Consider the following 90,756-nt stretch of genomic DNA (forward strand, 5'->3'; position numbering starts at 1 on the left):
CAAATATAATCCTTCGGATCTCATAAGACTTGCCAGATACAGGGCCTTATTCATCTGAGATTCTATCCGATCGGAATCTTTTAATAATCTATGAAGAAGTTTGTCTTTGCCTGCATCTACACCTTCTTCCAGCAAACTCTCTGCTTGCAATCTGAGACTCGCTAGAGGAGTTTTCATTTCATGGGTGACTGTAGAGAAAAAATCATGAATGAGTTTATTTCTTTTTTCTTCCCGAAAGGTAAGCCAAACCAAGGTCCCGCCACCGCTTACTAATAAAAAAAGAAAGAAGGCACCTTCCATTTTGATCATGGCACTTTGTCTCTCTAATTTATCCAAGAAATCGTTTTCAATTTTGGATCCCAAACGAGATGCGAGTTCGGTTGCCATTCTGTTCTGTCTTAATCCCAAAAAAAGCCACCAAACCCCGAGAGAGACCGTGGTCAGAACCCAGATAACCGGCAAAACAATCTTTTTGGAATCGAAGACCTTCATACTTTCAGTTTTTTTAATGCGAAATCCGCTTTCTCCAATGTTTCTGAAAGTATTTTGTCGGAATGGGCATAACTTAGGAAACCCACCTCATAACCAGATGGAGCCAAATAAATTCCTTCCGAGAGAAGTGCATGGAAAACTTTTGCAAAACCTTCCTTATGACCTGCCGGGATTTTATCCACAGTGCGAATAGGGGAGGGAGCCTTTTTATGAAACCAAAACAAAGAAGAATGTATACTGGAATCCCAATCTCCCTCAGGATCCCTCTCCCTTAAAATAGAGACCATTCCGGATACGAAAGATTTGGTGCGATTTTCTAAAACATTATACACATTTTCTTTTTCACATTTTTTTAATGTGGCAAGACCGGCTCTCATTCCGAACGGACTAGCACTCAAAGTTCCCGCTTGGTACACCGGCCCCTGAGGAGCTACCAGATCTAATAGCTCAGCTTTTCCTGCATAAGCTCCGACAGGGAACCCTCCGCCAATGATCTTTCCGTAGGTTACAAGATCAGGAGCAATTCCTAATTCTCCGCTCATTCCGGTCAGACCAACTCTGAAGCCGCTGATCACCTCATCGAAAAGTACAAGAGTTCCGTGTTTTCTAGCAATCTCAACGATCTTGGATAAAAATTCTTTTCTTTGTATTAATAAACCGTAATTTGCAGGCAAAGGTTCGATCACTAATGCGGCGATATTTTTACCTTCTTTTGCAAAAAGTTCCTCTACCGATTTTTCATCGTCAAGGGGGAGTACCAAAGTATTTTTGATCAGCTCGGAACCTATCCCTGCGCTATCCGAAGAAGATTCTCCTGCTAGTCCGGAACCCGCCTTTACAAGCAATGCATCCAAATGGCCATGATAACATCCGTCGAATTTTAGGATCTTATCTCTGCCGGTAGCAGCGCGAGCCACACGTAATGCGCTCATCACAGCTTCCGTTCCACTGTTTACGAATCGGATCTTTTCTACCCAAGGAATTTTGGATACAATCCATTCTGCAAGTTCCAGCGAATAAGGTTCTGCGGCGCCGAAACTCCAAGCAAGTTCCGCGGTTTCAGATACGATCTTCTGGACATCTTCGTCTCTATGTCCCAAGATCAAGGGCCCGAAACTCAAACAATAATCTATATATTCTTTTCCGGAAACATCCGTAAGTTTTGCACCCTTTCCGGATTGGAAAAATACAGGATCTCCTCCAACGGAACGAAAGGATCTAACGGGAGAATGTACTCCACCCGGTGCTACTTTTTTTGCTCTTTCAAAAAGTTCCTTAGAACTCGGAAACATCAGCCTAAAATCTCCTTTCCTCTTCTTGCTGCATAAGTGATCAGATAAGATACACCTGCTCTCGAGAACACTTGCCATGTTTCTTTCAGAGCATCTTCAAATTTACAAAATCCATTTTCTGCGAGCATCGCAATAGATGCATATTCTCCGCTTACTTGGTAAGCTCCCACAGGCAGACCGGTTTGTTCTTTAATCGGTAAAATAAGATCTATAGAAGTTATACCTGGCTTAACCATCAAAAGATCAGCGCCTTCTTCCGTATCTCTAACAGAAGAAAGAATAGAATCTTCTCTATTCCTAACATCGATTTGATAAGAAGAACGATCCCCATGACCAGGAGCGGACTCTGCAGCCTCTCTGAATGGGCCATAAAAATGACTCTTGAATTTTGTAGAATAACTCATGATCGGAACATGCTGAAAACCGTTAGAGTCCAGAATATTTCTATGACTTCTAATTCTTCCATCCATCATATCGGAAGGAGAAATTCCATCCGCACCGGATTCTGCATAACAAAGTGCGAGTTCGGAAAGCCTTTTAACAGACTTGATATTGTCAATTCTACCCTTTGGATCCAAAAGGCCACAATGTCCATGAGTGGTCAAAGAACAAAGACATGTATCCACCCAGAGGAAAATTTCAGGAAACTTTGATTTAATATTTCCTATTACATTTTTATAAAACGATTTAGGGATAGAATCATCCGACTTTTTTTCAGGAACCAAAAAAAGAAGGAAATGTTCCACTCCATTTTTCACATCCGATTCAATCTGAGAGAGAATAGATTCGCTAGTATCGCGGAATACTCCAGGCAAAGAGGACATTTTTTCGGGAGATTTCAGACTTTCTGCCACGAATATAGGCTGGACCAGTTTTTTAGGATTTAAACTTTCCGAAGACACCAAATTTCTGAGCGGGGCATTGAGGCGATTTCTCCTAAGACCCAACAAACTCTCGGAACTCATATAGCACCTCTTTTTGTAAGAAAATCCGGGACTTCTCCCTCACAGGCCCTTTCCCAGGATTCAAAATTCGGGAATGCGAAAATTTTCGCATCTTCACCTAATGTTTTTCTAATATATTTATATGTGGCTCCCGTCCCGCAAGAATGGATCCTGGAACCTATTTCCGGATTTTTTTTATAAGCCCGATCGAATTGAGAAGCGCTCATCCAGAAAAAATGAGAATACGCGGAAAGATCCGGCTGCTCCGAATCAAAATCCACTTTATAGGTTACGAACCTTCTCCACACACCCTCGATGATATCGCTTTCTTCATGAGTGAGTTTGATAAAGTCAGGATTGGATTCATAAAAACTAACGATATTTTTTGCGTCTTCTTCGCCTAAACCGTCAGTGGAGCCATTTACCCAAACATCCCTGGAGGCCAACTTCTCCCAGGTTTTTGCACCTGCCACGATAAAGATTGTTCCCACCCCGGGCAATACCCAGTCTTTAGGCAAAGAATCAGCCCTAGACACGAACCAAAACTTTTCTTTAGGAACAGAAGTTTGGACAGGAGAACGTTTCATTCTAAATCCCTGTCTTGGTTTTGGGAATACAAGATCCAAGGAAGAAGGTAAAGGTAATTCCTTTCCCTTCCATCTGTCGAAAGCATCCAACTCGGAACCAGAATCCGTTTTGCCTCGAACAAATAGAAAATCAGAAGCCCCACCTAAGATCACGGAAACACCGATCTTCTGATGACATCCACCGCCGAAGTAAGAGAGAATTTTTCTCTCTTCTAAGACAGCTTCTTCTTCCTTTAAATCGGAAAGTGGGAGTAAAAGTTTTTTGGTTCTTTCGTCACCCTTTCTGATCTCAGCTGCGAGCGCTCCCTGTGCAGGTGCATTCGGATTTTTTGATAAAGGAAGAACCATAAAAAGTTCATTTGAGATGGCCGATCTGATCTCTTTTCTGAGTTCGGAATATTCTTCCGTAGAAGAAAAAGAAAAATTTTCGGATAGAAGACGATCCAATGCGGCCTTAGCAACTACGAGCCCGGAAACCTCAGGATCCGCCTTCCATTTGCGAAGCCTGGTTTGTACATTTCCTCTTACCGGATGAAAACTGATCGGTAAATTTTGGAGACGAGAGGGGAGTGCCCCCGGAAGAAATGCAGTAAGATTATATTCTCTTCTTGGACTAGAAGAATGAATCTTAATTTCTTTAGGAGGATTTTCGTAAGAAGATCTTTTAAAAAGTAAAACATCTCTTTGGTCCGCTCGAGGAAGGACCATGATAATTTCTGTGCCCTCATGACCTTCCAGATCCAAGTCCTTATAGGAATGAACGACTACGTCTACATTTCCTTGGACTAGTTCTTTAGTTAAGTCTTGGGTAAAAACACCTCTGCTTCCCATTTTCCAAAGAGGAGTGCTTAGGTCTTGGTCCCCGCTTGCTTCCTTGAAAAAAAGTTGGAGCTCCAACTCAGGATACAATTTACACAATTGATCTTGTACGAGGCAGGTCTGTAATTTTGCGAGGGAACTTTTTCGGGAACCGATTCTTAAAACGTCGGACAAGGTAGGTCATCCCAACCGAATACAATTTGATGAGCTTCCAGTTCTCTTTCTTCCAAAAGCTCGTCTAAGACGGATTTTAATTCTTCCTTCACTTTTCTGGTCCTTTCTTCCGTTTCTTTCAGAGAAGAAAGCATTTCTGCAAAGGAAATATATACGATATCTGAAGGCCAAGATTCTTCCAGAGGTTCTTCTCTAAAATCTAAGACCAGATTTCCCGGAGTAAGCTTATCCATCCAGGCGGAAAAATCCATAGGCGCAGCAATTACCCACGCTTCTCCATTTGGAGACCAGTCTTCCATCAAATGAGAAGTGGAATCGGATACAGAAGATAAAAATTCCAATCGATTTGGATTACGTCCTACAATCTTAGTCTTTCGATTGGAATGAGAAAGCCAAGGAAGGATTTTTTCCGCAAGCTGGCCTGTCCCAAAAAGTATAATTTCTTTAGGAGGATTTGTAGCTTCGGATAAATATTTATCCGCCAAACCGCCGTAAGATTGTTCTCCTAAATTTTGCAAATACCCGGAGCGAAGAGTCCTACAATCTTCAATCAGATTGTCTCTAAGTTTTGCTAAATAATCTCCAAAAGCGAGATCGGGCAATTCTTGGAATCTTTGTTTGAATTGAGAGAGCACTTCTGTCTCTCCAAATAATTTAGATTTTAGGCCTGAGATAATTTCGAGAAGAAGCCTGTATGCTTCGTAACCGGTTTTACTTTCCCAATGGGAAGGAAGATCTTCCGGATTTGAATGGATCCTAGAATCGGAAACAAGAACAGTACGCATACAAGTCTTCCAAGAAAACGCATCGGGAAGAGAATATAAATCCCTGTCGGAAGATTCAGAGTGAAAAACCTGTAATGTGGACCACATCTATCTTCGATCATACCTAATTTGGGGCCTTATTTGTCAAAATACTGTCAGAGAGATCCGAAAAATATTCCTCTTGCAAGTGTTGAGAACGAATTTCAAAATGACCTTATGGTTTGGGACATAGGATTCCAAGATAAAATTGTTTATTTAGTCGTTGGCTCTGCAGCGGTTTATTTGGGCTTTCCGGTCGTTTCTTCATTTAAAAGTCTATTCAGTAAAACGCAAACCAAAGAGACAAGTTTCGGTTGTTACGAAGCCGCATGCTCCTCTTGTGAAGTAAAGATTGATAAAAATCAAAAAGTCTTATCTAAACGGAAGCACGGATAATTCCAAAAGAGTCATCGCGATCCCATCTTCATTATTCGAATATTTGGTAATATAAGAGGCGCCTTCTTTCAAACTGGGGACTGCATTCTTCATCGCAAAACCATATCCGGAAGAAAAAAGCATTTCTCGATCATTTAGCTCGTCTCCGAAAGAAATGACCCCTGCCTCGTCCAAACCGGAAATTTTTAAATAAGACTGGATCGCCGTCCACTTGGAAACTCCCTTCTCCAAAACTTCCAAACAATAAGACACTCCAGGGATTTTAGTGATTACGGTTCTGTATTCTGAGGATTCAGGCAAGGTGAGAAGTTCCCCTTCCAATTCGATCAATTCTTCCTTCATTAAAGAAAGATAACATACCACAAGAGCACGATCGCCAGAATGTTCCAGAAGATCAGAAACCACCTTGGTCCTCGCGATGTCTCCGCCTGAATAATGATGATATTTTTCGTCCGTGATCGGAGACTCGACTAGGATATCTATTCCTTCCTCGAATCGATCCACATGAAGAAGGGGAGAGTGGCCCTTCTTCTTTCCCAAAGATAAAACTGCAAATGTCGCTTTTTCGGAAATATACGTTTCCGAAATTCTTTCTCCATTCGGAGAACTTCTGAGCACCTGCCCATTATTGGCCACCACAGTCACATTTCCTCGAAATTCCTGAGCATAGGGAAGGGCAGAAGAGAACCTTCTACCCGTAGCGATGATCAACCCGACTCCCTGATCCAACGCGGATTGCAGAACATAATGATTCAAACTGGAAATGGAAGCCCGAGAATCTAAAAGTGTTCCGTCCAAATCCATAGCAATCGTATGAAAGGGGAGAAGCCCATCCAATTTTGGAAATTTATGTGAATTCGAAATGATATCCAAGGCAACCTGCGATTCTTTTCCAATAGACCTGAGGGCAGGAGTTCCTTCCACCCCCTTTTTTCGTTTTCAAAAGAATCAAAACTGATTGCCTGGAAGAATGGAACTTAGTCTGGCATATTCCCCCTGTCCGAACGACACATTCATCTTCTATCATCTTATCTCCGCAAAAACCAAGGCGCCATTTTCTATAAAAGAAGAATTATACGATGTGGAACAACTGAACCAATTCGCAGATAAAGGAAAATTCCAGGCCACGAAAATTTCATTCGCAGCTTTATTCCATGTGGCGGACAAATATTCTCTTTTAGATAGCGGATCTGCACTTGGTAGGAACTGCGGCCCTATCATCGTAAAAAAAGCAGGTTCCTCGGTAGGAACTCCTAACGGAAAAAAAATTCTGGTCCCGGGACTCTGGACCACTGCCAATTTACTTACACATCTATACTTAAAAGGGGACTTCACGCCAGTTCCCACACGCTATGATCTTATCTTGGACAAAGTAAAAAATGGAGAAGCTGACTTCGGAATTGTCATTCACGAAGAAAGATTCACTTACGAAGCAAGAGGACTCGCCAAGGTAGAAGATCTAGGAGAATGGTGGGAAGGTACAACCGGAGCACATATTCCTCTCGGATGTATCGCAATCCGCAGAGATCTTTCTTCTCAGATAAAAAATGACCTGGATTCGGCGATTAAGGAAAGCCTTTCTCTGGCCTACCAAAACAGGGAAAGTATGTACGATTATATCTTAAAACATTCTCAAACCACAACAAGAGAAGTGGCGGATGCGCATATAGATCTGTATGTGAATGAATTTTCTAAAAGTTTAGGAAAAGAAGGAGAAAGGGCCATCCGCTTATTACAGCAAAAAGCCCTTGAGACAGGATTACTTCCTCCAGAAAAAGAGAAGGAACTATTTCTTTAATTTTTCAGTTCTCTCACAATATCCAAACTCGCAGGGGATTGGTTTAGGGTATAAAGATGAATTCCAGGTGCTCCCAGTTTGACCAATTCACGGCATTGGTTTACAGAGAAGTTGATACTTCTTTTATAAAATTCTTCCGGCTGATCCTTTACTTCTTCCAGATCGGAAACTAGTTTTTCAGGAAATTCACAGGCTGCCATTGCCTTAAATCTTTCTATCTGAGTAAAAGAAGTAATAGGCATGATCCCAGGGATTACTGGCACATTGATTCCTTTTTTGCGAATCAGATCTAAGAAAGATTCAAAATTGGAATTTTTAAAAAACAATTGGGATACCAGGTAAGAAGCGCCCGAATCCACTTTTCGTTTTAAATTATCCACATCGGATTCCAAACTCGCGGCCTCCGGATGTTTTTCAGGATAACAGGCAGCTCCCATACAAAAATCGAAACCTTCTTCTTTGATAAAGGAGATGAGTTCGCTTGCGTAACCGAAACCACCCTCTACTTTTTTAAAAGCCTCTTCTCCTTTAGGAGGATCTCCTCGAAGAGCCATTAAATTTTCGATCCCGGATTCTCGGATCTGTTTTAAAATAACTCGAATCTCTTCCTTATTGCCGCCCACACAGGTAAAATGTGCCGCCGCAGGAAGAGCAAATTTTTTAGCCAATTCAGAAGTGATACGGATAGTCTTATCCCGAGTAGAACCTCCCGCTCCGTAGGTCACAGTGATATAACCTGGATCCACCTTGGACAATTCTTCCACAGCTTCGAATAATTTCGTTTCTCCTTCCGGAGTTTTAGGAGGAAAAAACTCGAAAGAGTATACCGGCGTTTTAGCCGTTTTATAAATTTCTAATATCTTTTTCATTCTAACCTTTCCCCGTAAAAAACGGGGAATTTTTCAACTGCAGCAGAGTAGAACCTGAATAGGTCCTCTGCCGTTTCTTTGTAAGCCCAGAGATTTTGCTACAAGCGCACCAGGTTTTAAATTTTCAGGTGCGACTCTGACTGCATGGCCTCCGGTAAGACCAGAACATAATAAGTCACCAGGCTGTACAGGATAAGATTGAGCTTCCACATTTGCATGAACCACTCCTGCAATTGCGACAAGCCATTGACCTTCTGCTTGGGGTTTATCTCCCAAAACTAATGCCGCAGATTTTACCGCGACACCTACTATATTCGTAGCGTTCGGCTGTCTAGATTTATGAAGTTTACCGTCTTCCCCCATTGCGAGAAGATCACCTTCCGCAATTACATCAGAAGACTGTACTGGGAAAAATTTAGCGATACAATCCGTACCTTTTCCCGTCTGGAGATATACTGTTCCAAGGAAATCGGAATCACCTTCTGCCAAGATCGCTTTACCTGAACCAGTTTCGTTCAGACTAGGGATTCCTTTTCCACTAGCATACACTGCATGACCGGACCTAGAATGGAACCATCCGCCGAATCCTCTTTTGGCCAGACCTAAAATACCTGCTGAATCTTTTTCTCCAGAAGCGCTATCACCTCTGACTCCGAATTTTTCTCCGAAGCCCAATATCCCGGAGAATCTACCGGAACCTACGATACCTGCTCCTTTTTCGCTCTCATTTCTTGCGTATGCAAGTCCTGCATTTTCAGGAGGAGGGGAGATGTTTGCGTAGGGAGCTTCTACGGAACCTTTCAATCTCAGGTATCCGGTATGAGAACTGAAATCATGCTCTTTAGGAGCGTAATCATGGGTGTGAGGAAGAGGCTGCCTTGCATCCGACAGTCTAGGATCGTCCGAAGAAACCACATGGCCAGGAATAGACTTTCCTTTGGGAGCAACTGTCACGATACCAGGATATTCCGTACTAGCGTTACGCAATCTTTCATCGTCACCCTGGACGACTGCACCTTCTTTTGCCTCGCCGGAGCGAGCAAGTTTCACAATCCCGTAAGACTGGGGAGTGGAAATTTTTAATCTTTTATCATTTCCTTGGACAGCCGCATCTGCGGAATCTTCTCCATTGGAAGCAAATCTCAAAATACCAGGATTTTCCGTAGTTGCATGCCTAAGCCTTGGATCATCAGAAGTAACCACTTTTCCAGGGCTCGCGTCACCTGGAGAAGCCAACTGGACTAGGCCGAATTTTTGGTTCGTTGCATGCTTCAGACGATCGTCATTTCCCTGGACAACGGTGCCTTCTTTGGTTTCACCATTCTCCGCAAGTTCTACGATACCAAAACTTTGGGTAGAAGAAGGTTTTAAACGATCATCGTTCCCTTGCACAACTCTATCTGCCCGATTTTCGCCGTTCCCTGCTAAACGCACTAGACCATAAGCGGCCTCAGTAGAATGTTTTAATCTTCTGTCGTTACCTTGGACAACAACGCCTTCTTTATCTTCCCCATCAGAAGCAAGTTCTACGATACCCTTATACTCAGTAGAACCATCTCTTAATCTTCTGTCATTTGCCTGAACTGCGGCACCTTCAGAAGTTTCTCCGTCGATTGCAAGTCTGACTAAGCCAGATCTTAAAACAGTAGCATAGGGTAGAGGCTCTGCAGTTGGCTTATGAGTCAGCTCGCTTAAATAAGGAGCCGCGTACAATTCAACTTCTACAATGCTTGTGGAATATTTTTCTTTGTTCTGGATTTTACGAGGACGGGAAACGAATTTCAAAAAGCGAATATTCGTAGGTAAAAATCTCCATTGATACCAAGTTCCCAACTCGGATAAGAATTGGTTCTCTTCTAAAAGCTGATTCCAAGTCAGATCATCTTCGCTATAATATACAGTAAAAGTTTCCGGGAAATGTAAATGACCGTCTTTCGGCGAAAGAACTCTTAGCTCATTCACTCTACTGATAGAGCCAAGATCCATCAGGAAAAATTCTTCCTTAGGTTGATTGGATTCCAAAGAAGACCAACCGTAATCCGGTCTTTCATCGATCAGATTTTCTTTTACCCAAAATCTATCTTTTTCGGAACTCACTTCTAACTTAGTGACTCCAGAGATCCCAACTTCCAAAGCCCCAATAGAAACTTTAAATTTGGCTCCTTCTTTTTCCGAAACCTTACTGACCAATTTTAGAAAGTTAGCACGAACCAAGGAGAAGTTCCATTGCCCCACTTTCTTATTCAATCTTCTAAAACCAGTTTCTTGCAGGATCGGTTCCCAAACTTTTCCATCCAAAGAAATTTCGAATTTAAAAGAATCTGGGAAGAATGTGCCGGATTGTTCCGACTGATGTAATTTGATCTGATTAAAACTAGAGCCTGGATTTAAAACTAAGGTTAAAACCCCAACGCCAGGATGGTCCAACTGTTCAGAATAAGAACGAAGTCCTCCTTCCTTGAATTCGAACGTACCTTTGGTTTTAATTTCGTTTACTTTAACTTGTCGAGGATGGCTGATCCGGATGGATTCTTCATTCATAAGAGCTTTGCGTAGTCCTTTTTATACATGTATCCGGTTTTCTTCGGCTTTTGCAGAAAATATAACCAGTATCGAGGGGTGGATTTTGTCTGTGAAGTACTTTGTAATGATCATCCTGAGAGTCTCCGGAAGAGGATCCTTTACCAAAAGAGTCTTACCATCAGGCTCTACCTGAATTTTTTCCAAAACTTCTACACTGCTTCTAGACAGATTCCCCTTACACCATTCTAAAAATCCGATCCAAGAAGCTTCTTTCCCTGAAGAATGTCCCGGGCCCTGAGGCTGGATGGGGGAGGCCTGCTCAAAATTCGGCTGTTTGGTTCCCGACAGATTTTTGCAGATACCTCGGATATAATGCAAATTTTCACCCAGGCCTTGTGCCTTTGCAATTTCCGTTGCTTCGGACAATATATTTTCTCCGTAACGTTCTCTTAAAGAATCCAAACTCAATTCTTTCTTTTCACTAGGTTTTTGGTTTTGGGTATTATGGATGGTTATATTTATATTGTTTGGGTTTCCCATTTGACCCCCCTCCGGGCTACCTGCCAACACCCCTGGGGCCGACCCAAATACCCCTCTGGGGTTTCCAAAAATAACCCCCTGGGGTGGAATTTTAGAACCGGGGTAATTGAAGCAAAAATAGTAGGTAGAATTCTTATGGCCGGTCCCAGGAACAAATTGTAGAAGGCCCGCTCTTACTAGGTCTTTCTTTCCTTCATTGATCGATTTTTTAGTCTTTAAGCCTGTGAGTCGGATCAAGCTTTCATTGCTAGGCCAGACTGGCTTAAAGGTCTGGTCACTAAATTTAAGCAGGACGAGATAAAGAGTCTTTGCGGCTGGGGACAGAGAGGCCCAAACCCCGGAATCGATGATGTCCGAGAGGAATTTTATATATGGAAAATGCTCGCCCATACCTTGGATCCTCTTTTGCCCCGGAGGCAAAAAAATTAATTTTAAGCAAAAAAGTCCGAAGGTAGTTGACATTTATCCGACATAAGGTTACTTATGTCTCATCCAACAACATTCCTTCGGGAAGGTCCGGCCCCTGGACAAACCAGGGGAGTTTTTTTATCTCAGACCTACGGCAATGTTTCTTCCTTCTCTCTTCCGGGTTGGAGAAAGTACTACATTTCCGTTTAGAATATTATGTCACATATTGGGGCTTTTTTCTGCTCCGTCAACTCATTCCCAATTTTTTCAGCCCAAGTCCCATAAAATCTTTTGCTAAGTACATGTTTGTACTATTTTAATTTCGCTTAACAATATGTGTTACTCGAATTTGATTTTGGGTTTCGGATTTTATTTTCCGAATTTTTTAGAAATTTCTTTCTTCACGAATTTATGAAGTTCGGAAAGGAAATCTTCGTCTTCGGTAGAGATGATTACGTTTCCACCTTTTTTTATGATCTTATAAGGGTAGGGAGAGACGGCTGAGTTTTCGGATCCAGTATTAGTTCTGATCTGTGCAGGGGAGAATAGTCCGCCTTCTTCCGCTCTGTTAAAAGTTTTTGCGTCTTTTACGGTTTTTAATTCTCCGGAGTTGAATTTTTCCAGAAAATCTTTTAGCGTACCTTTTTTGGCCGCAGAGGCTGCTTGCACTAAAAGGTTTTTGGATTCTATTCCTGCTTCTTTACAGACTTTTAGATCTTCTTTGGAGAGAGAGGAAATTCCCAAAAGTTCGGTCATATAACTTCTACTTTTCCCGAATAGGTTTCCTAACTCCAGGTCGGTATAAGAGAAAGAAGTTTTAAGATGGGTCATCGCCTCTATCTCTTCATAAGGAGATAAATTTTCTCTTTGTAGGTTTTCTATGATTGCTAGGCGGAAAGTTTCCTTTGCGTCTTTGTCTAAAATTTTACATTCTACCTCAGGCCATTTGAGAAGGGTGGCAGCATGGTATCTTCTTTCTCCGGCGATGATTGTATAAAATTCATCGTCCGCTTGTTTGGTGACTAGAATAGGCTGAAGAAGTCCGTCTTTGTCCAAACTCTGGGCAAGTTCTTCGACTCCTTTTTTTCTCTCTTGTCTTGGCTGACTTTCGGAGGGACGAATCCTATCCAAGCGGATCTTACGGATCGTACCCTCTAATTTTTCGGCCTGGAAAACATCAGCAAGAGAACCTAGTCTTTTACTTTTTGAGCTCATTCAAAAATTCCTCAATAAAGCCTTCATACTCCTGAGCCTGACGGCTGGATTTATTATACTCATAGACAGACTTTCTGGCCAGATGAGATTCTCCCACCGCAACCCCGTCCGAAATACTGGTATCAAAGATCCGGAAATATTTGGTCAAAACAGGGATGATCGTTTTAGTAAGAAGTGTTTGGGGTTTAAGTTGGGTGACCAGGGCTCCCATAATTTCCAAACTAGGATTGATCCTTTTCTTAATGCTTGTAATCGTTTGTTGTAGTCCCAAAATTCCATCCACAGAAAACTTTTCTGCCTGGAGAGGAATGATTACGTAGTTGGAAGCAACGAGAGCATTGATGGTAAAAATAGAAAGGCTAGGCGGACAATCGATCACACAAAAATCCATTTCCTTTTCTAAGTCCGCGAGAGCGTCTCTCAGGATATAAGGCGCATCCACAATGGCGGCAATTGTTTCCGCCTCTGCAAGGGTCAGGCGAGAAGGAGCAATGTTCAAATTCTCCACCTGGGTCTGGACCATAACTTCTCTGACTTTCGCTTTGGTTTGAAAAATATTATGCATGGACTTATCTAATCCTTCCGGATTTAGGAAAATCCCTGTAGAATTTGCCTGAGGATCTATATCGATCAGCAGAGTTTTTTTACCTCTTCTGGCGAGACCCCAAGCTAAATTCAGGGAGGTGGTGGTTTTACCTTCTCCTCCCTTTTGGTTTGCGATGGATACTACAATCATTCTGTTCCCTTGTATCTCAATTGTCGGATGTCCGACATCCCGTCCTTACTTCTCTCGCTCGAAATCGAAAGAATAAAGAGAGGAATTTAAACAAAAATAAAAATTAAAAAGTCAACTTCGGGACCGAAGCCAACGCTATATTTCCATATAAGAAGAAGGTTAGGAGCATTCAAACTAATTCTTAAATTTTCAGAAAATTGCAGAAAAATCGAATTCAAATGTCGGACGTCCGACATTCCGAAGAAAGTCCAGGTACATGGTTGACACCATGCTTAATTTTAAACATTTTCCCTTCTATGCTATCCGCTCCGGAAGAATTTATATGGGGGAATCCAGATCCTAAAGAACTTAGGATATTACTTCCCCTTGCGTTTCCGGAATGTTTAAGATTAATCGAAGGTCTGGCAGGGCTCGCTACTTTGGTTTCAGAATCGGACCCTTCTTCCTTAGAAGAGGCGGCCTCTTGGGGATACGGAGAAGATGGATTTTTCTATCCTTTCCTAACCAAGGGCTCCCAAATCCGCAGCCGCTTAGAAGGGAGCAAATCTCCATTTTTCTTGCCGAGATCGGAAGAAGTGGAACTGTTCCGAAACGATTCTCTGGGATGTTTATTATCCCCAGTTTTGTTAAAAGGTAGAATGTTCGGATTTTTCCTGATAGAACTTCCCAACCAAGCGGAAGAAAAACAAATTTTACTCTTACATTTACTTTGTCAAAAGGTGGCGGGGCTTTTAAAACAAGAGTCGGAACCTTCTACCGTTTATCGAACTTTCGAGGACCTTGGACCAGACCCATTGGGCGAACTGGTTTTCAAATTAGGGAATGGGAAAAATTCCCAACTGGAAAAATTCAAGGAGTCCGGAAGTATCTGTATTTCGGGTCCTGCATCTTCCGGAAAAAAAACGCTAGCAAAATGGATCCAAAAAAGGGAGTTTCCGGGTAGGCCAATTTTGACGGTTTCGATCCTCCCAGAGCAGGCATCTAAATTAGAAAAAGCACTAATCGATTGGGAAAAAATGGCCGAATCCGGGACTCTAATTTTAGAAAATTCGGAGAACTATTCTTTGGCCCAGCAAAGGATCTTGTTCGAATACTCCCAGAGAAAGTCCGGAAAATCCCGTCTCATTTTTTTAGAAAATTCGGGTAAAAAACCCGCAGAAGAGTTTTTATATTTTCGTTCTCTTTTAGCCGAAAATAGGTTAGAATTACCCGCCTGGATAGACTGGGCAAAATCGGATAAAATTGCGGCGGTCCAGCCGATTTTCCAAGAGGTCTGTGAATTACATGGCCGCCCGGATTTGGCTCTTTCCGAAGGAGCGATTGAGTCTTTGGTAGAGGGGAGTTCCTGCCAAAATTTAGAGGACCTTCGGAACGCGATCGAAGAAGCAGTTTTAAATTCCGGTTCGGGAGAGATCCGAAATTCCGATCTTAAAAAAGAAGGTTCAAAAGGGATTTCTCTTCCGGATCCGGAGGACCTTGATTTGCGAAAAGCTGTGGAAGCCGTGGAGCGCCAAAAAATTCTTTTGGCAGATAAATTATTCGGCGGCAACCAAATACGAATGGCAAAGGCCCTGGGGATTTCCAGGGGATCTTTGCAATATAAATTAAAAAACCTGGGTTTGGGTTAAAATTTTGGAATTAGATTCCTTATACGAAGAAAGAAAAACTCCGGCCGGATTTTTAGTAAAAGTCCGCCTGGGAAAAATGACGTACGTAGTTTTTACCTCCAAGGGGCCAGAAGTTCCCAAAGGAGCCAGAAACCAGTCGATCGTGGTTCCGGTTCCGAGGATCGCATTTTTAGGAGAGGATTTTGACCTCTCCCATTTTAGATTAGGTGAACTGAGTTTCGTAAACGTAAAACAGGGAAAACTCGTAATCCCATACCAACATTCCAGTTCCGGAAACGAGGTCCGAACCATCTTCCTGAATAGCGGAAGCGATTGTGATATTTTGCCGGTAATTATCTACCATTATGATAAGGTGGAAAGTCTGCTCAAAGCTAGGGAAGAAGGTGTGGAAATGCACCACCTAGTTTTAGATGAGGAATTCCCACGCCAGGAGCTTGTGGCACTTAAAATCAGGTTCCCTTCCTTGAACATGCTGATCATCAAAAGAAAGGTGGCTCAAAAAATCGGGGCAGTGGGGGAAAAGCCGTCTCCTGGAAAAGAAGAACTGGAAAAAAGTCTGAGAGAAGAATCTAGCATCGTAGATTTTAATAAAGTCCGTGCTACCGATTTATTGGAGAAGGGAAACCTAAATATGCACTCCAAAAATCCGGTCTTCCTAGCAAGGATCCATCTCCGAAAAATGGAGCTCGAAAAAGTAAAACAGCTACTTTTGGAATTCACATTAAAGGCAGAGGAAGTCGCGTTCATTCGTACCTTCTTGGATGTAATGATCCGAAACGAAGATGGCAAAGAAGAACTGAAAGGCTGGGCGCCTAAATTAAAAAATTTGGACGAAGGTTTCCGACTCGCCGGCTTAATTTTAGAGACCAGAGAAAAAGAGTTCGAAGCAGAACTGGACAAAGGTTTTTCAAAAGATATTGCGAGTATGGTCTACGCACTTTTGGAAAAAGAGCAAGACAGGGCCGAGAATAAAGAGCAAGAAATTGTGCTCTGGGAATGGAAGCTCCGAGCCAAGAGACTCTTCCGAAAGACCGCCTAAATTCCTGGAAAAGCGGTAAAAAAAGCTTCCATTTCCCTCAAAAATGGTTAAAAATGGGCTATACTGTCATGTTTTTTCGAATGAGACATAATTTTTTGGCACAGTTCTTGCTTATTGCCTCCCTGGCTTTGGGCTCGAGTTCTGCCTTTGCAGAAGGGAATTCAGATTCAGAATTTTCTTCTCAAATGCTTGTCGAAGCGGAAGACTCCATTTCGGAAGAGCTAAAATCCATTTACCAAGAGGAAGTGGATCAAGTGCTCGCCGAAGGAATTTCTTATTCGGAAGAAGAAAGATTATCCGACTTTCCTGATCTAGATTCTCTTCTGGCGGATGATAGTATTCCTAACAAAATCGCAAAAATTTCTAAGGGCCAAAAAGTAGAGAAAGGGAAGTTTTCCGATTCTAAAGTCGGGATCCAAAATCGAAAAACAATATCAGAAATTTTTTCGGATTCTTCGAACCTTTCTCAAAACTGTACACTTGGCCTGAATGTTTTACTTCCTATTTCGAAATTGGGACAAGTTGGTCTGGAGTTCCTACCAAGATTCGAGGCGGGAAGCCGAACCGTTAGCCATGAGGTCTTTCCGGTCCCAGGAAATTCTTATGCCAATCTTCTACCCGGCTGCCCGGGTAGAATTTCTCTCTATTTAAGCGGGGAGGGCTATGCTACGAAGTCCGTCTGTTCCATCGAAAATCAAAGAAATTTGCTGATATGGCCTGGAGTTCCTACCACCGAAAGTGCAGGTTTCGCGAAAACCGTGGAGAATGCACTGGAATCTGGATTAAGCCAGGAATTCGGCCAAATACTGGATATCTCCCATGGCTCCGGAAGATCCCATGAAAATAGGACCTTCTTCCGGGCTTACCAGCACAAAGGATCGGGAGTAGGGAAGTCAGCCATAGTTCACTCTGGGCATCGAGTGGTAGCTATAGAATTCTCCATGAAGAAAGTAGAGATTCAGTCCCTAAGTCAAGACCTGCACTCATCACTCAAAAGGGACCTATCTATGGCCGGACAAGACTCGTATAAATTTTCTTCTGGTCGTCCGACCCCAGAAATTCTAACTTAACAAATATGGCCGTGAAGATCAAACGAACCTCTTTTCAGAGGCTTCTGAATGCGATGAAGAAAGTCACCAGTGAGGTGAACGATCATGAAATTCTTCGCAGGTTAGAAACTCTCATGGTTACAAGCAAAGAGGATCTGAACCAAGCGGTGGTCCGTTCTCTTTTAGAAAATCCTTTAGACTTCGATCCTAAATCTGTACCTGAACCTTACGCTCAGTACGTGAGACATTTCGTATATATGGTGAAACGAAATAAAAAAATGGGATTGGATGTGAACTTCGATGCAAGTGCGATCGAATCAAAAAAGGATAAGAAAAAGTTAACTGCTCCTAAAAAATCCGTTCCTGCCAAAAAACAAGCCCCCGCTCGCAAAAGAGCCTAAATTCAGAAAACTTCCCTGTGCTGCCCACAGGGCCAGAATGCATATTTCGTAATGCGGCAGCATTTGTTCTTAAGTGCCTGATTGTGGGCGAATGCCTGTCTAAATAGGCAGTTTCTGCCCAAAAACTGACTTCTGGCGCCTGAATCGCGGCTTATACATAAGTGCCTAATCATAAGCAAAGAAAATGGCCATCTGCCATGGACAAGCTCAGTAAACGTAAGAGGAGCATTTGGAGCAATTAGCGACAAACAAGGGATTCTTTCGAGAAAAAGGAGTGTGGAAACTTGGTCTTCATTGGCAATTTTCAAGCGGCAGATCTTTGCGAAATATTGCCCTACGGCGCTTTCTAAACAGATTGGGCAATCGAAGCGCTCGCCCAAAAATAAGCATTTATATAAACTCAAAAGTCGCAAAATATGCGCTTTTGGCCCTAAGGTCTGGCATGGCTCAAGGAGAGGGGAAGGCGGCCTTTCTGCAGGGGGTTTTACATGCCAAGACGCTGCAATTCGGGCCATAATATAATAGGTTTTCGCAGCCTGTTGCGTAAGCCAATGGCCCTTTTGTCATTAGCTCCTACCGCCCATTCTGAGAAAAACTGCCGCCTGCTGGGCAGAGAATAGAAGAAGCTCTGTAGTCTTATTGGAATAATAGGGGATAGCAACTAGGAGGCCGCTATAGGGGGCCTTTCTCATACAGGCTGTTTATTTTTGGTAAAATTAATGACATAAAGTCATGTGTATCTAATTTGCACCCGCATGAGGTTTTGGCAGACGCAGGGGCCGCTTTCTTCTTGCGAAAGGAAGAGGCTTCGTAGATTCTCTTCCAATGGCCGAAGTAATCAAGCTAAGGGTAAAATGTCATGCCTGCTCAAATTTAATCGAAGGATCCGCAAAATACGGCGGCGGACACTATGTTCCGGAAGGTGTAAACTTCGAATTCGTGGCGATTGGAAAGGTGGAAACGCCAAAAGGTCGCCGAGTAAAGGCGGAGATCACCGCCGACTGCCCAAACTGCGGGGTTCGCTGCAAGTGGACGATATAGAATGATTATTATTAGTTTTATAATTGATTAAAAATAATCTGAGAATATATTGAAATTAAGCTGTCTTATTTAATTTTTCATACTGCTTAAAATTAGGTAAATGAATTTTTCAACTCCCCTCTTTTTATTCTTCTTTTTGCTTATATTTGGGCTTCGATGGGCTCTTCCCAGGCTGAAATTTCTTCCAGAATGGGTTCCAAAGCTCTTTTTATTGGCTGCTAGCTATTTCTTTTATATGTCTTGGAATCCTAAATTTGGGCTCCTGCTTTTCGGGACAACTATCTTGGATTATTGGATCGGAAGAACAATGGATCAAAAAGAAGGTAGATCTAGAGTAGTTCTGCTTTCTATCTCCCTGGTTTTAAATCTTGGGGTTTTAGCGTTTTTTAAATATTTCATTTTCTTTATGCAGTCCGGAAATGCCGTATTTTCGGCATTTGGGCTGAATTCGAGTCTTCCTGTATGGCGCATTGTGCTTCCTGTAGGGGTCTCTTTTTATACATTTCAGTCCCTGAGTTACACGATCGATGTATTTCGAAAAGAAATTCTGCCTGAAAGGAATTTTTGGAACTATGCACTGTTTCTCTCCTTCTTCCCTCAATTGGTTGCGGGACCTATTGTTCCGGCTAAGACCTTTTTGCCTCAACTTAAGACTTGGGTGATATGGAAGGAACTCCCGCTTAGAGAGGGCCTAGTCTTAATTTTGATGGGTGTATGGAAGAAAGTAATCATAGCGGATCAACTATCGATCTTACCGGATTCTTTTTATCGCTCTCCCTTGGCATTTTCGAGTGCCTATGCATGGGCAGCTGTTTTTGCATATTCTCTTCAGATCTATTGTGATTTTAGCGGGTATACGGATATCGCCTTAGGCTGTGCTCTTCTTTTGGGTTTTAGGCTGACTGAAAATTTTAGAATGCCTTATCTTGCATCAGGGTTTTCCGATTTTTGGAGAAGGTGGCATATTTCTCTTTCTTCTTGGCTTAGGAACTATTTGTACATTCCTTTGGGCGGAAATCGTAAATCCGAGCTGAGAACTTATGTGAATCTATTCTTAACTATGCTTTTGGGCGGACTTTGGCATGGTGCTAGCTGGAACTTTGTGGTCTGGGGAGGATTTCACGGTTTATTTTTAGGTTTGGAAAGGTTGCTCAAAAAATTCTGGCCTGGTTTTTTTTCTGCCGAGAACGGTTCAGGAATTTTGGGAAGGTTTTCTTATAGGGTCTTTGTGATTTTATGTGTGGTTCTCTGTTGGGTATTTTTCAGATCTCCCAACTGGAAGACTACAGGGATTGTTTTCGAAAAACTTTTCGGACTTTCGACGGGAGAGAATCCGGCTCTTTCTTCTTTGCGTATTTTGTTTATTACGTTCTTTTTATTCTTTGTTGCGACCTGGATCGGGAATCGAGATGAAAAAGGCGGTAGTTTTCGTAAATTTTACGAGAACCTTCATCCGGTATATTTCGGGGTTCTGATAGGAATCGGGTTTTTGTTTGCTGTTGTATTCTCTTCAGAATCACAACCATTTATTTATTTTGTTTTTTGAACGGGCCTTTGCAGATAATCTCTGATCTTTGCGTTATCTTCGTAGACCCAAATTTTTGCGTTCCCGGATTCACAATTTAAAATGCGAGAAGGTTCTCCATAAAAGGATTTGATTCTGGATTCTCCTAAACCTTCCGGCAATACTGCGATTGGACCTTCTGGAGGGAATAGGAACCATTCTTTGTTGGAGACTGAATAAGATCCTTCTAATGTGCTGAAATCTATCGGGTACGCGAGAACTTTCTTTTCGGAATATGCGAGTATTCTTCTGGCTTTTCGCGGTTCCGAAAGTACGAAAACGAATGAATCTTTTTCTTTCCATTCGTCTACACAGACAGTTTCAGGCGGTCGGATGGATTCTCTCGGATCCCTGATTTGTGAGATTCCTTCTCCAAATGCAGCAAATGTCCCAAGTCCGAAGATTAACCCTAAAAATGCAAAATTTCTGGAATGACTTAGATAGTTTTGGTTTTTGATAGAAGGTAAAATCCCGAAAAGTACGGGAACCATCACGATTGCAGGAAGGCTGTATTTAAGTGAATTTTCGCCGGAATAAAGCCCGAGTAAGGGTGGTAAAAAGCAAAGGCTGAGCTGGAAATACCCTAAAAATCCGTAACTATGCCCCGATTCTTTCCCTTTTCGTAAACATAGGATCCCAGCCAGAATCGAAAATAAGAGAAAAATTCCTGATAGTTTTAAACTCAGAATTGCAGCGAAAAAATCACTCCACCAATGTGAGATAGACTCTAACGTAGAAAGTTTGTTGGGTGAGTTGATCGTTAAGAAAATTTTTATCAAAGAATGAAGTCCGAACCCGATCAGTCCCGTGGCAAAAAAACGGACGGTGATCAATGGGAAAGAGATTCCCCAACGACCGTATCTTCTTGCCCAAGAAAATAAAGTGGGCAGATACAATTCTAAAATTAAGATCCTATCCGAAACTGTGAGTAAGGCCAGCAGAGGGAAGACTGAATATTTAGGGACCTTCTCCCTTTTTAGAAAAGGCCAGATCCAGAGTGTGGTGAGAAATGCGCTGATATGTACGGATGGAAAATATAAAAAATACAATAACGGGAATTTTTCAGCGACCAAAAATAGAAATGAGAGTGTGAGTAAGCTAAAAACGTAACTTTGGGGCCTGGGCATTTTCGGCTCCATTGCCCGAATGAATTTTCCTAAAAGATATGCGAGTAAAGAAGTTTGGAAAATCGCATAGAGTGTTAAAGTCCTGAAAATATTCTCACTGATATAGCCGAATATAAAAACGATCGGTAAGTCCGGAAAAAAATAAGGTGTGGGGGCAAATGACCAGGCTCTTAGAGAACCTCCATCCCGAAGTACGTCGATTAATACGGAAGGAAGATACAGAGCTTCCATATTCCAGAAAATTTCTTTAGGCGCAGTAAGTAGGGAAAATATAAGTGAGGTTAGGAAAATAATTATCGAAGTCCACAGCCAAACCACTTGGGAATCCTGGCCAATGCCTCGTCCTAGGTAAAGTAGAAAACGCAACAATTTCTGGACAAAGAGGCAATTACTTTCAGTTTATGGAGCTGTGTCCCGTCCCAAGTTAATCATCTTATTTTCGGCTGTGATCTCTGTAATTTTTTTGGACTTCTTCCTCTTCCGATATGCATTTTGGCTTTTGCCTAACGAATCTTCCTGGGGAGCGGATTATTTTTATAATTTTTTACACGAGTTTAAAACCTTCGAAAAAATCTCGAAGCAAAAGTTTCGCGTTTTAGTAATAGGTTCCAGCGTTGCAGGTTATTCCATTAATCCTAAAGGTTTAGAGGAAGAACTTCGTAAGGTCACTGGGAAAGATCTAGATATTGTATTTCTATCTTACGCCGGTATGCCTCCTTTGGATGCCTACTTAATGAGGGGACAGTTCTTAAGTTTGTCTCCTGATCTCGTGGTGTATCCTGTGAATTTTGTGGATTGGAGATTATATAGGACCTATGTTTTGGATCCTAAGAATGGTAAGAACGAAACAGCGGAAGAATCCAAGCTAATCCTAGATGCTCTGGACTTTAGAGATGCTCCTCAATCTAAGATTATTTTTCCTTTGGAAACTCTCTTGGAGTTTTGGGATTTAATCGGATTGGAGAAAGGTGCGGAATATCTAGCCGCTTCACTCTTTGGTTCTTATCGTTATAAAGAGATTTATTGGAAAATTTCTTCTTCTCTCTTTGAGCATCGATTTGGTAGGAACACCAGCTTTAGAGAATATAATGGCGTAGATATTCCGGAAAAAGTGACCTTTCGAGGATGGACCGGAAAAGTTTTTTCTTTTCAGCCGAAACCCTATATGGCTCGCAAAGGTTTTTATATCCAGGTAGTGGAAGAAGTCCTGAAGGACGGGAAGCTGATCCTGAACTTGGAAAATTCTTCTCATACCGTTAAGCAGACCTTGGAGTTTACAAGCCCTGGTTGGAAAAAAATTCGTTTAGATCCTAAGTTTTTGGAACAAGGGGAGAAGGATAGCTGGATCCGGGTGGAACTTTCTAATACTTGGATTCCTTATTTTGCGGGACCGGAACATAAGGACTGGGCCCGGGATGTTCTAGGAGTAAGACTCCAACAGACTTTCGGCAAGGAAGATGATCTTTCCCTTCTGGACCGAAGGCCCGTGCGAGAAGAAAGGTTGGAAGATCTACGCTTTTTAGGGATGTCCGATAAGGAATACGAAGAATACTTTTACTTTCGTCTTCTGACGGACCTAAAAAAAAGACCAGGATTACAGTACATTCAGGTGTTAGCAGACTCTAAGAAGAAGATCGCAAAGGAGAAGTTCCGTCCCATTCTTCATTTTCGTTATATGAGGAAGCTCATTTCTTTTTTCAGAGAGAAAGATCTGCCATTTCTCTTAATAAACAATCCAGAAAACCCGGTTAGTCTTTCCTGGTACGGGGATTCGGAATGGTATAAAGAGCATTTGTCTTATTTGAGAGAGATTAGCGGAGGCGGGGACAATTTTGTGGATCTATGCCGGGCATTGCCTTCGACGGATTTTTGGGACTTCCATCATCTTACGTATGCCGGAACTCAAAAGATGAATTCTAAGTATGCTTTGCTCATATCTAAATTTGTCGAATGACAGTCCATAGTGTTGGAAAAAAATAGAAAAAAACAATGAAATGCGGACTGTAAGTTCGCGAGCGGTAAATAAGTTCTATGAGCAAAATTAACGTAGCTGTTTTGGGAGCAACTGGCTCCGTCGGGCAAAGGTTTATCCAACTTTTGGAAAACCATCCTTATTTTCAGGTGACCCATCTATGCGCATCCGAGAATAGCGCAGGCAAAACATATGCGGATATCATGAAGAAGCGTTGGAAGATCTCCGGCGATATTCCTAAATATGCTCGTGACATAATTATCACATTACCGGACCCTAAGATCACCCAAGGTGTGAAATTAGCTTTTTCCGGGTTGGACGCTTCTATTGCAGGAGAAGTGGAAACTGCTTTTGCAGAGGCTGGTATCCATATTATTTCCAATTCTAAAAATCATAGAATGGTGGAGAATGTTCCTCTTCTTTCTGCGGAAGTGAATGCAAACCATTTGGATGTGCTTTCGACCCAAAAAACTCCTGGAAAGATCGTGACTAACTCGAATTGTACGATCATGGGAGTGACCATATCTCTCAAACCTCTATATGAAAAGTTTGGTATTGAGTCCGTTATGTTATTCTCTATGCAGGCAATCTCAGGAGCAGGCTATCCTGGAGTTCCTACCATGGATATTTTAGGGAACGTAGTTCCTTTTATCGGCGGAGAAGAAGATAAGGCAGAGATTGAACCTCTGAAATGTCTAGGAAGGACCGAAGGTGGCAAGATTATAAACGCAGATTTTAAAATTTCCGCTCATTGTAATCGGGTCCCGGTTTTCGACGGACATACGGTTTGTGTTTCCGTGAAATTCAAGAAGAAGCCGACTGAATCCGAAATTTTAGAAGCCTGGTCTTCATTTAAAGGCGAGCCTCAAGAATTAAAGTTGCCTCTCGCTCCGGATTTTCCGATTCTTTATCGTCAGGAAGAAGACAGACCCCAACCTCGTCTTGACCTGGAAACAGGGAGAGGTATGACTACCGTAGTGGGAAGACTCAGGCCAGATCCGATTTTAGATTGGAAATATGTTGTCCTAAGTCATAATACGGTTCGTGGGGCTGCCGGTGCCGCGATTTTAAACGCGGAATTGATGTATCGGAAAAACCTACTCTAGTCGAAGAGGATGACGCATGCTGGATCCCCAATCTCCGGAACTCAAGGTCGCGGATTATAACTCGGCTTTACAGTTAACTCAAGCTTTAGAGGCTAGAGGAGATTTCCAGTATAAGGGAATTCATAAACTAGTACTGATCATTGGCGACTGGACTGAAAAGTTCGTAGCGAATAAAATTCTTCCAAGTGCGGAACAACTTGCAAGAGAGTTAACCTTGGATAAGGAAAGGGTGAACGCTTATCTAAGAGAGATGAGCGCTCGCCAAAATCCTCCGATCGTAAAAAAAATCTGTATGGTGGATTATAATCCTACCGGAGATTCTTCCGACGGAAGGATTGCTTCTTTCCTAAGATTGATCACTGTTTTTGCCAGACCTTCTCAAACGGATGCCGGTTCTAGTCATAGATATGTGGACGGAGTGAACCAAACTTCTTTTAGTTCCATCCAAAGATGGGTGAAGGAGAGAAGACAGTTCCCAGGGAAGGACAGTTTCCAGAAATGGATCTACGATTGTATCGATAATAATAAATTAAGCGAGACCTATGCTTCTTCCGAGATAGGTAATCTGTTTCAGGATAATTTCGATGTTACTCCTGTTCTAAAACAAACCACGATCAATATTCATTTAAAACCGGTACTCAAAAAGCTGGTGGATTCCCGGATTCTGTATTTTTATAGAAATGAGAATGCTTTAAGCCCAGGGAATCGTTCTGTTTTTTATTATAATGTTCAGGATGAAATCATCGCGAGACTGGATGCTTATAAAAAATATTTGAGCGAAAGAATTATTCCGGAATTACAAAGAATCGGGGTTCTTGGTAATTTTTCGGAGCAAGATCTTCAAAATACTCGTTCTATTGCAGGACAAGTACTTCCTTTTTTAAGTCCTGCTTACGGTGACCAAAAAACCGCAGTAGAGGAACTTCTTTCTCTTATTCATTTCGAAGAAGAAGAGAAGGAGAAAAAGGAAAAAGAAGAAAAGAAAGCTAAACTTTCCGAGTTATTGGATTATATTAAATCTGCGAATCGATTGGTAGATCTGAATTATCTTCGTTTTCGTGGAGAACCTATTGAAGAAGAAGTCAAAAATTTGATCGTTAATCATGATATGATCTTGAGCTCTGATTTTGCTGATAAGAAGGGTCTTTATGTTTTTGTTCTTCATAAAGATTGTATCAATGGAGCAATCGAGACCGCCAAAAGAGTTTTCTCTGCTACTGGAAATGACAGTGAGATTCGTGTTTTAGCAAAAATGAATATCCGGGACATGATGGAGTCCAGAGAGGCAAGTTCTCAATTCGAAAAATTGGAATATTCTTCTCTTTTTAAATATCTTCCTTTTATCACCAGATTTTTCAGATCTCTTTTCGGCAATAATGTAGTTCATAGATTCGAGGCAGAAGAGATCAGGGCAAGACTTGCTGCGGAGCAGAATAAGAAGATCCTGGAAGCAAGGACAAAGGCCGCTCAGGAAGAAAAAGTAAAACTTGCCGAAAGAAGAGTAAAAGATAGAGAAGCTGTCGAGGCCACTGCAAAGGCGAGAGCGGCCGCGGCGGTTGCAAATTCGGATTCGGGGGCTTCTGTAAAAAGTTCCGGATTGAGCTCTGAACAAGAGGCCGAGATCAAACGAAATCTTTCCGCGGTCTTGGATGTTATAGACCATGCTTGGAGTCAGGACGAACTTCCGGACCGGGAATATCTCTTACAAGCTTTAGGTGGAGATATGGACGAAAATACTCTGATTAACTTCCTGAAAAAGAATGCAAAAAAGGAAATCCATTCCTTTATGGTTAGAAATCAGGAAGAGCAGTATTCTTTTCCGATCCTTATCTCAAGAAGATTCTTGAAAAAGAACGGCAAAGTTTTGCTGGATAAGGCGAAGAGGATCGTAGACGAGCAGAAAAACGCGGGCATGCCTGAACAGGACAAGTTCGATTTTTATATTTCTTTCGAAGATTTTTTGAACAGAACCCTTCCTAAAATCTGAGCTCGGATCACTGGAGCAATTTTAATAAAACCGAATATACATGAAAAATGAATTAGTTAATTTCAGAAAAACTAAAATTATCTGCACGATCGGCCCTGCAACCTCCGACAAAAAAATGATCCAATCTCTTGCAGAAGCTGGGATGAATATCGCCAGATTGAACATGTCACATGGAAATCATGATTTTCATAGATCCATAATTCGAGCTATAAAATCCCTGAATAAAGATGTGTTAAAACATCCTATTGCGATCTTGTTGGATACCCAAGGTCCGGAAATTCGGACTGGCGATCTGCAAGTCGATCATTTGGATCTGAAAGTAGGAGAGTCTTTTACCTTTCATATTATCCCGGGGGAAGAATCCGAGGAACAATCTGTTTTTGTAAATTATAGGGACATCGTAAAAGATCTGAAAATCGGAGATAGGGTCACTGTAGATAACGGTTTGATCAATCTTGTGGTGGAAGAAATCCAAGAAACCGCTTTGAAATGTAAGGTGGTGGACGGTGGTAAATTAGGTTCTCGTAAACATATCAATCTTCCGGGGATTCGTGTAAACTTACCTTCTATCACTCAAAAAGACCAAAAAGATATTCTTTTTGGTTTGGAAGAAGATGTAGATTTTATTGCACTTTCTTTCGTTCGTTCTGCGGAAGACATCCATCAACTTCGTAAGATTATCGAAGAAAATAACGGACACACTGACATTATTGCAAAGATCGAAGACCAAGAAGCAGTTAAGAACATGTTAGAAATTGTAGAAGCTGCTGATGGAGTGATGGTGGCGAGGGGAGATCTTGGAGTCGAGCTTCCTATTGAGGAACTTCCACTGATCCAACGTGCTATTATCAAAGAATGTGCGATCAAAGGGAAGAGAGTGATTGTTGCGACTCACCTTTTGGAATCCATGATTAATAATCCTTCTCCAACTCGCGCGGAAGTTACAGACGTTGCAAACGCAGTTTTTGAGGAAGCGGATGCAATCATGTTATCCGGTGAAACTGCTGCAGGAAAATTTCCCGTTCGTTGTGTGGATATGCTTCATAAAATTTCTGAAAGGGTGGAGAAGGCGCCGGGCCTTGGTTACGTTTTGGAAAGAGTTCCTTCCAATAAAAAGGAAGAAATGGCTAGATCGGCCGCGATGCTTTCGGATTCCATCAAATCGCCTGCAATTATAGTGATTACTAGGAGAGGAACTACTGCTTTGAACGTTGCCTCCTTCCATCCTAGGTTTCCACTTATCTATGCTTTCACAAATATGACTACTGTCCGTCGTAAACTTTGGCTAACCCGAAGTGTGATTCCGTACCGGATCGATTTTTCCAGTGACCCGGAAAAGACGATCAAACTAGCGATTGAGACTTTGAAGTCAAGCGGTCGGGTGAAGGACGGAGATCAGGTGGTGATCTTGTCGGATATTATTGCGGGTGCGGACAGGGTGGAGACGATCCAGATTCGAGAGGTGAAGTAAGGTTTGGTAGGAACTCCAGACTATTCTGGAGTATCCTCGATCTCCTGGTTCAGTAATTTTAGGACCCAATCCTGAAGCCCTAGGCTTTGGAAGGCTTCAATTATCATTCCAGTGTAACTGATAGAAGATTGTAATCTTTCAAAGCTCAGTCGAACCTGCAGCTTTTTGATCTGTAAATAGAGTCTGAGTTCTTCTTTACTCATTTTGGAAGGGTCTTTCCAAGGAGTATAGTCTTCTCCGGATAGAGGGTTTAGGGAGAAGATTATACTTTCTTTGTTTTGAGTCTTACTCATGGGTTAGGAGTTCCTTCCACTTTTATGCCTTAAGCTTCCGAATAAGGGCGAAGACGCCTGTTAAGGAAATAAAAAGGCAGAGTCCTCCTGTTCCAAGGGCTGCAGGCAACGGATCACCTTCAAATTGCCTTTGCAAAAAGAGGAAAAAGGCGGCCAGAAAAAATAATACACTTAAACTAATGAAAAAAAGAGTGATCCGAAAGAATATATAGGCCTGGATACCTAGAACAATCTTCTCAGTTGCTATTTTTTTTGCGTAGAGAATAAGAGTTTCGAAATATTCTGCGATTGAATTAATGAAAGCAAGCAGGTGTTCCTTCAGTTCGAAACTTGAAAATGAAGTCTCCTCCTGCTTTTCGGTATTTTCGTAAGGAATTTCTTCTGAATCCGTTCTTTTAGCGGTCAATGGATAATTTCCGTATTATTTTCTTCGACCGATAAGCATTCCAATAATCACGCCTATCCCGACTCCAACTCCTAATCCGATCAAAGTTGCTTTTTGTGGGTTTTCTTTAATGTAAGTTCCCGTTTGATCGATAATTTGTTTGGCTTTTTCGCTAGTTTCGCCAGTTACTTGTTTTAATTTTTCCTTTAGATCAGATACGTGTTCCAAATACTCCTCCCGGGCCTTACCTGTAATTTGTTTGGCCTTATCTTTTAAAATTTGGAGTTCTTCGCTTAGATTATCACCTTTAGACATAAGAACGCCCTCCAGATACTTTTATGTTAGTATAGCTCATCAATTTCAAGAATTTTACACCTTGAAATCATTCAATCGTAAAAATTAAGGACTTTAAATTTGACCGTAGGGATAAATAAGTCGATATATTAGGTCTAGCCGGCAAACGGATAGAAATCGAAGCGAAAACCATTCCAGTCTATGCAAGGTAAAAAGGGGATGGCATATGAATTTAATATCTAAAATAGCTAAGATACGAAGAACTCAAAGACAGAGAATATACAATAGGGCTTACCGCCAGGCACTGAAACATTTGAAGCGAGAGTTTAAGGCAGAAGCTGATCGTCATGCGCAAGCCGAGAAAGAATTAGAGAAATATTACCGGAAAGATGTGGATAGCGAGGCTAAAAAAACCCGCAAGAAGATCCAAGAATTAGAGAATTATAAACTTCTTCTTGAAAGGAAGGAAATGGAAATTGAATCTAAGCTTGCTTTCCTAAACGATCAGTTGCACAAAATCGAAGAGTTAAAAGCCAGAATGGACGGGGCCGTCAATTTAATGGCACGCGCAGGATCTCTTTCAAATGGCGCTATCGATGACGCAGAGAAGATCAAACAAGCTCTGAAGAAAGTGCTCTAATTCTGAGATTCTATGAATAATTCTCCGGTTCCTCTTTCAATAGAGCAAATTAGGAAGGAACTCCCAACCACTTGGGAAATAACTACAGCAGATAATGTTCCAAAGATTGTAAGAATATATAAATTATCTCAATATCTAGATGGAATTAGAGTTGTAACAGCTATAGCAAATCTTGCAAATAATATGGATCACCATCCAGACATTTTTCTCTCCTATAGTTCTGTCCAAATAGAACTTTATACCCATAGCTTAAAAGGATTATCCAATCTCGATTTACAATTTGCTCTCAATGCCGAAAATCTTTTAAGTAATCTTTGATATAAAACTGAATTGTTAATTAAGATTTTTTAAGCAATTTTCGGTCCGTGAGGGTTTTTTCTTTTTACTCGAAAGTCTGATTTCACCAATTGATATTCTAAGATCTTCAGTTCTCGGAAAAAGATCCTAGAATCAAAATTTGTATGTAGTACAGTTTTTATTCGCCAGATTACTTTTCCCGCATTTGAAAAACCTGCAGATTTATATTCTTCCAAAAGTAGTACAAATAAATAGCACGTTGAAACCCCTTGGCTAATAGCAAGAGTTCTAAGTTGAATCCAATCTTCCGGTCTTGGTCTGAAGTTGAACTTTATATATCTATTATCTTTTGATCTTCCTCGAATGTTTTGATATTTGGTGTATGCGGATTCAGAATTAAGATGTTTATTTGAATAAAAACTTTTTCGCTGACTCGTAAGTAATTTTCTTAGTAAATAATTGATGCCTTGTCTACGAATGTATTTTGCTAGGTGTGGCGGGATCAGAAGTGTGGAGACTTTGCGTTTCTTTTTAATAATACCTTCTAAGGAGATATTTTGGGAAAAGGATCGGTGAAATGTATGTTTAATTTTTTCCATATCGGAAACAGGTCTCGAAATGGAAAAAGGGAGTGAACTTTTTTACGGAGAGTGTAGGGATTAAATGAATAATAGATTTTTTTTGGGAAGGAACTCCGCAGAGAACCCGCTCTTAAAATACTTAAGAACGGATTTTCTATAATCTGAAGATAAAAGATCTAATCTAAAATTACGATTCCCTCATAGTTGTCGGTAAATCTATAACCAATTCCCCAGATTGTCTCGATCCACTCAGGCTGGGCTGAATTTTTTTCGAGCTTGGAACGAATTCTTTTAATATGGGAGTCGATCATTCGTTCAAATCCATCCCATTCCATTCCCCAGACTGCTTCTAATATCATTTCTCTTGAAAAAACTTTGCCGGGAGAAGTTGCCATCAATTGCAAAATATCAAATTCCTTCCGGGAAATATTGATCACCTGATCTTTCAGGGTGACTCTACGCCGAACCGGATCAATTTTCAGAGATCCCCTGATGATTTCTCCCCCGCTTCCAATATTCGGTTTAATGCCAGCTTTTTTGTCCCATCTACGGAAGAATACATCTACTCTGGTTTTTAATTCTCTTACGGAGAAAGGCTTCGTGATATAATCATCTGCTCCTAACTCAAGTCCCATTATTCTATCTATTTCTTCATTTCGGGCAGTAACTATAAAAATAGGGGTATTCTCGTCAGATCGTCGCACGGTTCGACATACGTCCATCCCGTCAATGTCTGGTAAGGAAAGATCTAAAATTAAAAGGTCGGGGTGGTTTGCCTTATAGTATTTAAGGCCCTCTTCGCCAGAAGTTTGAATGGTGGTTCGGTAATGAGCTGAATCCAATGACTTTCGTATTAAATTCCCGATGTCCGGATCATCTTCAATTACCAGAATATTCTTCATAAGCGCCTCAGGTGTATTGGATGTTAAATTTAACCTCATTACAACATATTATTCCCACCAAAATTGTAACATAGCAAAAAATGGGATTTTAAATGTATTGATTGAAAAACAAAAATTCGAAAAATGCTTTATGTTTGCCGTTTTTGAAGGTTTTGCTGTTTATCTTTAATGGCATTTCCAGAGAATTCTTATTTCTTAATGTGAAAAGTCTGGTTTTGGACAGTTTATGAAATATAGTAACCCTTCTTTCCCCCGGAGTTGGGCTCTCATTGCGGTTTCGGAACCTGGATTGGATGTTCACGAAGTCACTCGAACTCTTGGAATTCGACCGGACTTGTCGGTAAATAAAGGAGTTCCTGCCATTTCCGGAAAATCTGTAGCTTCTTCTTTGTGGCAAATCCACTCCAAGAGAGATGCAAGCTCTCCCCTGGAAGATCATATCCAAGAATTATTGGAAAGAATCGCTCCGCACCGCAAAGAATTTCAAAGTTTTTGCGAAAAACATAATGTCGTACTATATTGTTCTGTTGAATTTAATAACGGTAATATGGAAGAAACTACATTGAGCGCTAGGACTCTTTTGCTGCTCGGAAATCTTAGATTAAAATTATCCTTTCATGCTTGGAATGTTCCGGAAAGAAGAAGAAGGTCAGAGGACCAGAATTAATTCTTCTAAAGAGAAGGTTTTAATGTATTTTCGAATTGGAGGTCTAGGTTTTGAGAGAATTAACACTCGGTTCTTTTCACGTAGATCTAAGGCGTATTTGATTAGTTTCTCGATTACTGGGAATGGCAACGTATCAAATTTAGATATTTCCAATTTTACATGGCGATTTGTTTCATAAAAAGCCATCGCCAAAACCGAATTCAACTCGCTCAATACTTGATCGTTTACTTCGGAAAGAAGTGGTTCAATTTCTACAGCCTTTGGCTTTTTTCTTATTTCGAAAAAATTGTATTTTCGGGTATACTCCACTATCGTTTCCCTTTCTAAAGGATTAGTTTACTGTTTCGTAAGATCATATTCAAAGATGAAGCTGAATAACTTAGAAATATTGTCATTTCGATCAAGATTTTTGCATGCTACGAGAACTTTTTTTCATGAAAAGGGATTCCTCGAGGTTGATACGCCCTCCTTGAAAAAAATTCCTGGAATGGAGCCTTATTTGGATCCATTTTTGGTAGGATCTCCGTCCGGTGAGGAGAAGGGGTACCTTATTACTTCCCCTGAATATTCTCTTAAACAAGCGTTATCTTTGGGAGCAGGAAAGGTATACGAAATTGCACATACCTTTCGCTCTGGGGAGAAAGGGAGTTCCTACCATACAGCCGAATTCCTCATGCTGGAATTTTATCAAGTAGGCGACGATTTGCACCAGGCAATGAACCTTCTTGAAGAATTAATTCGATGGATTGCTAACGAACTGAGCCTCCCTCTTCCTGACAGGCCCTTTCAAAGAAAGTCAGTGAAGGAACTCCTCTTCGATTGGACAGGCATAACTTGGGACAGAGACTCGTTGGAACGAAAAATAGCCGAGTTGTCTTTGACAAATCTCTCTTTCGATTCCATGGAATATGAAGACTGTTTTTTTTTAATATTCTTAAACTTATTGGAACCGAATTTCACTTCGGAATTCCAATTCATCTATGACTATCCTCCAGAAATGGCTGCTTTGTCTAGAATTGAAGATGGGGTGGCTAAAAGATTCGAATTGTATTTCGGGAAAATAGAATTAGCTAACGCATTTTACGAGCTCTTGGACCCGATAGAACAGAAAGCTCGTTTTCAAAAAGAGCAAGAGCTGAGAAGAAAGTTAGGGAAGGAAGTTTTTCCTCTTCATGAGGAGTTCCTTCAGGCTTTGGAAAGAGGGATTCCCGAATGTTCAGGAATTTCGATTGGATTGGATCGTCTTCTAATGGTACTTTTAGGAAGGAACTCCCTCTCGGAAGTTAGCCCATATTGGCAAGAAATTTGAAAACGGTGGATTTTATTCTACTTTGACTTCATTTAGAATTAAGAAAGCGTCATGGATAGTTCGATAATGAATATAGGCCTCGCAAAACTTTTGTTGCACGGATTGTCTATCAAATTAACTTAAGATTCGACTTGCCTGAGAAGGGTTTTTAGAATGAAAAGATCCCTGGCCTTTAGTGCGGACGGAGAATATGACTAAGAAGCAGAATTATTACGTCACTATAAAAGGCAAAAAATATGATCGGGGCCTGATTGAGTTGGCAGAGAAGGCTACCTCAGGTAAAAAAGACGGCCGTATTTCAATCGCAGATGCAAAAAAACTTCTTAATGCCGTAAAGGATAACAATACCTATACGGACATCGAAAAGAAAACGATGGAATATGTTCGTGAGAATTTTCAATTTACTACAAAAGCTGACGAATGGTTTCGTACTGAAATTCGCAAATGGGCTGCAGAAAAATCTTCTCATACTAAATCTTCTCCGCAAGAGGAATACACTTCTCACGATGAAGCGATTAGTCTCATGAGCTCTCAACACTCAGACGCACCTTATAGAGGATATATTCCGACACCTTCCGCAGGCCAGGCAAAAAAACAGAATCGTATTCCTGTTTTGGTCCTTTCTCTTATTATTCTCGGAGGCTTTGGAATAGGGATCTATTATGCCTTCCGTAACAACGGAAAAAAATCCGTCAGTCATACTCATACGGAAGAAATTAAAGAAAGCAAACCTCCACAAGTTGAGGAGAAGAAGGAAACTTCTCCTTCCTCTTCGGAAAAAGAAGGTATTTTTGGCTTCTTTTCACAGAAACACGAATCTGCTAATTTTTCCGGAAAAGATGGGGAGCTTGCTTCTAAGATCCAATCTTCTCCTATCCTTTTTGATAAAAATGATATAAAAGTTCCCCAGTCTCAAAGAAGGATCTTGGATTCTCTTACTTTTCTTCTCAAAAAAAATTCGGACGTTAAGGCAGTTCTGATTGGACATGCTTCTTCCGAAGGAACTGAAGAGGTAAACCTGAAGGTCTCTCAACTTAGGGCCGAGATGGTGAGGGACTATTTACTTGGGAATGGCTTGGAAACTTCTCGTTTCATTTTGGAGGCGAAAGGTTCTCAGATAGTTTCTTCTCCAGAGGGGAAGAGACAAAGTCAGGAAAAAAACAGACGAGTGGACATCCTAATCGTTAAGTGAAAGGGGAATTATTTCCCGTTTCACTTTTCTACTTCAATTTCTGGTAGGAACTCCAGACATTTCTCTTTATTCTCCATCCAATCTAATAGTAAACGGATATTCCGTATTCTTAAAATTGTCCTTTTGGCTGAAAAATCCTATACAAGCACCCCGACCCTAAGAGACGATGAAACCATCATCGGAGATGACAATGGCATTTGATATAGATATGATTCGTGCCCGGTATGAAAAACTCGGGACCCTGGTTAAAAAAGCCAGAGAAGTGGTCGGCAGACCACTCACTCTGACCGAAAAAATTCTTTATTCTCACCTTTGGGAAGGAACTCCTTCCTCCAATTTCGAAAGAGGAAAATCTTACGTTGATTTTGCCCCGGACCGCGTTGCAATGCAGGATGCAACAGCGCAGATGGCCTTATTACAATTCATGTCCGCAGGTAGAAGTAAGGTAGCTGTTCCTTCCACAGTACATTGTGACCACTTGATCACAGCGAAAATCGGTTCCTCTACAGACTTAGCGACTGCCTCAACCGAAAACAAAGAAGTATATGACTTTCTTTCTTCCGTTTCTAACAAATACGGGATCGGCTTCTGGAAACCCGGAGCTGGAATTATCCACCAAGTAGTATTAGAAAATTATGCATTCCCCGGAGGAATGATGATTGGAACGGACTCTCACACGGTGAACGCCGGCGGATTGGGAATGGTTGCAATCGGGGTCGGTGGAGCGGACGCTTGCGACGTTATGGCTGGTCTTGCTTGGGAGCTTAAATGGCCTAAACTGATCGGAGTGAAGTTAACTGGAAAACTAAACGGTTGGACTTCTGCAAAAGACGTTATCTTAAAAGTAGCTGGAATTCTTACCGTAAAAGGCGGAACAGGTGCAATCGTAGAATACTTCGGTGAAGGATCTACTTCTCTTTCCTGTACTGGAAAGGGAACTATCGCCAATATGGGAGCTGAAATTGGAGCAACTACTTCTACATTCTCTTATGACGAGTCTATGGAAAGATATCTTCGTTCCACAAATAGAGCGGATATCGCTGATTTAGCGAATGGGGTGAAGGAACACCTCACCGCTGACCCAGAAGTCTATGCAAATCCGGATAAATTTTTCGACCAAGTGATCGAGATCAACCTTTCTGAGTTGGAACCTCACTTGAACGGACCTTTCACTCCTGACTTAGCTACTCCTATCTCTAAAATGAAAGAAGAAGCTAAGAAGAACGGATGGCCTACAAAAGTAGAAGTGGGTTTGATCGGTTCTTGCACAAACTCTTCTTACGAAGATATTGCTCGTGCGGCTTCTCTTGCTAATCAAGCTGCAGAAAAATCCTTAAAACCTAAGGCTGAGTTCACAATCACCCCAGGTTCTGAACTAGTTCGTTTCACGATAGAGAGAGACGGGTTTATTAAAGTTTTCGAAAAGATCGGAGCAAAAGTTTTTGCGAACGCATGCGGCCCTTGTATCGGAATGTGGTCCAGGGTAGGCGCGGATAAGAAGGAGAAGAACACGATCGTTCACTCTTTCAATCGTAACTTCCAATCTAGGAACGACGGTAACCCGAACACTTTCGCATTCGTGGGCTCTCCGGAGCTAGTAACTGCATTAGCGATTGCGGGAGATCTTACTTTTGATCCGAATAATGATACTCTTACCAATGAAAAAGGGGAGAAGGTAAAATTAGATCCTCCAAATGGAGACGAACTTCCTAAGAAAGGATTCGATGTAGAAGATGCTGGCTACCAAGCTCCAGCAGCTGACGGTTCTGGCGTGCAAGTGGTTGTAGATCCTAAATCCAATCGTTTACAGTTGCTCGCTCCTTTCATTAAATGGGAAGGCACTGATCTAAAAGGATTGAACCTTCTTATCAAAGTAAAAGGAAAATGTACGACTGACCATATTTCTATGGCGGGTCCTTGGTTGAAATTCAGAGGGCATTTGGATAATATTTCGAATAACCTTTTGATTGGAGCTACGAATATCTTCAACGAGAAGATCAACAGCGTGAAAAATCAGTTGGACGGATCTTACGACGAGGTTCCTAAAGTACAACGCCAATACAAAGCAAAAGGAATCGGTTCCATAGTGATCGGAGACGAGAACTACGGAGAAGGTTCCTCCAGAGAGCATGCTGCTATGGAGCCAAGATTCTTAGGAGTAAGAGCGGTTCTTGTAAAATCATTTGCTCGTATTCATGAGACAAACTTGAAAAAACAAGGGATGCTTGCTTTGACATTTGCAGATAAAGCGGATTACGATAAGATCCAAGAAGACGATAAAATAGATATTATCGGACTTACTGATTTTAAAGAAGGAACTCCTCTGACTCTATCTTTACATCATAAAGATGGAAGTAAGGACGAATTTAAAGTAAACCACACTTATAATGCTCAGCAGATTGAATGGTTTAAGGCGGGAAGCGCTTTGAATCTGATCGGCGGCAAAAAGTAAAACTTTTCTGAAAGAAGCCGAGGCCATTGAGTGGTCTCGGCTTTTTATTTAGAGTCCGGCTTTAGACCCTTCTGTAAAATCCTCACCATCTCTTTGATAGTGGCTTTGATTTCCGATTCCGGAATTTTATAAACCACCTGGGCCATAAACCCTAACGCGAAAGTTAAAGAAGAAATTCCGAATGCAACCGATTTCAAATCCGCTTTAGGATCGATTTCTCCGCCTTTCTTGAATTTTTCCAGCTCCTGTATCATTTCCGGGAGAGCCTTGGTATAAATTTTAGTTTGGATAATTCTACTAACATCCGGGTCTAAGATGATTCTACTGACTGCAACTTTCATGAAGTCGGAATAATGTTTGAAATCGGAACATCTTTCTGTAATGGACTCGACCAATGCCTCATTCAAATTAAGATCCGGCTTCGCTTCTATTTCTTTTTTTCCCGTAGACGAATCACCTAGGTCGTCGGTTCGAGTTAGGATTGCTTCTAAAAGGCCCTTCTTCCCGCCGAAATAACGCATGATAAGAGCTTCGTTCGCCCCTGCAGACTTGGCGATATCCTTTGTGGTAGCCGCATCATATCCTTTTTTGGCAAAAACTTGTATCCCAGCCTTCATCAAAGCTGTTTCAGTTGCCTTTCGGTCTCTTTTTTTAGGGCCCTTATGAGAGCCGTGAGCACCTGCTTTGGATGCCTTACTTTTTTTGACCTTCTTTTTAGGGGTTCGAACCATCTAACTGCCTATATGGGATGTATCCCGACCTTCGACTAATCAGCCAAGCGCATTTTTACTTTTTAGATCCACTTTAATCTTGCCTGTTCCGTTTATTTTCACAATATGGTGATAAGTAAGTGAATGATTACATGCGGTTTTTTTGATCCTTCCGGATTGAGATCCCGCAAAAAAGGGAACTTTCTTCAAATTTATGGTTTGGAATTCGTTTTTTAAAAAAAGTTTCAATAGAGATAGAATATTTGTTTCTCTGCTCATTTTGTTAAACGTATTCCTTCTACTTCCCGGATCCGGAGGGAATGCAATCTTAACTCAAGGGGACGAAACGATGCATATCGCTACGATCCGTGAGAGTTTAGCCTCTTCTTCCTATCTTTTTCCTAAATTCGAAGGTGTTTTAAATCTCTACAAACCGCCCGTGCTATTTTGGCTCGGAATTTTTTCAGACAGTCTTTTCGGCGTCAGCTTTTTTGCGGAAAGATTTCCTTCCTTTCTACTTTTTTTCGGGTCCTCTGTTCTAATTTACTTAGGAATTAGAAGGGCAGGAGGAAGTCCTAAACTAGCGTTTACAATCTCTTCTGCTTATACTCTGACTCTCGGAGTGTTTAAATTCTCTAGATTAGTGATGATGGAGTCCTTATTGACATTTTTCATCATCTTAGTTTCTGTCACGATTTTAGAATTCAGGCTCTCTAAGAAACGAATCTGGTTATTTCTTGGAGGTTTCTTCTCCGGAATCGCAATTCTAGTGAAAGGCCCCGTATTCCAAGTTTATAGCGGGATCATTTTAGGATCTTATTCTATTATTGGGATTTTCCTTCTTCACTCAAACGGGGGATGGTCAGGCAAAAAAAGAATTTGGAAGGAACTCCTCTCTCACATCATCTTTCATCTTTCTTCTTTGGTCGTTCCGATAATTTGGATTCTAGTCCTTCTTTCTTATTCAGAATTAGGAAAAGAATTCTTAAAAATCTTTCTGTTCACAGAAAACCTTGGGAAATTTTCTACCGCGACAGCTAACCAGTCGGAGTGGATTATCCCGATTGGATTTTTACTTTATAGTTTTCCTTTTAGCCTGGCAGTGTTCTTCGGATTCTATTCCAAATTATTCTACAAGCCGAAGTTTTTGAGAGAAGTGGTCGGGAGTTCCTACCTCTGGGCAATTCTCGCCATCTGCTTGGTCCACCTGGCACCGAACCGTAAGGATTTTTATTACCTTCTCCCTTTGATTCCCTTAGCATTTTTGGGGATCGGATTATTCTTCATTCGAAAAAAGGAATATCAATTCTCGAGATTATTATCTTTGAACTATTTCTTCTCTTTCGGAATCAGCGCCTTGGTTTTAGTCGGAATGTGGAGTTTTGGTATTCTTCTGGGCCAAAGTATCTGGGCAGAATTGATATTCACAATATTCTTACTTTTGATTTTTTTATGGGGCAGAAGGATCCAAGCCAACAGGGAGGGAGTTCCTTCCACCGCGACATTGAACTTAGTTCTCGCAGCAGGTTTACTCTCTTATATCCAATTTTCCATTCTTCCCAGAGTGAACCTAAGTGAGATTCCGGAGAATGGACCATTCACGAACGCAAAACAGATTTGTATAGTTTCGGAAAATCCTTGGACTGCTCTTACTTTTAGAAACGCAATCCCAGGTGCGGAAATCACTCATTCTGTTCCGGGTGCGGATCGGAATTGTGTGGATGGAAATAGATACCTTGTCTTTTTCCAAGAGCCGAACCCCATTCCATCCGGATACCAGCTTCTCCAAACGCAAACAGTTTGGAAAAGAGATGTTACCCTGAAGGAACTCCTGAGCCCAACGAAAGGGAAGGAATACGTGTATTTTTATAGGCCTTCTTGGAATAAGAATTCCGAATTGGAGAGTCGATGAGCCCAATCTCTTTTAGAAAAATTTTCCCTTATCTTCCCATTTTCGTTTTGGGTCTGGCCGTGGGCACATTTATCGCCTTCAAATATTCCAGAGGAACTGTAGTCCAGTCCGGTATGGAATGGGAAGGAAAAGAAATTTGCCTGGATTATTGCGATAATCTTGCGAAATGTACTAAGCAAGAATTTCCACAAACTTCTGAAGACCAATTGTATAAGGTGGAAAACGCCTGTTTAAGAGGTTGCAGGAAACATTTCGACAAAATGCAGGTATGTCTTCAGCCAACGAAGATGGCGAGTTGTTCCGAATTAACTTCTTGTTTGTTCGGAGAATTAAAAAAGTACTATTAAAACTTTCTTAATACTCTCCTTTCCAGAAACGATTTACCTTTTTTACGTAATCTTTCGTTTCCTTATAAGGAGGGATTCCTTCGTATTTTTGGACTGCTCCCGGCCCAGCGTTATAAGCCGCGATTGCCATATCGGAATTTCCGAATTTTTTCATCATATCCGCAAGGAACTTAGTCCCGCCTGCGATATTTTCTTCCGGATCAAAAGGATTTTCGACACCTAAAATATCCGCGGTACCGGGCATGAGCTGCATCAGACCGATTGCGCCCTTGGAAGAAACTGCATTCGGTTTAAAATTGGACTCTGCCTTGATCACAGACTTGACGAGGTTCGGATCTAAATGGTTTTTATAAGATTCCCTTTCTATAATACTGGTTAGGTCCTTGGGAGTCGGATCATTTTCCTGAGAGAAAATTCCCTTCATTTTGGCGTCCAACTCTTGGGAAAATTCTGATTCGATTTTTTGAGGTGAAGGATCTCCTTCCTGGGCAGGAGGTCTTGGCTGAAATCTCTCGGTGATTCCTTGGATTTCCTCCATTCTGGAGACAATTCTGCGATAAGATTCTAAATCATCTAATTTCATACAGGCCTTCTGGAGTTCCTACCTAAGCCAAACTGGCTAATCTTCACATCCTTATTATGTCTCTCGGACGAAAACTTGGATCCGTTTAGTCTTTTTTACAGGTTTTAGAAAGGAAATCCAAGGGTTTCTTGAAAAAACCCGGCGCTTAAGAACGATAGACCGCGTGATAGAAATAGAGATAGTCACAACACCAAGGCTCACAGCCTTTCCGGTATTTCTGGCCTTCAGCCGAGGATACTTTGAAGAAGAAGATGTACTCGTCAGAGTGCGCGCACTTAAAAGTTACGAAGCAGTTCTCGCTCACCTGAGAGAAGGCAGGGCAGAAGCGGGAGAAATTCCTTTCACCGCATGGGCACACCAACAGCTCAAAAAAACTTCTCCCCATTGGACTTTTTATAGAGGGATCATTTTATCCTGTTTGGTGCATGGATTTTATTCCGCATCTTATATGGAAGCCGAATCTATCCGAGATTCGTATCATAGTTTTTTACCGATTTTACATCCGTATTCATTGGATAGGTTCGTAGCAGAGGAATTTTTCCGTTCCGAAAATTATCATCGCAGAAAACCAGTACCTTATCTAACAACAAGGCCTACATTACTCGCTCATGAGTTCATTCGTGCGGAGTGTTTGGGGGCGGCCGCTTCTTTACAAGAGTATCCATTTTTTGGGGAGAAGGGCTACTGCCTCACGGTGGAAAACGAAATTCCGCCATATTATTTACCTACAAATATGCTCGTGTTCACTGGAAGATTCGCTTCTAAATTTCCGGAAGAAGCAAATAGAGTTTCCAGAGCTATCAAAAAGGCAATGGAAGATTTAGCAAATCATGTCGCTTACGAAGGAGATTCATTCGTGGCAGATTGGGTAGGTCCTTGTCCTTGGAAGCCGGGAGAACTGGACGGATTTTATAGAAGGCCAGTGCCCGAGCTTGGAAAAATTTTATCCGGAATGCCTTCTTTCGAAGATGTACGTTTCGTGATGGAAATGTACGGAAAAACATTTCCTGGATTGGACGGAGGTAAAAAGGTCTTAGAAAATCTGGCACATTCAGTTGCGGATAATCCTTTTCCTAAATTTCCTTCTTCGATCAAACAGACAAATTCCAAACTCTATCATAGTTATTATTCCAACGGAAAAGCAAAGTTCGGAAATATGGTAAAAGATATTTCTCCGCTCAGAAGTTTGGTCTCTGAAATGAAAGAATTGGCACTTTCTCTCTTTTTAGGAAGAAGAGAAGTTTCTCTGGACACACAACTTCCCAAAAGTCCGTACCTTTTTATTCGTTCCACAGTGAATGCAATATTAGATTATTTGAATCAAGAAATCCGCGATATAGAAGAGAAGAATAAAAGACTTTCTGAAGACAATTATCTCTTGGAAACAAGACTGGATATAAGCGACCTGAAACGCCAAACCACGGAAGAAAGATATCGTTATATGTTCGAGTTTGCGACAGATGCGATGATCATAGTAAACGCAGACACAAGAATGATCGTGGATGCAAATAGAAGATTCAGAGAAGTATCCGGATACCAAACCTCCGAGATTAAGAATATAAGACTAGCAAGAGTTCTTCCGGATATTTTGGAACAAACGGAATTAAAATCTCCCGGAGGGAAGGACCAAAACATGACTTTCATTCCGGAAGCAGGTTTGATCTTAAAAGATGGTACTAAATTTTCTGTCGGTTTGAGCGTAACCGGATTCAGTGCTGAAACCAAAAGATTTTATCAGATCCAAGTAAATGATAATGCATTAATTCTGGAATCCGAGAAGATCAAACACGAATTTATATCCAATATATCTCATGAACTTAGGTCTCCAATGACCAATATCCAAGGATATTTCGATCTTCTGTTTTCGAATGATCAGCTTTCTTTAGACAAGGATCAGAAGGAAATGACCGACGTGATCCGCAAGAATGTGAGAAGATTGAATTTTCTGATAGATAACCTTCTCCAATTGGAAAAGAAGGATTCTCAAACTTCCGAAGAGATGTACGAAATTTTCGATCCGTTAACTGTGATCGAAGAAGTATTGTATATCAATTCTCCTTCCGCATCCGAAAGTGGACTGACTGTTACTACTAATTTTTCTGACGGGTTGAAACTAAAAGGAGTGAGATTCGAATTTTCACAAATCGTCACGAATTTTTTCGTCAACGCGATAAAATATACGGAAAAAGGCGGGATCGATGTCTCTCTTAAAAAGCTTGCGGATAAAAAAGTAGAGGTTCGATTTACGGACACAGGAATCGGAATAGATCCTAAATACAAAGAACTGATCTTCGAAAGATTTTTTAGGATACCGGACCAAAGGAATAGAACCGTGGGAGGTACCGGACTCGGGCTTTCTATCAGTCGAACTTTAATTAATAAAATGGGAGGAGAAGTCATCGTAGAGCCAAACCAAAAAGGTGGCAGCATTTTTAAGGTGATTTTACCTTTGTATTCTGAATGAATCAAAAAAGAACATATCTAATCCTATCCGTATTCATCGTCTCCTTGATCGGAATTTTTTATCTTCTATTTCCGGAACCTTCTGCAAAAGAAAACACATATTACCAAGGCGGACTCTCGGAAGAGACCTTGACTAGAAAAGAAAATTCTTTATTTGAAGGAGGATCCTTCTTAGACTTTTCGGGACATGTCGAAGAAACCGTAGCCGGCCCTGTCGCAGTCGTTTCTGAGCCTGATTCCAAACCTACTAAAACAAAATCGTATTTAGAAAGTTTAAGTCCGGAAGAAAGAGCAAAATTATACGATCAACTTTACGAAAGATTCAAACCTCTTACCGAAAAATTCCCAAACAATTCTCTAATTCCTAAAAAACTTTCGGAAGAAGAAACCGCTAAAAAGAAAGAGAATGAAGATCATTATTATAGAGTACAAAGAGAAATTTTAGAAAGAAAGGACGTTTCGAAAGAAGAAATGTCCTTCTACCTAAATACAAAACTAAAAAGATCCGACGACATGTTGGAGATCTTGAAGTATGGGATGGAAAATTACCAAAAATTAGTGGGAGAAAATCCTAAAAGTGCCAATCTAGAATATGAGAAACTTTTAAAGGAACGATTGGATGGACTTTCTAAGAGTAGGGAAGAAGTGATTTCTGCCCAAAAAGGAAATTGAGTTTAAAGACTTTTACGTTTTCTTTTGGAAGTTCTTTTGTTTTGAGGGACTTTACCTTTTTTTGCGGCCGGTTTTCTTACCGAAGGTAATTTCATTTTATTTAATGTGCGGATCAGATGCACAAGTTCTTCCTGATTCAAAACGGAAAGAATAGAAATTACTTTTTGAAAGCCTATTTGTTGTAAAAGGCCTACCGCGTTTTTAGTTCCCAAAGATTTCAGCAAGGCCGGGATCTCCGAGATAGATCTTTTGCGGATCCATTCCGCACATTCTTGCGGAGTTAAAGCCTTGGTTAAAGGAACGAAATCTTTTACCGGCAGAGTTTTTGTCAGTTCCAGAAAAGAATCTATACCTATGGCATTCAAATAAGCAATCGCAGAATCCGGCCCGATATTCGTTAAGATTTCTACGATCGTTTTAGAGCCGATTGTATTATTGATCTTAGAAACATCTAAAGGAGAGATAGACTCCGCTAAAAATTTCAGATCCTTGAATCCTAAATGTTTTACATAATACACAAGATCCGATGGAACTGTATTTTGAATCAGGTCTACTAGGACCGATTCTTGGATGGATTGTAAAAGAGTAACGATTTCCTGTTCACTCAGATTTTGGCTTAAGAATAAAAGTCTTTTATGATCCACCTTTTCCGAAATAGAAAACAACGCTTCATAACCTAAATTACGGAATAACTGGAAGGATTTTTGAGGCCCTAGTTTATCCAGGTATTCTAATGCGTTTTGGATGGTGGAAATTACCTTCTTCATCCCAAAATATCCGTAAGTATATCGAGAACTAAAGGAGAAAGGGATCTTTTAGAATGGACCTTTCTAATATTAGACGCTAGATCTTCGGAAATTTTACTGATCCATAGATCCAATTCAGGTTCCGAAAGTCCTATAAATTCTTTCAAAGTTTCTTTTCTATAATGATTCAGTAATGTATCTCTGCTGACTGAGTATAAATTTTCCATCGCTCCACGAACTTTTTCATCGCTTGCGATCGCTCTTCTGATCCGATCCGTTCCCGCACCGAATCTGGAAGTTTCTAATCTTCCTAGATCGTTAAAACCTGTTTGGAAAAGTATTTTTAAAGTGTTTCGGATCACTGCTTGGATCTCTTTAGTTCCCGAACCTATGGAAACGAAATCAGCAATCCTTTCTGTAAACGTAGGTAATAAGGAAGATAGGAATTGAGAGATTTGTTTTTCCAAACCTGCCGCTTGGAAAACCCCATGCAAAGGATTTATCTTTTTATGAAATTCGTTTAAAACCTTTTCCAATCCTTGGGAGAAGATCGCCTGAACTTCAGGTTGATTCAAAATTCCTAGGATTAGATTTTTAGAAGGAGCAGCCTGTGTCCCTGCTATAAATTCTACGATAGAATTCATAGATTCTTCGGAAAGGAATTCATCCGCGGAAGAGTAGGGGAATGCCTTCTCTATTGGAAATTCTTCTGCCAAAACTTTTAGTTTTTCTTCAGGAAGACGGACGAGTCCCAAAGCAGAAGGAGAGAGTGAAAGATCTTCCGGAAAAATTTCCTCTAAGCTGGATCTAAATAAAAAATGTAAACTTTTACGTACGCTGTTTTCCAGAACTCCGGGTTTAGTGATCCAGTTCTCTACCCTAGTTTTACGGGAAACAAATCTTTTCCAAAATGCCAAATATTACTCCTCAGGCGCTGATCGTGGACCAAACCGTATCCAATTTAGGAAGATGGTACGTGAGTTGGTTTCTGTGATATAAGACCAGATTTTTTTTCTTTAAATTATGAAGATCTTTCGGGATCTGAAATAATTTTTCCAAAAAAACTATATCATTTCCTTCTAATTGGACGAACCCACCTTTTTTGGCCTTCTCTAAAAAAGAATCGAATGCATGTTTCAATGCTTCCGTTTTGAATTTTTCGGAAATATAAATTTCAGGATGAGTATTCTTGATCTTCTCCGCTAAGGATAGTAGAATTGAAAATAATTTCTCCTTACTTTCCTTTGCTTTTCCTTCGAATTTTAGGACCATATAAGAAGCCAAATTTCCGGCCGTGATCGTATAACCGCTTCCTAATTTTTCTTTTACTATACTCGAAACCTGATCTGCGTCTGCATTTTCCGGAATCGGGAATTGTCCCCCATAACCTATATGGAGTTCCGATTTTTTGGAAGAGAAATAATCGTAAGTCAAAGTGAAAGATGTAAAATTCAAATTTTTGAATTTAGATCTGAGAAAAAAGACTCCCTTTTTCACCTGAGCCATATACCCATCTTGGTTAAAAACTCCTTCCGGAAAAAGGAAAAGATTTCTACCTTCTGAAATTCTGTCGGATAGATAACCCCATTCTTGGTCTACCATATCCCTCAAAAGTCCCTTTTTCAAAAGTTCTCTTGCATTGTCTCTGAATGGTCTTTTGATCGGAACACAACCGATATAATCCATATATTTAGGAATAAGTCCAGATTTATCTATGAGTAAGAAGATAAGTTTGAGAAGCCCTTTCGGTTTGAATTCCTTCACTAAAAAATCTTTTCCCAATATATCTTCTCTGGCTGGGATCGCGAATTTAATGGAAGGATGAACATGCGGGTAAACGGCCGCAAGAGCGGGAACATCTCCCTCCCAAACATGATTGGCCATTAGAATGGACGGATAGGGGGCATCTAGGATTTTTTTAGGATTACTTGCAGGAAAATGTTCTTCGAAAGCATCGAATAGAATTCTTCTCGCCTTGAATACAATTTTGATCATAAAACTATAAGTCTTAGTTGTATATACAGGCTGAACTTGTTTCGAACTTTCTTTTTCGGAAATGGAAGTCATGCAGTTCCTCTTCTCTTTTTACTCTACTATTTTTTTGGGGACCGACTCGCTGATCCGAGTGGTAACTTCATAATTGATCGTATAAGTCCAATTTGCATGGTCATCTGCGGAGATTTCTTCTTCTCTTTCTTTGCCTAAGATCGTGACCACATCCCCGATTTCCGCATCATGGATATGTGTGATATCCAACATGGTCATGTTCATACAGATCCTTCCTAGAATCTTTGCTCTTTTCCCGTTTACAAGCATGACTCCATTATTGGAAAGTTTTCGGTCGAGGCCTTCATAATAACCTACAGGGACCACTGCGATCCGAGTTGACGCACTTGTTTGGTAAGTAGAACCATACCCCACAAAACTATCTTCCGGAACGGTTTTGATATGAACGATCCTAGTCTTCCAAGAAAGAACCGGAGAAAGGTTAAAATCTTTTTTGCCGCTTAGATGTAAGGAAAGTCTAGTCTGTAAACTCGGCCAAAGACCGTAGAGAGATATTCCCACACGAACCAAATCATAATGAGCTTCCGGAAATAACATGGTAGAAGCGGAAGCACACGCATGTTTGACTAAATTTTTAAATCCGAACTTTTCTGCGAGAAGGATCGCTTCCGAAAAAGTTTTCATTTGTTCTTTGGAATACTTCTGCTCTAACACATCTTCTGTACTGGCGAAATGAGTAGCGATCCCGTCTATCTTCAATCCTTCCGATTTGATTTCGGAAAGTGTTCTTTCCAAGTCCGTGCCCGAATAACCTAAACGAGCCATTCCGGTATCCACCTTCAGATGGATTTTAGGAGAAGGTTTACAATTTGTTAAAATTCTTACTTCTTCGGTTCGTGATACTATGATCCAAAAATTCGGGTCCGATACTTCGGAGATCCTCTCCGCGAGGCCAGGAGTTTCCCCCATGATCAAGATCTTAAACTCAGGATATTTTCCACGGAGAAGTTTTGCTTCTTCCAAAGAGTTTACCCCGAAAAGATCCGCTCCTCCTTGAAAAGCAAGCTCGGCAGTTTCTAAAAGTCCATGACCGTAAGCGTTGGATTTGATGACTGCAGTCAGTAAGGTCTTAGTGGAAAGAAGGGCGCGAAAATTTTTTAGGTTCGCTGAGATCGCCGCTCTGGAAAGTTCTATCCAAGTTCTGTCTTTCATTCTTTGAAATTAGCGCAGGATCTCCAGTCATGAGCCCCTTTTACGGCCTGTCTGTCATTCGGATTTTTCCTTTCGACCGAGAGGAAAAAAGGGTTTCCCGAGCGGGGAAATACAAACAGACTGCCCGAGAAACGGCTAATCAAATTCCTCAGGAACCCCGGATGAAACAATATAAAGTAGTACAAACTTTCCCAGTTCCCCTCCAAGATCTACTCAGAGCAAGAGAAGATAGATACAAATATTTAGATAGATTCCCCGAATTGAAAAACGTGGAATTATTGGAGGAAAGAAAAGAGGGAAACAAAGTTTACCAAAAAAGAAAGGTAAAGTTAGCCGAATCCCTGCCAAAGGTGCTTGCTACACTTCTTTCGGATCCTTCTCTTTTGGAAGATTCCGTATTCGATATCTCTACAAATACCCATGAATTTACGATCGCTCCTCCGGGAAACGATTCCATAGTCACCATCAAAGGGTTCTCCGTATACAAGGAGATTGGTCCTGGTGAATCCGAGAGAAGTTACGACGTTAAAGTCAACTCCGGAGTATTCTTAATGGGCTCCGTGATTGAAACAGTGATCGAAGAGATCCATAGACATTCATTGGAGAAGGACAAGAACTCCATCTCCGAATTCCTGAAAAAGGGAGATTGAAATTTGGAAAGAAGCCCATTGCGGCTTCTTCTTTATTACAAAATCGTTTCTAGATCCGATCTGCTGGGCAATCCCGGTCTCGTGATCAAAAGTTCCTCTCCCAAATTAAATACTCCCCACGCGGGTTTAGATTCTTGTATCGCCGGCAGTATTTCTGAGAATCTATCGTCGGAGAGGATGGTTTCGTAATCGGGATCTTCTTCTTCCAATCTAACAATACTCCAACCTAAAGAATCTAATTCCTCTAGGAGTGTGGTACTTACGCCACAGTCACCGCAAGCTCTAGGAGTTAAGAGAAGTATGATTCCTTTTTTTTCGTTCTTCTCTGCGCTCGCGATCGCTTCTTGTTTGGAATGAAAAACAAAAGAAGAAGTTTTCCAGAAGCTAAACTTATCTCTGCCTATATAAATCAGCGTACCTAAAATACCCCAAAAAAGCCCGAAAAAGCTCAAAAGGACCCATTTTTGAATTCGTGTATTTTTGATGATGATTCTCCTTATGTGATTCTTAGACTAGACTCGTCAGGAAATTCTAATGTAATATCTTTTTAGGATCTTCCGATCTTAGAAAAAGCTGCACAGAAAAAATAAATATAAATTTACGTAGAGAGTTGACAAAAAAACATAGTCATACGCATGCTCGGTTACTAAACCAAAATCGGTTCGGAGGTGTCAGGCAGTAGATGAACGCATTGGGAAAGCACGTAATTGCAGAATTTTATGAGTGTGATTACGAGACCATCAACAATCACGAATTGGTAGAAGATATCATGTTGAAGGCAGTCGACCTCTCCGGTGCCACCACAGTTAAATCTGTTTTTCATAGATTTAGCCCGTTTGGTGTGAGCGGTGTGGTTGTCGTGAGCGAATCCCATTTCGCTATACATACCTGGCCAGAATACGGTTATTGCGCTATCGACGTCTTCACTTGCGGAGACTTAATCGATAATCAGGCAGCTCTGGAATATCTCAAGGAACGCTTCGGCTCGAAGAGCATCTCCGTAGTGGAAATGAAGCGCGGTTTGTTGAAACTTGGCGTAGACCTACCTCACAAACCAGTTGGGAAATAAGTATCTTCTCTCCGGCAGAGCCGGAAACACCCTAATTGATAAAGACGAGTTCCCCTCTCCGGGAGGAAGGGTCGACTTCACTTATTTTCAAACTTTAATGAGGAGAGGTATCAGAGAATGAGCCTAAAGATCCAAGACCAACTTAAAATTGTTAATCGTTTTTCTTATCTAAGAAATAGTATCGAAATCGCTACCACTGATAAGGGAGAAGCTTTCCTTTACACGAAGGAAACTATCTCTGCAGGAGAAGTTGTAGCAGTTTGGGGAGGAAAAGCAGTTCATAAGAATGAACTTGCAGGACTTTCCGGACTTTCTTCTCCTCATAGAGTCCATAAGGACTTCTACCTGGTTTCTCCTTTGCATGATGACGGAATTGATTCCGTTCATTATATCCGCCAATCTGCGGATGCAAACTGCGGTTTTCAGGGGGATATCACTCTGGTTGCTCTTCGTGACATCGAAGCCGGCCAAGAGATCACTTATCATCCTGCGATGAAAAATCCTGAACTCGCATGGGCTCGCAACGAAGAGTCAGAAATCGTCCGTAAACGTTTTAATGGAAGTTTCCCTACGTATATCCAATCCAAGATCGAATCCGATCCTGAATTGAAAGTATACGAGCCTTTCAAAGACGGAGCATGGGGACTTCTTACCTCCATCGATCTGGAAAGCTGTGACGCGGCTTTGATTCGTGACGCGGATGCAATCAAACAATACGTAATCGAACTCTGCGATCTAATCGAAATGAAACGTTTCGGTGAAACCCAAGTGGTATATTTCGGAGAAGACGATCGTGTTGCCGGTTACTCCATGGTGCAGTTGATTGAGACTTCTTGTATCTCTGCTCACTTCGCAAACGATACCAATACTTCTTATATCGATATCTTCTCTTGTAAAGGATACGATCCTAAAGTTGCGGCTGAGTTTACTCGCAAATTTTTCAAAGGCGCTGCAATGCGTCTTACAGTAACAAACCGCTTCTAAGAGGTACTATTGGAACTTTGGCTAGACGAGACCCTCGAGTTACCTAACGGAAGGGCTCTCAAGATTAGAGTGAAGGAGTTCTTACATTCTCGTAAGACTCCTTTTCAAAAAATAGACGTATTCGAATCCCAAAGTTTTGGCAGAATGTTCACTCTTGACGGAGTGGTCATGATGACCGAAGCGGACGAGTTCGCGTATCATGAAATGATCGCTCACGTTCCTATGATGAGCCATCCGAATCCTGAAAAAGTTTTAGTGATCGGTGGTGGGGACGGCGGAACCGTTCGTGAGATCCTAAAACATCCTTCCGTAAAAGAAGTACATCTTTGTGAGATCGATAAGGGAGTTGTAGACGTTTGTTACGAATACTTCCCGGAGATCGCAAATGCAATGAAGGACCCAAGAGTGGTTCATGCATACGAAGACGGAGCTAAATACGTTCAGGATTATAAGGAATACTTCGACGTGATCTGCGTGGATTCTTCCGATCCTGTCGGCCCTGCAGAAGTTTTATTTAAAAGACCTTTCTATGAGACAATGGCTGCTTCCTTAAAACAAGGCGGGATCTGCACCAGTCAGGCGGAAAGTTTTTATTATCACGGAAAAATAATTAAGGAATTATTCCAATTCATTCCTCAGGTATTCGATCATTGTGGATATTATTTCACAGTGGTTCCTACTTATCCTTCCGGAATTATAGGTTTTACTTATTGTTCCAAAGGACCGGATCCCTATAAGGTTCAACCTGATCCGAATAGAGTTCCAAAAGGTTTAAAATACTACTCTGCCGAAATCCATAAGGCTGCGTTTACTCTTCCTCCATTCGCGCAAGAGTACATCGTAAGAAAATAATGGATTTCTATTCCAAATTCGTAAAAAGAAGGGAGATATTAAACTCCCTTCTTTGCGTTGGAATCGACCCCGACATTACTAAACTTCCTCCTTCCTTAGAAAAAACCTCTGACAAACTTTACGTATTCTCCAGAGAGATCGTAGATGCTACCGCAGAATATGCGGTTGCTTATAAACCGAATATTGCATTCTTCGAAGCGTTCGGTTCCAAAGGAATCGAACAGTTTGAAAGACTGATCTCTCATATTAAAACAAATTATCCTGAGATCCCGATCGTTGCGGATGCAAAACGAGGAGACTTAGATAATACTGCAAGACAGTATGCTAAGTTCTTTTTCAAAGAATTGGGAGTGGATTCGCTTACTCTTTCTCCTTATATGGGTTCTGATACGATCAAACCTTTTGTCGAAGACGAGTCCAGAATGGTATTCTTACTTTGTCTGACTTCTAATCCTGATTCATCCGAATTGCAGAAAAAAACATTCTCCGAAACAGGTCGGACCTTATACAGAGAAGTCGCGGCTCTGAGTGAAAAATTCCCTACTAAAAATGTGGGCCTGGTCGTCGGAGCCACTCATCCTAAGGAATTATTAGAAATTCGTAAAGCTCATCCGGATCGTATCTTTTTGATTCCTGGATATGGAGCCCAAGGTGCCTCCTTAGAAGAAGTGATTTCCGTTTGTGGAAAGAACTCCTTGGTCAATTCTTCCAGAAGTATTATATTTTCTTCTTCCGGTCCTGATTTCGCTCAGGCAGCGGGAAAAGCAGCTTCCTCAATTACGGAGCAGATGAGAAAGCTACTTAGTTAAAATCCTTATCGGAAGGCAAATGCCTCCAACTTATCCGAGCGAGAGTTATCTGTCGGAGTTTCTGCCTTAGATTCGATCGTTCCTAGATAAGAACCGACTCCAATCCATGCACTATAATCTTGGTAAGCCAGATCGGTTCCAGAAATATATCTATGAATATTAGAAGCTTCCGCTTCTAAAAACAGAAACGCTCTCTCAAAATTAGCCCTTAAGCCTAGTCTTTCAAAAACACGATAAGATTTAGCATCCGAGCTTCCTATCCCGATTCCCAAAGAAACGTATGGATCCAAGGTTTTGCCGGGACGAAAATGGAATGTAGTACCTATGTCTAAGAAGTTCATTTTCACAAACTCGCCTTTGTCGATCGCTTTACCGAAGTTTAAATATTGGATATAGGAAACAGGTTGCCCTTCAGAAAAGATCAGAGCGATATTTTTGTCCCACTCTTCCATTTTTTTAATGGAGTAGTTCGAGTTGGTTGCTCCCAATTCCAAACCGAAATATCTGGGATTGTACTCGGCAGAGATCCTATATGCGGAACTCGTTCCATAGTCATTATTTTCGTTTCGGACTTCTCCTCGTCCTGCTCCTAACTTTATAGTCCATGCTGTGTTTTGGCTTATGTCAGTAGAAGTGTCCTTTGCCATGATCTGCATTGCAGGAATACAAATCGCTATCCCTAAAAGTAAACTTTTCATTTGAATCGTCACCGCCTAATATTTGTTAAACGGATTGGATCTTTTGTATTACTAATCGGTTCCCTATAGAAAGTAATTTATAAAACGAGAATAGTTCTTATTCGCATAGATATTATACAGAGGGTAGACCGATCCGATCTAGATAACGGTTCCTTCTCAATTAGAAAATTTTTAAAATTTTGTTTTTTAAGTATTTGTTGTTCTAAGTTATAGAGCAATTCGGTCTGTAGTGAGATCTCTAAGTCCTTTTCGGATCAAGTAGGGAAGGGCAAGAATCAAAAATATGGAAGAAGAAATCAGAATCAAAGCTATGATCGAAACGATAGAATGGATCATCTTGCTATAAGATTCATAAGGATAACCTATTTCATAAATCCTGCCTTCCGAATAGAATGTGTACCAGATAATGTATACAGGTTTATTTTCAGGAAGAGATAATACTCTGTACATTCTTTTGGAGATATATTCTCCTTCGTTATTATCGGAAGAATCAGATCGAGACGTATTATTTGGGTTCGAACTGGAAATTAAATACAACACATCCTTAGGTAGAATATTACCTCTGCCTAATTTTAGGTTTTCTCTTAAATTTTCTATTTCCGTTTTTTTTGCTTCGTCATAATGACTTTCGATCAGTACAAAACTAATCCGAGCAACCACACAAAGAAGAATCAATACGGTTGCCAAAGAAACTCCTAGTATTTTGATCATAAAAGAAGAAGGTTCCGGGAAATAATTCAAATACAGCACCGTATAAAAGAAGAGCTGCAAGCTTGTGGCAGAAGTTAGTATCAATTGAAAATTGGAAAAAGAAAGATAACCCAATCCGTAAAAAGTATAAGTAAGAGAGAATAATCCATGCAGTAAGATTGCCAAACCGAAATTGCGGGACATTTGGATGGCTCTTTCTTTTTCTATTATTGCATTTGTATTAGGCTCAAATGAAAGTCCCTTTCTTACATTGATATTTTCTCTTAAGATCACGACCAAGATCCAGATGAATGTCAAAAAATGAATGGAACCCATTGGAGCCGTAGATGCAGGGTTCTGGAATTCAAACATTTGAATGCTGAAATTATAAGATACATCTGAGTTGATATTCTTCAAAACATAGAACAAAAATCCAAACATTCCTGCAGAGAATAATGTTAATAATGCGATTCTGGATTCTTTTTTGCGGTCTATTCCGAAAAACGAATATATAAAATACAAAAGTACTAGATTTGAAAATGAAGTATATAGCGCGATCAAGAAGCAGGCGGGTTTAGAAAGGGAAGGCAAAAACAAAGAAGTACGGACCAAAAATCCGAAATTCAAAAAAAGTACAAATAATAGGTAAATTACTAAGATCCATGCCTGTACAGTTTTTCCTTTTAGTTTCAACAAAGAGATGATCAGGAAAACCGTGAATATGGTCCCTGAAATATAACCAATAGAATGGTAGGAAAACTGGAAGATGTCCATACGAAGCAGCTATTACCGCTTGCTTCGTATTGTTTTTAGGTCTTTGCCGAGGTAAAACGAAAAATTAGGCTATTCCCGGATAAAAATGAGAAGGATTTTAAATCGAGCTTAACGGATTTTCTTCCTCTGTAGGCACTCTTCTATTAAAATCGTCTTACTTTACATATCCAATCCAAGGCCCGAAAGGACCATTTGAAATTGGATTTAAACTTAAAAAAATCTAGGCCTGGAGAACTGATTGGAACTTTCAAAATTTTTGTCGGAACTTCTACAGGCGTATGCAGGCCCCGGATTGACTCTGGTTTCTTTCGCGGCGGCCACCTTGCTACCTTTTAGTTCAGAGGCGGCACTTATGGGAGCGATCTGGTCCGGACTTTCTCCGGGAGAAGCAGTATTTTGGGCTTCGATTGGGAACTGTGCAGCATGTGCTTTCAATTATTCTTTAGGTTATTGGTTCGGAAAAAAAATAGAAGAACGGATCTCTGAATCAAAAACATATTCTGGCTGGGCGGAAAAAATGTCTAGATGGGGATACTGGGCATTGGGATTTTCTTTTCTCCCGTTCGTAGGAGATCCAATCACTGTGCTTTCGGGGTTTTTCCGCCAAAAGTTTTGGATCTTTGTCTTGATAGTATTTTCTCTCAGAATCTTAAGATACCTCGCCCTTGCTTACGGTTTTCGCCCGTAATTTTTGTTTTTACTAAAACTCCGATTTACCTTTTAATGACCGAGCTCTGGAAAATTTTTTCCAAACCGTATTTGTAAAAACTAAGTCTATAGAGAAACCTTTTGGATCCTTTCTCGAAGGATTCTCTAACAACATACAAAACAATAAGGAAGAAGGAAGTTTTTGAAAAAGAATCCTCCGCCTAAAAAGAGATCGAAACTGATCTCCAATCCCAAAAAGAAAAAACTTGCCATCATAGGTTCAGGCATTGCCGGAATGGGCTGTTCTTATTTTCTAAGAGATGATTACGATGTCACAGTATTTGAAAAAGCAAACTATGTTGGAGGTCACACAAATACAGTATTCGTACCGGAAGAAGAAAAAGAGATCCCGATTGATACCGGATTTATAGTATTCAATCATGTCACTTATCCCAACTTAAAACGCTTTTTCGAAAAATTGAATGTGCCTACTAAAAAGACTAGTATGTCTTTTAGTGTGCAGCATGTTCCCGATCATCTAGAATTTTGTGGTTCCGGATGGAAAGGTCTATTTGCTCAAAGAAAGAATATATTCAATTTTCGTTTTTTACGTTTGCTCTTAAATATAAATCGATTCAACCAAGAATCTCCCAAGATCTTAGAAGATCCTAAATATAAAGAATACTCTTTGCATAGGTACATAAAAGACGAAGGGTATCATCCCGACCTTTTAACGTACTATCTTGTACCTATGAGCTCAGCAGTTTGGTCTACTCCGGAAGATCTGATGTTGGAATTCCCCGCTTATTCTTTAGTGCGCTTTTTCTTGAACCACGGATTCTTAGGACTGAACACTCAACACCAATGGTATACGGTGGATGGAGGTTCTATAGAATATGTAAAAAGGTTGATGTCGCCCGATCGAAATCGATTTCATACCAACTTACAAGTATTAGGTGTAGAAGTCACTTCGCCAGGAAAGGCCAAGCTTATATTTAAAGGGAAAAAGTCGGAAATATTTGATAAGGTCATACTTGCCTGTCATGCGGACAGTTCCTTATCTATTTTAAAAAAGCCTACATCTTTGCAGAAGGAATTATTGTCTCAGTTTAAGTATCAAGATAATATTGCGACCCTACATACGGATGATTCGGTAATGCCAAACACAAGATCAACTTGGTCTTCTTGGAATTATAGAATGGATAAAATCCAGGGACAGATACATCCGCATACGATCTATTGGATGAATAGTTTGCAAGGAGTCTCCAAAAAGAAGGATTATTTTCTATCTATAGGAGATCCTGGGCTTGTGGATCCTAAAAAGATCTTGAAAAGGATAAAATACGAACATCCTCTTTTTCATGTCGGTTCTTTAAAAGCGCAAGGTAGATTATCCGAACTGAATCGAAAAGGTCCGATCTATTTCTGCGGAAGTTATTTTAGATACGGATTTCATGAGGATGCTTTTTGGTCCGCTAAAGAATTGTCGGAGACCCTGCTAGGAAGGAAGGTATGGGACTAAATTCCAAGATAGTCGAAGCCAGGGTCATGCATGATCGTAAGATCCCTAAACCGAATCGGTTCAATTACGGGATCTTTACATTTCAATTGGACCTCGACGAACTTGACCTAATAAACGATCGTTTATGGATATTTGGAAATAATAAGTTTCGGGCCTTTAGTTTTAACGATAAGGATCATTTAAACTTCGGAAAAGAAGGTATAAAAGAAAATTTTTTAGAGTACATAAGACAGGAAGGAGTCAAAGAAAAGGTAGAAAAGGTAACGCTAATCACCAACCTGAGAGTATTCGGCTATGTCTTTAATCCGGTATCGTTTTATTTCGCAGAGGATAAGGATGGAAATCCAATATGTGCCGTTGTCGAGGTTGGAAATACATTCGGAGAAATGAAGTTATACTTCCTTGGAAAAGGATCCTTTGATCAAAAAGGATTTAAAAAGAAAGAAGGGAAGTTCTTCTACGTATCTCCGTTCGTCGGTTTGGACTCAGAGTTCGAATTTTATTTAAATCCGCCCCAAGGTGGAAGGGTAAACCTAAGAATAGACGCTTTCGAAAATGGAGAAAGAGTCATGGTGACAACTTATACCGGAAATGTTTTGGATCTGACTGATCTAAATTTAATCCGGATGTTCTTAAAGTATCCTTTTGTAACGCTTAGGGTGATCGGGCTCATCCATTGGCAGGCCTTACTTCTTTACCTGAAAAAAATCCCTTTCATTCGAAAGAATGAAGGGATAGACAAACAAAGAGGATTGCATCTTGGAAGGCGATAATATTGTAAAAGTAGAACCGTTACAGGAAACCACGGGTTCCGAGATCGGAACTTTAAGTTTTTATGAAAGAATCTTCTTCTCTGCCTTGTCGAGGATGCAAAGAGGATCGTTGCGTATTCTCTTTCCCGACGGAGGGCAAAGATATTTAGGAAATCCTAATTCTCCGGATCCTCCTGAGTTTCATCATGCGATCTTACAAGTGAAAGACAGAAAATTTTTCAAAAAGTTAGTATTGTACGGAGATATAGGCCTTGCAGAATCGTATATGGACGGCGATTGGGATACTGACGATATTCGTGCGATCATTTGTTGGTTTTTATTAAATTTAGAAAGTACACCATCTGTGAGCGGTTCTAATAAAAATTTTATTCACCTCACATTAATGAATCTAGGAAATCGACTTTTACATTTGTTCCGAAATAATTCGGTTCGAGGAAGTAAAAAGAATATTTCAGAACATTACGATCTAGGAAACGATTTTTATAAAAAGTTCTTAGATCCCACCATGACTTATTCATGTGCTTATTTTTCCGATCCGGCAAAATCTTTGGAAGAAGCGCAAATTGCGAAAATTGAAAGCTTATGCAAAAAATTGAAACTAAAAGCTGCCGATCATCTTTTAGAGATCGGGACCGGTTGGGGTGCATTCTCTACTTACGCAGCTAAAAATTATGGATGCAAAGTAACTTCTTATACGATCTCCGAAGAACAATACAAGTTTGCAAAAACAAAGATCTCTGATATGGGTCTTGAAAATCAAATCGAAGTCCGACTCGAAGATTATAGAAAAGTGCAGGGCTCTTATGATAAAATCGTAACTGTAGAGATGTTAGAAGCTGTAGGTCATAAATATTTCGAGGACTTCTTTGCAATGTGTAATCGAGTCTTGAAAAAAGAAGGGCTTATGGTTCACCAGATCATCACTTGTCCTGATTCCAGATATGAGTCTTTTAGAAAGGGAGTGGATTTTATCCAAAAACATATCTTTCCCGGGTCACTTTTGCCTTCTATTGCTCGAATCAATGAAGCAATCAATAAAACTGGAAATATGTTCCTCCACGAACTGGAAGATGTAGGCAAATATTACGATCGAACTCTCATGTCATGGCAGAAAGGATTCGAAGAAAATCTTCCCTCAATCGCAGGTATGGGTTATGACGAATCCTTTTTACGCAAATGGAGATATTATTTTTCGTATTGCGCCGCAGCCTTCCATATGAGAAATATCAGCGTAGTGCAGGTAGTATATACCAGGCCGAATAATCTCGGATTGAATTCTCAGTGACAAAATTAGAAAACCAGGAATTGAAACCATCCTTCTTCGCAAAAGCCAAAGCAAGGATTCTAGAAGAATTAAAAACCGGAACTAGTCCGGAAAAGATAGCTTTATCTTTAGCAATTGGAGGAGCGATAGGAATCTTCCCTTTGATAGGAACTACGATGGCATTATGCGCTCTCCTAGGATTTGTCTTAAGATTGAACCCAGTTTCGATTCAGATTGCAAATTATGCGATGTATCCATTTCAAGTTTTTCTAATTATACCTTTTTTGAAATTGGGGGCTTATTTATCGGGTAAGGAGCTGGATCTCACTTGGGCTTATAAGCTTGTAGAGGGAGATAGTTCTCAACTTTGGGAAGGTCTTTCTCATTCTGCAGTGTATGCGGTTTTGGGTTGGACCTGTATGGTGCCGATACCCGCGGGAATTTCCTATTTTCTATTATTGATCCTGGTCAAAAAAGCAAATCAAATCGTCCGCAAATAAAATCCATGTATATCGGAGTATCCTAATGTACGAAAAAGCCGTATCCTTGATGTTTACCGCCTGGGTGGTTATATTCTTTCTGATGAGCTTTCTATGGTTAGTCGGAAAGCTCATTAAAAACTATTCGATCGTAGACGTAGGATGGGGGCTCTGCATCTCTACGGTTGCAATCGTATATTTTCTATTAGGCGACGCTTTTTCCGTAAGAAAGGCGATTTTTGCTTTTATGGCTACGGTTTGGGGATGGAGACTTTCTTATTTTATATTCACCACAAGAGTTTTAACCGGTCACGAAGATGCAAGGTATACTGAATTTAGGAAGGATTACGGGGATCAGGTGGATCGAAAATTTTTCATCAATGTGTTCCAGTTCCAAGGAATTTTAGGAACGATCTTAAGCCTTCCTTTTCTATTTCCTGCACTGAATCCTTCCATACAAACTCATCCATTGGAATTGATAGGTCTTAGTATTTTTATAATTGCGTTATGGGGAGAATCAGTTGCCGATTTCCAATTGGCCGAGTTCAAATTGGATCCTGCAAATAAAGGAAAGGTTTGCGATGTAGGTCTTTGGAGATATAGCAGGCATCCGAATTATTTTTTTGAATGGGTGATTTGGATTTCTTTTGGTTTAGTCTCTCTTGCGTCTCCTTGGGGATGGCTCGGTCTCATCTCTCCGTTAGTTATGTTTATTCTTTTAACTAAGATCACTGGGATCCCGTTGAATGAGATCGGACAATTGAAATCGAAGGGGAATCTTTATTTGGAATACAAATCCAGGACCAGTGCATTCTTCCCTTGGTTTCCCAAGAAGTAGATCTAAGTTAGAATAAAGGAAACTCAAATATGAATTTGATCTACACTCTAATGGAAAAAGATATTTTCCCGGACTGGTTGATCCGATTCAGGATACGTCAACTTCTGCGTCTTAGGCTCCGAACGGAAGACAAGGGGAGTCTCGAGAAAAATCAGGAACATCTAATCCAGTATGTAAATTCCTTAAAACAATCTCCGATTGCTGTAGATACCCAAGCTGCGAATGAGCAACACTACGAAGTTCCTTCTTCTTTTTTCAAATTGGTCATGGGAAAATATATGAAGTACAGCTCGGGTTACTGGACTTCTCATGATGTAGGCATAGACGAATCGGAAAGAACGATGTTGGATCTGACCTGCAAAAGAGCTGAACTCGAGAACGGGATGAACGTTTTGGATCTGGGTTGTGGTTGGGGATCTCTTTCTCTTTATATGGCGGAGAAGTATCCGAAATGCAAAGTAACAGGGGTTTCCAATTCTAAAAGCCAAAAAAAATTCATAGATTCAGAGGCCAAGAAAAGAGGTTTGAAAAACCTGAATATCATTACTGCAGATATGAATGTATTCAAAACAAATCTGAAATTCGATCGGATCATATCGGTAGAAATGTTAGAACATATGAAAAACTATGAAGTCCTCTTCAAAAAACTGGCTAGCTTTCTGAAACCGAAGGGAAAATTTTTCATACATATATTTACTCATAAAAAGTTCGCATATCCTTTTGAAGTTGTGGATGATACTGATTGGATGGCTAAATATTTTTTTACGGGAGGGCAGATGCCTTCTCATGATCTATTTTTATATTTCCAAAAGGATTTTCAGATCTCCGACCAATGGGTAGTAAACGGTAAAAATTACGCGCTTACTTCCGAAGCTTGGCTTTCCAATATGTATAAGAATAAGAAAGAAGTCCTAAAAATTTTGGCAGAAACGTATGGTAAAGACCAAGCAGTAAAATGGTTTGTTTATTGGAAAACTTTCTTTATGGCATGCGCAGAACTTTGGAAATACAGAAACGGAGAAGAATGGATCGTTTCACATTATCTTTTCGATAAGAAATAAAAACAACATAACTCCTAGGTCTTTATACTAATTGCAGAAATTGGAATCTGTTTATCCCTTAAAACTTAACTCTCGATTATTATGCTTTCAATCCGGTATATAAGAATTGGATTAAGTCCTTAGTGATCTTTCTTGCTTGTTTTATCTCGATAGATCTGAACATCATCTGCTGGCCTGATAATAATACCGCGACTCCATGGGCCATTGTCCAGGCGGAAGTGGCCGCTTTTTCTGCATTTCCTTCCGGGATTAGTCCTGCTTTTTGGCAATCTCTGATAATCTCAACGATGATTTGAAACGTTTCGTCTTCGGTTTTGATCAAAGAATCGTATTTTAAATGGCTTTCGATCTGATTTCCATACATAATCCGAAATAGATCAGGATTTTCTAATGCAAATTCTACATAGGAAACTCCGGATTCCCTGAATAGAAGTAATGGCCTTTTTTTATATTTTGCTCTTAATTTCTTTTGTTTTTCTGCCAACATTCTAAAACCTTCTTCCGCGATGTCCGCATATAAGGATTCCAAGTCTGGATAATGCCGATAAGGAGCAGATTGGCTGACTCCGGCCGAGGTGGCGGCTTTTCTGAGGCTTAAGGCCTTATAACCTTCTTCTTTTAAGATCTTTACGGAGGCGTCCAATAAGGCCCTTTTTAGGTCTCCGTGGTGGTATGAATTTTTTTCTTGGGAATTTTTCATGTTGACATGTATTACATTGAGGGTTCTAATTATAAAACTGAATGTGTTCAGTGTTCACATTGAATGCGAATAAGAGGTTTTGTCAATGAATATTGATCAAGTAGGAAACGAATTCGATATTATATTTATAGGTTCCGGAATGGGAAGCCTAACTACCGCCAGTCTTTTGGCCCAGTCAGCAGGGAAAAAAGTTTTGGTCTTGGAAAAACATTTTCAACCGGGCGGTTTTACACATGAGTTCCAGAGAAAACAAGGAAAGTATCATTGGGATGTGGGCATTCATTATGTAGGTGATATGCATGAAGGCGGGCTTTGTAAGAAGATCTCGGATAAGATCACTCGCGGGCAACTCACTTGGAAAAGAATGCCTGATCCTTTCGAACGTTTGGTTTTCCCTACTCGAAACTTCGATATTTACGGAGATCCTGAAAAGTTTAAATCGGATCTGATCAGTCAATTCCCTGAGGAAGAGGAAGCTATTGAAAGATATTTAAAAGATATTAGAAAAATTTCAGTCCTTTTTGGAAAGGCGATCATGATGAGACTTTCTCCTCCACCTTTGGATTCTCTCATCGGGATACTGGGAGAAGGGAATGTAGTAACTCTCAAGGATTATTTCGATAAAAATTTCAAGAGTGAGGATTTGAAGGGGATTTTAGCCGCTCAATGGGGAGATTACGGACTTCCACCTTCTAAAGTGGCTTTTGCGATGCATGCAACACTCGTGCAGCATTATATTAATGGAGGTTATTATCCAGTAGGGGGGGCCGGTAAAATTTTCGATTCGATAGAACCGATCTTAGAGGAAAATGGGGGCGCAGTCCTTTCTTCCGTAGAAGCAAAAGAAATCCTGATCAAGGATGGAAAGGTAGTAGGGGTTAAAGCAAAAGCATTAAGGGGAGAAGGTCATGAGCGAGACTTTTTCGCTCCGGTTGTAATCTCATGTGCGGGAGCTTATCCTACTTATACAAAATTGATCCCCGATTCATATCCGATATCTTTTAGAAAGGATCTAAAAGATTTTTATAATAGAGAAAGAATGACTACAAGTATTTGCCTCTATCTTGGTCTTTCCGAGAGTCCTGCGAAATTCGGATTTAGTGGGGAGAATTATTGGATTTTCGCTTCTCCTGATCATGATAAGAATTTTTCGGAAAGAAATGATTGGCTTTCGGAAAGTGATGAAATACCGAACCTATATCTCTCTTTTCCAAGTCTAAAAAATCCAGAAGCAAAATCTCATACCATGGATGTGATCACATTCACTGATTATGCTAATTTCGCGGAATGGAAAGACGAACCTTGGAAGAAAAGGGGAGAAGAGTATAAGGAATTTAAGGAGAAGATCATAAATCGTATCCTTACCACATTGGAGTCCAGGTTCCCAGGTCTTACTAAGTTGGTCGAATTTGCTGAACTTTCCACTCCGATCACGAATGAACATTTTACTTCTCATCCGGACGGAGCTATCTATGGTTTGGCTTGTGTACCCGAAAGATACAAAAAGGAAAAATGCCCTTGGTTCGACGTCAGAACTCCTGTTGAGGGTCTGTATTTAACCGGTGCTGATGCTGCTTCTCCGGGGATTGCAGGCGCGATGATGGGGGGCTTAGCTGCTGCTTTGGCGGTAACCGGCAACGCAAATCTACTGAGAGAGTTAAGAAATTAGAAATTTCTAATGAAGGAAATCCCATTTTATACTACGAGCCTTCTTTTGTCCCCTGTTCTTATATGGCAGGGGTTGAAGGCTCGTAAAACGATTCCACGTTTACCGGAGGCTTCCGGTCCTGACTTTGGAGAATTTCCTGGATCTCATCCTTTCCGTCTGCTGTTCTATCTGGGGAGAAGAAATTGCTGATTCAATCTTAGCCGTTGCAGTAAACAATTTTGCTAAGAAAAATTTGTAGGAGCTCCTACAAGATTATCTCAGAAATATCGATTGCGAGAATGATGTTTTTGTGATATTGAAAATTTTCGAAATGCCCACGGGCCACTCCCCCCTCCCAAAGTAGGGTGGGGGCGAGCTTTCATCCTTTCGTTGGAATTCCTACATACGAAGGATCTCCATCTAATAACACCTTTTCTCAATCAGGGGAAAAAGATCCAGTTTGGACTTGTCCTGCTAATCTATAATTTGCGATAATCACTCCGCTCGTGCTGACTGTGCTCTCTATTAGCTGAAAAGCCGCTGGGATAGAACCTTCGCCGAATAATTTTTTCCCTTTTCCTATAACCACTGGATAAATTTTGAGCCAGAGTTCATCTATCAAATTATGTTTTAATAATGTTTGGAGTAAGTTTGTGCTTCCGTGGACTTGGATCTCCGGCCCACTTTCTTCTTTTATTTTTTTGATCTTTTCTGCTACGTTTCCATCGATTCTAATTGAATTTTTCCAGATTGGAGTTTCTGGTTTTATAGGATTATTTGTCACTACGTATTTTTTACATTTGTTGATGATACTTTCCGCATCTATCTTGGGCCATGCCTCTTCGAAGATATCATATGTTTTTCTTCCTAGTAACATATCGAATGGGCGGCCCATTTGTTCACCCATGGTCTTATCTAGAACTTCATCCCAATAAGGAAAACACCAGCCTCCTAATGTAAAATCTCCGGATGTATCTTCTGTAGGGTTTCCAGGAGCTTGCATAACTCCGTCGAGTGAAAGGAAGGCTAAAGATATTATTTTTCTCATAATCCCGCTCTTTTCATTTTTATGAACTAGTATTTTAGCATAATTGAAAACGCTAGTCTAACTAAGTCTTTGCTATGGATAAAAATTTTGCGAGAAGTGATCCCGTAACAGCCCGGTCTTTGCGTAACAAAGTGGTGGCCAAACCTTAGTAGTTCAGTTTTAAAATACGGATCTCTTTTTCTTCGAAACGGAGAGTTTCTTTGAGTTGGTTGAATCTTTCCACGGAGAAATGGGAATCAGGGGAGCGGAGTTCCTTCTTTAACTTTAGAACTTCTTCATATAGTTCGAGTAATTCTAAAGTATTTCCTTTTGCTTCCTTAGAGTACAGCGCACGGAACATTGGTCCGATCCTGGACGGGATATCCGAGTTTACGATCTCTGCAATTCCAAGATCTTCGATATGTCGGAACATCCAGTTTTGAAGATAGACTGTGAGAAGTCTTTCCATTCGGACCACATCTTCCTTAGTATTACGAGGAACGATTCCTTTGTAGAATCTATAACGTTTTCTTAAATATTTGCTGGCGTTGTTTCCGTCAATAGGCTCGGCTTTAAGCTTGTCCCATTCTTCTTTGATGACTGGAAAGTATTCTGAGCCGAAGTAAGGCTCACCCAGCTCACAGATATGGATGGCTCCAGGGTCGTAACTTCTCATTCTAGTTCGAAATCCGTCCCAGTCTGCTGCGAGTAAATTTACCTGTCCCTGGCTTTGGAGCGGTTCCATAGCCCTATTGATCTCTCGGATAAAATTTCCTTTGAGCTGATCGGAAGGATCTGCGAGTACGAGGAAGTTAAAGTCAGAGGATTCGTCTCCTTCTCCCCTTTGTCTAGAACCGAAAAATATAAGTTCGAATGGTTTTAGGGAGGAGACGCTGGATAGATTTTCTTTAATTCGTTCCATGGCTTAGATCGCTTTGGTCTCTACTCTAGGAATATTAGAAGATATTATTATTCGAAAAACAAACGCATCCTGGAAAGATTTTCCAAAATAGCTTTGTAGGCCCGATCTCTATCTTCCGGATCTCCGAAAGGAAGTGATTTTACATGGTTGAAGTCATGGTAGGTGATCTCTATGGAGTTTGCCGCCACGTTCTTTTTGATGGAGGAGATATAGTCTAGATTAATGACCTCGGTATCCCCCAATTTTAACCACATTTTATCTTATCCCCGGGATCTCTTCTCCCCGCCGGATAAAATACTTTCCGGATCGAAATCGGTCAAGAAAATACACTTTTAAAACGCTTTTATTCCCCGGCTTACAAAGTCGTGGAACTCTTTTCCCAATTCCGCAGTGCCCAATCCCTTTTTGTTTTCCAACTGGGTTTCGAATACGAATATGAAGGCTTCTTTTTGCCATTCCCAACGGACGTAACATTTTTCTGCTCCGGATCCTTTGGCGCAGCCTGAAAATACTGTTGCCCTGGAATTTTCCCCCATCGGGAAATATTGGAATTGTCTAGAATTGAATTTCGACTGATCCGTTTCGGATACCAATTGTCTGAAATCGTTGGAATTATCCTCCGTATAAGAGGAAGCCCTGAAATTTTCGAAACTGGAATTCGTGTCTGATATTTTACATTCGTAGAAGAGTCCCCTGGCGAATAATCTTCCTGAGTTGAGTAAAACGGAATGTCCGCCGGTATAATATACTACGTCGTAATTCAGTCGAAGTGCCGACGGATTTTCAGCTACGACCGAGGTCGGATTCTCCTGGTGGCTTTTGCATTCTATTAGGGCCAGGGCGGATATGAGTAGAAGGATAACTCTAAAAACCGATCTCATACAGATCTCCTTTATAATTTCGGAATACATAAGAAGAAGTTTTGGTTTCTTCCAGATAGTTTGCAGGCAGGGGGACTTTTCCTCCTCCACCTGTCAGATCCACGACGTATAGGGGTACGCAGAGTCCACTAATACTTCCTCGGATCTGTTTCATGAGTTCCACACCTTCTTCGATTGGGACCCTAAAATGAGAAGATCCGAATACCTCGTCGCATTGGTGCAGATAATAGGGTTTGATCCCGATTTTGGTGAGTCCGTAGAATAAGTCTGTCAAAGCTCCTACAGAATTATTGATCCCCTTCAGAAGTACAGCCTGATTTAAGACAGTGACTGCACCTTCTTTCACGAGCATCCCAATCCTTTCTTTTACCAGTTCAGTGAGTTCCTTGGAATGGTTGAAATGTGTAACCAGATAGATCGGAAAATGTTTTTTGAGTACCTGGCAAAGCTCACGTGTAATCCTCATAGGAAGTGTAACAGGGTATCTTGTATGGATACGAACCTGATTGATATGTGGAATCGATTTTAATTCGGAAAGAAGATAGTCCAGTTTGGAATCGGAAAGATTTAAAGGATCTCCTCCGGAAAGGATCACTTCTTTAATCTCAGTATGTTCTCGAAAATAATGGATCGCGTCTTTCCAATCTTCTGCACCTGGTGTGTCTGCGGATTGGGATACCTTTCTTTTCCGTGTGCAAAATCTACAATAGACTGCACATACATGAGATAGGTACCAAAGTGCTCTGTCTGGATACCGATGAGTCACTCCTTTGACAGGCATATAGGATTCTTCTGCCAGAGGATCTCTTCGGTCCCAGGCTCTTGTATGTAACTCTTCTTTTCTTGGTAAAACTTGTAATCGAATAGGACAATTTGGATCCTCAGGATCTGCGAGGCCAAGATAATAGGGAGTAGCGGAGAAGTTGAACACTTCAGAGCAGGTGAGCAATGCTTCTTTTTCTTCGGAACTGATCCGGATAGTTTTTTCCAATTCGGATCCATCTTTGATCCGATTTTGGATCTGCCATTTCCAATCCAACCATTCCGATTCGGAAACTTTCTTTTGTTTTGGATGTGATGAAACGAGTTCCAAGAAGTCCTCTTACTGATGGATTCTCATGCCTGCAATTCCAGTCAACCGAGTATCCGTATAAAAAAGAAGGAAACCAAACACAGGTTTCCATTCGAGTCGTTTATTTATATAACCTCGAGGAGAATGCCCATCTGTTAAAGTTGGAGACTTAGGAGAAGGATGAGCAAGATTTCCCGTTTTCTGTTTTTGCCGAAGCGGAATTTTGCCCGAAACCGCATTCATGCTTTTTACGGGGAAAAAGTCCTCCCGAGGACTTACAGAATGAAAACCGGTCAGACCGGAGGGGGAAGGAAAAGATAACGATATGCTAGGGCGTGAAAATGAAAATTGCGACCAGCATCATTCGGAAGAAGACTACTCTTTAATCCGGAAGCTGTTTGGGAGAATTTAGTGATTAGCCCAATGACTGCATCGTCTACACTCGGAGAGAATAAAGAGGGAAGTCCTTGGTCGTCACCATCTCGGAAGGATTGAGTCCTTGCTTTCTTTTGGAAGGAATAACTTTTAGCGGTACTATAATCTCTGGCCACGACCTCGCTAAAGAGGGCGACTGCCATGAATAAAATCAGAGGCAAGAGCCAAAGCCGCTTCATACTATCTAACCTTAGACGGAATAAAACGGCTTTCGCAACCTTTTTTCGGAGAGAAATCGGAATTTATGGTTTAGTGGCTTCTACTTCTACAGTACTTAATGTACTTCTTAAATAGCCGCTTTTCAGCACCATTGTTTGTCCTTCTTCCGAAGTGATATAAGTAATGAACTCATCAATTTTTTTACCTCTATCGGAGAGATAAAATAGGTACAACCCTCTAGAAAGTTTGTACTTTCTTTCGGAAACATTTTGGATACTCGGCTCTACAAAAGGATCCTTTCCGGTTTTGGAATAAGGAACCGCTTTCACTTTTCCTTTGTTCTGGATCTGTGCACTTCCCATTCCCATGAATCCTACGGCTGCGGTATCCTTCTCGATCAGATCTGCCATCTCATCATTATCCGCTACTACCTTAGCATCCTTAATAAACTCTTTCTTCTTGGAAGCTTGGTATTCTTTTTCTCCTAAGTCTCTTTGTCTTAAGATATGAGTTTCGAAATAAGCAGCAGTCCCACTCTTATCATTTCGTAGAACCACATGGATTGGTCCAGGTTTGCCGCCAACTTGGGACCAATCTTTTACCTCTCCGGAGAATATTTTGGAAATCTGTTCCAATGTAAGTTTGGAAACAGTATTTGCAGGATTTACTACGATAGCTATCCCATCGTATCCGATTAGTACATTCTCAAATCTTCCCTTTCTTTCGAACTGGGTTTGTTCTTCCGGAGTTAAGGGTCTGGAGGAAGCGGCTATATCCGTTTTGGCTTCGAATAATTTTTCTATCCCTTCGAAGGAACCTCCTCCTTGGACAGTGACTTCTATATTCGGATTCTTCTTAGCATATCCTGCGGCTACCACATTCAATAATGTATGCATGGTTTCTGAGCCTGTGATCAGTAAGGGTTCTTTTTTACAATTGGCCACCGATAGTACGGCAGACAGAAGGAGTAATAGCGTTAATTTTTGTTTCATCGAATCTTTGGTTCTCCGGAAATCTTTTCCAAAGGGGGATTCTCCTCTTGTAAGGGGAAAAGTCGAACGGATTTTGGGCTTGAAATATTACAATTAACGAAGGTAGCCCGAGTACATCGCTTGACACCCGGCTTTCCTACAAGGATATAGAAAGAGCGTAATCTTTATTTTAGGTCGTTTATGAACTTAGGCATTACTGAAGTTAGAAAAGGAATGGTTCTCAAGGTAGAAGGAGAACTTTATTCCGTTGTAAAAAGCGAATTCGTGAATCCGGGAAAGGGATCAGCCTTTATCCGTACAAAATTAAAGAATCTGGTCCGTAGTAGTTCCATTGAAAGGACCTTCAAGGCTGCGGAAAAATTAGAATCCGTAGAATTGGAAAAGAGACAGATGACCATCTGTTACTCCGAGGGCGATGATATTATCTTCATGGACACGAATGACTTCGAACAGCTTCCCGTGTCTAAAGAATATTTAGAGGATATCCTTCCATTCTTAAAGGAAGAGACTGCTATGGAAGTTTCCTTCTACGAAGGTAAACCGATCGGAGTGACTCCTCCGAACTTTGCGATCTTGGAAGTTACTTATGCGGAAGAGGGGCTAAAAGGTGATACCTCCGGGACTGCTCTCAAAAGAGTAACTGTAGAAACCGGTGGAGAGATCAACGTACCTATTTTTATCAAACAAGGAGATTCTATCCGGATCGACTTGCGAGATCTTACCTACGTGGAGAGAGTTAATAAATAAGGTTTTATAAAAGCGGCCTTTATATACACAAGAGGCCGTAACTGCCGCTTGAGGGTGCGGAGCTAAAAAAGGGACACCACCTAAAGGAGGAACATATGGCGACTATTATCCAAAAACCGGGACTGCCGGAAATCAAAGACAACACTGAAGTTAAATCTTTTCTAAATAAAAGAGGGATCGAGTACGATCATTGGCCGGTTCCAAGTGCCTCTAATCCTCTTACTGATAAATTAACTCTTGTAGATGATGAGAAAGAAACTCTTCTCAAAAATTTAGACAATCGTTTCGAAACCTTAAAAGAAAAAGAAGGGTATCAATCCAGAGATTTGATCGTTCTTCATCCGCAAGTTCCTGGCCTGAACGAGATGTTGGCCAAATTTGATAAAGTACATTATCATACAGACGACGAAGTCCGTTATATCGTGGATGGTTCCGGAATTTTCGGATTCGCACTTGCTGGCGAAAAGTTTTTAGTAAAGGTGGAGAAGGATGACTTCATCTCCGTTCCTAAGAATACGAACCACTGGTTCACTCTAGACGAGAACAAAAGAATCAAAGCAGTCCGTTATTTCCAAGATATGAGCGGCTGGGTTCCGAATTACGTAGAAGAAACTACGGCTTTAGTTTAAAGAATGTCCCAAAAAAAAATCCTGACTCGCTTAGCTGAGTCGGGAGTTCTATATCATTCTAATGGATGGATGCCAGGAACTGCTGGCAATCTGTCTATTAAGGACGAAAAAGATCCTAACGTGTTCTGGGTAAGCGGAAGCGGCTTAGATAAAAACAAACTGACTCGAAAAGATTTTCTTCCTGTGCAGATCCAATCCGGAAAAGTATTAGAAGGTTGGAAAGGCAGAGAAGGTCTGAAACCTTCCGCCGAAACTTCTATACATAGAGCGGTTTATAAAGCATTCCCCGAAATGGGTTGCTCTCTTCATGTTCATACTCCTGAATCCAATCTGATTGAGATAGGAGTTACCAAAGAAAATCCAATTGAAGATCTTCCACTGCTTCCTTTGGAGATCATAAAAGCATTTGGTATCTGGGATGAAAATCCGAATGTTTCGGTTCCGGTTTTATATAATTATCCTAAGGTGCAAGATATCTCGGACCATTTGGAAAAACATCTTATCGAGACAAAACCTAGAGTCCCATTTTGTATTATAGAAAAACATGGGATTACCGTTTGGGGAAAAGATCTGATCCAGGCGAATCGACATTTAGAAGCTGCGGATTTTTTACTAAAAGTGCGGGCGATGTCCAAGTAAGAACATGGAACCCAAAAATATCCTGGTAGTCGGGGCCGGATCCGGGATCGGCAGATCTTTATTAGAAAAGTTGAATGCGACTCCGCAATATTTTCCGATTGGGATCTCCAGACGCGGTGTTCCTTTGGAGAAAAATTTGGAAAGAGGAGTAAATTACCTCTGCGATCTGGGAGACCAGAAGCAAATCCTCAAATTCGTTTCTTCTCTTTTGCAATATTGGAAAGAAATCCATGCGATCTATTTCGCTTCCGGGGATGGACTATTTTTAAAAATAGAAGATCTCGAATGGGAAGATCTGCAAAAACATCTGACCTTGAATTTAAGCGCCCCTATTTTACTGACTTCTAAACTTCTATCCTCCATGAAAAAGGGGGCTCTTCTTTGTTATATTTCTTCCACAGCAGGAAGACAGGGGTTCCCGGAATCTTCTCCTTATTGCGCTTCTAAACATGGTCTGGCCGGTTTTGCAAAAGCAATTAGAGAAGAAGTAAAAGAACGCGGGATAAGAGTGACCACTGTGTATGCAGGAGCAATCGATACTCCGATTTGGGATGGCAGAGAAGGTTTTAAAAGAGAAGATATGATCCCGGCCTCCGATGCTGCGCTCTTTTTAGAAAGTTTGTATTCTCAGCCGGCGAGTTTCAATCAGGACGAGATACTATTTCTTCCACCTAAAGGTGTGTTATAATTTTTTAGGTTTCTGCCCAGCGTTCCCTGATCTCTAAAAGGTCGGGCATCAAATTTAAAAATACAGGAACAAGACCCGGATCAAAATGAGATCCGGCGCCTTTACGAATATGGTTGACTGCGTCTTCTATACTCCATGCTTTTTTATAAGGCCTTTCCGTGGTAAGAGCATCGAACACATCTGCGATCGTTACGATCCTTGCTTCCACAGGGATAGCATCCCCTTTAATCCCGTTTGGATAACCGCTTCCATCCCATTTTTCATGATGGTTCAAGGCGATACTCTTTGCCATTTGTAAGAGTAAAGAATCATGATCTCCGATAATTTCCGCGCCGATACTGGGGTGGGTTTTCATAATCTCCCATTCTTCCGGATCTAGTTTACCAGGTTTTTGTAATATACTATCGGGAATGCCTATCTTGCCGATATCATGCATGGGAGAAGCATGCAAAATTTTATCCGCAGTGTCCTGAGAATAGCCCAAAGCCCTCGCTAAAGTTTGGGAATAATGACTCATTCGGATCACATGAAGACCTGTTTCGTTGTCTTTGTACTCCGCCGCAAGACCCAATCTTTGGATGATCTGAAGCCTGGTCTCTTTTAGTTCATCGTTCCAGACCAAAGAAAGATGTGTTTTTACCCTAGCTTTTACGATGGCAGGACTTACGGGTTTTGTAATATAGTCCACGGCTCCTGCTTCGAATCCGTCAGCCTCATCTTCTTCTTCTGCCATTGCGGTTACGAATATCACGGGTATCCTGGAGGTGGTGGCTTCATTTCTGAGTTTTTTACAGGTTTCATGCCCTGTCATTCCGGGCATCATCACATCTAAAAGGATAAGATTCGGTTTTTCGGAGATTGCGAGTTCTATCGCTTTGAGCCCATCCTTAGCGAAAAAAAGTCTATAATCTTCTTGTAATATTTGTTTGAGTACCTGTAGGTTTGCCGCTTCGTCGTCTACGACTAAAATTTTCGGTCTGTCATCGAGTAGATGGCTCATTCTATTTTCCGAGATCCGTGTCCAATCCGAGTTGGGTGCTGAATTTTTTGAGAAGGGCATACGCCTCTTCGAATTCGAATTGTTCTATTTTAGAACTGAAAAGTTTAAAATCGGAATTTTCCACTTTTGTTCGGATCAGACCCGAAAATTCTTCCACGTATTCTTCTTCTATCGAACCTCTTTGGAAAGATTCGGATAGTTCCTTAGCTAAAGTCGAAGCCCTTTCAGGATCCCATTCTATTTCTTTTTCAGAAGAAGAAATTTCCGGATCGGAATTCCTTTCGGAATAACCTAATACTCTTCCGATCTCTGCGATCATCTGATCCATCTCCACCGGTTTAGAAACGAACCCGTCCATTCCGGCGGCACTCGCTGCGTTTTTATCTTCTTCAAAAACACTAGCGGTCAATGCCAAAATAGGGGTCCTTCGGACATTTTCCTGGATCTCATGCATTCGGATAACTCGGGTTGCTTGACGACCGTCGAGCACCGGCATCTGTACGTCCATTAGAACCAGATCAAAAGATCCAGTCGTGACTTTTTTTACTGCGTCCTCTCCGTTATACGATGATTCCACCTGATGCCCTAGGTTTTGGAGAAGAAGGGAAATTAATTCCGTATTTTTTTCCACATCGTCGACTACAAGGATCTTTAGAGGAGGGAGTTTGATCCCAGTTTGTATCTTGTTTTCTTGTCTAGGTTTTCCTTCTTCTAAAGGAAGAAGAATATGGAATGTACTTCCTTTTCCAAGAGTACTCTCTGCCCAAATTTTGCCGCCCATCAATTCCGTTAACTGTTTACAGATGGTTGTACCAAGTCCCGTTCCACCATAACGTCTAGTAGTGGAAATATCAGCCTGAGTGAACGGTTCGAAAATTTTATCCAATCGATCCGCTTGGATTCCGATCCCTGTATCTTGGACCGCAAAATGGAGTTTTTTATCTTCCCGAGTCACTTTCAGACTGACTTTTCCTCTGTCAGTGAATTTGACTGCATTGCCGATCAGATTCATTAGGATCTGTCTGATCCGCAAAGAATCTCCTTTATAAAATTCCACCAGATCCGGATCTTGGATCACTTCGAATTCCAGATTTTTCTTTCGAGCGCCGATGCCCAAAGTGGATTTTAATTCTGCGACTAATTTGAAAAGGGAGAAGTCCATTTCTTCTAATTCCACCGCTCCTTTTTCCAACTTCGCGGTGTTCAAGATATCATTCAAAAGTCTTAATAAAGATTTCGCGGAACTTTTAACGGTTTCCAAATGGGTTCTATGATTTTTTTCTAATTCATCGGAAAGAAGAACTTCCGTAAATCCAAGGATCGCATTCATAGGAGTACGGATTTCGTGACTCATATTTGCTAAAAAAGAAGTTTTAGTGATCGCAGCAAGTTCCGCTTTTTCTTTCTCTTTGCGTAATGCTTCTTCTATTCTTCTTCTTTCGGTGATATCTAAAATTACTCCGTCTATGAAGATCGCTTCTCCGTTTCCACCATAAGCTCCGCATCCGTTTTCCCAAAGCCATCTGATCTCCCCGTTTTGGTGGATGATCCTATATTCTAAAGTGAATGTTCTTTTGCCGGCAACCGCGGATTCTACTTCATATTCTACACTTTTAAGATCGTCCGGATGGATAATATCTTTGAAGGAACGTATGGAGTTTGCGTTTACAAAATCTTGTACAGGATAACCTGTGATGGATTCCGAAGCATCACTCATGAATAACATCTTCCATTCATTATTCGGAAGACATCTGTAAGTGATGCCCGGGATATTTTCGATCAAGGAACGCACCTGTTGTTCACTTTGTTTTAATGCGTTCTCGATCATTTTTCTATCGCTGATATCTGTCACAAAACCAACGAATAGATCTTCTCCAGCAAGTTTTCCATGTCCTATCGCTAAACGTACCGGAAAATCGGAGCCGTCTTTTCTAAGGCCTATAACTTCTCTACTGCTTCCTATAATTTTGGCGAAGCCGGCGCTTAACATTGTCTCGGAATTTTTGTCTCTTCCATTATAGTATGGATCGGGCATTAGCTCTCTGATATTTTTTCCGATCACTTCTCTGTTTTCATAACCGAAGATTATTTCTGCTGAATGATTAAATTCTCTGATCCTACCTTGCGAATCCATTGTGATCACGCCATCCACTGCGGTGGTGATAATTGTTCTAAGTCTGGATTCGCTGACTTTTAGATTGTTCACTAGATCCCGGTATCTCAGGAACCAATTGACTGCGAATGCAAACAAAGTGAATGCGATTGTGATCAAGGAAACGGAAAGTGCAAGAAAGGTAGAATCAGCAGTCTGAGGAATTGTGTCTTCCTCTCCTATAAATCTTGCGGCAGCCATACCGGTATAATGCATTCCGGAAATTGCAGATCCCATAGTAACGGCGGAAATGAGAGAAGGCCAGAGAGTGCCTAATTTCAAATTTTCTAAACCGAATCTTACCCAAAGAGAAAGTATCGCAAGAACGACTGCTACTATGATAGATAACGCAAAAAACCAAGGATCATAACGTAAGTAAGGAGCTGTTTCCACCGCTCCCATTCCGGTATAATGCATAGCTCCGATTCCGGAGCCTACGAGTACACCACCTAACGCAAGTTCTGTGCCCGAAATTTTAGGCCTATTCACGAATGAGAGAGCTATGGTAGAGGCTAGAAGACTCGGAAAGATAGACAAGATGGTCAGACTTTTATCATATTGAACGGTTGTGCATAACTCGAAGGAGAGCATTCCGATAAAATGCATGGACCAAACACCACAACCGAGAGCTAGACTTGCTGCCGAAGAAATTAAATATTTTGTAATGGGCGGAGAAGATTCCGGAACCTTCTGTCCTACGATTTGAAGAGCGATATAAGATGCGAATATCGCCATCAACACGGAAAGAACAACCAACCATGGATTGTACGTAGCCGTAAGTAATTTGGCAGAAGAATTATAAATGAAAAAATTATCTAAAAATGCGATCACAAAAACTCAGACCTCGAAAGGAAGCCCCACATAAAATATAGTATTTCCTGGCGAAGAATCAAACCAGATCCTTCCTTTATGTTTTTCTACAATTCGCTTTGCTATATCTAAACCTAAACCGGAACCTTCGCCCAAAGGTTTGGTAGTAAAGAATGCATCGAATACTTGGTCTTTCGCTTCGGCAGGGATCCCAGGACCCTTGTCTTGGATGGAAACTACTACCTCATTTCCTTGCAGAGAAGCTTTGATCCCGATGAATCCTTTATATGACATTGCCTGGACAGAATTCATGATCAAATTTGTCCAAAGGTGCATTAAATCGTCCGGAAAACCTAAAAAATCTGGAATCCCATCCAGGTTAGTCGAAACTTCCACTCCGTGCTTGAACAGATTCTGATACAGTGTCAGAACAGTATCTATATTTTCTTTTAAGGAAAATTTTCTCTTCTTATGAGAGGATTCGAAATGTGCAAAACTTCTAAGTGCGTAAACAATTTTTGCGGAACGATCTACTGCTGTTTTGATCGTGTCTACACATTGTTCCGGACCTAAAAGATTTAAAAAGAATGGAAGAAGTTCCCTTGTATTCTGATTTTTTAATATACCCTCGAAATTTTTCCAAGAAGAAGCGATCCCAAAATCCACGAAAAATTCGGCAGTTTCTTCCGGGAAAAGAATATCTGCGGACTTCATTTCTGTTTTGATCTCCGCAAGGATTCTCCTTCTTTCCAAACCTATCAGGATTTCTTTGGAAGAAACACCTAAAGCGATTAACTCATTGTAGGAGTTCCAATCATCATCGGATAAAGAAGAGAGAAGTGGAAGAATCGGCCGTAATTCCGTTCTGATCTTTTCCAGATAGGAGAGAATATTAAAACCTGCTGCCTGGATTGCACCTATCGGATTATTGATCTCGTGGGCTATTCCTGCCGCTAATTGGCCTAGATCCGCGAGCTTGGATGCCTGGATCAATTTTGCCTGGGTTCTTGTCAGGTTTTGGAGTGCGTCTTCCAGATCGGATTTTTGGGATTCGATAATCGCTTTTTGAGCTAGGATTTCTTCATTCGCTCTTTGTAATGTTTCGATCCTGAACTCTGCCTCTTCTAAGCCTGTGGCATCAGTTCCGGTCGAAATAACATATTGCAGATGACCGTTTCGATCTCGGACTTCTTTATGTTCCCAAAGAGTTCTTCTGGATTTTCCATCTTTGGTTCTCAGAAGTACGCTTGTATGTTTTGGGAACTTCTTCTTTGCAAAACGTAGTTCGAAAACTTTTGCAATCGTATCCCTTTCATCTGCAAATAGTTCGGTTTCCCAAAAGACTCTCCCTTCCAACTCCATTAGATCGAAACCTGTAGTTTGTAAACAGGCTCTATTCAATAAAATTAATTTACCATCTCCATCCAGAACTAAGAACAGGATGCTAGTCGAGTCTAAAATACTCTGTAAAATATCCCTTCTTTCCGAAAGTTTTCTTTCTGAGATTGCCCTTTGGGTCACGTCTCTAAGTACAACAATTTTGAACTGAGAGCCTTCCGCTTTTTGAGAACGAACGGAAACATCGTAATATTTTCCGTTATTCGTTTTCCATTCGGTATTTGGCTTTTTGTGGATATGGCATTCTTCTACAAGGGCATCAAGATCCGGAAGAAAATCTACGAGTTTTAAATCTTGTCTTAATCTTGCGGTCCCTAATAAATTTAAGGCGGAGACATTACAGTCTAAAAGAAAACCTGAGGAGTTCATTACAAAAACTGCATCTTGAATGTACTCGAAAACCTGATTTCTTGCCAAAGGAATCAGGTTTAAGATCCGGAAATAAAAAAGGCCGTACATCCATACGATCAATGCGAAACTCGCCGTTAAAGGAAAGATGTCCAGCTTAGGATGGATGAACGGGATAAAACCTCCCACAGTCATGACTTGACTTCCGAATGGAAGAGAGATCCCGATCATAAAGACCAGACATCTTATTCTGTGAAATGCTCTTTGGGACCAGGCACCATATATTAAGATTATAATACATAGAGAGAATATGGAAATAGAATTGATCACATAGACCTGCATCCAAGGTCCGTACTCATAGATCAATGCAAGCCAGGGAGCGGACGAGTCGAATCTGAGAGAAGGGCGGATCCATTCTTCCGGTCCGAACCAAACTGCGATCTCGGTGCAAAGCGGAATGAATGAAAAAAGAAAAATGCTGACTGGATGGATGAACCTATTTAAATTTGCCACTCTTAAGCAGAGAAATAGAAGAGAGGCAATCAGAAGATCCGGGCCGATAAATTGGAAATTGTCCCAGAAAATAATACTCTCAGGTCTGGTGCTTACTATCTCCCAAAAATAACCGAAGCTATAGAGAATGATTCCGAGACATACCAAAATGAATTCCGGAGCGCCGGAAGTTTGTCTGCTTTTGAATCCTGTTCTAAGAGAAAGAACGGAAAGAAATAAACTGATTAAGGGAAGGATCGCATAAGGAGTCCATTTAAACCAGGATAAAGATTGGACTTCCGTTCCCATGCAAACTAATTTTGAACGCCACCCCTTCGGCTCAAGGAGAAAGTTTCTAAGCTTAAAATATAAGACGTTTTCGCCGGATAGATCCAGTCTTTGAAAATTAAATTTATCTCTTAAGTAAAGAAATTATAGAGTTAACTGAGTAGTCAGTTCTGAAAACCGACCGCGGTTCCAGCCTTTTCTCCAAGTGTGAAGAAGAAGGATGCACCTTCTCCCAGTTTACCTTCTGCCCATACAGACCCTTTATATCTGGTGACGATCCTTTGCACGATTGCAAGACCCACGCCTGTGCCTTCGAATTCGTCTTGTCTATGCAACCTTTGAAAGACTCCGAATAGCCTACTATAATATTTCATATCGAAGCCGGCACCATTGTCTTTTACGAAAAACGTTTTTCCTTTTTCTGTGTTTGTGACTCCGATCTCCACCTTAGGTTTTTCCTTCTTGGCAGAATATTTTACGGCGTTTGAGATCAAATTCTGGAACACGTAAGACATCATGTCTCTATCCGTGGTTACTTTTTCAAGAGGGTGGACAATAATTTCTGCGTTATGGTCTGTTTGATCCTTGATCTGGCTTGCTACAGTTTCGGCGACTTCCGTCAGGTCGAAGGTGGAATTTTTGAGCTCTTTTTTGCCTACTTTAGAAAATTCTAATAGGTTATCGATCAGGTTTTCCATTCTTCTCGTGGAATCAATAAGCACGTTCAAGAATCGGATCCCGTCCGCATCCAAAACGGCACTGTGGTCCTCCAAGATCATTTGAGTATAACCTTGGATGGCTCTTAAAGGTGCCCTCAAATCGTGGGAAACGGAGTAGGAGAATGCTTCTAACTCTGCATTTGCAAATTCAAGTTCGAAATTTTTCTGTTCTAACGTTTCTAAATTCGCTTTCCTATCTTCTGCAATAGCAAGAAGTGATTTCATTCTTACGATCAATTCTTCCGGATGAAAAGGTTTGCATAAATATTCGTCCGCTTTCGCTTCCCAACCTTTTAACATGGCTTCTCTATGAGTTAAAGCGGTAAGAAGCACTACAATGGTTTTGGAAATTTTAGGATCGGCTTTGATCTCTTTACAAAGTTGTACACCGTCCATTTCTGGCATCATCACATCGGAAAGGACCAGATCCGGTTCCCAGGAATAGACTAATTTTAATCCTTCTTTCCCGTTCTTAGCGGATTTGACTTGGTATAAAGGAGAGAGAAGTGAATAAATATAACTCGAAAGATCTTCGTTGTCCTCGCAAATCAAAACTTTCATTTTGTCTGAAAAGCCCATATTGTCTGTATTAGAGATCTCTAAACTAGAATATTGAGGAGAGTGTGAGAAAATTTTGGAAGAAGGATTCTTCTCCCCGGACTCTACTTTTTCTGCCGGGATTTTGACTTCAAATCTGCTTCCGGAATCTAGTTTACTGGTTACTTCTACAGAACCGCCCAAAAGTTCCGAAAAATCTTTGACCATGGAAAGACCAAGCCCTGTCCCACCATATCTTCTGGTAGAAGAACCTTCAGCTTGTTGGAACTTTTTAAAGATAATCTTTTGGTCCGCCTCGGAGATCCCGATCCCGGAATCCTGAACAGAAAGATAAAGTTGATCCTCCGAATAAGCAAGAATAATGGAAATATTCCCATCCCTAGGAGTGAATTTTAATGAGTTAGAAAGAAGATTAAAGAAGATCCTCTCGAATAAATAACGATCTATTAAAATATAGAGGTCGGAAGAAGGTATCTCTTTTTGGATCCGTATATTCTTCTCTGATGCACTCGGTTCGAAATCCTTTAAAATAGCCTGGGTCAAATTGCTGATATTCGTGGGCTCGAGTTCCACCTTCATCTTCCCGGCTTCGAATTTAGAAAAATCTAATAAACTATTTACCATCTGAAGAAGTCTGACTGAATTATTATGAACCGTTTCTAACATTTGGATGTTATTGGAAGAAAGGCTTGAGGTTTTATCCGTAAGAATAGATTCTACTGGAGCTAAGATCAAGCTCAGAGGAGTCCTAAGTTCGTGGGAAACATTTGCAAAAAAATCGTTTTTGATCTTTTCAGTTTCTCTTAGGCTTTTATTCGCAGATTGTAATTCTTGAGAACGGCGGATGATCTCCGTTTCCATCTCTTCGGTGCGGGAACGAAGTGCCTCGGTCATCTCGGATTGTTTTTCTCCTCTTTCTTTTAGGAGAACAAACTCGGTGACATCTTCTACCTTATGGATGATGTATTCTACCTTTCCTTTTTTGTTCATAACAGGAGTATTCAAAGGACTCCAGTATTTAGCGGCGAACCCCCCACCTTCTTCTTCCGGAAGTTGGATATCGTATTTTTGAACAGCCATCGTATCTGGAGCTTTTGTCTCCAAAACACGAAGAAGGGAACTACGAAGATTGCTCACACCGGTCGCTTCGGGATCATCCGGGTTGTCGGGAAAAACTTCGAAAATTCCCCTGCCTAAAATTTTATCTCTCTCGGTTCGTGTGGCATTAAGATACGCATCACTTACCGCTATAATTTTGAGCTCAGGAGAAAGTACCAGGTACAAACCTGGAACAGATTCAAAAAGAATGCGAAAATCAGGACTTGAAGAGGAAGAATGATCCATCTGGTTTGCCTAATATAGATGCAATAAATCCGAAAATGAACGAATTCATTTCAAAATCAAAGAATACAAAGAAAATAGAATAACTAATTTCCTAAAAAGATCCATTAGAATCCATTCCGTTTTTAAAGAACCCTAGCAGTTTTGTCATTCACGAATTGTCCTTTGAGTGATGGTGCCACTTAAGTATACATCCAAAAAATTTCCCAGCAAAGCATATTAAGGGGTCATAAAATGCTATCGAAGCTCCTACAGAAATTTTCTTCCACTCGAACAATAAATCTGTCCGGAAAGGCCGCCTAACGGATATTTCTCAGGTAACTTTCCGAGAATTTTGGAATTTGCTGGCAATAAGTCGAAACGCGAATAAAAAAGGCAAAATTCTCCCAGAAACGTCAAATGAGGTCCGGCGATTTCTTTTCTACCAGATTTTTTTTGTTTCAGTGTGACTGAAGGGGCGGAGCTATATTCAAAAGTCCAAATAATTAACTATACAAATATTTAGTATATTTTTATTTTCTCCTCATGCCCCAAAGGATCAAAATTTGGAAACACTGGGAGAATGGACATTGTTTTAGCGCCATTTCGTTTTCTTACGACACCGAACTCTTCCAAAAATTTTCTATAATGCGTGAAGCAGTTTGGAATCATCGGCATAAATTTTGGAAAATTCCATATTCCGAATCTTTTCTTTCCGAATTTATTTCCATACATCGGGAAAAGGTAGAAGCAGATCTTGATATTCTTCTTATTCCTCTCAAAACTGAGGTGCTAAGACGCAATTATAGCAAGAAAACTCTGAAGTCTTATTTTCTCTACAACCGAGCCTTCTTAAGATCGATCGAAAAAAAACCATACGCCGTTACAGAATCCGATTTAAAAATTTATTTGGATCGAATTCTATATGAAAGGAATTTAGCCTCTAATTCCCTAAGATCTGCACTGCAGTCTTTTAAATTTTATTATAATATTGTAATAGGTAGAAGGTTTCTAACTTCTTATTCTACTCCTAAAAGAGAGAGTAGGATCCCTGAATCCTTAACCAGAAAAGAAGTTACCCGGATCATAGAATCACTTTCCAATCCTAAACATAAACTTTTATTAAAACTTTGTTATGGATCAGGTTTAAGAGTAGGGGAACTCGTAAAGCTCAAAGGTGACGACCTGGACTGGGAGAAAAAATCTATCCGGATCCGGCAAGGTAAAGGGAAGAAGGATCGCTTTAGTCTTTTACCTAACAGTTGCAAAAAAGATCTAGCCGATTCACTCGAACGCCAAGGCAGAAGTTCCTGGATTTTTAGAGGCCAAATCCCCGGCAGAAATCTCAGTATCAGAAGCGCGGAAAACATATTCACCGCCGCTAAGAAAAAAGCAGGCATCACCAAAGACGTTTCTATCCACGACCTGAGACATGCATTTGCCATCCATCTTCTGGAGTCAGGCACCTCGATCAAAATGATCCAAAGACTTCTGGGCCATGTTTCCGTAAAAACTACGGAAATCTACGCTAGAATCGTTGACCCGATGGTTTCTAAGATCAAAAGTCCTCTAGACGATCTCTGATTTTGCGCACCTTCGCCCATACACTCCATGGACGAACTAGCGGCGAGTTGGAGTTAGACGAAAGTCTCCAAGGATTTTAGAAATCGCTTAAATGTTCCATTAAGTGCATATTCCTTGTTCTTATGACATTAGGATTCTTTGTTCGAAAATTCTTTAGGTTAGGTTATCAAGCCTGATATGATGTTACCGATACTAACTATCATAGGATTTTTAAGCATCATTGCTTACTCAATTGATAAAGGGTATCAAAACAGAATCTCTGTTTTTCTGATCTTTGGCATACCGTTACTTGCTAGTTACTTTTTTGAGAAGTATCGGATTCATTTAAAAATATTCAGTTTTGTCGCTGAGTTTATTGCTTTCGCTATTTTGGTTCAGTTGGCTGGTATTCTGTCAGGACTTATTCTTTTCTCAGTAACAACAATTCTCATTCTCCCGTCTGTTCCGTTGCTTTTTGTATTAGCATTTAAGCCAAACCTATACTTGAATGAGAATCTTAGGATATACCTTAACTGGTCTACTCTTCAATCTTTGGTTGTGGTGATATGGTTAGTATTTTTTTTAATTAACAACAGTGAATAATTGGAGACCTTCGTCTAACTATCGGCTCTGACGCAGCGCTTCGAGCTTGCTTCGCAACTCTCGCTTGGCCTTCGGCACATTTCGCTTTGTCACTCGTCTTGCAGAGCATGCCTCGTGCCAAGTCCTTCGGACTCGCGAAACGTCGTCAAGCCTTGGTCGTTAGGCGCAATATCGCGATCTTCTTTTTCCTTTTTATTATATAAGTTTTGGATTTCACCGTAGAGCCGAATCAAGATCTACTTAAGGTTAGATCGCTTTTCACCCTTTTCTTGTCTTATATCGTGGACTGATAGATTAGTTTCCATGTTAAAGACCTTATCTTAAATTCTTGTCACTTTCATATTGGATGGTACGAAAAGGGCTCGCTACTTTATATTGTGAAAGTGAATTAGCCACTAATTTGCTTTTATTCTGTTAGAAGATTTTGCAGAATAGGGCTGGGTGCAGTGTGTTAGGAGCGATACTGCGCCTAACTATCGGCTCTGACGCTGCGCTTCGAGCTTGCTTCGCAACTCTCGCTTGGCCTGCGGCACATTTCGCTTTGTCACTCGTCTTGCAGAGCAAGCCTCGCGCCAACCTGGCTATGGCCAGGGCGTGAAACGTCGTCAAGCCTTGGTCGTTAGGCGCAATATCGCGATCTTCTTTTTCCTTTTTATTATATAAGTTTTGGATTTCACCGTAGAGCCGAATCAAGATCTACTTAAGGTTAGATCGCTTTTCACCCTTTTCTTGTCTTATATCGTGGACTGATAGATTAGTTTCCATGTTAAAGACCTTATCTTAAATTCTTGTCACTTTCATATTGGATGGTACGAAAAGGGTTCGCTACCTTATATTGTAGGCGCAAATTAGTCACTAATTGACTTTTATTCTATTTGAGGATTTTATAGAGTAGGGTTTTGGTGCAGAGTGTTAGGAGCGATACTGCGCCTAACTATCGGCTCTGACGCGGCGCTTCGGGATTGCTTACGCAACCCTCGCTTGGCCTTCGGCACATTGGCTCAGTCACTCGAATTGCAGAGCAATTCTCGTGCCTGTCTTCGCTTTGCTCAGCTCGCCAACGTCGCCAAGCCTTGGTCGTTAGGCGCAATATCGCGATCTTCTTTTTCCTTTTTTATTATATAAGTTTTAGATTTTACCGTGGAGCTGATCAAGATCTACTTAAGGTTAGATCGCTTTTCACCCTTTTCTTGTCTTATATCGTAAACTGAAAGATTAACTTTCATGTTAAAGATCTTATCTTAAGCTCTTGTCACTTTCATATTGGATGGTACGAAAAGGGTTCGCTACCTTATATTGTAGGCGTGAATTAGCCACTAATTGACTTTATCCCTATTAGAAGATTTTATAGAGTAGGTTTGGGTGTAGAGTGTTAGGAGCGATACTGCGCCTAACTATCGGCTTATCGCTGCGCTTCGAGATTGCTTCGCAACTCTCGCTTGGGCTGCGCCACATTGGCTCAGTCACTCGAATTGCAGAGCAATTCTCGTGCCTGTCTTCGCTTTGCTCAGCTCGCCAACGTCGAAAACCCTTGGTTGTTAGACGCAATATTTAAAAAATATTCAGAAAAGGAAAAAATGAAACTTCGTTTAATTATAATCTCTTCAATACTTTCCATTATCATTTGGGGTTTGATACTCGCTTTCTTTGTTTTAAATTCTGGAAATTTAATAATAGAAGAAGGCACAATTGAGAAGTTACCAAAATCATATGTGGCTTCAACTTATATACATATTGGTCTTCTGATTTTTCTGGCTATCTTTAGCATTAAGAGGAAATATAATTACAGACAAGCTATTGTATTTTTTGCTTTTGTTATCATGCCAAATTTCATTTCTTTTGTGGTTTTATCTTTTTGTAACAGTTTCTTTTTCAATATGCAAAAGTATTCTTTAAATTTTGTTTTTAATTGGAATTATACAGACATTGTTTTTTACTTGTTCCTCTATTTCAAGGCCTTAAGCTTTAATTAATAAATTAGAAAGTAGATAAAGGGAATTCCTAAATATTAGGAAAGAGTTAAATAATTGTGCTTATAATTAAATACTGCGTCTAACTATCGGTGTTTCCGCAGCGCTTCGAGCTTGCTTACGCAACTCTCGCTCGGGCTACGCCACATTTGCTTCTGTCACTTCGCTTGCAAAGGCAAGCTCGCGCCATCGCAAACGTCGGAACACCTTGGTCGTTAGGCGCAATATCGCGATCTTCTTTTTCCTTTTTATTATATAAGTTTTGGATTTCACCGTAGAGCCGAATCAAGATCTACTTAAGGTTAGATCGCTTTTCACCCTTTTCTTGTCTTATATCGTGGACTGATAGATTAGTTTCCATGTTAAAGACCTTATCTTAAATTCTTGTCACTTTCATATTAGATGGTACGAAAAGGGCTCGCTACTTTATATTGTGAAAGTGAATTAGCCACTAATTTGCTTTTATTCTGTTAGAAGATTTTGCAGAATAGGGCTGGGTGCAGTGTGTTAGGAGCGATACTGCGCCTAACTATCGGCTCTGACGCTGCGCTTCGAGCTTGCTTCGCAACTCTCGCTTGGCCTGCGGCACATTTCGCTTTGTCACTCGTCTTGCAGAGCAAGCCTCGCGCCAACCTGGCTATGGCCAGGGCGTGAAACGTCGTCAAGCCTTGGTCGTTAGGCGTAATTCACAAAAATTTAAATTTTAAAATCTACAATGAGAAAAATCTTCTATGTCTTAACGTTTTTACTTTCCTATCAAATCGTTTGGGCCCATGGCTTAAATATTAGTGGGAGTGATATATTACTTACAGTAATTCTTCTTTCGGCATTTTGCTTTTTAATATGGTCTCTTTGGATCTCTTTTTTATTGTATTTTTTTAAAATTAGAAAACCTTTCAAATTTGTCTTTTATTCACAGGCTTTACTTGTTATTCCCTATTTGTTATTCAATTTTATAAACTATTATATGTTTGCGTTGCTGGATTCTCCTTTGCAGCAATATAGCGTGGGTTCTTACTTTGTAAGTTATATAAAAATGTTATTCTTTTCGGCTATTATATGTGTATCGTTCTGCTTTATATCCGTTTGGACATTCAAAAGCGAAATTTCAAAAAATCCTGTCTTTATTGGTCAGAGATTTAATAGGCTATTTAAATTTTCATTTTTATTGTTTGCTGTACCTGTTTTGATTTTCTATCTTTTCGCTTTTATAAGTTTATTTGTTTAACTATTTAGAGAGGAGTATAGAATTTGCATTAATATAATGTGAACTACGCCTAACTATCGGTGCTTCCGCTCCGCTCGGAGATCGCTTCGCGACTCACTCGCTCGGGCTACGCCACATTTGCCTCAGTCACTCGTCTTGCAGAGCAAGCCTCGCGCCATCGCAAACGTCGGAACACCTTGGTCGTTAAGCGCAATTTGCTTAAAATTTTGTTTTGTTAAAGATATGCGAAATGTTGTAGGAAGGCCACACGTTTTTTTGTTAGGAGCTGGAGCGAGTATTGCTGCCCTACCAAAAGGAGATAAGAATGGTCTTTTCCTTCCAAATTTGAAGAATGTCTGTGACTTTTTAGATTTAACCAATGAAATTGAAGCCTATGGTTTAAGTAAATACTCCCAAGATTTTGAAGCATTATATAGTTACATTTACGATAAAAGCAAATTCGATCTGTTAAAAACTAAAATAGAAAAAGGCGTGAGAGATTACTTTGAGAAAATCGACCTCCCCGAAGAAGTTAATCTTTATGATTATTTGCTATTTTCTCTTAGAAAAAAAGATGTTATTGCGAGTTTTAATTGGGACCCTCTACTGATTAAGGCTTACGAAAGAAACTATAACTTTAAAGATTATCTTCCTAAAATTGTTTTTCTTCATGGAAATGTTTGGCACAATTATTGTGAAAGAGATGATGTGCTTTTTCCCAAAAGTGCAATTTGTCCAAAATGTGGAGCTAAATCCAGTGAGTTGCCTATACTATTTCCAGTTGAGCATAAGGACTATAACTCAGATTTTCTTATCAAGGAATCTTGGAACTCATTACGTGCTTTATTAAAAGAGCACTTTCTATTTACAATATTTGGCTATAGTGGACCAAAATCGGATATCGAAGCTAGAAATCTTTTGAAGGACGCTTGGGAACAGAACACTATTAAGGAACTTGCAGATACTGAGATAATTGATATTAAAAATGAAAAAGAAATTCAGGAGAATTGGGATGAATTTCTATTTAGCCATCATTATTCGATTTATCAAGGAATCGAGGAGGGTTATTCCTTCACATTTCCAAGGCGATCATGTGAAGCCCATTTTGCACTGACACAAATGTTGGCACATTGGCCTGAAAACCGCTTTCCAAAGTTTAAGAAACTCGCGGAATTGCACGATTGGATTCAGCCCTTACTTGAAGATGAAAAACGTATTAAAGATAATCCAGAAGAAGATTTCGAATATAAAGCAATTATATATAAAAAGTAAAGCAAACTGCGCTTAACTGTCGGCTCTGACGCTTCGCTTCGAGATGCTACGCACTCTCGCTCGGCCTTCGGCACATTTCGCTTTGTCACTCGTCTTGCAGAGCAAGCCTCGCGCCAAGTCCTTCGGACTCGCGAAACGTCGTCAAGCCTTGGTCGTTAGACGTAAGCGGTCAATAGAATATATAGAATCAAAATAAACAGGCTAATTAATGTTTCGAAAATTCCTATTCATTCCTTTAATAATTCTGCCGGTTTTGGTATGTGCGAAGGCTCAGATGATTGAGAGACATTTAGATAGCACGTCATACTATTATGCGTGTTCAGCAGTTTTGAGATTTAAGGATTTCACATCTATTTGTGAAAACTCCTTTCCATCTGAGAATTTGAAAATTCGTCCGGAATATGAAAATTGGTTAAATGATCAATCTCCTTATGTTAAAGAACTTGAACAAGTGTGTAAGAGTGACAGTGCAAATTATAAAAAAATGAAAGATTTATTTGCTAAGGATGATGCACAAATTAAGGTATTGTTATTAAAAAATTCGGGTGAATTTCTTGAAGGATGTAAATCGTTTAAAAAAGGTTTAAAAACCTATCCTAAAGATGATTCGAAAAAAATGCTTTGGGAACTAGTTCATTAATTATACTAAAATGACCGCCAACGTCTAACTATCGGCTTGAACGCTGCGCGTCGAGCTTGCTTCGCAACTCTCGCTTGGGCTACGCCACATTTCGCTTTGTCATTCGTTTTGCTGAGCAAAACTCACGCCAAGTGCTGCGCACTCGCGAAACGTCGTCAAGCCTTGGTCGTTAGCCGAAATGTGGTCAAAAAATGTATAAAGAGGAAGAAGATTGATAACAATATATAAATCAAGTAATTACCAGGAAATAGAGCTATTTAAGTCAGTTCTTGATAATGAAGAAATTAATTCTTTCGTTAAAGGGAACGAATTGAATGCTCTAAAATATGCATTACCAGAGAATGATGCACTAGTAGAACTATGTGTTTCTGAGAAAGATTTATTATCTGCTCTTTATTTGCTAAAACTTCCATTGACTGAAGAGTTATTGGAAATTATACAAGGCTTCTCCAAGTTGAATCATCCGAATGATAATATTGATAACTCGAAAACAAAAAATCAAGGATTCGGAAATATAAGCATTTTAACCATTTCCATATTGATTGTGGGTATAGTTGCTTTACTAATAAGCTACTTTGATATTAAAGCCAAGTATAATGCTCTAAATTTAGATTTAAATTCTGATTTGCATGTATATTCTGAATACGATAATGTTGAAAACTGTATTCTTTCATATTACAAACAGAATGATAAATTGAGTTCATGGATATGCTACGGTGAAGATGGTCAGCCGATTAGTAATAAGTCGTACGATAATAATGGGAAAATAGACGTTTATTTTTTCCATGATACCCCTTCGAAATATTTCGATCACTATATAGGGTATGACGTTAATGGATTAAAGACCTCAGAAGGCTTTGATACAGATCACGATGCGAGATTCGATAAAACTGTTTATTTTGATGAATTAGGAAAAGAAATTAGATCTGAAATAGATCGTAATTCGAACGGAAGAATAGAAAAATCGGAAATTATAAATAAGTAAATCCTATACTGACCACACTTCGGCTAACTATCGGCTCTGACGCAGCGCTTCGAGATCGCTACGCGACTCTCGCTTGGCCTTCGGCACATTTCACTTTGTCACTCGCCTTGCAGAGCAAGTCTCGTGCCAAGTCCTCCGGACTTGCGAAACGTCGTCAAGCCTTGGTCGTTAGGCGGCAATATCGCGATCTCTTTTCCTTTTTTATTATGTAAGTTTTGGATTTTACCTTAGAACCGAATCACGATCTACTTAAGGTTAGATCGCTTTTCACCCTTTTCTTGTTTTATATCGTATACTGATAGATTAGCTTCCATGTTAAAGATCTTATCTTAGACTCTTTTGACTTTCATATTGGATGGTACGAAAAGGGTTCGTACCTTATATTGTAGGCGCAGATTAGTCACTAATTGACTTTTATTCTATTTGAGGATTTTATAGAGTAGGGTTTTGGTGCATCGTGTTAGGAGCGATACTGCGCCTAACTATCGGCTTATCGCTGCGCTTCGAGATTGCTTGCGCAACTCTCGCTTGGGCTGCTCCACATTGGCTCAGTCACTCGAATTGCAGAGCAATTCTCGTGCCTGTCTTCGCAACTGCTCAGCTCGCCAACGTCGATAACCCTTGGTCGTTAGTCGCAATGTGCTAAAAATAGGCATGTATAAATATTATAATCCAAAATCATATAATCTTGAAGCATTGTCTGAGGGATATTTTTATTTAAGTGCTCCAGAAGACTTCAATGATCCATTTGATAGTAGAACATTAATATATTATCAAGGGACTATTGATGAATGGACAAAGCTTTTTATGACTAAAGGCTTGTCCAAAGCTGACGCTTCAATGAGAGCAAGATCGATAGGTAATAGAATAATATATCCCGATCCTGAAAAGAAACGCGAATTTGAAAGATTGAATCATGCGATTGTTTGCTTTGCTTCTTCTGAATTGAATCCGTTGATGTGGAGTCATTACGCAGATAGTCACAAAGGCTTTTGTATTAAATTTAGAACATTTGAAGGAATTCAACATGAAGGACTGGAGACGAGAAGAATTAATATTATCAAAGATCAATTATTGTTTAAAGAAGAATACAAAGATCTTTTTCTGATAATGAAAGTTAAATATTCTCATCAAATGCCAGAAGAATTTAACGGGTTTTCAGATGACTTAACAGGCTTAAACGCTTTCTTTATTACTAAAAGTAAAGAATGGGAGTATGAACAAGAATTTAGGGCTATTTTTAAAATTGATAATATTAAAAATGAAAGCCGAAAAATATTTTATGAAAAAGACTCAGTAGAATCAATTTATCTGGGAAATAAAATTTCGCTTCAAGATCGAGAAAAAATAACAAGAATACTTAAAGATCATTATATTGATAAGGGCTTTAGGCCATCCGTCTATCAATGTGAACTGAGTAAGAAATCATATTCATTAGAAATAAGGCCGACGTAGATTAGCACACTGCGACTAACTAGCGGCTCTGACGCTGCGCTTCGAGATCGCTGCGCGACTCTCGCTTGGCCTTCGGCATATTTCGCTTTGTCATTCGTCTTGCAAAGCAAGCCTCATGCCAAGTCCATACGGACTCGCGAAACGTCGTCAAGCCTTGGTCGTTAGGCGGCAATATCGCGATCTCTTTTCCTTTTTTATTATATAAGTTTTGGATTTTTACCTTTGAACGAATCACGATCTACTTAAGGTTAGGTCGCTTTTCACCCTTTTCTTGTTTTATGTCGTAGACTGAAAGATTTGCGACCATGTTAAAGATCTTATCTTAAACTCTTGTCGCCATTATACTGAGAAATACGAAAAGGGCTCGCTACTTTATATTGTGAAAGTGAATTAGTCACTAATTGACTTTTATTCTATTTGAGGATTTTATAGAGTAGGGTTTTGGTGCATCGTGTTAGGTGCGATACTGCGCCTAACTTTCGGCTTGGCGCATCGCTTCGAGATGCTTCGCACTCTCGTTCGGCCTTCGGCACATTTCGCTTTGTCACTCGCCTTGCAGGGCAAGTCTCGCGCCAAGTCCTTACGGACTCGCGAAACGTCGTCAAGCCTTGGTCGTTATACGAAATTGGGCAAAGGACTTCCCTTAAATGTAGAAAAAGAAAATTGTATAATTTATTCGCC

Annotated in this window: 83 protein-coding genes (1 of these 83 only partly in view); 44 read left to right on the forward strand and 39 right to left on the reverse strand. The window is 40.6% G+C overall.

What is annotated here, in order from left to right:
• From CH365_RS14070 to CH365_RS14100, 6 genes are all read right to left on the reverse strand, one after another.
• On the reverse strand, positions 1 to 492 hold the 5' portion of the coding sequence (locus CH365_RS14070) for a sensor histidine kinase (RefSeq protein ID WP_100769206.1). 438 nt of this gene lie to the left of the window's left edge; 492 of the gene's 930 nt are visible here — the first part of the coding sequence; its start codon is at positions 490 to 492; the stop codon falls past the left edge of the window.
• Positions 489 to 1,784 carry a glutamate-1-semialdehyde 2,1-aminomutase gene (gene hemL / locus CH365_RS14075; protein WP_100769207.1) on the reverse strand — a complete coding sequence of 432 codons (1,296 nt, stop codon included), beginning with the start codon at positions 1,782 to 1,784 and terminating at the stop codon, positions 489 to 491. Before hemL ends, CH365_RS14070 begins: the two co-directional genes overlap by 4 nt.
• Complete coding sequence (hemB, locus tag CH365_RS14080; RefSeq protein ID WP_100769208.1) at positions 1,784 to 2,749, reverse strand: porphobilinogen synthase; 966 nt, start codon at positions 2,747 to 2,749, stop codon at positions 1,784 to 1,786. Before hemB ends, hemL begins: the two co-directional genes overlap by 1 nt.
• Positions 2,746 to 4,308 carry a hydroxymethylbilane synthase gene (locus CH365_RS14085; protein WP_100769209.1) on the reverse strand — a complete coding sequence of 521 codons (1,563 nt, stop codon included), beginning with the start codon at positions 4,306 to 4,308 and terminating at the stop codon, positions 2,746 to 2,748. The genes hemB and CH365_RS14085 overlap by 4 nt, the downstream gene beginning before the upstream one ends.
• Positions 4,293 to 5,180, reverse strand: a complete 888-nt coding sequence (locus tag CH365_RS14090; protein ID WP_100769210.1) for a glutamyl-tRNA reductase — start codon at positions 5,178 to 5,180, stop codon at positions 4,293 to 4,295. The genes CH365_RS14085 and CH365_RS14090 overlap by 16 nt, the downstream gene beginning before the upstream one ends.
• A gap of 303 nt (positions 5,181 to 5,483) precedes the next feature.
• On the reverse strand, positions 5,484 to 6,311 hold the full coding sequence (locus CH365_RS14100) for an HAD-IIB family hydrolase (protein ID WP_208861217.1): 828 nt from the start codon (positions 6,309 to 6,311) through the stop codon (positions 5,484 to 5,486).
• A 166-nt stretch (positions 6,312 to 6,477) separates the two neighbouring features.
• Here CH365_RS14100 and CH365_RS14105 point away from each other — a divergent pair, with 166 nt between their 5' ends.
• A complete protein-coding gene (locus CH365_RS14105; protein WP_165782613.1) occupies positions 6,478 to 7,305 on the forward strand; it encodes a 1,4-dihydroxy-6-naphtoate synthase in 828 nt (275 codons plus the stop codon).
• On the opposite strand, the gene metF is transcribed toward CH365_RS14105, so the two are convergent.
• The 5 genes from metF to CH365_RS14140 all read right to left on the reverse strand — a co-directional run bounded on the left by metF (position 7,302) and on the right by CH365_RS14140 (position 13,596).
• Complete coding sequence (gene metF / locus CH365_RS14110) at positions 7,302 to 8,174, reverse strand: methylenetetrahydrofolate reductase [NAD(P)H] (protein WP_100769212.1); 873 nt, start codon at positions 8,172 to 8,174, stop codon at positions 7,302 to 7,304. The two genes, CH365_RS14105 and metF, sit on opposite strands and share 4 nt — an antisense overlap.
• A gap of 33 nt (positions 8,175 to 8,207) precedes the next feature.
• Positions 8,208 to 10,715, reverse strand: a complete 2,508-nt coding sequence (locus CH365_RS14115; protein WP_100769213.1) for a discoidin domain-containing protein — start codon at positions 10,713 to 10,715, stop codon at positions 8,208 to 8,210.
• Positions 10,716 to 10,736: 21 nt separating this feature from the next.
• Positions 10,737 to 11,627, reverse strand: coding sequence for a helix-turn-helix domain-containing protein (locus tag CH365_RS14120; RefSeq protein ID WP_100769297.1), 891 nt, complete (start codon positions 11,625 to 11,627; stop codon positions 10,737 to 10,739).
• A gap of 387 nt (positions 11,628 to 12,014) precedes the next feature.
• On the reverse strand, positions 12,015 to 12,860 hold the full coding sequence (locus CH365_RS14135) for a ParB/RepB/Spo0J family partition protein (RefSeq protein ID WP_100769214.1): 846 nt from the start codon (positions 12,858 to 12,860) through the stop codon (positions 12,015 to 12,017).
• Entirely contained in the window at positions 12,844 to 13,596 is a 753-nt protein-coding gene (locus CH365_RS14140; RefSeq protein WP_100769215.1) for a ParA family protein, read from the reverse strand. The genes CH365_RS14135 and CH365_RS14140 overlap by 17 nt, the downstream gene beginning before the upstream one ends.
• A 218-nt stretch (positions 13,597 to 13,814) precedes the next feature.
• Between CH365_RS14140 and CH365_RS14145 the strand changes: the two genes are divergently transcribed.
• From CH365_RS14145 to CH365_RS14175, 6 genes are all read left to right on the forward strand, one after another.
• On the forward strand, positions 13,815 to 15,224 hold the full coding sequence (locus CH365_RS14145; protein WP_244283197.1) for a helix-turn-helix domain-containing protein: 1,410 nt from the start codon (positions 13,815 to 13,817) through the stop codon (positions 15,222 to 15,224).
• 4 nt (positions 15,225 to 15,228) lie between these two features.
• Positions 15,229 to 16,263 (forward strand): hypothetical protein, encoded by a 1,035-nt coding sequence (locus CH365_RS14150; RefSeq protein ID WP_100769216.1) that lies wholly within the window; start codon positions 15,229 to 15,231, stop codon positions 16,261 to 16,263.
• A gap of 95 nt (positions 16,264 to 16,358) precedes the next feature.
• Positions 16,359 to 17,333, forward strand: a complete 975-nt coding sequence (locus CH365_RS14155; RefSeq protein WP_244283199.1) for a hypothetical protein — start codon at positions 16,359 to 16,361, stop codon at positions 17,331 to 17,333.
• 5 nt (positions 17,334 to 17,338) lie between these two features.
• Positions 17,339 to 17,713: a phosphatidylinositol phospholipase gene (locus CH365_RS14160; RefSeq protein WP_208861213.1), complete on the forward strand. Its 375-nt coding sequence runs from the start codon at positions 17,339 to 17,341 to the stop codon at positions 17,711 to 17,713.
• A gap of 825 nt (positions 17,714 to 18,538) precedes the next feature.
• A complete protein-coding gene (locus tag CH365_RS14170; protein ID WP_024864036.1) occupies positions 18,539 to 18,754 on the forward strand; it encodes a hypothetical protein in 216 nt (71 codons plus the stop codon).
• A 100-nt stretch (positions 18,755 to 18,854) separates the two neighbouring features.
• On the forward strand, positions 18,855 to 20,300 hold the full coding sequence (locus CH365_RS14175) for an MBOAT family O-acyltransferase (protein ID WP_100769218.1): 1,446 nt from the start codon (positions 18,855 to 18,857) through the stop codon (positions 20,298 to 20,300).
• Here CH365_RS14175 and CH365_RS14180 read toward each other — a convergent pair.
• Positions 20,285 to 21,676 (reverse strand): hypothetical protein, encoded by a 1,392-nt coding sequence (locus CH365_RS14180; protein WP_244283201.1) that lies wholly within the window; start codon positions 21,674 to 21,676, stop codon positions 20,285 to 20,287. The genes CH365_RS14175 and CH365_RS14180 overlap by 16 nt on opposite strands.
• A gap of 178 nt (positions 21,677 to 21,854) precedes the next feature.
• Between CH365_RS14180 and CH365_RS14185 the strand changes: the two genes are divergently transcribed.
• From CH365_RS14185 to pyk, 4 genes are all read left to right on the forward strand, one after another.
• The gene (locus CH365_RS14185) at positions 21,855 to 23,399 is read left to right on the forward strand and encodes a hypothetical protein (RefSeq protein ID WP_100769219.1); all 1,545 of its coding nucleotides are present in this window, start codon (positions 21,855 to 21,857) and stop codon (positions 23,397 to 23,399) included.
• Between the two features lie 77 nt (positions 23,400 to 23,476).
• On the forward strand, positions 23,477 to 24,523 hold the full coding sequence (gene asd / locus CH365_RS14190) for an aspartate-semialdehyde dehydrogenase (protein ID WP_100769220.1): 1,047 nt from the start codon (positions 23,477 to 23,479) through the stop codon (positions 24,521 to 24,523).
• Positions 24,524 to 24,539: 16 nt separating this feature from the next.
• The gene (locus CH365_RS14195; protein WP_100769221.1) at positions 24,540 to 26,510 is read left to right on the forward strand and encodes a hypothetical protein; all 1,971 of its coding nucleotides are present in this window, start codon (positions 24,540 to 24,542) and stop codon (positions 26,508 to 26,510) included.
• A gap of 40 nt (positions 26,511 to 26,550) precedes the next feature.
• Positions 26,551 to 27,981, forward strand: coding sequence for a pyruvate kinase (pyk, locus tag CH365_RS14200; RefSeq protein ID WP_100769222.1), 1,431 nt, complete (start codon positions 26,551 to 26,553; stop codon positions 27,979 to 27,981).
• Positions 27,982 to 28,001: 20 nt separating this feature from the next.
• Here pyk and CH365_RS14205 read toward each other — a convergent pair whose 3' ends face one another.
• The 3 genes from CH365_RS14205 to CH365_RS14215 are packed head-to-tail and all read right to left on the reverse strand — an operon-like array spanning position 28,002 to position 28,974.
• Positions 28,002 to 28,274: a hypothetical protein gene (locus CH365_RS14205; RefSeq protein ID WP_100769223.1), complete on the reverse strand. Its 273-nt coding sequence runs from the start codon at positions 28,272 to 28,274 to the stop codon at positions 28,002 to 28,004.
• 22 nt (positions 28,275 to 28,296) lie between these two features.
• Complete coding sequence (locus CH365_RS20170; protein ID WP_100769224.1) at positions 28,297 to 28,680, reverse strand: LBF_4227 family protein; 384 nt, start codon at positions 28,678 to 28,680, stop codon at positions 28,297 to 28,299.
• A gap of 15 nt (positions 28,681 to 28,695) precedes the next feature.
• Entirely contained in the window at positions 28,696 to 28,974 is a 279-nt protein-coding gene (locus tag CH365_RS14215) for a DUF883 family protein (RefSeq protein WP_100769225.1), read from the reverse strand.
• A 205-nt stretch (positions 28,975 to 29,179) separates the two neighbouring features.
• On the opposite strand from CH365_RS14215, the gene CH365_RS14220 reads away from it, so the two are divergent.
• Positions 29,180 to 29,593, forward strand: coding sequence for a TraB/GumN family protein (locus tag CH365_RS14220; RefSeq protein ID WP_008589116.1), 414 nt, complete (start codon positions 29,180 to 29,182; stop codon positions 29,591 to 29,593).
• A 12-nt stretch (positions 29,594 to 29,605) separates the two neighbouring features.
• Complete coding sequence (locus tag CH365_RS14225; RefSeq protein ID WP_100769226.1) at positions 29,606 to 29,911, forward strand: 4a-hydroxytetrahydrobiopterin dehydratase; 306 nt, start codon at positions 29,606 to 29,608, stop codon at positions 29,909 to 29,911.
• A 29-nt stretch (positions 29,912 to 29,940) separates the two neighbouring features.
• On the opposite strand, the gene CH365_RS14230 is transcribed toward CH365_RS14225, so the two are convergent.
• Together CH365_RS14230 and CH365_RS14235 are read right to left on the reverse strand one after the other, a co-directional pair.
• Positions 29,941 to 30,489 carry a DUF1564 family protein gene (locus tag CH365_RS14230; RefSeq protein WP_100769227.1) on the reverse strand — a complete coding sequence of 183 codons (549 nt, stop codon included), beginning with the start codon at positions 30,487 to 30,489 and terminating at the stop codon, positions 29,941 to 29,943.
• 158 nt (positions 30,490 to 30,647) lie between these two features.
• Positions 30,648 to 31,373: a response regulator transcription factor gene (locus CH365_RS14235; RefSeq protein ID WP_100769228.1), complete on the reverse strand. Its 726-nt coding sequence runs from the start codon at positions 31,371 to 31,373 to the stop codon at positions 30,648 to 30,650.
• A gap of 226 nt (positions 31,374 to 31,599) precedes the next feature.
• Here CH365_RS14235 and CH365_RS14245 point away from each other — a divergent pair, with 226 nt between their 5' ends.
• From CH365_RS14245 to CH365_RS14265, 4 genes are all read left to right on the forward strand, one after another.
• On the forward strand, positions 31,600 to 32,040 hold the full coding sequence (locus CH365_RS14245) for a DUF4279 domain-containing protein (RefSeq protein ID WP_100769230.1): 441 nt from the start codon (positions 31,600 to 31,602) through the stop codon (positions 32,038 to 32,040).
• 364 nt (positions 32,041 to 32,404) lie between these two features.
• Positions 32,405 to 33,349, forward strand: coding sequence for an EF-P lysine aminoacylase EpmA (gene epmA / locus CH365_RS14255; protein WP_100769232.1), 945 nt, complete (start codon positions 32,405 to 32,407; stop codon positions 33,347 to 33,349).
• A gap of 190 nt (positions 33,350 to 33,539) precedes the next feature.
• Positions 33,540 to 34,541 carry an OmpA family protein gene (locus CH365_RS14260; RefSeq protein WP_100769233.1) on the forward strand — a complete coding sequence of 334 codons (1,002 nt, stop codon included), beginning with the start codon at positions 33,540 to 33,542 and terminating at the stop codon, positions 34,539 to 34,541.
• A gap of 190 nt (positions 34,542 to 34,731) precedes the next feature.
• Complete coding sequence (locus CH365_RS14265) at positions 34,732 to 36,993, forward strand: aconitate hydratase (protein ID WP_100769234.1); 2,262 nt, start codon at positions 34,732 to 34,734, stop codon at positions 36,991 to 36,993.
• 44 nt (positions 36,994 to 37,037) lie between these two features.
• On the opposite strand, the gene CH365_RS14270 is transcribed toward CH365_RS14265, so the two are convergent.
• A complete protein-coding gene (locus CH365_RS14270) occupies positions 37,038 to 37,724 on the reverse strand; it encodes a TetR/AcrR family transcriptional regulator (RefSeq protein ID WP_100769235.1) in 687 nt (228 codons plus the stop codon).
• 39 nt (positions 37,725 to 37,763) lie between these two features.
• Positions 37,764 to 37,982 carry a hypothetical protein gene (locus CH365_RS20015; protein ID WP_165782609.1) on the reverse strand — a complete coding sequence of 73 codons (219 nt, stop codon included), beginning with the start codon at positions 37,980 to 37,982 and terminating at the stop codon, positions 37,764 to 37,766.
• A 1-nt stretch (position 37,983) separates the two neighbouring features.
• Between CH365_RS20015 and CH365_RS14275 the strand changes: the two genes are divergently transcribed.
• Complete coding sequence (locus CH365_RS14275; protein ID WP_244283207.1) at positions 37,984 to 39,615, forward strand: ArnT family glycosyltransferase; 1,632 nt, start codon at positions 37,984 to 37,986, stop codon at positions 39,613 to 39,615.
• Positions 39,612 to 39,962, forward strand: coding sequence for a Cys-rich protein (locus CH365_RS14280; protein WP_100769237.1), 351 nt, complete (start codon positions 39,612 to 39,614; stop codon positions 39,960 to 39,962). The genes CH365_RS14275 and CH365_RS14280 overlap by 4 nt, the downstream gene beginning before the upstream one ends.
• Before the next feature lie 7 nt (positions 39,963 to 39,969).
• On the opposite strand, the gene CH365_RS14285 is transcribed toward CH365_RS14280, so the two are convergent.
• On the reverse strand, positions 39,970 to 40,545 hold the full coding sequence (locus tag CH365_RS14285; protein WP_100769238.1) for a lytic transglycosylase domain-containing protein: 576 nt from the start codon (positions 40,543 to 40,545) through the stop codon (positions 39,970 to 39,972).
• Between the two features lie 163 nt (positions 40,546 to 40,708).
• Here CH365_RS14285 and CH365_RS14290 point away from each other — a divergent pair, with 163 nt between their 5' ends.
• Both CH365_RS14290 and CH365_RS14295 read left to right on the forward strand, forming a co-directional pair.
• Positions 40,709 to 43,009 (forward strand): sensor histidine kinase, encoded by a 2,301-nt coding sequence (locus CH365_RS14290; protein ID WP_100769239.1) that lies wholly within the window; start codon positions 40,709 to 40,711, stop codon positions 43,007 to 43,009.
• Positions 43,006 to 43,680: an LIC_20245 family lipoprotein gene (locus CH365_RS14295; RefSeq protein WP_100769240.1), complete on the forward strand. Its 675-nt coding sequence runs from the start codon at positions 43,006 to 43,008 to the stop codon at positions 43,678 to 43,680. The genes CH365_RS14290 and CH365_RS14295 overlap by 4 nt, the downstream gene beginning before the upstream one ends.
• A 2-nt stretch (positions 43,681 to 43,682) precedes the next feature.
• Here CH365_RS14295 and CH365_RS14300 read toward each other — a convergent pair whose 3' ends face one another.
• The 4 genes from CH365_RS14300 to alr are packed head-to-tail and all read right to left on the reverse strand — an operon-like array spanning position 43,683 to position 47,645.
• Positions 43,683 to 44,447: a hypothetical protein gene (locus tag CH365_RS14300; RefSeq protein ID WP_100769241.1), complete on the reverse strand. Its 765-nt coding sequence runs from the start codon at positions 44,445 to 44,447 to the stop codon at positions 43,683 to 43,685.
• Positions 44,444 to 45,343, reverse strand: a complete 900-nt coding sequence (locus tag CH365_RS14305) for a hypothetical protein (RefSeq protein WP_100769242.1) — start codon at positions 45,341 to 45,343, stop codon at positions 44,444 to 44,446. Before CH365_RS14305 ends, CH365_RS14300 begins: the two co-directional genes overlap by 4 nt.
• Before the next feature lie 10 nt (positions 45,344 to 45,353).
• Positions 45,354 to 46,493 carry a 1-acyl-sn-glycerol-3-phosphate acyltransferase gene (locus tag CH365_RS14310; RefSeq protein WP_100769243.1) on the reverse strand — a complete coding sequence of 380 codons (1,140 nt, stop codon included), beginning with the start codon at positions 46,491 to 46,493 and terminating at the stop codon, positions 45,354 to 45,356.
• Between the two features lie 18 nt (positions 46,494 to 46,511).
• Positions 46,512 to 47,645 carry an alanine racemase gene (gene alr, locus CH365_RS14315; RefSeq protein WP_100769244.1) on the reverse strand — a complete coding sequence of 378 codons (1,134 nt, stop codon included), beginning with the start codon at positions 47,643 to 47,645 and terminating at the stop codon, positions 46,512 to 46,514.
• Between the two features lie 161 nt (positions 47,646 to 47,806).
• On the opposite strand from alr, the gene CH365_RS14320 reads away from it, so the two are divergent.
• The gene (locus CH365_RS14320) at positions 47,807 to 48,295 is read left to right on the forward strand and encodes a DUF2505 family protein (RefSeq protein WP_100769302.1); all 489 of its coding nucleotides are present in this window, start codon (positions 47,807 to 47,809) and stop codon (positions 48,293 to 48,295) included.
• Between the two features lie 35 nt (positions 48,296 to 48,330).
• On the opposite strand, the gene CH365_RS14325 is transcribed toward CH365_RS14320, so the two are convergent.
• Complete coding sequence (locus tag CH365_RS14325; RefSeq protein WP_100769245.1) at positions 48,331 to 48,747, reverse strand: hypothetical protein; 417 nt, start codon at positions 48,745 to 48,747, stop codon at positions 48,331 to 48,333.
• A gap of 230 nt (positions 48,748 to 48,977) precedes the next feature.
• Here CH365_RS14325 and speD point away from each other — a divergent pair, with 230 nt between their 5' ends.
• The 4 genes from speD to pyrF all read left to right on the forward strand — a co-directional run bounded on the left by speD (position 48,978) and on the right by pyrF (position 52,009).
• Entirely contained in the window at positions 48,978 to 49,364 is a 387-nt protein-coding gene (speD, locus tag CH365_RS14330) for an adenosylmethionine decarboxylase (protein ID WP_008596834.1), read from the forward strand.
• A gap of 117 nt (positions 49,365 to 49,481) precedes the next feature.
• Positions 49,482 to 50,348: an S-adenosylmethionine decarboxylase gene (locus CH365_RS14335; RefSeq protein WP_100769246.1), complete on the forward strand. Its 867-nt coding sequence runs from the start codon at positions 49,482 to 49,484 to the stop codon at positions 50,346 to 50,348.
• A gap of 9 nt (positions 50,349 to 50,357) precedes the next feature.
• Positions 50,358 to 51,200, forward strand: coding sequence for a polyamine aminopropyltransferase (gene speE, locus CH365_RS14340; protein WP_100725017.1), 843 nt, complete (start codon positions 50,358 to 50,360; stop codon positions 51,198 to 51,200).
• Positions 51,200 to 52,009: an orotidine-5'-phosphate decarboxylase gene (gene pyrF / locus CH365_RS14345; RefSeq protein ID WP_100769247.1), complete on the forward strand. Its 810-nt coding sequence runs from the start codon at positions 51,200 to 51,202 to the stop codon at positions 52,007 to 52,009. Before speE ends, pyrF begins: the two co-directional genes overlap by 1 nt.
• 5 nt (positions 52,010 to 52,014) lie before the next feature.
• Here the strand turns inward: pyrF and CH365_RS14350 are convergent, their stop codons facing one another.
• Complete coding sequence (locus CH365_RS14350; RefSeq protein ID WP_100769248.1) at positions 52,015 to 52,707, reverse strand: hypothetical protein; 693 nt, start codon at positions 52,705 to 52,707, stop codon at positions 52,015 to 52,017.
• 207 nt (positions 52,708 to 52,914) lie between these two features.
• Positions 52,915 to 54,171, reverse strand: coding sequence for a HAMP domain-containing protein (locus CH365_RS14355; RefSeq protein ID WP_100769249.1), 1,257 nt, complete (start codon positions 54,169 to 54,171; stop codon positions 52,915 to 52,917).
• Between the two features lie 238 nt (positions 54,172 to 54,409).
• Here CH365_RS14355 and CH365_RS14360 point away from each other — a divergent pair, with 238 nt between their 5' ends.
• The 7 genes from CH365_RS14360 (at position 54,410) to CH365_RS14390 (ending at position 60,756) form a co-directional block, all read left to right on the forward strand.
• A complete protein-coding gene (locus CH365_RS14360) occupies positions 54,410 to 54,859 on the forward strand; it encodes a YqaA family protein (protein ID WP_100769250.1) in 450 nt (149 codons plus the stop codon).
• 162 nt (positions 54,860 to 55,021) lie between these two features.
• Positions 55,022 to 56,341: an NAD(P)/FAD-dependent oxidoreductase gene (locus CH365_RS14365; protein ID WP_100769251.1), complete on the forward strand. Its 1,320-nt coding sequence runs from the start codon at positions 55,022 to 55,024 to the stop codon at positions 56,339 to 56,341.
• Positions 56,332 to 57,114 (forward strand): DUF1365 domain-containing protein, encoded by a 783-nt coding sequence (locus tag CH365_RS14370; protein WP_100769252.1) that lies wholly within the window; start codon positions 56,332 to 56,334, stop codon positions 57,112 to 57,114. Before CH365_RS14365 ends, CH365_RS14370 begins: the two co-directional genes overlap by 10 nt.
• Positions 57,101 to 58,399, forward strand: a complete 1,299-nt coding sequence (locus tag CH365_RS14375; RefSeq protein ID WP_100769253.1) for an SAM-dependent methyltransferase — start codon at positions 57,101 to 57,103, stop codon at positions 58,397 to 58,399. Before CH365_RS14370 ends, CH365_RS14375 begins: the two co-directional genes overlap by 14 nt.
• A complete protein-coding gene (locus CH365_RS14380) occupies positions 58,396 to 58,878 on the forward strand; it encodes a DUF2062 domain-containing protein (RefSeq protein ID WP_100769254.1) in 483 nt (160 codons plus the stop codon). Before CH365_RS14375 ends, CH365_RS14380 begins: the two co-directional genes overlap by 4 nt.
• A gap of 25 nt (positions 58,879 to 58,903) precedes the next feature.
• Positions 58,904 to 59,695 (forward strand): DUF1295 domain-containing protein, encoded by a 792-nt coding sequence (locus tag CH365_RS14385; protein ID WP_100769255.1) that lies wholly within the window; start codon positions 58,904 to 58,906, stop codon positions 59,693 to 59,695.
• A 29-nt stretch (positions 59,696 to 59,724) separates the two neighbouring features.
• Positions 59,725 to 60,756, forward strand: coding sequence for an SAM-dependent methyltransferase (locus CH365_RS14390; protein WP_100769256.1), 1,032 nt, complete (start codon positions 59,725 to 59,727; stop codon positions 60,754 to 60,756).
• Between the two features lie 79 nt (positions 60,757 to 60,835).
• On the opposite strand, the gene CH365_RS14395 is transcribed toward CH365_RS14390, so the two are convergent.
• Positions 60,836 to 61,456 (reverse strand): TetR/AcrR family transcriptional regulator, encoded by a 621-nt coding sequence (locus tag CH365_RS14395; protein WP_100769257.1) that lies wholly within the window; start codon positions 61,454 to 61,456, stop codon positions 60,836 to 60,838.
• Between the two features lie 85 nt (positions 61,457 to 61,541).
• On the opposite strand from CH365_RS14395, the gene CH365_RS14400 reads away from it, so the two are divergent.
• Positions 61,542 to 63,125, forward strand: coding sequence for a phytoene desaturase family protein (locus tag CH365_RS14400; protein WP_100769258.1), 1,584 nt, complete (start codon positions 61,542 to 61,544; stop codon positions 63,123 to 63,125).
• Positions 63,126 to 63,540: 415 nt separating this feature from the next.
• Here CH365_RS14400 and CH365_RS14410 read toward each other — a convergent pair whose 3' ends face one another.
• The 7 genes from CH365_RS14410 to CH365_RS14445 all read right to left on the reverse strand — a co-directional run bounded on the left by CH365_RS14410 (position 63,541) and on the right by CH365_RS14445 (position 68,592).
• The gene (locus tag CH365_RS14410) at positions 63,541 to 64,152 is read right to left on the reverse strand and encodes a dihydrofolate reductase family protein (RefSeq protein ID WP_100769259.1); all 612 of its coding nucleotides are present in this window, start codon (positions 64,150 to 64,152) and stop codon (positions 63,541 to 63,543) included.
• Between the two features lie 145 nt (positions 64,153 to 64,297).
• Complete coding sequence (locus CH365_RS14415; protein WP_100769260.1) at positions 64,298 to 65,053, reverse strand: hypothetical protein; 756 nt, start codon at positions 65,051 to 65,053, stop codon at positions 64,298 to 64,300.
• Positions 65,054 to 65,100: 47 nt separating this feature from the next.
• Positions 65,101 to 65,307: a hypothetical protein gene (locus CH365_RS14420; RefSeq protein WP_100769261.1), complete on the reverse strand. Its 207-nt coding sequence runs from the start codon at positions 65,305 to 65,307 to the stop codon at positions 65,101 to 65,103.
• Positions 65,308 to 65,385: 78 nt separating this feature from the next.
• Complete coding sequence (locus CH365_RS14425; protein ID WP_100769262.1) at positions 65,386 to 65,934, reverse strand: hypothetical protein; 549 nt, start codon at positions 65,932 to 65,934, stop codon at positions 65,386 to 65,388.
• On the reverse strand, positions 65,918 to 67,027 hold the full coding sequence (locus tag CH365_RS14430; RefSeq protein WP_100769263.1) for a KamA family radical SAM protein: 1,110 nt from the start codon (positions 67,025 to 67,027) through the stop codon (positions 65,918 to 65,920). Before CH365_RS14430 ends, CH365_RS14425 begins: the two co-directional genes overlap by 17 nt.
• Positions 67,028 to 67,299: 272 nt before the next feature.
• On the reverse strand, positions 67,300 to 67,620 hold the full coding sequence (locus tag CH365_RS14440; RefSeq protein WP_100769264.1) for a hypothetical protein: 321 nt from the start codon (positions 67,618 to 67,620) through the stop codon (positions 67,300 to 67,302).
• A gap of 63 nt (positions 67,621 to 67,683) precedes the next feature.
• Complete coding sequence (locus CH365_RS14445; protein ID WP_100769265.1) at positions 67,684 to 68,592, reverse strand: phosphate ABC transporter substrate-binding protein; 909 nt, start codon at positions 68,590 to 68,592, stop codon at positions 67,684 to 67,686.
• A 180-nt stretch (positions 68,593 to 68,772) separates the two neighbouring features.
• On the opposite strand from CH365_RS14445, the gene efp reads away from it, so the two are divergent.
• The 4 genes from efp (at position 68,773) to CH365_RS14465 (ending at position 71,295) form a co-directional block, all read left to right on the forward strand.
• Positions 68,773 to 69,339, forward strand: a complete 567-nt coding sequence (gene efp, locus CH365_RS14450; protein WP_100769266.1) for an elongation factor P — start codon at positions 68,773 to 68,775, stop codon at positions 69,337 to 69,339.
• 95 nt (positions 69,340 to 69,434) lie between these two features.
• Entirely contained in the window at positions 69,435 to 69,968 is a 534-nt protein-coding gene (locus tag CH365_RS14455; RefSeq protein WP_100769267.1) for a 1,2-dihydroxy-3-keto-5-methylthiopentene dioxygenase, read from the forward strand.
• Positions 69,969 to 69,971: 3 nt separating this feature from the next.
• Positions 69,972 to 70,607, forward strand: coding sequence for a methylthioribulose 1-phosphate dehydratase (mtnB, locus tag CH365_RS14460; protein ID WP_100769268.1), 636 nt, complete (start codon positions 69,972 to 69,974; stop codon positions 70,605 to 70,607).
• A 4-nt stretch (positions 70,608 to 70,611) separates the two neighbouring features.
• On the forward strand, positions 70,612 to 71,295 hold the full coding sequence (locus CH365_RS14465; protein ID WP_100769269.1) for an SDR family NAD(P)-dependent oxidoreductase: 684 nt from the start codon (positions 70,612 to 70,614) through the stop codon (positions 71,293 to 71,295).
• Between the two features lie 4 nt (positions 71,296 to 71,299).
• Here the strand turns inward: CH365_RS14465 and CH365_RS14470 are convergent, their stop codons facing one another.
• From CH365_RS14470 to CH365_RS14485, 4 genes are all read right to left on the reverse strand, one after another.
• A complete protein-coding gene (locus tag CH365_RS14470) occupies positions 71,300 to 72,295 on the reverse strand; it encodes an HD domain-containing phosphohydrolase (RefSeq protein ID WP_100769270.1) in 996 nt (331 codons plus the stop codon).
• 1 nt (position 72,296) lies between these two features.
• Positions 72,297 to 75,278, reverse strand: coding sequence for an MHYT domain-containing protein (locus tag CH365_RS14475; RefSeq protein ID WP_100769271.1), 2,982 nt, complete (start codon positions 75,276 to 75,278; stop codon positions 72,297 to 72,299).
• Positions 75,279 to 75,284: 6 nt separating this feature from the next.
• Positions 75,285 to 77,804 carry a histidine kinase N-terminal 7TM domain-containing protein gene (locus CH365_RS14480; RefSeq protein WP_100769272.1) on the reverse strand — a complete coding sequence of 840 codons (2,520 nt, stop codon included), beginning with the start codon at positions 77,802 to 77,804 and terminating at the stop codon, positions 75,285 to 75,287.
• A 143-nt stretch (positions 77,805 to 77,947) separates the two neighbouring features.
• A complete protein-coding gene (locus CH365_RS14485) occupies positions 77,948 to 80,404 on the reverse strand; it encodes a hybrid sensor histidine kinase/response regulator (protein ID WP_100769273.1) in 2,457 nt (818 codons plus the stop codon).
• Between the two features lie 522 nt (positions 80,405 to 80,926).
• Here CH365_RS14485 and CH365_RS14490 point away from each other — a divergent pair.
• From CH365_RS14490 to CH365_RS14530, 6 genes are all read left to right on the forward strand, one after another.
• Positions 80,927 to 81,964, forward strand: a complete 1,038-nt coding sequence (locus CH365_RS14490; RefSeq protein ID WP_100769274.1) for a tyrosine-type recombinase/integrase — start codon at positions 80,927 to 80,929, stop codon at positions 81,962 to 81,964.
• A 2,003-nt stretch (positions 81,965 to 83,967) separates the two neighbouring features.
• The gene (locus CH365_RS14505) at positions 83,968 to 84,519 is read left to right on the forward strand and encodes a hypothetical protein (protein WP_125226322.1); all 552 of its coding nucleotides are present in this window, start codon (positions 83,968 to 83,970) and stop codon (positions 84,517 to 84,519) included.
• A 1,480-nt stretch (positions 84,520 to 85,999) separates the two neighbouring features.
• Positions 86,000 to 86,995, forward strand: coding sequence for a hypothetical protein (locus CH365_RS14515; protein WP_100769278.1), 996 nt, complete (start codon positions 86,000 to 86,002; stop codon positions 86,993 to 86,995).
• Between the two features lie 274 nt (positions 86,996 to 87,269).
• On the forward strand, positions 87,270 to 87,635 hold the full coding sequence (locus CH365_RS14520; protein ID WP_125226323.1) for a hypothetical protein: 366 nt from the start codon (positions 87,270 to 87,272) through the stop codon (positions 87,633 to 87,635).
• 211 nt (positions 87,636 to 87,846) lie between these two features.
• Positions 87,847 to 88,620 (forward strand): hypothetical protein, encoded by a 774-nt coding sequence (locus tag CH365_RS14525; RefSeq protein WP_100769280.1) that lies wholly within the window; start codon positions 87,847 to 87,849, stop codon positions 88,618 to 88,620.
• A gap of 654 nt (positions 88,621 to 89,274) precedes the next feature.
• Positions 89,275 to 90,075, forward strand: a complete 801-nt coding sequence (locus tag CH365_RS14530) for a DUF2971 domain-containing protein (protein ID WP_100769281.1) — start codon at positions 89,275 to 89,277, stop codon at positions 90,073 to 90,075.
• Positions 90,076 to 90,756 lie beyond the last annotated feature (681 nt).

It is taken from the genome of Leptospira neocaledonica (genome assembly GCF_002812205.1).
Taxonomy (GTDB): domain Bacteria; phylum Spirochaetota; class Leptospiria; order Leptospirales; family Leptospiraceae; genus Leptospira_B; species Leptospira_B neocaledonica.

What these genes read in the sequence shown, in the direction of transcription:
- CH365_RS14455 (WP_100769267.1), top strand. Translation starts at nt 69,435, where the DNA reads ATGGCGACTATTATCCAAAAACCGGGACTGCCGGAAATCAAAGACAAC.
- speD (WP_008596834.1), top strand. Translation starts at nt 48,978, where the DNA reads ATGAACGCATTGGGAAAGCACGTAATTGCAGAATTTTATGAGTGTGAT.
- pyk (WP_100769222.1), top strand. Translation starts at nt 26,551, where the DNA reads ATGAAAAATGAATTAGTTAATTTCAGAAAAACTAAAATTATCTGCACG.
- epmA (WP_100769232.1), top strand. Translation starts at nt 32,405, where the DNA reads ATGAAGCTGAATAACTTAGAAATATTGTCATTTCGATCAAGATTTTTG.
- CH365_RS14295 (WP_100769240.1), top strand. Translation starts at nt 43,006, where the DNA reads ATGAATCAAAAAAGAACATATCTAATCCTATCCGTATTCATCGTCTCC.
- CH365_RS14300 (WP_100769241.1), bottom strand. Translation starts at nt 44,447, where the DNA reads ATGAAGAAGGTAATTTCCACCATCCAAAACGCATTAGAATACCTGGAT.
- CH365_RS14420 (WP_100769261.1), bottom strand. Translation starts at nt 65,307, where the DNA reads ATGTGGTTAAAATTGGGGGATACCGAGGTCATTAATCTAGACTATATC.
- CH365_RS14170 (WP_024864036.1), top strand. Translation starts at nt 18,539, where the DNA reads ATGGCCGAAGTAATCAAGCTAAGGGTAAAATGTCATGCCTGCTCAAAT.
- CH365_RS14445 (WP_100769265.1), bottom strand. Translation starts at nt 68,592, where the DNA reads ATGAAACAAAAATTAACGCTATTACTCCTTCTGTCTGCCGTACTATCG.
- CH365_RS14090 (WP_100769210.1), bottom strand. Translation starts at nt 5,180, where the DNA reads ATGTGGTCCACATTACAGGTTTTTCACTCTGAATCTTCCGACAGGGAT.
- CH365_RS14465 (WP_100769269.1), top strand. Translation starts at nt 70,612, where the DNA reads ATGGAACCCAAAAATATCCTGGTAGTCGGGGCCGGATCCGGGATCGGC.
- CH365_RS14135 (WP_100769214.1), bottom strand. Translation starts at nt 12,860, where the DNA reads ATGAGCTCAAAAAGTAAAAGACTAGGTTCTCTTGCTGATGTTTTCCAG.
- CH365_RS14180 (WP_244283201.1), bottom strand. Translation starts at nt 21,676, where the DNA reads ATGGAAGCTCTGTATCTTCCTTCCGTATTAATCGACGTACTTCGGGAT.
- CH365_RS14215 (WP_100769225.1), bottom strand. Translation starts at nt 28,974, where the DNA reads ATGTCTAAAGGTGATAATCTAAGCGAAGAACTCCAAATTTTAAAAGAT.
- CH365_RS14480 (WP_100769272.1), bottom strand. Translation starts at nt 77,804, where the DNA reads ATGGGAACGGAAGTCCAATCTTTATCCTGGTTTAAATGGACTCCTTAT.
- CH365_RS14105 (WP_165782613.1), top strand. Translation starts at nt 6,478, where the DNA reads ATGGAACTTAGTCTGGCATATTCCCCCTGTCCGAACGACACATTCATC.
- CH365_RS14310 (WP_100769243.1), bottom strand. Translation starts at nt 46,493, where the DNA reads ATGACTTCCATTTCCGAAAAAGAAAGTTCGAAACAAGTTCAGCCTGTA.
- mtnB (WP_100769268.1), top strand. Translation starts at nt 69,972, where the DNA reads ATGTCCCAAAAAAAAATCCTGACTCGCTTAGCTGAGTCGGGAGTTCTA.
- asd (WP_100769220.1), top strand. Translation starts at nt 23,477, where the DNA reads ATGAGCAAAATTAACGTAGCTGTTTTGGGAGCAACTGGCTCCGTCGGG.
- CH365_RS14350 (WP_100769248.1), bottom strand. Translation starts at nt 52,707, where the DNA reads ATGAAAAGTTTACTTTTAGGGATAGCGATTTGTATTCCTGCAATGCAG.
- CH365_RS14280 (WP_100769237.1), top strand. Translation starts at nt 39,612, where the DNA reads ATGAGCCCAATCTCTTTTAGAAAAATTTTCCCTTATCTTCCCATTTTC.
- CH365_RS14195 (WP_100769221.1), top strand. Translation starts at nt 24,540, where the DNA reads ATGCTGGATCCCCAATCTCCGGAACTCAAGGTCGCGGATTATAACTCG.
- CH365_RS14225 (WP_100769226.1), top strand. Translation starts at nt 29,606, where the DNA reads ATGAATAATTCTCCGGTTCCTCTTTCAATAGAGCAAATTAGGAAGGAA.
- CH365_RS20015 (WP_165782609.1), bottom strand. Translation starts at nt 37,982, where the DNA reads ATGAGCAGAGAAACAAATATTCTATCTCTATTGAAACTTTTTTTAAAA.
- hemB (WP_100769208.1), bottom strand. Translation starts at nt 2,749, where the DNA reads ATGAGTTCCGAGAGTTTGTTGGGTCTTAGGAGAAATCGCCTCAATGCC.
- CH365_RS14205 (WP_100769223.1), bottom strand. Translation starts at nt 28,274, where the DNA reads ATGAGTAAGACTCAAAACAAAGAAAGTATAATCTTCTCCCTAAACCCT.
- CH365_RS14470 (WP_100769270.1), bottom strand. Translation starts at nt 72,295, where the DNA reads ATGAGCCATCTACTCGATGACAGACCGAAAATTTTAGTCGTAGACGAC.
- CH365_RS14230 (WP_100769227.1), bottom strand. Translation starts at nt 30,489, where the DNA reads ATGGAAAAAATTAAACATACATTTCACCGATCCTTTTCCCAAAATATC.
- CH365_RS14115 (WP_100769213.1), bottom strand. Translation starts at nt 10,715, where the DNA reads ATGAATGAAGAATCCATCCGGATCAGCCATCCTCGACAAGTTAAAGTA.
- CH365_RS14245 (WP_100769230.1), top strand. Translation starts at nt 31,600, where the DNA reads ATGAAATATAGTAACCCTTCTTTCCCCCGGAGTTGGGCTCTCATTGCG.
- CH365_RS14425 (WP_100769262.1), bottom strand. Translation starts at nt 65,934, where the DNA reads ATGAGATCGGTTTTTAGAGTTATCCTTCTACTCATATCCGCCCTGGCC.
- CH365_RS14370 (WP_100769252.1), top strand. Translation starts at nt 56,332, where the DNA reads ATGGGACTAAATTCCAAGATAGTCGAAGCCAGGGTCATGCATGATCGT.
- alr (WP_100769244.1), bottom strand. Translation starts at nt 47,645, where the DNA reads ATGAAAGACAGAACTTGGATAGAACTTTCCAGAGCGGCGATCTCAGCG.
- CH365_RS14395 (WP_100769257.1), bottom strand. Translation starts at nt 61,456, where the DNA reads ATGAAAAATTCCCAAGAAAAAAATTCATACCACCACGGAGACCTAAAA.
- CH365_RS14410 (WP_100769259.1), bottom strand. Translation starts at nt 64,152, where the DNA reads ATGAGAAAAATAATATCTTTAGCCTTCCTTTCACTCGACGGAGTTATG.
- CH365_RS14385 (WP_100769255.1), top strand. Translation starts at nt 58,904, where the DNA reads ATGTACGAAAAAGCCGTATCCTTGATGTTTACCGCCTGGGTGGTTATA.
- CH365_RS14175 (WP_100769218.1), top strand. Translation starts at nt 18,855, where the DNA reads ATGAATTTTTCAACTCCCCTCTTTTTATTCTTCTTTTTGCTTATATTT.
- CH365_RS14270 (WP_100769235.1), bottom strand. Translation starts at nt 37,724, where the DNA reads ATGGTTCGAACCCCTAAAAAGAAGGTCAAAAAAAGTAAGGCATCCAAA.
- CH365_RS14220 (WP_008589116.1), top strand. Translation starts at nt 29,180, where the DNA reads ATGAATTTAATATCTAAAATAGCTAAGATACGAAGAACTCAAAGACAG.
- metF (WP_100769212.1), bottom strand. Translation starts at nt 8,174, where the DNA reads ATGAAAAAGATATTAGAAATTTATAAAACGGCTAAAACGCCGGTATAC.
- CH365_RS14415 (WP_100769260.1), bottom strand. Translation starts at nt 65,053, where the DNA reads ATGGAACGAATTAAAGAAAATCTATCCAGCGTCTCCTCCCTAAAACCA.
- efp (WP_100769266.1), top strand. Translation starts at nt 68,773, where the DNA reads ATGAACTTAGGCATTACTGAAGTTAGAAAAGGAATGGTTCTCAAGGTA.
- CH365_RS14100 (WP_208861217.1), bottom strand. Translation starts at nt 6,311, where the DNA reads ATGGATTTGGACGGAACACTTTTAGATTCTCGGGCTTCCATTTCCAGT.
- CH365_RS14520 (WP_125226323.1), top strand. Translation starts at nt 87,270, where the DNA reads ATGATTGAGAGACATTTAGATAGCACGTCATACTATTATGCGTGTTCA.
- CH365_RS14320 (WP_100769302.1), top strand. Translation starts at nt 47,807, where the DNA reads ATGAAACAATATAAAGTAGTACAAACTTTCCCAGTTCCCCTCCAAGAT.
- CH365_RS14440 (WP_100769264.1), bottom strand. Translation starts at nt 67,620, where the DNA reads ATGAAGCGGCTTTGGCTCTTGCCTCTGATTTTATTCATGGCAGTCGCC.
- CH365_RS14335 (WP_100769246.1), top strand. Translation starts at nt 49,482, where the DNA reads ATGAGCCTAAAGATCCAAGACCAACTTAAAATTGTTAATCGTTTTTCT.
- CH365_RS14390 (WP_100769256.1), top strand. Translation starts at nt 59,725, where the DNA reads ATGAATTTGATCTACACTCTAATGGAAAAAGATATTTTCCCGGACTGG.
- CH365_RS14355 (WP_100769249.1), bottom strand. Translation starts at nt 54,171, where the DNA reads ATGGACATCTTCCAGTTTTCCTACCATTCTATTGGTTATATTTCAGGG.
- CH365_RS14400 (WP_100769258.1), top strand. Translation starts at nt 61,542, where the DNA reads ATGAATATTGATCAAGTAGGAAACGAATTCGATATTATATTTATAGGT.
- CH365_RS14490 (WP_100769274.1), top strand. Translation starts at nt 80,927, where the DNA reads ATGCCCCAAAGGATCAAAATTTGGAAACACTGGGAGAATGGACATTGT.
- CH365_RS14265 (WP_100769234.1), top strand. Translation starts at nt 34,732, where the DNA reads ATGGCATTTGATATAGATATGATTCGTGCCCGGTATGAAAAACTCGGG.
- CH365_RS14235 (WP_100769228.1), bottom strand. Translation starts at nt 31,373, where the DNA reads ATGAAGAATATTCTGGTAATTGAAGATGATCCGGACATCGGGAATTTA.
- CH365_RS14160 (WP_208861213.1), top strand. Translation starts at nt 17,339, where the DNA reads ATGGCCGTGAAGATCAAACGAACCTCTTTTCAGAGGCTTCTGAATGCG.
- CH365_RS14145 (WP_244283197.1), top strand. Translation starts at nt 13,815, where the DNA reads ATGTCGGACGTCCGACATTCCGAAGAAAGTCCAGGTACATGGTTGACA.
- CH365_RS14285 (WP_100769238.1), bottom strand. Translation starts at nt 40,545, where the DNA reads ATGAAATTAGATGATTTAGAATCTTATCGCAGAATTGTCTCCAGAATG.
- CH365_RS14530 (WP_100769281.1), top strand. Translation starts at nt 89,275, where the DNA reads ATGTATAAATATTATAATCCAAAATCATATAATCTTGAAGCATTGTCT.
- CH365_RS14260 (WP_100769233.1), top strand. Translation starts at nt 33,540, where the DNA reads ATGACTAAGAAGCAGAATTATTACGTCACTATAAAAGGCAAAAAATAT.
- CH365_RS14140 (WP_100769215.1), bottom strand. Translation starts at nt 13,596, where the DNA reads ATGATTGTAGTATCCATCGCAAACCAAAAGGGAGGAGAAGGTAAAACC.
- hemL (WP_100769207.1), bottom strand. Translation starts at nt 1,784, where the DNA reads ATGTTTCCGAGTTCTAAGGAACTTTTTGAAAGAGCAAAAAAAGTAGCA.
- pyrF (WP_100769247.1), top strand. Translation starts at nt 51,200, where the DNA reads ATGGATTTCTATTCCAAATTCGTAAAAAGAAGGGAGATATTAAACTCC.
- CH365_RS14485 (WP_100769273.1), bottom strand. Translation starts at nt 80,404, where the DNA reads ATGGATCATTCTTCCTCTTCAAGTCCTGATTTTCGCATTCTTTTTGAA.
- CH365_RS14120 (WP_100769297.1), bottom strand. Translation starts at nt 11,627, where the DNA reads ATGGGCGAGCATTTTCCATATATAAAATTCCTCTCGGACATCATCGAT.